Annotated in this window: 116 protein-coding genes and 1 tRNA gene (1 of these 117 only partly in view); 39 read left to right on the forward strand and 78 right to left on the reverse strand. The window is 59.8% G+C overall.

Annotated elements, in window-relative coordinates; all coding sequences use genetic code 11:
- Positions 1–229 precede the first annotated feature (229 nt).
- The 4 genes from AB7D48_RS09280 to AB7D48_RS09295 all read right to left on the reverse strand — a co-directional run bounded on the left by AB7D48_RS09280 (position 230) and on the right by AB7D48_RS09295 (position 3,453).
- Positions 230–1,198, reverse strand: coding sequence for an NAD-dependent epimerase/dehydratase family protein (locus AB7D48_RS09280; RefSeq protein ID WP_427978068.1), 969 nt, complete (start codon positions 1,196–1,198; stop codon positions 230–232).
- Complete coding sequence (locus tag AB7D48_RS09285; RefSeq protein ID WP_427978070.1) at positions 1,195–1,782, reverse strand: D-sedoheptulose-7-phosphate isomerase; 588 nt, start codon at positions 1,780–1,782, stop codon at positions 1,195–1,197. Before AB7D48_RS09285 ends, AB7D48_RS09280 begins: the two co-directional genes overlap by 4 nt.
- Before the next feature lie 122 nt (positions 1,783–1,904).
- Positions 1,905–2,690 (reverse strand): 3-hydroxybutyrate dehydrogenase, encoded by a 786-nt coding sequence (locus AB7D48_RS09290; RefSeq protein WP_427978073.1) that lies wholly within the window; start codon positions 2,688–2,690, stop codon positions 1,905–1,907.
- Positions 2,691–2,709: 19 nt separating this feature from the next.
- Complete coding sequence (locus AB7D48_RS09295) at positions 2,710–3,453, reverse strand: acetoacetate decarboxylase (RefSeq protein ID WP_427978075.1); 744 nt, start codon at positions 3,451–3,453, stop codon at positions 2,710–2,712.
- Positions 3,454–3,837: 384 nt separating this feature from the next.
- On the opposite strand from AB7D48_RS09295, the gene pstS reads away from it, so the two are divergent.
- The 3 genes from pstS (at position 3,838) to pstA (ending at position 6,726) form a co-directional block, all read left to right on the forward strand.
- On the forward strand, positions 3,838–4,890 hold the full coding sequence (gene pstS / locus AB7D48_RS09300) for a phosphate ABC transporter substrate-binding protein PstS (protein ID WP_427978077.1): 1,053 nt from the start codon (positions 3,838–3,840) through the stop codon (positions 4,888–4,890).
- A gap of 62 nt (positions 4,891–4,952) precedes the next feature.
- A complete protein-coding gene (gene pstC, locus AB7D48_RS09305) occupies positions 4,953–5,876 on the forward strand; it encodes a phosphate ABC transporter permease subunit PstC (RefSeq protein ID WP_427978079.1) in 924 nt (307 codons plus the stop codon).
- Entirely contained in the window at positions 5,857–6,726 is an 870-nt protein-coding gene (gene pstA / locus AB7D48_RS09310; RefSeq protein ID WP_427978082.1) for a phosphate ABC transporter permease PstA, read from the forward strand. The genes pstC and pstA overlap by 20 nt, the downstream gene beginning before the upstream one ends.
- A gap of 76 nt (positions 6,727–6,802) precedes the next feature.
- On the opposite strand, the gene ppa is transcribed toward pstA, so the two are convergent.
- Positions 6,803–7,330: an inorganic diphosphatase gene (gene ppa / locus AB7D48_RS09315; protein ID WP_427978084.1), complete on the reverse strand. Its 528-nt coding sequence runs from the start codon at positions 7,328–7,330 to the stop codon at positions 6,803–6,805.
- 126 nt (positions 7,331–7,456) lie between these two features.
- Between ppa and AB7D48_RS09320 the strand changes: the two genes are divergently transcribed.
- Positions 7,457–7,532: transfer RNA gene (locus AB7D48_RS09320), tRNA-Ile, on the forward strand.
- Positions 7,533–7,597: 65 nt separating this feature from the next.
- Here the strand turns inward: AB7D48_RS09320 and AB7D48_RS09325 are convergent.
- Positions 7,598–8,800 carry a pyridoxal phosphate-dependent aminotransferase gene (locus AB7D48_RS09325; protein ID WP_427978086.1) on the reverse strand — a complete coding sequence of 401 codons (1,203 nt, stop codon included), beginning with the start codon at positions 8,798–8,800 and terminating at the stop codon, positions 7,598–7,600.
- A gap of 209 nt (positions 8,801–9,009) precedes the next feature.
- On the opposite strand from AB7D48_RS09325, the gene AB7D48_RS09330 reads away from it, so the two are divergent.
- Positions 9,010–9,387: a hypothetical protein gene (locus AB7D48_RS09330; protein WP_427978088.1), complete on the forward strand. Its 378-nt coding sequence runs from the start codon at positions 9,010–9,012 to the stop codon at positions 9,385–9,387.
- Between the two features lie 55 nt (positions 9,388–9,442).
- Positions 9,443–9,808, forward strand: coding sequence for an FKBP-type peptidyl-prolyl cis-trans isomerase (locus AB7D48_RS09335; protein ID WP_427978090.1), 366 nt, complete (start codon positions 9,443–9,445; stop codon positions 9,806–9,808).
- Here the strand turns inward: AB7D48_RS09335 and AB7D48_RS09340 are convergent, their stop codons facing one another.
- The 3 genes from AB7D48_RS09340 to rpmI are packed head-to-tail and all read right to left on the reverse strand — an operon-like array spanning position 9,809 to position 11,342.
- Positions 9,809–10,705 (reverse strand): EcsC family protein, encoded by an 897-nt coding sequence (locus AB7D48_RS09340; protein ID WP_427978092.1) that lies wholly within the window; start codon positions 10,703–10,705, stop codon positions 9,809–9,811.
- A gap of 55 nt (positions 10,706–10,760) precedes the next feature.
- Complete coding sequence (gene rplT / locus AB7D48_RS09345; protein ID WP_427978095.1) at positions 10,761–11,126, reverse strand: 50S ribosomal protein L20; 366 nt, start codon at positions 11,124–11,126, stop codon at positions 10,761–10,763.
- 15 nt (positions 11,127–11,141) lie between these two features.
- Complete coding sequence (gene rpmI, locus AB7D48_RS09350) at positions 11,142–11,342, reverse strand: 50S ribosomal protein L35 (protein WP_048879756.1); 201 nt, start codon at positions 11,340–11,342, stop codon at positions 11,142–11,144.
- 176 nt (positions 11,343–11,518) lie between these two features.
- On the opposite strand from rpmI, the gene AB7D48_RS09355 reads away from it, so the two are divergent.
- Positions 11,519–12,073: a regulatory protein RecX gene (locus AB7D48_RS09355; protein WP_427978097.1), complete on the forward strand. Its 555-nt coding sequence runs from the start codon at positions 11,519–11,521 to the stop codon at positions 12,071–12,073.
- Here the strand turns inward: AB7D48_RS09355 and AB7D48_RS09360 are convergent.
- The 32 genes from AB7D48_RS09360 to AB7D48_RS09515 form a co-directional block, all read right to left on the reverse strand.
- A complete protein-coding gene (locus tag AB7D48_RS09360; RefSeq protein ID WP_427978099.1) occupies positions 12,070–12,888 on the reverse strand; it encodes a hypothetical protein in 819 nt (272 codons plus the stop codon). The two genes, AB7D48_RS09355 and AB7D48_RS09360, sit on opposite strands and share 4 nt — an antisense overlap.
- 16 nt (positions 12,889–12,904) lie before the next feature.
- On the reverse strand, positions 12,905–13,216 hold the full coding sequence (locus tag AB7D48_RS09365) for a hypothetical protein (RefSeq protein ID WP_427978102.1): 312 nt from the start codon (positions 13,214–13,216) through the stop codon (positions 12,905–12,907).
- A 23-nt stretch (positions 13,217–13,239) separates the two neighbouring features.
- Positions 13,240–13,542, reverse strand: a complete 303-nt coding sequence (locus AB7D48_RS09370) for a hypothetical protein (RefSeq protein ID WP_427978104.1) — start codon at positions 13,540–13,542, stop codon at positions 13,240–13,242.
- 14 nt (positions 13,543–13,556) lie between these two features.
- Positions 13,557–14,063, reverse strand: a complete 507-nt coding sequence (locus tag AB7D48_RS09375; RefSeq protein ID WP_427978106.1) for a glycoside hydrolase family 108 protein — start codon at positions 14,061–14,063, stop codon at positions 13,557–13,559.
- On the reverse strand, positions 14,056–14,382 hold the full coding sequence (locus AB7D48_RS09380; RefSeq protein ID WP_427978108.1) for a hypothetical protein: 327 nt from the start codon (positions 14,380–14,382) through the stop codon (positions 14,056–14,058). Before AB7D48_RS09380 ends, AB7D48_RS09375 begins: the two co-directional genes overlap by 8 nt.
- A 10-nt stretch (positions 14,383–14,392) precedes the next feature.
- On the reverse strand, positions 14,393–16,537 hold the full coding sequence (locus AB7D48_RS09385; RefSeq protein WP_427978110.1) for a hypothetical protein: 2,145 nt from the start codon (positions 16,535–16,537) through the stop codon (positions 14,393–14,395).
- 3 nt (positions 16,538–16,540) lie between these two features.
- Entirely contained in the window at positions 16,541–18,697 is a 2,157-nt protein-coding gene (locus AB7D48_RS09390; RefSeq protein WP_427978112.1) for a collagen-like protein, read from the reverse strand.
- A gap of 31 nt (positions 18,698–18,728) precedes the next feature.
- On the reverse strand, positions 18,729–21,296 hold the full coding sequence (locus tag AB7D48_RS09395; RefSeq protein ID WP_427978115.1) for a right-handed parallel beta-helix repeat-containing protein: 2,568 nt from the start codon (positions 21,294–21,296) through the stop codon (positions 18,729–18,731).
- Positions 21,297–21,308: 12 nt separating this feature from the next.
- On the reverse strand, positions 21,309–21,791 hold the full coding sequence (locus AB7D48_RS09400) for a hypothetical protein (protein ID WP_427978117.1): 483 nt from the start codon (positions 21,789–21,791) through the stop codon (positions 21,309–21,311).
- Between the two features lie 10 nt (positions 21,792–21,801).
- A complete protein-coding gene (locus tag AB7D48_RS09405; RefSeq protein WP_427978120.1) occupies positions 21,802–23,055 on the reverse strand; it encodes a glycine-rich domain-containing protein in 1,254 nt (417 codons plus the stop codon).
- Between the two features lie 9 nt (positions 23,056–23,064).
- Positions 23,065–23,721: a hypothetical protein gene (locus tag AB7D48_RS09410; protein WP_427978123.1), complete on the reverse strand. Its 657-nt coding sequence runs from the start codon at positions 23,719–23,721 to the stop codon at positions 23,065–23,067.
- A 1-nt stretch (position 23,722) separates the two neighbouring features.
- Positions 23,723–24,847, reverse strand: a complete 1,125-nt coding sequence (locus tag AB7D48_RS09415; protein WP_427978125.1) for a baseplate J/gp47 family protein — start codon at positions 24,845–24,847, stop codon at positions 23,723–23,725.
- Positions 24,848–24,853: 6 nt separating this feature from the next.
- Positions 24,854–25,216, reverse strand: a complete 363-nt coding sequence (locus AB7D48_RS09420) for a hypothetical protein (protein ID WP_427978127.1) — start codon at positions 25,214–25,216, stop codon at positions 24,854–24,856.
- Positions 25,216–25,758 carry a phage baseplate assembly protein V gene (locus AB7D48_RS09425; protein ID WP_427978129.1) on the reverse strand — a complete coding sequence of 181 codons (543 nt, stop codon included), beginning with the start codon at positions 25,756–25,758 and terminating at the stop codon, positions 25,216–25,218. The genes AB7D48_RS09420 and AB7D48_RS09425 overlap by 1 nt, the downstream gene beginning before the upstream one ends.
- Positions 25,759–25,761: 3 nt before the next feature.
- On the reverse strand, positions 25,762–26,646 hold the full coding sequence (locus tag AB7D48_RS09430; RefSeq protein WP_427978131.1) for a hypothetical protein: 885 nt from the start codon (positions 26,644–26,646) through the stop codon (positions 25,762–25,764).
- An 82-nt stretch (positions 26,647–26,728) separates the two neighbouring features.
- Entirely contained in the window at positions 26,729–26,917 is a 189-nt protein-coding gene (locus AB7D48_RS09435) for a hypothetical protein (RefSeq protein WP_427978134.1), read from the reverse strand.
- Entirely contained in the window at positions 26,914–27,717 is an 804-nt protein-coding gene (locus AB7D48_RS09440; protein WP_427978137.1) for a hypothetical protein, read from the reverse strand. The genes AB7D48_RS09435 and AB7D48_RS09440 overlap by 4 nt, the downstream gene beginning before the upstream one ends.
- A complete protein-coding gene (locus AB7D48_RS09445; RefSeq protein WP_427978139.1) occupies positions 27,690–27,827 on the reverse strand; it encodes a hypothetical protein in 138 nt (45 codons plus the stop codon). Before AB7D48_RS09445 ends, AB7D48_RS09440 begins: the two co-directional genes overlap by 28 nt.
- A gap of 26 nt (positions 27,828–27,853) precedes the next feature.
- A complete protein-coding gene (locus tag AB7D48_RS09450) occupies positions 27,854–28,144 on the reverse strand; it encodes a hypothetical protein (protein ID WP_427978141.1) in 291 nt (96 codons plus the stop codon).
- Between the two features lie 11 nt (positions 28,145–28,155).
- On the reverse strand, positions 28,156–28,584 hold the full coding sequence (locus AB7D48_RS09455; RefSeq protein ID WP_427978143.1) for a hypothetical protein: 429 nt from the start codon (positions 28,582–28,584) through the stop codon (positions 28,156–28,158).
- Positions 28,585–28,600: 16 nt separating this feature from the next.
- Positions 28,601–30,154, reverse strand: a complete 1,554-nt coding sequence (locus AB7D48_RS09460) for a phage tail protein (RefSeq protein WP_427978145.1) — start codon at positions 30,152–30,154, stop codon at positions 28,601–28,603.
- A gap of 3 nt (positions 30,155–30,157) precedes the next feature.
- Entirely contained in the window at positions 30,158–30,382 is a 225-nt protein-coding gene (locus AB7D48_RS09465; protein WP_427978148.1) for a hypothetical protein, read from the reverse strand.
- Positions 30,375–31,205 carry a hypothetical protein gene (locus tag AB7D48_RS09470; protein WP_427978150.1) on the reverse strand — a complete coding sequence of 277 codons (831 nt, stop codon included), beginning with the start codon at positions 31,203–31,205 and terminating at the stop codon, positions 30,375–30,377. The genes AB7D48_RS09465 and AB7D48_RS09470 overlap by 8 nt, the downstream gene beginning before the upstream one ends.
- On the reverse strand, positions 31,205–31,849 hold the full coding sequence (locus AB7D48_RS09475) for a hypothetical protein (protein ID WP_427978153.1): 645 nt from the start codon (positions 31,847–31,849) through the stop codon (positions 31,205–31,207). Before AB7D48_RS09475 ends, AB7D48_RS09470 begins: the two co-directional genes overlap by 1 nt.
- 1 nt (position 31,850) lies before the next feature.
- Complete coding sequence (locus AB7D48_RS09480; RefSeq protein ID WP_427978156.1) at positions 31,851–32,249, reverse strand: hypothetical protein; 399 nt, start codon at positions 32,247–32,249, stop codon at positions 31,851–31,853.
- The gene (locus AB7D48_RS09485; RefSeq protein ID WP_427978159.1) at positions 32,249–32,557 is read right to left on the reverse strand and encodes a hypothetical protein; all 309 of its coding nucleotides are present in this window, start codon (positions 32,555–32,557) and stop codon (positions 32,249–32,251) included. The genes AB7D48_RS09480 and AB7D48_RS09485 overlap by 1 nt, the downstream gene beginning before the upstream one ends.
- A gap of 12 nt (positions 32,558–32,569) precedes the next feature.
- The gene (locus AB7D48_RS09490; protein ID WP_427978162.1) at positions 32,570–33,892 is read right to left on the reverse strand and encodes a DUF4043 domain-containing protein; all 1,323 of its coding nucleotides are present in this window, start codon (positions 33,890–33,892) and stop codon (positions 32,570–32,572) included.
- A gap of 134 nt (positions 33,893–34,026) precedes the next feature.
- Complete coding sequence (locus AB7D48_RS09495; protein ID WP_427978165.1) at positions 34,027–34,416, reverse strand: hypothetical protein; 390 nt, start codon at positions 34,414–34,416, stop codon at positions 34,027–34,029.
- Positions 34,413–35,807 carry a phage portal protein gene (locus AB7D48_RS09500; protein ID WP_427978167.1) on the reverse strand — a complete coding sequence of 465 codons (1,395 nt, stop codon included), beginning with the start codon at positions 35,805–35,807 and terminating at the stop codon, positions 34,413–34,415. The genes AB7D48_RS09495 and AB7D48_RS09500 overlap by 4 nt, the downstream gene beginning before the upstream one ends.
- 21 nt (positions 35,808–35,828) lie before the next feature.
- On the reverse strand, positions 35,829–37,148 hold the full coding sequence (gene terL / locus AB7D48_RS09505) for a phage terminase large subunit (protein ID WP_427978169.1): 1,320 nt from the start codon (positions 37,146–37,148) through the stop codon (positions 35,829–35,831).
- A gap of 147 nt (positions 37,149–37,295) precedes the next feature.
- Positions 37,296–37,712, reverse strand: a complete 417-nt coding sequence (locus AB7D48_RS09510; RefSeq protein ID WP_427978172.1) for a DUF6362 family protein — start codon at positions 37,710–37,712, stop codon at positions 37,296–37,298.
- Positions 37,709–37,948, reverse strand: a complete 240-nt coding sequence (locus tag AB7D48_RS09515) for an AsnC family protein (protein WP_427978174.1) — start codon at positions 37,946–37,948, stop codon at positions 37,709–37,711. Before AB7D48_RS09515 ends, AB7D48_RS09510 begins: the two co-directional genes overlap by 4 nt.
- 219 nt (positions 37,949–38,167) lie before the next feature.
- On the opposite strand from AB7D48_RS09515, the gene AB7D48_RS09520 reads away from it, so the two are divergent.
- Positions 38,168–38,428 (forward strand): helix-turn-helix domain-containing protein, encoded by a 261-nt coding sequence (locus AB7D48_RS09520; RefSeq protein WP_427978176.1) that lies wholly within the window; start codon positions 38,168–38,170, stop codon positions 38,426–38,428.
- Here AB7D48_RS09520 and AB7D48_RS09525 read toward each other — a convergent pair whose 3' ends face one another.
- The 4 genes from AB7D48_RS09525 to AB7D48_RS09540 are packed head-to-tail and all read right to left on the reverse strand — an operon-like array spanning position 38,429 to position 42,937.
- The gene (locus tag AB7D48_RS09525; protein WP_427978179.1) at positions 38,429–40,957 is read right to left on the reverse strand and encodes a glycosyltransferase family 2 protein; all 2,529 of its coding nucleotides are present in this window, start codon (positions 40,955–40,957) and stop codon (positions 38,429–38,431) included.
- A gap of 1 nt (position 40,958) precedes the next feature.
- Positions 40,959–41,609, reverse strand: coding sequence for an isochorismatase family cysteine hydrolase (locus tag AB7D48_RS09530; protein WP_427978182.1), 651 nt, complete (start codon positions 41,607–41,609; stop codon positions 40,959–40,961).
- Positions 41,606–42,370 carry an N-formylglutamate amidohydrolase gene (locus tag AB7D48_RS09535; RefSeq protein ID WP_427978184.1) on the reverse strand — a complete coding sequence of 255 codons (765 nt, stop codon included), beginning with the start codon at positions 42,368–42,370 and terminating at the stop codon, positions 41,606–41,608. The genes AB7D48_RS09530 and AB7D48_RS09535 overlap by 4 nt, the downstream gene beginning before the upstream one ends.
- A gap of 12 nt (positions 42,371–42,382) precedes the next feature.
- Positions 42,383–42,937 carry a histidine phosphatase family protein gene (locus tag AB7D48_RS09540; RefSeq protein ID WP_427978186.1) on the reverse strand — a complete coding sequence of 185 codons (555 nt, stop codon included), beginning with the start codon at positions 42,935–42,937 and terminating at the stop codon, positions 42,383–42,385.
- A gap of 152 nt (positions 42,938–43,089) precedes the next feature.
- Here AB7D48_RS09540 and AB7D48_RS09545 point away from each other — a divergent pair, with 152 nt between their 5' ends.
- The 3 genes from AB7D48_RS09545 to AB7D48_RS09555 all read left to right on the forward strand — a co-directional run bounded on the left by AB7D48_RS09545 (position 43,090) and on the right by AB7D48_RS09555 (position 46,866).
- Positions 43,090–43,779 (forward strand): Tim44/TimA family putative adaptor protein, encoded by a 690-nt coding sequence (locus AB7D48_RS09545; RefSeq protein ID WP_427978188.1) that lies wholly within the window; start codon positions 43,090–43,092, stop codon positions 43,777–43,779.
- Between the two features lie 10 nt (positions 43,780–43,789).
- Positions 43,790–44,902, forward strand: a complete 1,113-nt coding sequence (gene mltA, locus AB7D48_RS09550) for a murein transglycosylase A (RefSeq protein WP_427978190.1) — start codon at positions 43,790–43,792, stop codon at positions 44,900–44,902.
- 71 nt (positions 44,903–44,973) lie between these two features.
- Positions 44,974–46,866: a potassium transporter Kup gene (locus AB7D48_RS09555; RefSeq protein ID WP_427978192.1), complete on the forward strand. Its 1,893-nt coding sequence runs from the start codon at positions 44,974–44,976 to the stop codon at positions 46,864–46,866.
- Positions 46,867–46,916: 50 nt separating this feature from the next.
- Here AB7D48_RS09555 and AB7D48_RS09560 read toward each other — a convergent pair whose 3' ends face one another.
- From AB7D48_RS09560 to AB7D48_RS09570, 3 genes are read right to left on the reverse strand one after another with little or no spacing between them, the layout of a single operon-like run.
- Positions 46,917–48,032 carry a CCA tRNA nucleotidyltransferase gene (locus AB7D48_RS09560; RefSeq protein ID WP_427978376.1) on the reverse strand — a complete coding sequence of 372 codons (1,116 nt, stop codon included), beginning with the start codon at positions 48,030–48,032 and terminating at the stop codon, positions 46,917–46,919.
- A 14-nt stretch (positions 48,033–48,046) separates the two neighbouring features.
- Entirely contained in the window at positions 48,047–48,604 is a 558-nt protein-coding gene (locus AB7D48_RS09565; RefSeq protein WP_427978194.1) for a CoA pyrophosphatase, read from the reverse strand.
- Between the two features lie 15 nt (positions 48,605–48,619).
- Positions 48,620–49,192 (reverse strand): DUF1285 domain-containing protein, encoded by a 573-nt coding sequence (locus AB7D48_RS09570; RefSeq protein ID WP_427978196.1) that lies wholly within the window; start codon positions 49,190–49,192, stop codon positions 48,620–48,622.
- A 156-nt stretch (positions 49,193–49,348) separates the two neighbouring features.
- Between AB7D48_RS09570 and mnmG the strand changes: the two genes are divergently transcribed.
- From mnmG to AB7D48_RS09595, 5 genes are all read left to right on the forward strand, one after another.
- Positions 49,349–51,058 carry a tRNA uridine-5-carboxymethylaminomethyl(34) synthesis enzyme MnmG gene (mnmG, locus tag AB7D48_RS09575; protein ID WP_427978198.1) on the forward strand — a complete coding sequence of 570 codons (1,710 nt, stop codon included), beginning with the start codon at positions 49,349–49,351 and terminating at the stop codon, positions 51,056–51,058.
- Complete coding sequence (gene rsmG, locus AB7D48_RS09580) at positions 51,055–51,627, forward strand: 16S rRNA (guanine(527)-N(7))-methyltransferase RsmG (RefSeq protein WP_427978201.1); 573 nt, start codon at positions 51,055–51,057, stop codon at positions 51,625–51,627. Before mnmG ends, rsmG begins: the two co-directional genes overlap by 4 nt.
- Positions 51,611–52,408: a ParA family protein gene (locus AB7D48_RS09585; RefSeq protein ID WP_427978203.1), complete on the forward strand. Its 798-nt coding sequence runs from the start codon at positions 51,611–51,613 to the stop codon at positions 52,406–52,408. The genes rsmG and AB7D48_RS09585 overlap by 17 nt, the downstream gene beginning before the upstream one ends.
- Positions 52,405–53,283, forward strand: coding sequence for a ParB/RepB/Spo0J family partition protein (locus AB7D48_RS09590; protein WP_427978205.1), 879 nt, complete (start codon positions 52,405–52,407; stop codon positions 53,281–53,283). Before AB7D48_RS09585 ends, AB7D48_RS09590 begins: the two co-directional genes overlap by 4 nt.
- Before the next feature lie 185 nt (positions 53,284–53,468).
- Positions 53,469–55,403, forward strand: a complete 1,935-nt coding sequence (locus tag AB7D48_RS09595; RefSeq protein ID WP_427978207.1) for a methyl-accepting chemotaxis protein — start codon at positions 53,469–53,471, stop codon at positions 55,401–55,403.
- Positions 55,404–55,414: 11 nt separating this feature from the next.
- Here AB7D48_RS09595 and holA read toward each other — a convergent pair whose 3' ends face one another.
- The 6 genes from holA to AB7D48_RS09625 all read right to left on the reverse strand — a co-directional run bounded on the left by holA (position 55,415) and on the right by AB7D48_RS09625 (position 62,012).
- Positions 55,415–56,425, reverse strand: a complete 1,011-nt coding sequence (holA, locus tag AB7D48_RS09600) for a DNA polymerase III subunit delta (protein WP_427978209.1) — start codon at positions 56,423–56,425, stop codon at positions 55,415–55,417.
- Complete coding sequence (locus AB7D48_RS09605; RefSeq protein WP_427978211.1) at positions 56,422–56,898, reverse strand: LPS assembly lipoprotein LptE; 477 nt, start codon at positions 56,896–56,898, stop codon at positions 56,422–56,424. The genes holA and AB7D48_RS09605 overlap by 4 nt, the downstream gene beginning before the upstream one ends.
- Positions 56,899–56,917: 19 nt before the next feature.
- Positions 56,918–59,479 carry a leucine--tRNA ligase gene (leuS, locus tag AB7D48_RS09610; RefSeq protein WP_427978213.1) on the reverse strand — a complete coding sequence of 854 codons (2,562 nt, stop codon included), beginning with the start codon at positions 59,477–59,479 and terminating at the stop codon, positions 56,918–56,920.
- 104 nt (positions 59,480–59,583) lie between these two features.
- Positions 59,584–60,363, reverse strand: coding sequence for an SDR family oxidoreductase (locus AB7D48_RS09615; protein WP_427978216.1), 780 nt, complete (start codon positions 60,361–60,363; stop codon positions 59,584–59,586).
- A gap of 18 nt (positions 60,364–60,381) precedes the next feature.
- Complete coding sequence (locus AB7D48_RS09620; RefSeq protein WP_427978218.1) at positions 60,382–61,128, reverse strand: COG4705 family protein; 747 nt, start codon at positions 61,126–61,128, stop codon at positions 60,382–60,384.
- Between the two features lie 17 nt (positions 61,129–61,145).
- The gene (locus tag AB7D48_RS09625) at positions 61,146–62,012 is read right to left on the reverse strand and encodes a pyruvate, water dikinase regulatory protein (protein WP_427978221.1); all 867 of its coding nucleotides are present in this window, start codon (positions 62,010–62,012) and stop codon (positions 61,146–61,148) included.
- A 270-nt stretch (positions 62,013–62,282) separates the two neighbouring features.
- On the opposite strand from AB7D48_RS09625, the gene hemE reads away from it, so the two are divergent.
- From hemE to AB7D48_RS09650, 5 genes are read left to right on the forward strand one after another with little or no spacing between them, the layout of a single operon-like run.
- A complete protein-coding gene (gene hemE, locus AB7D48_RS09630; RefSeq protein WP_427978223.1) occupies positions 62,283–63,293 on the forward strand; it encodes a uroporphyrinogen decarboxylase in 1,011 nt (336 codons plus the stop codon).
- Positions 63,290–64,315, forward strand: a complete 1,026-nt coding sequence (gene hemH, locus AB7D48_RS09635; RefSeq protein WP_427978225.1) for a ferrochelatase — start codon at positions 63,290–63,292, stop codon at positions 64,313–64,315. The genes hemE and hemH overlap by 4 nt, the downstream gene beginning before the upstream one ends.
- A 26-nt stretch (positions 64,316–64,341) precedes the next feature.
- Entirely contained in the window at positions 64,342–65,004 is a 663-nt protein-coding gene (locus tag AB7D48_RS09640; RefSeq protein ID WP_427978227.1) for an HAD family hydrolase, read from the forward strand.
- Complete coding sequence (hemJ, locus tag AB7D48_RS09645) at positions 65,001–65,450, forward strand: protoporphyrinogen oxidase HemJ (RefSeq protein WP_427978229.1); 450 nt, start codon at positions 65,001–65,003, stop codon at positions 65,448–65,450. The genes AB7D48_RS09640 and hemJ overlap by 4 nt, the downstream gene beginning before the upstream one ends.
- Before the next feature lie 20 nt (positions 65,451–65,470).
- On the forward strand, positions 65,471–66,079 hold the full coding sequence (locus AB7D48_RS09650; RefSeq protein ID WP_427978231.1) for a LysE family translocator: 609 nt from the start codon (positions 65,471–65,473) through the stop codon (positions 66,077–66,079).
- 107 nt (positions 66,080–66,186) lie between these two features.
- On the opposite strand, the gene AB7D48_RS09655 is transcribed toward AB7D48_RS09650, so the two are convergent.
- From AB7D48_RS09655 to AB7D48_RS09690, 8 genes are all read right to left on the reverse strand, one after another.
- The gene (locus AB7D48_RS09655) at positions 66,187–67,362 is read right to left on the reverse strand and encodes an acetate/propionate family kinase (protein ID WP_427978233.1); all 1,176 of its coding nucleotides are present in this window, start codon (positions 67,360–67,362) and stop codon (positions 66,187–66,189) included.
- Positions 67,355–68,746 (reverse strand): bifunctional enoyl-CoA hydratase/phosphate acetyltransferase, encoded by a 1,392-nt coding sequence (locus tag AB7D48_RS09660; protein WP_427978234.1) that lies wholly within the window; start codon positions 68,744–68,746, stop codon positions 67,355–67,357. The genes AB7D48_RS09655 and AB7D48_RS09660 overlap by 8 nt, the downstream gene beginning before the upstream one ends.
- Before the next feature lie 12 nt (positions 68,747–68,758).
- Positions 68,759–70,471 carry a PHA/PHB synthase family protein gene (locus tag AB7D48_RS09665; RefSeq protein ID WP_427978236.1) on the reverse strand — a complete coding sequence of 571 codons (1,713 nt, stop codon included), beginning with the start codon at positions 70,469–70,471 and terminating at the stop codon, positions 68,759–68,761.
- 17 nt (positions 70,472–70,488) lie between these two features.
- A complete protein-coding gene (fabI, locus tag AB7D48_RS09670; RefSeq protein WP_427978238.1) occupies positions 70,489–71,271 on the reverse strand; it encodes an enoyl-ACP reductase FabI in 783 nt (260 codons plus the stop codon).
- Positions 71,268–71,558, reverse strand: coding sequence for a hypothetical protein (locus tag AB7D48_RS09675; protein WP_427978240.1), 291 nt, complete (start codon positions 71,556–71,558; stop codon positions 71,268–71,270). The genes fabI and AB7D48_RS09675 overlap by 4 nt, the downstream gene beginning before the upstream one ends.
- Positions 71,559–71,804: 246 nt before the next feature.
- Positions 71,805–72,383, reverse strand: coding sequence for an acetate uptake transporter (locus tag AB7D48_RS09680; RefSeq protein WP_427978243.1), 579 nt, complete (start codon positions 72,381–72,383; stop codon positions 71,805–71,807).
- Positions 72,384–72,583: 200 nt separating this feature from the next.
- Positions 72,584–73,798 carry a 5-aminolevulinate synthase gene (hemA, locus tag AB7D48_RS09685; protein WP_427978245.1) on the reverse strand — a complete coding sequence of 405 codons (1,215 nt, stop codon included), beginning with the start codon at positions 73,796–73,798 and terminating at the stop codon, positions 72,584–72,586.
- 117 nt (positions 73,799–73,915) lie between these two features.
- On the reverse strand, positions 73,916–74,347 hold the full coding sequence (locus AB7D48_RS09690) for a CBS domain-containing protein (RefSeq protein ID WP_427978248.1): 432 nt from the start codon (positions 74,345–74,347) through the stop codon (positions 73,916–73,918).
- A 178-nt stretch (positions 74,348–74,525) separates the two neighbouring features.
- Between AB7D48_RS09690 and AB7D48_RS09695 the strand changes: the two genes are divergently transcribed.
- Positions 74,526–74,840 carry a FeoA family protein gene (locus tag AB7D48_RS09695; RefSeq protein WP_427978250.1) on the forward strand — a complete coding sequence of 105 codons (315 nt, stop codon included), beginning with the start codon at positions 74,526–74,528 and terminating at the stop codon, positions 74,838–74,840.
- 7 nt (positions 74,841–74,847) lie between these two features.
- A complete protein-coding gene (gene feoB, locus AB7D48_RS09700; protein WP_427978253.1) occupies positions 74,848–76,764 on the forward strand; it encodes a ferrous iron transporter B in 1,917 nt (638 codons plus the stop codon).
- Here feoB and AB7D48_RS09705 read toward each other — a convergent pair.
- A complete protein-coding gene (locus tag AB7D48_RS09705) occupies positions 76,727–77,455 on the reverse strand; it encodes an alpha/beta fold hydrolase (protein WP_427978255.1) in 729 nt (242 codons plus the stop codon). The two genes, feoB and AB7D48_RS09705, sit on opposite strands and share 38 nt — an antisense overlap.
- On the reverse strand, positions 77,455–78,243 hold the full coding sequence (locus AB7D48_RS09710; RefSeq protein ID WP_427978257.1) for a carbon-nitrogen hydrolase family protein: 789 nt from the start codon (positions 78,241–78,243) through the stop codon (positions 77,455–77,457). Before AB7D48_RS09710 ends, AB7D48_RS09705 begins: the two co-directional genes overlap by 1 nt.
- 112 nt (positions 78,244–78,355) lie before the next feature.
- Between AB7D48_RS09710 and AB7D48_RS09715 the strand changes: the two genes are divergently transcribed.
- The 5 genes from AB7D48_RS09715 (at position 78,356) to AB7D48_RS09735 (ending at position 82,701) form a co-directional block, all read left to right on the forward strand.
- The gene (locus AB7D48_RS09715; protein ID WP_427978259.1) at positions 78,356–79,021 is read left to right on the forward strand and encodes a 50S ribosomal protein L25/general stress protein Ctc; all 666 of its coding nucleotides are present in this window, start codon (positions 78,356–78,358) and stop codon (positions 79,019–79,021) included.
- Between the two features lie 19 nt (positions 79,022–79,040).
- A complete protein-coding gene (gene pth, locus AB7D48_RS09720) occupies positions 79,041–79,619 on the forward strand; it encodes an aminoacyl-tRNA hydrolase (protein ID WP_427978262.1) in 579 nt (192 codons plus the stop codon).
- On the forward strand, positions 79,619–80,713 hold the full coding sequence (gene ychF / locus AB7D48_RS09725) for a redox-regulated ATPase YchF (protein ID WP_427978265.1): 1,095 nt from the start codon (positions 79,619–79,621) through the stop codon (positions 80,711–80,713). Before pth ends, ychF begins: the two co-directional genes overlap by 1 nt.
- Before the next feature lie 141 nt (positions 80,714–80,854).
- A complete protein-coding gene (locus AB7D48_RS09730; protein ID WP_427978267.1) occupies positions 80,855–81,358 on the forward strand; it encodes a TIGR00645 family protein in 504 nt (167 codons plus the stop codon).
- 326 nt (positions 81,359–81,684) lie between these two features.
- Positions 81,685–82,701, forward strand: a complete 1,017-nt coding sequence (locus tag AB7D48_RS09735; protein ID WP_427978269.1) for an MIP/aquaporin family protein — start codon at positions 81,685–81,687, stop codon at positions 82,699–82,701.
- On the opposite strand, the gene AB7D48_RS09740 is transcribed toward AB7D48_RS09735, so the two are convergent.
- The 9 genes from AB7D48_RS09740 to uraD form a co-directional block, all read right to left on the reverse strand.
- Positions 82,695–84,980 carry an Orn/Lys/Arg decarboxylase N-terminal domain-containing protein gene (locus AB7D48_RS09740; protein ID WP_427978272.1) on the reverse strand — a complete coding sequence of 762 codons (2,286 nt, stop codon included), beginning with the start codon at positions 84,978–84,980 and terminating at the stop codon, positions 82,695–82,697. The genes AB7D48_RS09735 and AB7D48_RS09740 overlap by 7 nt on opposite strands.
- A gap of 224 nt (positions 84,981–85,204) precedes the next feature.
- On the reverse strand, positions 85,205–85,396 hold the full coding sequence (locus AB7D48_RS09745; protein ID WP_427978274.1) for a hypothetical protein: 192 nt from the start codon (positions 85,394–85,396) through the stop codon (positions 85,205–85,207).
- A gap of 11 nt (positions 85,397–85,407) precedes the next feature.
- Entirely contained in the window at positions 85,408–86,547 is a 1,140-nt protein-coding gene (gene cydB, locus AB7D48_RS09750; RefSeq protein WP_427978277.1) for a cytochrome d ubiquinol oxidase subunit II, read from the reverse strand.
- 15 nt (positions 86,548–86,562) lie between these two features.
- Positions 86,563–88,173 carry a cytochrome ubiquinol oxidase subunit I gene (locus tag AB7D48_RS09755; RefSeq protein WP_427978279.1) on the reverse strand — a complete coding sequence of 537 codons (1,611 nt, stop codon included), beginning with the start codon at positions 88,171–88,173 and terminating at the stop codon, positions 86,563–86,565.
- Between the two features lie 210 nt (positions 88,174–88,383).
- Complete coding sequence (gene cydC, locus AB7D48_RS09760; RefSeq protein ID WP_427978282.1) at positions 88,384–90,063, reverse strand: thiol reductant ABC exporter subunit CydC; 1,680 nt, start codon at positions 90,061–90,063, stop codon at positions 88,384–88,386.
- Positions 90,056–91,780, reverse strand: coding sequence for a thiol reductant ABC exporter subunit CydD (gene cydD / locus AB7D48_RS09765; RefSeq protein WP_427978285.1), 1,725 nt, complete (start codon positions 91,778–91,780; stop codon positions 90,056–90,058). The genes cydC and cydD overlap by 8 nt, the downstream gene beginning before the upstream one ends.
- Before the next feature lie 52 nt (positions 91,781–91,832).
- A complete protein-coding gene (gene puuE / locus AB7D48_RS09770) occupies positions 91,833–92,774 on the reverse strand; it encodes an allantoinase PuuE (protein WP_427978288.1) in 942 nt (313 codons plus the stop codon).
- Positions 92,746–93,054 (reverse strand): hydroxyisourate hydrolase, encoded by a 309-nt coding sequence (locus tag AB7D48_RS09775; RefSeq protein WP_427978290.1) that lies wholly within the window; start codon positions 93,052–93,054, stop codon positions 92,746–92,748. Before AB7D48_RS09775 ends, puuE begins: the two co-directional genes overlap by 29 nt.
- Positions 93,051–93,560, reverse strand: coding sequence for a 2-oxo-4-hydroxy-4-carboxy-5-ureidoimidazoline decarboxylase (gene uraD / locus AB7D48_RS09780; protein WP_427978291.1), 510 nt, complete (start codon positions 93,558–93,560; stop codon positions 93,051–93,053). Before uraD ends, AB7D48_RS09775 begins: the two co-directional genes overlap by 4 nt.
- A 35-nt stretch (positions 93,561–93,595) precedes the next feature.
- Here uraD and AB7D48_RS09785 point away from each other — a divergent pair, with 35 nt between their 5' ends.
- From AB7D48_RS09785 to AB7D48_RS09800, 4 genes are all read left to right on the forward strand, one after another.
- Positions 93,596–94,819 carry a M20/M25/M40 family metallo-hydrolase gene (locus AB7D48_RS09785; RefSeq protein ID WP_427978293.1) on the forward strand — a complete coding sequence of 408 codons (1,224 nt, stop codon included), beginning with the start codon at positions 93,596–93,598 and terminating at the stop codon, positions 94,817–94,819.
- An 87-nt stretch (positions 94,820–94,906) separates the two neighbouring features.
- Complete coding sequence (locus tag AB7D48_RS09790; RefSeq protein WP_427978295.1) at positions 94,907–95,806, forward strand: hypothetical protein; 900 nt, start codon at positions 94,907–94,909, stop codon at positions 95,804–95,806.
- Between the two features lie 60 nt (positions 95,807–95,866).
- Complete coding sequence (locus tag AB7D48_RS09795; protein WP_427978298.1) at positions 95,867–96,208, forward strand: hypothetical protein; 342 nt, start codon at positions 95,867–95,869, stop codon at positions 96,206–96,208.
- An 83-nt stretch (positions 96,209–96,291) separates the two neighbouring features.
- The gene (locus tag AB7D48_RS09800) at positions 96,292–96,735 is read left to right on the forward strand and encodes a hypothetical protein (protein ID WP_427978300.1); all 444 of its coding nucleotides are present in this window, start codon (positions 96,292–96,294) and stop codon (positions 96,733–96,735) included.
- Here AB7D48_RS09800 and AB7D48_RS09805 read toward each other — a convergent pair.
- Positions 96,732–97,952: an allantoate amidohydrolase gene (locus tag AB7D48_RS09805; RefSeq protein ID WP_427978302.1), complete on the reverse strand. Its 1,221-nt coding sequence runs from the start codon at positions 97,950–97,952 to the stop codon at positions 96,732–96,734. The genes AB7D48_RS09800 and AB7D48_RS09805 overlap by 4 nt on opposite strands.
- Positions 97,953–98,046: 94 nt before the next feature.
- On the opposite strand from AB7D48_RS09805, the gene AB7D48_RS09810 reads away from it, so the two are divergent.
- Positions 98,047–99,471 (forward strand): FAD/NAD(P)-binding protein, encoded by a 1,425-nt coding sequence (locus AB7D48_RS09810; protein WP_427978304.1) that lies wholly within the window; start codon positions 98,047–98,049, stop codon positions 99,469–99,471.
- A 12-nt stretch (positions 99,472–99,483) separates the two neighbouring features.
- Here AB7D48_RS09810 and dld read toward each other — a convergent pair whose 3' ends face one another.
- The gene (gene dld, locus AB7D48_RS09815; RefSeq protein WP_427978306.1) at positions 99,484–101,184 is read right to left on the reverse strand and encodes a D-lactate dehydrogenase; all 1,701 of its coding nucleotides are present in this window, start codon (positions 101,182–101,184) and stop codon (positions 99,484–99,486) included.
- 139 nt (positions 101,185–101,323) lie between these two features.
- Positions 101,324–102,589 (reverse strand): MFS transporter, encoded by a 1,266-nt coding sequence (locus AB7D48_RS09820; RefSeq protein WP_427978309.1) that lies wholly within the window; start codon positions 102,587–102,589, stop codon positions 101,324–101,326.
- 293 nt (positions 102,590–102,882) lie between these two features.
- Here AB7D48_RS09820 and AB7D48_RS09825 point away from each other — a divergent pair, with 293 nt between their 5' ends.
- A complete protein-coding gene (locus AB7D48_RS09825; RefSeq protein WP_427978312.1) occupies positions 102,883–103,653 on the forward strand; it encodes an FCD domain-containing protein in 771 nt (256 codons plus the stop codon).
- 71 nt (positions 103,654–103,724) lie between these two features.
- Here the strand turns inward: AB7D48_RS09825 and AB7D48_RS09830 are convergent, their stop codons facing one another.
- On the reverse strand, positions 103,725–104,321 hold the full coding sequence (locus AB7D48_RS09830; RefSeq protein ID WP_427978315.1) for a TetR/AcrR family transcriptional regulator: 597 nt from the start codon (positions 104,319–104,321) through the stop codon (positions 103,725–103,727).
- Positions 104,322–104,600: 279 nt separating this feature from the next.
- Here AB7D48_RS09830 and AB7D48_RS09835 point away from each other — a divergent pair, with 279 nt between their 5' ends.
- Genes AB7D48_RS09835 through AB7D48_RS09855 form a run of 5 tightly spaced genes read left to right on the forward strand, consistent with a single transcriptional unit; the run spans position 104,601 to position 112,021 of the window.
- Positions 104,601–105,782, forward strand: a complete 1,182-nt coding sequence (locus tag AB7D48_RS09835; protein WP_427978318.1) for an efflux RND transporter periplasmic adaptor subunit — start codon at positions 104,601–104,603, stop codon at positions 105,780–105,782.
- 21 nt (positions 105,783–105,803) lie between these two features.
- Positions 105,804–108,944: an efflux RND transporter permease subunit gene (locus AB7D48_RS09840; RefSeq protein ID WP_427978320.1), complete on the forward strand. Its 3,141-nt coding sequence runs from the start codon at positions 105,804–105,806 to the stop codon at positions 108,942–108,944.
- A gap of 3 nt (positions 108,945–108,947) precedes the next feature.
- Complete coding sequence (locus tag AB7D48_RS09845) at positions 108,948–110,474, forward strand: efflux transporter outer membrane subunit (protein ID WP_427978323.1); 1,527 nt, start codon at positions 108,948–108,950, stop codon at positions 110,472–110,474.
- 45 nt (positions 110,475–110,519) lie between these two features.
- Complete coding sequence (locus tag AB7D48_RS09850) at positions 110,520–111,272, forward strand: ABC transporter ATP-binding protein (protein ID WP_427978326.1); 753 nt, start codon at positions 110,520–110,522, stop codon at positions 111,270–111,272.
- Positions 111,269–112,021 carry an ABC transporter permease gene (locus tag AB7D48_RS09855; RefSeq protein ID WP_427978329.1) on the forward strand — a complete coding sequence of 251 codons (753 nt, stop codon included), beginning with the start codon at positions 111,269–111,271 and terminating at the stop codon, positions 112,019–112,021. Before AB7D48_RS09850 ends, AB7D48_RS09855 begins: the two co-directional genes overlap by 4 nt.
- A gap of 51 nt (positions 112,022–112,072) precedes the next feature.
- Here the strand turns inward: AB7D48_RS09855 and AB7D48_RS09860 are convergent, their stop codons facing one another.
- Positions 112,073–112,602, reverse strand: the 3' portion of a protein-coding gene (locus tag AB7D48_RS09860) for a response regulator (protein WP_427978331.1). The gene runs 394 nt beyond the window's last position; 530 of the gene's 924 nt are visible here — the last part of the coding sequence; its start codon lies off the right edge, out of view; the stop codon is at positions 112,073–112,075.

Raw genomic sequence — 112,602 nt, forward strand, 5'->3', positions numbered from 1 at the left:
GCAATTGTCAAAGATCTAAACCAACCAACCTAAACTTAAACCATCAGGTCATCAGCAAGGCCAACCAGTCTAACCTCAGAAGCAGTCCAGATCAAGTCCGTAAACCCCGTCGGTGGACGGGCTTCTATTCCACGCTTCGAAAGCCGTCAACTCAGACAGGGAAAGTTTTTCACGAATTTGTCTGTTTTTTTTTAACATATTGAAATTAAACAATAAATTTAGCCACGCCTCACACCGCTGTCCTTTTCACGCGCCAATCCTTGTACCAGGCGACAAATCTGGGAATGCCCTCCTCCAACCTCGTACGGGGCGTATACCCACATAAACGATGCAGGGCAGAGACATCCGCACAGGTTTCCACAGGATCCGCGTCAGGTTTTGGCAAGCTCACGATCTTGGCCCCTATCCCCAAATGCCGTTCCAGCAAGCCCACCAGATCTCGAACATATTCCGCCCGGCGATTGCCTATATTGAACACGCGGTGCGGTGCTTCTTCTCCCGGCGGATGGTCGAATACCCCCAAAACTCCCGCGACAATGTCGTCGATGTAGGTAAAGTCGCGCTTGAGCATGCCGTTCTCGTAAAGCGTGAGCGGCACACCCTCCATGATGGCTTCCGCGAAACCAAAATACGCCATATCCGGCCGCCCCCAGGGACCATAAACAGTAAAAAACCGCAGCCCTGTCTGCTTCAGCCCAAACAAATGCGTGTAGGAGGCACTCATCAGCTCATCCGCCCGCTTGGTGGCGGCATAAAGGGAGGATGGCCGGTCCGCTCGCTCGGTTTCCTCGTAGGGCAAGGCCGAGCCAGTGCCGTAAACCGAGGATGAGCTGGCATAGATCAGATGCTTCACGCTCTTGCTGTGCCGCGCCACTTCCAGAATTGATAAATGCCCCGTCAGGTTGGAAACCGCATAGGCGAACGGATTATCCAGCGAATACCGCACCCCCGCCTGGGCCGCGACATGCAGGATAACCTCCACCCCCTCCCCCACGCGCCTCACGGCCTCATGGTCGGCAATGTCGAGGTGATGAAAGGTAAACCCTTTTCTCAAACGCCGTAGCCGTGCCTGCTTCAACCGCACATCGTAATAAGGGTTGAGATCATCGACCCCCACCACCTCAATCCCACGCGCCAGCAAGGCTTCACTTATATGATAGCCCACGAAGCCGGCCGCGCCGGTCACCAGCACTCTCATGCGCCAACCATCCTATCTTCCAGCAAGGTGAGAATCGCATGGCCCAGCGCAATATGGCATTCCTGCACGCGCGCCGTTTCCTGGTCCGGCACCAAGAGGGCAAGGTCGCAAAGCGGCAAAGCCGGGCCGCCATCCCCCCCCAGCAAGCCAACCGATACAATCCCCATCTCGCGCGCCATTTTCAGCGCTCCCAGCACATTCGGCGACCTGCCCGAGGTCGTGATGCCAAACAACACGTCCCCGCCCCTCCCCAGCCCCTGCAAAGGCCGGGAAAACATTTCATCCACACCGAAATCATTCACCGCCGCCGTCACGGCGGACGTATCCAGGGCCAGCGTGATGGCAGGCCAACTGCTCCTCGGCACTGCCCCGCGCAGCCTGATGACAAGCTCAGTGGCCAGATGCTGCGCGTCCGCCGCCGAACCGCCATTGCCACAAAAAATCAGCTTGCCGCCGCTTCGTAGTGCCGCCTCACAAGCATCCACCACCGCCAGCACAGGCTCGGCCCGCGCCGCCAGCATCAATTTCAGCTCCGCGCTTCGCCGCAACATTGCCGCATAGCGCGCGGCCTCCTGGTCTCGCATCTTATTCTTTGCTCCGCCTGATCCATCGGACGCGCTTATACGCCCGCCCCAGACAAGCTTACAGCCGCCCAGCATGACTGGCGCGGCTGTAAAATCGTGAGAGATAAACGATCCCGACGGCTTTAGTGGGAGACCCAGCCGCCATCGATGGAAACAGGCGTGCCCGTGATGGTCGCGGCCCCGTCGGAACACAGGAACACCGCCAATGCACCGATTTCCTCCGGGGTAGAAAATTTCAACATTGGCTGGGTTTCCTGAAGCATCTTCTTCTTCTCGGTATCGACATCCGTACCGGCTTCCTCGGCCCGGTCCTCAAGCTGCTTCTGCACCAGCGGCGTCAACACCCAGCCAGGGCAGATGGCATTGACGGTGATCCCATCATTGGCCGTTTCGATGGCCGCTACCTTCGTGGCACCGACCACGCCGTGCTTGGCCGCCACATAGGCCACCTTATGCGGGCTGGCGACCAGACCATGCGCCGAGGCTATATTGATGATACGCCCCCATCCCTGCTGCTTCATCGCGGGGATCGCGGCCTTCATGCCGTAAAAAACAGCTGAGAGGTTGATGGAAATGATGGCTTCCCACTTCGCTTCGGGAAACTCATCCACCGGTGCGGTGAACTGAATCCCGGCGTTATTCACCAGCACGTCGATGCGGCCCAGCTCGTCCAACGTCTTCTGCACGAGAGCCGCCACCTGATCGGGTTTGCTGAGGTCAGCCCCATCATAGGCCACCTTCACAGAGAATTCCTTAGCCAGATCGGCGCGCAATTTTTCAATTTCTTCCGCATCGCCAAACCCGTTGAGCATGATGCCGGCCCCTTCGGCGGCCAATGCGCGGGCAATACCCAGGCCGATACCGCTGGTGGAACCGGTGACAAGTGCAACCTTACCTTTTAAGGCCATCGCTATTTCCCTCTCTTTGTCATTTCGATTCTTCAAGATAGTCGTGCAGCACCCGCCCGTAGGGCAGTGTCAAATCGGCACACATATGCAGACCATTGTGAATCTTGCGTACCGGCAAATCAGCCAGGCGGCAATTCGCGTGCGGAACCAGATGCAGCCGCGCATCGCCCGTATAGGCAAATTTGAGGTCTATATCCTCCAAATAATACCCCACAAGCTGAGCGATTTTCGGGCTGCCATCAACATCTGGAATCCACTTCAGGTTGATGTTGAGCTTTTTCATCCCGGTGATCACATCGGCGGGATCCATGGGTTTCTGCTTATAAACCATGGTGCCCAAAGCCACGCGCTCCTCGTCGTAATAAAGAGACCCGGTCAGCGTTTCGTGAATGGTTTTCAGCCGGGGCAAACCAAATTTTTTGGGAAACCCCCAGATCTCGCGCCCTCCCGTGGTGGGGGATTCGTCGTCGAGATACATCATGACGCTATAGTTGCACGGAATCCCATTATACAGAGCCGAAATCCCGCATCCACTTTCCTCATAATCCCCAAAGCCGCTGGAATCAGGCATTTTCATCCATTCGAAAAATACATCATTCCCGTCCGGCTCCAACGGTTCGGGCAACAAGGCCCGCAACATGTCAGGGTCTGTTTCATAATGAATCAGAAGATATTCCCTGTCGTAAAAACGATAGGGTCCCTTTGGATAACTCGGGGAAGCCAGGGGCATCGATGTGGCGTTGAGAATTTCCTCTCGCGTCATGCAGAACCTCCAGGTTACAGAGACTTATGTAGAGTTTTATCATCCGATTTCATGTGACGTTTATGTCACTAGACCCAGCCTTTACCCTGACGCATGGCAATGGACAGCTCCATCCGCCAAGCCGGACACGGATCGGCACAACTCCCACATGAACAATATGTTATGTGACAACACGACACCTTCTCAAGCATTTCGCGGTGCGACAAACGCAGAGAACCACGTTCTCACCCCCCTGACCAGCCGGAAATGTCATTGAATTGCAACGCAAACCCTGTCGCCATTGTCACATGCTTCAATTATTGCGGGGCCACGCTGGGAGGCTTCTCCCGCGCAGGCCGAAACTAAGGCTCTCGGAGCCCTAACATAAGGAACGCGAACGTGAAGATGATGAACCTCCTCCGCGCTGGTGCCGCCGCCCTGGCGATCACCGTCGCCGCTGGCGTTATCCCGGCCCAGGCCGACGCCGCCTCTGTGCCGCTGGTCGAAACCGGTTCCAGCCTGCTTTATCCGCTCTTCAACCTGTGGGTTCCAGCTTACAGCGCCAGCCATCCCGGCGCCGACATCACCACAACTTCCACCGGCTCCGGCGCGGGCATCGCCCAGTCCCTCAAGGGTTTGGTGAATATCGGCGCCTCCGACGCCTATCTGCCTGACGCAATGGTCAAGGCTCACCCGAACATGCTGAGCATCCCGCTCGCCATTTCTTCCCAGGCCATCAACTATAACCTGCCCGGCATCACCGGCCTGAAGCTTTCCGGCCCGATCCTGGCTGGCATCTACGAAGGCAAGATCACCAAGTGGAACGATCCCGCGATCACCGCCGCCAACCCGGGCGTCACCCTGCCGGACCATGTGATCATCCCCATTCACCGTCTGGACGGTTCGGGCGACACCTTCATCTTCACCCAGTATCTCTCCGCTTCCGACGAGAACTGGGGTGCCACCATCAAATATGGCACCTCGGTCTCCTGGCCGGCCGTGAGGGGCGCGCTGGGCGCCAAGGGTAATTCCGGCATGTTGGCCGCCGCCAAGGCAAACCCCTACTCCATCGCCTATATCGGCGTCTCCTTTGCCGATGACGCCGCCAAGGCTGGCCTGGGCCAAGCCGCCCTGTTGAACAAGGCCGGCAACTACGTGGTGCCCACCGAAGCCACCATCTCCGCCGCCGCCGAGAGCGTGGCCAACGATACCCCGGCCGATGAGCGTATCAGCATGATCTTCTCGCCGGGCGCGCAGGCTTATCCGATCGTGAATTATGAATATGCGATCATAAACGCCCGCCAGCCCTCCGAAACCGTTGCCGGTGCCGTGCGTGACTTCCTGACCTGGGCGATCACCGAAGGCAACAGCATGAGCTTCCTGAAGCAGGTGCATTTCGTGCCCCTGCCCCCGGCCGTGGTTGAGCTGTCCAAGGCCCAGATCACCAAGATCAAGTAAACCGCCTCTTCCCTCTCCTGGCCTGCTAGGCTGGGAGAGGATTTCCGCGCATAGGGTGACCCATGAAAATCCGCCCCTTCCGCCTTGCCGTCTTGAGCTTGAGCCTCTTAATCCCCGCCGCGCTTTGCGCGGTTGTTTTGTTTTTAGTGCTCTATTCAGGTCAAGCCATGATTTTCAATGGCTTGCACTTTCTGACCGAGGTCAATTGGGATCTAGGGGATCTTTATAGCGACCCTGTCGTCACACGCGGCATCCAGGTTCCTCCGGGTGCCAATTACGGCATCCTTGTTTTCGTTGTCGGCACCCTGGCCTCCTCCGCCATTGCCATCATCATCGCCGTGCCGCTCGCTGTCGGCGCCGCCATCTTCCTGGCCGAGATCATTCCACCGAAAATCCGCCCCATCCTCTCGATGTTGGTGGAACTGATCGCCGTGGTGCCTTCTGTCGTATTCGGGCTATGGGGCATCGCCATTCTGGTGCCGTTCATCGGCCGTTATCTATCGCCGGACGGAAACGGCTATGGCCTGCTCGCCGCCTCGATTGTTCTGGCTTTGATGATCACCCCGATCATCGCCTCCACCCTGCTGGACGCCCTCATGCAGGTGCCCAAGGAAAACCGGGAATCCGCCTTCGCGCTCGGCGCCACCCATTTCGAGGTGGTCTGCAAGGCCATGCTACCAATGGTCCGCGCGACATTGGTTGGCGGCATCGTCCTGGCGCTAGGCCGGGCCCTGGGTGAGACCATGGCGGTGCTCATGGTGTCCGGCGGCGGGCTTAACATCCTGCCGACCTCCCTTTTCTCGCCAATCTCGACCATCGCCTCCTTTATCGCCGGGCAGTTGGACAGCGCGGAGGGCGACCCCACCAACATGTCGGTCCGCGCCCTGGCCGAAATCGCGCTGGTGCTGTTTGTTATCACACTGGCGGTGAACGCCTGCGCCAAACTTTTAACCTCAGGAGCTCTCCGTGTCCGCAAGCGCGCTTAATTCTCCCCGCTCGGCGCTGGAGATGCGCCGGATCATCGTCAGCAAAATCGGCTGGGTGCTATGCGGCATTGGGCTCATATTGGTCATCGCACCATTGATCGACATCGTGTTTGTCGTCGCATGGCGCGGCCTTTCCGCATTCTCCTGGCATCTCTTCACGGAAAACACGACAGGCGCCAATGGCGGCCTGCTAAACGCCATTGAAGGCACCATGGTGATCACCTTGTTCGCCATGCTGATCGCCATTCCGCTCGGGGTCGGGGCTGGCATTCACCTGTCGGAATATGGCAAGAACAAGCTGAGCAGCACCATTCGCTTCATGTCCGACACGCTGACGGGCACCCCCTCCATCGTTCTGGGGTATTTTTCCTATATCGTGATGATTATCGGCTTTGGCTGGGGCTTCTCCCTTGCCGCGGCGGCCATCACCCTCGCTATTCTGATCGTGCCATATCTGGCGCGCATCACCGAGCTCGCCCTACAGCAAGTGCCTAATTCCATGCGCGAGGCGGCCTATGCCCTGGGCGCCAACGATTCAACCGTCGTGTTCAAGGTGGTGCTGCCGGCGGCATCTTCCGGAGTCATCACCGGGGCATTGCTGGCGCTGGCGATCTCAGTCGGTGAAACCGCCCCCCTAATCTACACGGCCGGCTGGTCCAATTACGGGTGGGATGGGCATTTCACCCATGAACCCGTCGCCTACCTGACTTATGTCATCTGGACTTTCATCGACCAGCCTGACGCGAAATCCCACGCGCTCGCCTTCGCCGCGGCCTTCCTGGTGATGCTGGTTGTCCTGGCCATCAATATCGGGGTTCGAATGATCGTCCGGCGGAAAAAATTCGCCTAATCCCGGCTAATATTTGACAACATAAAGGCCTGCCCGGGTTCCCGGGCAGGCCTTTCATTCAGCCTCGTAACTCTGATTATGCCTTGGCTACACGCGCCAGACTGGCGGAGATCGCCGCTTCGGCGGCGGCGCGGTCGGCCCAACCGGTCACCTTGACCCACTTGCCCTTCTCCAAATCCTTATAATGCTCGAAGAAATGCTTGATCACGTCGCGTGTAATGGCTGGCAACTCGGCCACCTCGTTCACGCCGGAAAATTGCGGATGCACCTTGTCATGTGGCACGCAGACGATCTTTTCATCCTGACCCGATTCATCTTCCATCTGCAGCATGCCAATAGGACGGCAACGGATCACCGCGCCCGGCACAACAGGGGCTGGCAACAACACCAGCGCATCCGCCGGGTCGCCATCCTCGGCCAACGTGCCCGGAATAAAGCCATAAGCAGCCGGATAAGCCATGGGCGTGAACACCACGCGGTCCACAACCAGGGCACCGCTATCCTTGTCCACCTCATATTTCACGCCAGAGCCGGCCGGAATCTCCACGACCACATTAATATCGTGCGGCACATCCTTGCCGGGCGACAGCTTGCTCACATCCATTGCCAGAACTCCCTGATAGAAGGCTGTCCGCCTATACCGCGCCACCGCACGGCTGGCCAGTATGCGGCGTTTTGCCACGTCAGCAGTTGACGGGAAGCCCCGGCCACTTAAAAGCGAGACCGCAGGGCGCTGGTAGCTCAATGGTTAGAGCGGACCGCTCATAACGGTTTGGTTGGGGGTTCGAGTCCCTCCCGGCGCACCACGCAAAAAAGGGGCGGCACCTTCCGGTGCCGCCCCTTTTTTGCGGTGCCATAAATCCTGTCGTACTTAGCGCAAAGAGGCGCAGAAGCGCTGAATACGCGTGCAAGCCTCACGCAATGCCTCTGTGGAGGTCGCGTAGGAAATCCGGAAATGACCCGGATAAACGAAGGCCGAGCCATGCACGGCCGCAACCCCTTCTTCATCCAGCAAGGCGATCACGAAATCCTCGTCAGTCTCGATCTTCTTGCCCTTGGAGGTGGTTTTGCCGATACAGCCCTGCATGGACGGAAACACGTAAAACGCCCCTTCCGGCTTATGGCAATTCAAGCCCTGAGCCTGATTCAGCATATCCACCACCAGGTCTCGCCGTTCCTTATAGATCTTCACCATTTCGCCCAGCGCGCCTTCCGGCCCATTCAGCGCCGCCACAGCCGCCGCCTGACCAATGGAAGAGGTATTGGACGTGGACTGGCTCTGCAGCTTGTCCATCGCCTTGATCAACTGCACGGGCGCGCCGCAGAAACCGATACGCCAGCCGGTCATGGCATAAGCCTTGGAGCAACCATTCATCGTGATGGTCCGCTCCTTCAGTTTCGGCTCCACCTGCACGATGGTGGCCGGCTTGAAGCCGTCATAGGTCAGCTTTTCATAAATATCATCGGTAAACACCCAAACTTGTGGATGCTTCAGCAATACTTCGCAGATCGGGCGCAAATCCTCGGCTGAATAAGCCGCCCCGGTCGGATTGCTGGGGGAGTTCAGAAACACCCATTTGGTCTTGGGGGTGATCGCCGCCTCCAGATCCTCGGCCCGCATCTTGAAGCCGTTATTCTGGGAACAAGGCACGAACACCGGGGTGCCCTCGGCCAGTTGAACGATATCGGGGTAAGAAACCCAGCACGGTGTGGGGATGACCACCTCGTCTCCGGCCTGCACCGTGGCCAGCATGGCGTTGAAAATCACCTGCTTGCCGCCGGTGGAGACAATCACCTCCTCCGGTTTATAGTCGATGCCGCTGTCGCGCTTGAATTTCTCCACCACCGCCCTGCGCAGGGCGGGGGTGCCGGCCACGTCCGTATATTTGGTATCACCGGCATTGATCGCCTCAATCGCCGCCTGCTTGATATGGGCGGGAGTATCAAAATCCGGTTCACCAGCCGAAAGACTGATAATATCCCGGCCTTCGGCCTTGAGCGCCCGCGCCTTGGTGGAAATGGCGATGGTCTGGCTCGGGCTGATGCGGTTCAAGCGGTCTGCGATGAGGGTCATGGTCGTATCTCAACGAAGTTTGAAGACGGCGGCACTCCTAAACCTCCACCGCGCCCGGCGCAAACCTCATTGCCGCAAAACTGCCACGCTTTTCGCTGAATACACCGCACATGGGACGAAATGGCCCGCGCCGCGAAACGGCCCGGCGGCACATCGCCCTGTCGCGTCGCTCCAAAGAAAGCGGCGTGTTCCCTATTCAGGAGAGTTAAATGAGCGTCACGAACATCGCCAAGCTACTGCCAATTCTTGGCATCGCCTGCATGGTCAGCCTGCCCGCCATGGCGCAAACCGCCGCTAGCAGCCAGCCTCCCGCCCCCTCTGGCACCATGACCCCAACCGCCACCGCCAAGCCGGCGAAGACCCACTCCTCCACCCATAGCCATACTGGCTTGCCGGCGAGCGAGCGTTTCTCCACTGTCAGCGCGGCCACCGCCCATTGCCCGCACAGCACCGTGGAATGGACGGCTCTAAACCAGAGCAAGGATTATCACGGCAGTAAATCCAAATATTACGGCAAAACCAAACACGGCGCTTATGCCTGCAAATCGGCCTTGGATGCGGCTGGTTTCCACCAAGCCAAGAACTGACTAAATAAAGCGGGGCGGTACAAGCCGCCCCGTTTAACTTTGAAAGGAGACCGCCTTGGCCGAAACCAACATCGTCACCCTACCCTCCGGCGTGAAATATGAAGATCATGTGGTGGGTACCGGCGAAACCCCGAAGGCGGGTCAAATGGTCACGGTACATTATACCGGCTGGCTGGACGAAAACGGCGCCAAAGGCCGAAAATTCGACTCCTCGCGCGACCGTGGACAACCTTTCACCTTCAAGCTCGGCGTCGGCCAGGTCATTTCCGGTTGGGATATCGGCGTTTCCACCATGCAGGCTGGCGGCCAGCGCACGCTGGTGCTACCGCCAGAACATGGCTATGGCCAACGCGGCGCCGGTTCCGTCATTCCACCCGGCGCCACTCTGGTTTTCGATGTGGAATTGATCAGCTTCAAATAGTCAACGCGCCCGCAGCATAACCGGCGCGATCTGGCGCCGGTGCCTACCGATGCGCCTGCGCTCCCGCGCGGCCCGCAGCATCGTCTCGAAAGCCAGCTTCACCGCCGCCGCGTCCCCCGTTCGCCGCTCCAGCGCGCGAAGACAAAAATGCACCTTGGCCATGCTTTGGTAATAATCGGTGAAGCTATAATTCAGGAGCCCACCCGTCACCGCTCCCGCCACGGGCACCATCTGCGCCAGCAGCTTTTCCGACAAAATCAAGCCAAATTGCCCAGCCGCACTGCGAATCAACAGATTAATCGTCAGATGGCTTACACCGAGCCTGGCCGCCCAATAGCCAGTCTCCATTTCGTCTCCGCTTTCACCGGGGCCACCAAATGCCAGCACTTCAAGGCAGGCCCGCCTCGTATCCTCCGAGGATAAATCCTCCCCGGAATCCCGCGCCACCTCCGCGATCGAGCGCAAAATGGTCGTCGTGGTAAAGGGAATATCGACGATCGCACCGGGCAAACCGACAAAACCGGATGCCACGCCACTGGCCGTTGTAGCCAGCCTATGGATCAAGTTTTTACGAGGTTGTTTAGGGCGAACCAAATACGGCGCGGCCCCAAGGCCGAATGTGGCGTAGCCATAGCTGTTCCACAGCACATCTTCCACCGCGTCCTGCGCCTTCTGGACCAGGTCGGCCCAAAGCTGCCCGCCGATTTTTTCCCCGGCTTGGAACATGGCGGCCCGAATACCCTCGATCTGCCGACCAAACAGCGCCGTCAACCGGACCAACACTCTACGGGAGTCCGCCATCAACACAGCAGCCTCCCAAAGCTGCCGCCTTTCATGGTCGGTCAAGAAGCCGGCTTGTTCAGCCAGATGCTCTGGCAGGGGCGGTAAAACAGTCATGGCCAGACTGAGATGCGCTCAGCCTGGCCATGACTCAAGAGAATTTAAGGAAATTTCACTCCGCCGCGGCGGAAACGCCCTTCACCGCCTGCACGATTTCGGCGAAAGACGCCGGATCGTCGAACGCGATGGCGGACAGCACCTTACGGTCCAATTCCAGCCCAGCTTGCTTCAGACCATAAATGAACTGGCTATAGGTCAGCCCATGCTCACGCACGGCCGCGTTGATGCGCTGGATCCAGAGCGAGCGGAATTCACGCTTCTTGACCCGACGGTCGCGGTAGGCATAGCGCAGGGCCTTTTCCAGGCGCTCCAGCGCAATCCGGTAATTGGTCGAGGAACGCCCGACATACCCCTTGGAAAGCTCCAGAACCTTCTTGTGGCGTGCATGGGTGGTAACGCCGCGTTTCACACGTGCCATATTATCTCTCCTCCCTTACAGGCCGTAGGGGGCCCATTGCTTCACGGTCAAACCGTCAGCATGGGTCAGAGTCTGGCTACCGCGATTCTGGCGCTTCGCCTTCTGAGAACGGGCATAAAGATTGTGGCGCTTCTTGCCCGGGCCGGCCAGTACCTTGCCCGTAGCGGTAATCTTGAAGCGCTTCTTGACCGAGGATTTGGTCTTCAGCTTCGGCATTTCAGTCTCCTGATCGCATAACCCACCCCTTTCGGAGCAGGATCCCGGAAATCGGGGCGGCGGCCAGGCATGCCTAAAGGCCCGGACACGCGCGCATCACCCATAAAGGTGAAGACGCGCCTATAGTGCCACTCTCCGCGCGTGACAAGAGCTGAAAAGCAGCGCAGAGTCGCATTATGCCAGGAAAAGCCCCCAACGCGGACAGCCTGTACGAGGCGGCGATGAACCATTTGGCCCGCTACGCCGCAACGGAGACTGGACTGGCCCGCGTTCTCTCCCGCAGGATCGACCGCTGGGGGCAAAAGCAAGCCACCGAATTGAGCGATATGGCCGACGAACTCCCCCGCCTCATCCGCGGCGCCAAGGCCGAAATCCCCGGCATCATAACACGGCTCAAAGAGCTTGGGCTCCTGAACGATGCCGCCTTTGTCTCGTCACGCGCCAAGCGTCTCACCCGTGCTGGCAAATCCCACCGCGCCACGCTCGCCCATCTGGCGGCAAAAGGTGTTTCATCGCCGGATCTACCGGAGGATCCACAACGCGAACTCGCCGCCGCCTGCGCCTATCTGCGCCGCCGCCGCGCTGGGCCATTCGGCGAAACCAAGCCTGAAAAAATTCTCGCGGCCATGGCAAGGGGCGGATTTTCTCGGAGCATTTCCCACCAAGCCATTGCCCTTGATTGGGAAGAAGCTGAAAATCTGATCAAATCCCTCGATACCCCCCTGCCCTAACCGGGCAGCTTCATCCCCGCCCAAAGTGGGCTTAGCCGGGGGTCGAAAGCCGTCCCCCCCATCGGGGCGAGCCTGGATTGACGAAAAAAATAATCGTCCAGCGCTTCCGCCATATCCATTTCAATTCTCAATGGCGAACCAAAACTGGGCCCGTCATCATCTGTCTTCAGCACATCCTGTTCCTTGGGCAAAACGCCTGTGCGGCTCGGAAACCCATTTCGCACTTCCATCGAACGGATTGACGCCGCCTCCTCTCTCCCCGCTTCATCGTCCGGACTCGAAGCAGGCGGCCGAACAGTCAACTCATTCCGGCTTTGCCCCCTCAGCTTCGCGCGCATCACCGGCGATACGCTTTGCGATGGCGCAAAACTCCTCGACGGCCCGGCCTTCACCTGCCTCACGACACGGGAACGCACCGCGAGCAAACCATCAGGGTCGTTCCGCCGCCTTACAAGGTGAGGGTCATATTTTCCGGCATCTTCACGCGTCGCCCAAGGCCAGCCGGACACCTCCCACCGTAACCCCCGTCCCTTCGGGAAAGCCGATCCAATGGGCGGCAATCTCAACTCCACCGGCAAAACCTCAGCCATGCCGTTCCACCGCCGCCCTTGGGCGTGCCGCTGATAATCCACAACACGGGAATGACCGCCAAAAGGTGCATACCCACCGGCTCGCCAAATACCAAGTTTCAAAACCATATCGTGCAATCGTGCTTTACGAAGTGGATCTCGCCTGGCGTTCTTGGTCAATGCGGCACGAAAGTTCCGCAGGTTATCCGCTGTTTCTTGCCTGAACTCCACGGAATCTTCCGTCATCGCACCACTCCGGAAATCAGAACGCGAAAATTGATTTCAAATCCGCCAAAATCATCTGCAACATTCCCAATCCCAACTCAGCCTTCTTTGCATCGTTCACCGGCAAACCCGCCAGAGCCGGCGCAGCCGCGCTGGCCAGCGCGGAAACAGCCGCCGTTGCCGTCGTCAAAGCCGATTGATGCGCAGCCTGCTCCACTCCCACGGTATCCGCAACCGCCTTCACCACCGCGCTTCCTTCGGAAACGGCCTTTCCCACAACCCCACCGACCGCACTTCCCGTGCTAGAAACAACATCCAAACCCGCATCAATTTGCGTTATATCGACCATAACCCACCCCCTCTACAAACCAGTTACTTCACAGCGGCCTGGATCAAACCATCGGCATCCTCGGCGATATTGACAACCGCTTGCGATCCATGTCCGGTCAGCAAGGTTTTCACATCTGCCACCGCCGTCTCAAGCTGGGCCAATGTCACGGTGTTTTCCGGCTCAATGATTTTCAAAAACCCGATTATCAAACCAAGAAGATCGGCTGTCGGCAGCGTTTCATGCAGACCAAAAAGCTGAATCAAAGCCGTGATCACCGTACCAATCCAGATCGAAACACCAGTGCGGTTCTGTGGCGATTCAAAAAAAGTTTTGATTTTTTGCATATTTTCTCCAACCGTCAAATTTTTTTCGCCAACTTTAAAACTCTTCGCGACCAACCCAGACCAAAACGATTCCATCCGGACGATCTCGCATAATAATCAAGCCGTCTGGCCAAGGCCTCTAAAGCCAGCTTACCCACATCGCCACCTTGCAATGCTCCCAGGGTTATTTTTCCAAATATCCCGTCGGCCACTACACCGGCACTCTGCTGAAGCCACACAACAGAATGGCGAACCCCGGCATTTACCGCCGCATCAAACGCCACCAATGCCAGAGACGAAGACAAATCATCTCCATGAACGGGTTCATAGTAATCATTCCGATAAATTTCATCGATCTGTTTCCTGCTCAAATCCTGAATATTGAGGGAGGGATAAGCAGCCGCGCTGATACCACACTTCGTCCCACGCAACTCTCCAGCTCCAGGAATGCCACCTGTCCAATTTCCCGGATCGGCGGGATCGTCTGAATACCCCCCCTCCATACTCAAGGTAAAATCAAGACAACCCGCAAAGTTATCCATGGAACAAACTCGCCGCCAAGCCTCCACAGACAGCAGAAAGTAAGCTGACAATCATCAGGCTTGCCCGACGTTCGGCATCACGCTCTCCCCTTATTCTGAACAAATCAGCCCTCATATCGCCCAACCCTCCAACAAGCTCATCAACTTTCGCGAAAATCTTCGCTACAACCTGATCCTCCTGGGCTAAGTACCGCACTCGCCAAACCTCCAAGGATTCAGCCTTGGCTTCCAAAATGCTTATATCCTGGCGCATTGCACTCATATCGCTGCGAATTCCCGCCATATCGGAGCGCAATGCCATGAACATGTCTTGATCCATTCATATTTCCCTATGACGGGGTATCCGAAAGCGTTATCGGATAAGCCGTTGCCTGCAGAGGCATGTTCATACTCCATGCCGTTCCGAGATCCTGCCCAATATTCCAGTTTGCCGGTGGCGTCAGGCTTGCCATATTGTCGGTGATGGCATTCCCGCGGCCAATCTGCGTACTTCCATAGGGATAGAAAAACAAAACCGCATCCGAAGCATTGCTTATGGCTTTGCTCAAAGTCACTGAAACATGGGTTGCATCAACCCGTACCGCGGCCACGGCGGGAATAATCGCCCCCGGATCGGCAACGGATCCACCATCCATCACGGCAAAACCAGCCCCATTTACAGCCTGCAGGGGTACAATCAGGTCATTTCCAGAATCATGGCTGATCGTCAGCAACAACTCCGTATCCGATTCCCGATAAACATGCGCGATCTGCGGCCCGCCCTTCATGGGCAACCCAGCATCCGGCAAATCCGTTGTCTGGATAGAATCATACAACCCGCCAGCACTGGCGGTCCGCCCGGCAATATGCGCGCCAACACGTCCAAACCGCAACAAATCTGGTTCATCCCGGTGTTCAGGGTCGCCCCCGCTGAACAAGCCCGTCATTGGATCATACGCAGCATTTAGCGGGTTTGAGTCGGCCGTTTGCTTTGCAAACACGAATATATTATTCTCGCTATCCGCGGCCAAATCGGCAATCGATTCACGTACCATCTGTACACCGCTATCCGTCTCATAAGGAATGGCATTCCATGCCAGTAATGGTAATTGTGCCGCTGAACGGTTCAGCAAGCCTCTTGTCAATTCAAGCAAACGCAGCACCGTTCCCTTGTAAAGGGATTTGTTCGCATATGGCATGGTGCTATCCTGTTCCGACCATGGCCAAATCAGAAACGCCAGATCTGCTTCATCAACGGTTGAAACAAGGGAGGCATTTCCTGTTAAATAATCTGTCAGTGCCGTAAAGTCAGGCCCACCACTCCAACCCGCCGGATCAGAGCCATCATTAGGATTTGTCAGGAATGTTCCGTTCCCTGTTCCCGGCGGGAATAATGGCGGTGAAGAATTTGAAATGGGATGACCGGAAATCACTGAATATCTGTTGGGAGAAAGGTACGTCCCAGAAATCGCCGCTTTATATCCATAGGCGGCCGCTCCAAGATACCAAGCCATGCCCTGTGCAAGTGCCAGCGGTCCTCCCGCATTGATAAACCAAGCCGCGTTTGATTGCCCCATCACCAACAAGCTTACACCACGGCGCATTCCCAAAACCCATCGGCTCTGCGCGGAGATCAAATTCTGTATCTCCGTCGTACTCAATGCTTTTTCCCAGCTTGCCGCTTCATGAAACCAACATTGAGCCGAGCCTTGAACCGTTCCATCATGCAAGAACAAAACCTGCCCAGCGGCACTCACCGGCAAAGGGTTAGTCACGGCAGTGGCAAGTTGGGTTCCATCCACCCACACATCCACACCGCTGCCTGGCATATTGCGCAGAATCACCGCGTGGCTATGCCGTCGGGTTAAACCAGAAGAAAGAACCGTCTGGTTTACCGTTCCAGGAAACAAAGTAAGGTCGCTACCTTCCGGACCATCGGCCTGCAAGATCGTCATACCCGTTCCAGCGGTTGCATGGATTAACGGAATGGGCTGGGCGTTCACATAGTAAGTATTCTGCCGCCAATTCGGACGCGTCCAGACTAAATATCGTGTCCAGGCTTGTCCCGCACCCAATTCCAAAGACGGATGCGCCAATCCCCAATCTGGATCCAGCGTCGGTCCATAATCCGCGATGCTCGAATCAGGTGCCCCAACGGCTCCCAGATACCCATTCACGCGAGGCACCGCCATGGTTGCAATCGGGCTGGTATCCGCCGCGATATGATACGGAACCAGCGCCGCGCTCTGACCGGATTTATCGACGACATAGCCAACCACACTGTTGCTCGCGGCAAGCGTGGCGCCGTTCACATCAGCCAACCCGCTGATCAAACCGGCATCCCACCACCCTGAAAGCCCATCAATATCCGACGGGTATGGCCCTGCGAACAATCCTGGAAGAGAAGATGCCCCTTCAGGCAAGGCCGCAGCCAAAACACGCCGTCCCGTACCGGACATCAAAGGCGATCCGATTGCATTGAATAAGATCGTCATTGATTAAGTCACGGAAATTGTGAAACTGCTTACCGTTGTACTAGCCCCGGCTGTGGTTTGCACCCAAACATAATAATTTCCCGCGCTGGCCGGCGTATTGTAATAAACCGCCCAGAGTGTGTTGGAATCGATGATCGATGCAGCCTGCCAACCACTTGTCGGCGTCACCGTATTCGAGGTCGAAAGCGAGAGTTGCGTGGCAACCGCCTGTGCCGGCGTCACACTGCCATTCAGTGGAATTGTCCCCGACCCATGGGCATAAGATCCACCAGGATTATTGATCCCATATGCCACCGAGGATGCCGCCGCCACCGTCACGGCATCAGAAACAGCATTCAACCCGCTTGTTGAATCCTGTGCCCATACGTAATAGGTTCCCGCCGCGCTAGGTGTCAGCGAACCAGAGAGATTACCGCTGCTATTCGTCGCCACCGTCCAACCACTCGTGGGAACCGTGCTATTGCTGGCGGAAAGCTGGATATTCACCGTATCACTAACCGGCGTCACATTGCCGGTTACAGCCAGTGCGGTTCCCACCGTGCCAGTAGACGATACGGAAATGCTCAAGCTCGCCTGAACGGCGGACATCGCGGAAGATACCGCCTGTACCGACGTATCGTTGACCTGTTCAGCCCACAAATAAAATGTTCCCGTACCTGCTGGCGTTACACTACCCGCCCAGGTGCCACCATTCACCGTGGTGCTCACCCAACTGGTCGGCGCAACGGTGGCACTACTGGAAAGCCCAATTCTAACCTGGCTGCCTGACGGTACAACCATACCCGTTATATTCAATGCCGCGTTCGCCATGATAACACTCGGCAGCGCGGTAATGGTCACTTCAGGTGCTAGAACAGTAAAACTGTTTGACACACCAATGACGGCTTCATTGGCATGGTCTCGCACCCGCACCGTATACGTTCCCGCCACCAACCCGGACGCGGTGAAGCTATAGGCATTAGCGGAAATCACCGGATCCGATACCGCAACCCAACTCGTACCATCATCGGTGGAATAGTCCAAAGCCAAGGGAGCATCGTTGAAAATTCCACCTCCAACCACGAAGGCCGATCCAACGACGGGCGCTGCTATCTGCCCCACAGTAATGGTCGGCGCATTAGGAATGATTCCACTCCACCACACCAGCGAACCACCTGAATAGCTGATGCCAGATAGCTTGGTTTCGCCTCCAGGCGGCAGCACCGTTCCCCCCGAGCCAGACATGATTCCAGCTCCCATCGTCACGGCACCGGCCGAAAGATTAATCAGCTCACATACAAATCCGGAGCCCATATTTTCAAAATCGGCGGTTAGCGTCAAAGGCTGGCTTGCTACCAGCAAACGATTATTATGCACCGTCGCATCGAGAATTGTGTCACCCGTCAATTCCACAACACCCGCCAGCACTGTGGAAAGTTTGTTTCGTATATACGTCCAAACTGCCCCAAAACTCTGTGTACTCAGCATATTTCCACTCTGAGCCACCAACAACTCGTCGCTATCGGCAACAGGCGCTGAAGCTGGCAACTGATCAATCGTCTGTCCAGAGAGAAACTGACCATAGGGAACCCAGGCCAATGCGCCATTCTGCCATAAAGGCACATAATCCCCCGCACTGACATTGCCGGTCGAATTACTGACAGCCGGCCCTTCAAGTCCAACACCCGCAGGCCCTGTCGGACCCGCCGGACCAGCATTTCCTTGCGGTCCCGCTGGACCTTGCGGTCCTACCGGTCCCGCGACGGCCGATACCGTGACAGTCACGATCCCATTGGAATCAATGGAGATCCCTTCACCAGCCGAAAACAAGCCCCGCAACGCTGTCATGGGCAGCAAACCCGGCCCATTCTGCGTGTTGATCACCACGTCGTCGGAGAGCCCCAATGCAGCCTGTATGGGAAATTCCGCATGGTCCGCACCGGTTGCCATAAGCGCGCCAGACTCAATTGCCAGGCCGTCACCCACGGAAACAGCCTCTGGCCCGCCTGTCCCCACACTCACCCGTCCCAGCAATGCCCCAGATGGCACATTGATCGTTGATTGCAGCCCTGACCTCAACCCTGCGACCGTGACGGAATAAACAAGTCCCGCCTGAGATAAGGGCAGCAAATCTCCCTCGCCCACGGATGATGCCGCGGGCAATTGTGCTATCGTTGTCATGAAATGACCCTATGTCTGGAAATCGAAAAATTCAGGCAACAGCAATCCAGTTCGCCGAACCACTCCCCGATTGCTTGATCCAGAATGTTGCTCCCACACCGCCGTTCAAATTCCTGAATGTTGACCCAGCCGGCGCAGAAATGACATTCAACGGTGACCCTCGCCCGATCAGCTCCAGCGCGCCAGTCGATTCCATATCGGAAATCAGTCTCAATCCACCGCTTCCAGCAGGATGCACCGAAACATCTCCCGAACTACTTTTCAGCGTAACGCTTCCATCGCCGTTCGGCAAAACATAATCATTCTGCGCAAACCGCGCCGCGCGCCAACCGGCCCCCCCCATTCCAACCCAATCGATGCTCGCGCCAGCCGGCACGGTAATCGGCGCTCCCGTCCAGTTGCTCTGGGCCGGGGACGATCCGGCGGAGGCAAACGTCACGCCCGTCAAGCAATCAATGGTCAGTTCTTTGCCTTTCCAGACCGGCAAACCAACCTGCGCTGTCGCGGTGGCACCAGTGCCATCTCCCGCAATGGTTACCGAGGTGGCCGCGTCATAACCGTTTCCAAACGATGTCATCTGCACACCGATGACCTTACCACCATAAATCCAGGCCTGGGCAACAGCGCCTGTCCCCGTACCGTTAATCGTCACGGATGCTGTTGTATAACCCGTTCCCCCATTTGTTATCTTAATGAAGGTCACAAGCCCTGCCGCCTGCACGGCCTGTGAGGTCATGATACTGGAAACAGACATATTAGCCTGGGAAATACTGACAATATCGGCAAGATCAGGAACAGTCAGCGTATAGACGCCATTCACCAAAGCTGGATTTACCACCCAGCGTGTTGTGAAATTCAATAGGTTTCGACGTATGATAATCGAATCCGTATAAGCCGAAAGCGCCGTGGTCAGATTACTTCCCGCGGAGGCCATAAGGATATTATCCTCAACCCTCACATTTTGCGCACCATCCCGGATCAACACACCAACGGTATTACCGCTATAAGCAATCCAGTTTCCAACAATGGAAAGCCCCGTACAAGCCAGCCCGAAATTATCTCCAGAACCATCAGACTCAACATTTTGCACCGCAATCCCGATAGCGGTGCAATCCTGAATAAAATTCGACCGTGCAGTGCAATATTGTCCACCGCCTATGTTAATACCTGTATATGAACCATTGATATAATTGCTATCCACTTCCGTATAGATCGATCCACCACAATCGATCCCGAAAGCCGTGGCCCCCGTGATCATATTGCCTGTGATCTTGCAATATCCCGTGTCGCACAAAATCCCTGCACCAAATGTTACCTTGGTACTGTTATTGGTGCACAGATTTCCAGAAACGAGAATATTTCTACCGGAAATATAGATCCCATAAATTCCGTTGGAATAACAATTATTCGCGGAGATAACCGCCGCCAGAATATCAGGATTCGAATTACCGTATAAAAATGGCTGGGAAAACACATTATTGGCCACAAAATTGCCAACCAAAATTCCAACCTGATTATTATTCCAGCAGCTGTTCTCGGCAACATGCAACGCACGGACTTTTTGCTTAAAGGTCGAATCGTGGCTATCCGCGTAAATACCATTCACGCCATTATCATGGGCTCGGCAGTTCGTGACACTGAGGCCATCCATGGCGAACACCATCAGCCCGTTTGCCGCATTGAACGCAAACTCACAGTCTTGAACATGATGTTCGGTTACCGATGGATCATTCGCAAGATAGGTCAGGCCATTACCGTTACTTCCACCCTTCGCATTCTGGAATACGCAGCGCGTAATCAATGAGCGTGAGCAAGCTGGCTGAATCGCCACCGCCAGCGTATTTGCCGTAATCGCGGCGTTCGCATCGAAGGTCACGCCATCGGCATAAAAGTTCGTACACGCTACGTTGATCCAGGTTGCCGTGCTTGCACTGCCAACACTGGATTGAGCACAGCGCTTCAACATGGAAAGCCCCGCAACACCAATCAGGCTACAGGTTGTTCCTGTAATATCGCATTCTCCGGCAATGGCATATGTCTTGGCGCCCAACCGAACGGGTTGACCACTGGCCACCGCTTTCAACAAAGCCGCACTGTCATCGGTGACTCCATCGCCCACGGCCCCAAAATCCTCGATCGAAACCGCATTCGCGGCCAGCGCGGCAATGGTCCGTGCCGCCGAGCCACCCGCCGCCGTCGCCAGCAAAGCTCCTCCCGGCACCCCAGAAACATTGGCAAGTCCAGCCATGAAATTGCCGTAAGACACAGACTGGTTGTCCCCTCCCTGTCCCAGCGCCACCAAATCCGCTGCGACGGGCACACTTCCGGTGGGCAAAGCTGAAATGTCGAACGGTGCCGCTGTCGCCGCAAGCGTCGAGCCAGACAATACCAGATTCGCTCCAATCTCAATCGGTACCGGTACCGCCGTCCCTGGCCCCACCCCGCCCAACAACGTATCCTGCGGCAATGTCAGCTCTGTCTGTACACCCGCCAGAATTTGCGCGCGTGTTGCAGACATGGTCTGGCCATTCTGAAAGATCGCGATTTCATCGTTGTCGGAAACCGAAGCCGCAAGCGGTAACTGGCCAATGGTCGTCATGAAGTCGTCACCTCAAATAATCGTAAGGGGCGTACCCGTCGGGTCGGTCAGGGCCTGTCCCGCAGCCGTGGTCAGTGCCGCTTGCGGTGCTGGCACGGAGGCCAGAGTCACCACGGGCAAGGTAATGCTGCGTGTCAGCATCCGTCCTCCGACGGTTCCTATTTTTACCGTCACGGTATAGTTGGTTAGCGCTTGGCCACCGCTCAGCCACAACACGGCGCGCGGCCCATCAGCAGCAGCCGAGACAAGCGTCAGGTCCCCCGGATTAGCGGGGCTTACCGTCACATCCAGCGTATTGATCACATCCCCAGGGTTGGCTGTCAGCGCGGGCGAAATGTCAAAGACATAATCCAACGTATCACCCGGATCTTTTTCCGGCCAAACTAACGGCTTTGGTGGCGGCACCTGCGGTCCGCGCGGCACACTCACAAATCCGTCGATCTGCACATAGCGTGCATTTGACGGTCGCCATAAATACGTCGCGGGCGTTGTCATCGGCCCCTCCTCAATATTCGACCATCACGAAACCAGCCCCCCCCGCACCACCAGGCGAGCCTACCGGACTGGACCCTGAAGAGCAGCCGCCACCACCGCCACCACCGCCATACCCAGAAGCCGCAATGCCCGAGAGTGGACCGCTAGCTCCCCGGCCATTACCAGGCCCGCCACCGTCACCGCCCTTGCACGCAACCATAATTGAATCCGTGCCGACTGATCCGGCCATATTGAGTTGTCCGCCATAAGCCGTTCCTCCCGCTCCTCCGGCATTGGCAAAGTTACTGGCCGTCCCGCCATTTCCGCCAATACCGCCACCAGCGGTCATATAATTTCCAAAACTGGAATCACCGCCATTATTGCCATTGTTGTAACCCGTTGGCGCCGCGCCGCCACCGCCCACCGTCACGGGAATCACTTGCCCCGGCGTCAGCCCCGTCACCACACCAATCGCTTTCGCCCCAGCACCACCACCACCGCTGGGCATGGTGCTGTGGTATCCTCCAGAACCACCACCACCGGTTAGCGTCACCTTGACCGCAGCCACTCCGCTCGGCACGGTGAAGTTCCCAGACGATGTAAATACTTGCATCGATGACAAACCAGGCCGCAAGGCTGGCATCTTATGCTGAAGAAACGGCGCTTGTGGCAATGTCGTGATGCTGGCTGCGGTAATCGCCGTCTGCCCGTAATTCACTGTTACGGCGTAAAGCCCCACCCAACCGGTATCCACCGCGGGCATGGCCTGCGCGCCCGTCGCCGCGGCCGCTCCGGGTTTTACTTGCAACTGCACCCTTTGCACACGCTGGGTGTTCTGAGACGCACCGGAATTAGCCGGACCGGAAAAAGGTTGCCCCGGATTTGCGGCATTGACATAAGGCAACACCACCGGATCCGCATCGCTTTCTTCAAAAGCCGCCTCGATTAAATAGTCGATCGACTGGCCAGACCCCACTGGAGCCGTCAGTGTAAAATTTGTCGCCTGCAGATTGATCCCAGTCTTGACGATTTGGTCCGCGATATCGGCGGCGAGCGACCCATAGGCCGTGGCATCAAGAGGTGAAAGCTGCGTGATACTTCCAGGCCCCACCACTACAGATAACGACGCTGGCGTCGTCGGCGTGCAGGCCAATCCGTCCGCCACCACACCATTACCCAATGTTGCCGCAGTCAGCGCCGCAATACCCACCATGGCATTGCGGTTGGTCGAGAGAATATCCGTGTCGAGCGGAATGCTGCCCGGATAGACAATATTGCGATCCATGGAAAACCTTCAGTTCGTGATTTTCGTCCAGGCGATGCTTGCCGTCGGAATAACCTCGGCAATCGTCGCATAAATTTCGCTGTCGCTTATGTTCCCCGCCAACTCGGCAGCGGACGCATAAAACATCGGGGCATCGTCGTAGCCTCCCGGCCCCACACCATACCCACCCGTATTATTAGCGGGCAAATCGGTAGGTCTTTTAACCGTCACCAAAAATTGGTACGGCATCGACAAGCACCCATACCCGCCCACGTTATTATAAGCCACATTTACGTTATAGCCGCCCGTGTCGGCCGTATTCATCGGTTCAAATATGGTTGGCACCTGCCCCGTCAAACTGATCAGAGCATCCACCAGCCCGGCACGCGTGGCCCTTGGCGCCAGAAGATTCGCCTTCAATCTCGCGCTAAAGGCGCTGTCCCCTTCTCCAGCCCGGCGCGGCAAGGCATTGCCAAAATAATCCAGGGCCGCAATATCCAGAAAAATTCCCGTAGCCGTGGCAATACGCGTCTGCGCGCGCACCTGTTGCAGAAACGTATAAATACCAGCCCATCCTTGGCCCAATCCGTTCAATACCGCATTCAGCACAGGTGCCTGATCCGCAAACCACCGTCCTGGCAGCATCTGCCGGATCCGACTGACCATATCGGCAACATCGCCAATCATGTCAGGATACCGTTACGATACCAGAGCGCACCACGCCAAAACTCCCGGGTGCAATGTCCGTGGTCGTGCCATTCAACAGCAGAGCGGAAACATTCGTCACCGCGCTTGAGGCGTCATAGGCCAGTTGAGCTAGTCTCGTATAACCAAGCAAACCACCCACCGGCAGATTTGCAATATAGGCTTCCACCGCCTGAGCCACGGCCATTATAGCCAAAGCATGATCTGCTGAACCATCGGTGGTCAACGTCATCTCGACATTCGCCTTCACCACCACCGGTCCCTGCACGGCAAAGCTTGTACCAACAGGGCGTATGGCATCCACCGCCTGTTGCACCGTCGCGATCAAGTTCGCGGAAGGCGTTCCCGTTCCATCATCCACCGTAACTACAAAATGCCCCATCTGCACCATACCGGCCTGGTTGACATTCTCCACGACCGAATAGCTCAATCCCTGCATGATGCCCGAAATCACACTGCCAATCGCGGCATTCGTCGCCTTTGATAGTCCAGCCAAATAACCGCCAAACCTTACCTTAAAAGCCGTATCGCTTTCTGCATCCATACCACCCGTCATCGCCTCGGCATTTGTCACGCTATCGACTCCCGCGATCGCGGATCCAATCAAGGAAATTGCCTCAGGCTGCACATTTCCCGTTACCCCAGGCGACACGGCCACCACCAGGGCGCTCACCGAGGCGATGTTAGCCGCAAGAACATATCCTCCCTGCTCGACGCTATATGCCGGGTTTGAAACATCCGCCACGACTAGAAAACTTCCGGTATTGGCTGCCGTCGTTACCGAGGTCCCCACGGGGATCACCGCCTGTAGGCTTGGCGTAAATCGTGAAAATATCACCTGCCCGCTGGCCGCCACGGCCGGCAATCTCATGAAGCCAAAATCAGCACCAAAACTATCGCAATCCTGGCCAACGCTGGTCGCCAATCTCGTTGCTGACAACGTCTGCACAATCAACCATTGCAGCCATAATGCAACAGACGCATTCGCCTCCAGAATCGCACGCAGAACAGACCCAACCGTCAAATCGAGCAACGTGGCCGCGGCACCTTGCACGGATGCGGCCATTCCCTCCACCAATGAGGAGAAATTTTGCAAGGATAATTGCATATCGACCTATATTGAAAATGAAAGAAGAGCCGTCTGACCCGTCACGGCATCAACATAACTGATCGACACCATAACCGTCCCATCATCCGATACATTGCACACAACCGATGGGGCAGGGGACTGCACAACTTGCGTCTCAAGTTGCATCTGCGTGCGGATCACACCTGAGACAAGATCCGGCACTCCCGGCCTGCCGACAAATTGACCAAGCCCCGCGCCATAGGAGAGATGCCAGACATAATCGGAAGGGTTTGTCAGTAATCGTCTCAGAACACGTTGTTGTGTTAAATCCTGCGCTTCAGCGACAGCCAAATCACCCGTCGGCCCAATCGACAAATCATCGCCAAACAACAACGACAAATCGGCCATCACACAATCTCCGACGGTAGCCCTGTCATACCATCCGGGGCCTGGTGCACATGCTGGTCATAAGCATTCCTCAAACCCGCCAATGCGCCATGCGCACCTCCGTGGTCTGATATATCGCCGCTAACCACCAAATTCCCCTGCACATTCACCGTCGGTGCATTCATCTGAATCGTGCCGTCATTCAACAACTTCAGGAAACTTCCTGATCTATGCCATAACCACAATTCACCCGCCGGCGCTGGCACGGCTTTGTCTTCCGCCGACCATACCGCCCCCGCGATCACACCTTGCTCGGCATCGCCTTCCTGGGCCAAAATCACCACTTGCGTTCCAGGCGGCAACGGTGCCGCCATCCCCCATTCCGCCCCCACCCATGGAGACAAAACCGGCAACCACCCGCTCAATACATTTTCGGGCTGAATCATGACTTTCGCTGAATAAGATACCGGATCAAAGCTTGATACGAGACCAAACCGCACCATACCCATCATACCGTCCAGCCCGCCCGCTCCGGCTCGTATCATGTTCCAAAGCTGATCCATCAGCTACTCCACCGCATAAGCCCTGACAGTTTGCGTAAAACCTTCTCGGCCACCCAAGCGCCGCGTCAAAGACGTCACCACATAAGTATCGTCCAACTCTGAATTCGTATCCGCCAGATAGATCGCGTCTCCGACAGATAATTTTATATCTCCCGGCATTTTACCAAGCAGTATTTTCCCATGTCGCATCAACATTGTCAGACAGGAATTTGCATAATCTCCCGCCTGTACCGCCGTCATGTTCGGCCGCACGAGAGTCGTCACGGTCCCTGCGCCAACCCTCTGTTCAACCGCTTGCTTGCTGCGTGTATTCCATGACCGCACCGCCACGGCGGCGGGCAACACTGTCACGCGGTCTATCTCCAACGCCATAAAATTTTTCGGCGTTGCCAACACCGTTTCTCCCAGCATCACTGGGCCGAAATTCAATACGTTATCCGTTACGGACACACCAAACCCTTCAGCCTGGGCCAGCCTGCACAGTAAATTCCACTCTGTCGTTGCCCTTGATCCGACATTCAGAGCCGTGCGCGCATGATCAATCTGGTAATATTGACCAATCCTCTGGATGGTCTGTGTTATATTGGGCACCATGCCATGACGCACAGCAATCAGTTCCGCCACATCGCTAGCTGTCTGGTTGACAAAACTCTCTGAAATTTCCGCATCAATCAAAAGCGATGTTAGATTTCTTCCAGAAACAACCGCGTTATTCCTCGCAAGATCGATCCTGATGTTTTCAGCCATCCCAGTCATCATCACGGCATAAGCTAGCCCATCCATCGACATTTCTATCGTTACAGAAGCGTTTTCCAAACCGGCGAATTCAGTAACACTCCAAGCCGGCGGTAAACCCATGGCGAACACCACCATGAATTTCCCAGCCAAAAATGCTCCTGGAGCTTGCACCTCCAACTCGACAACACTCCCTACGGGCTCACCATTCACACTTACCCGCGCTCTTGGCTGCTCAAGTGGCAATACCGCCTCCAGCCGCCGGATTAACCTCCGGAATCACCAGCGTAACCACCCCTCGCAGAATTGGATCGGAAAGATTATTCGTCTGTGCGATCCTAATCCACTGCGTGGCATCCTGAAGATATTGTGCGGCAACCACGAATAAATTTCCTCCCGCGACCACTACGATTTTTCTTGTCACGCCAGTTCAACTCCTAAATTGGAGACCGCACGATTCACATAGCCAGCCATACCGGAAAGAGCTGCAAGCTGCCCGGCACTAGCGCTTAGCGTTCCCAGCGCGCCAATACCCATCACCGGCGTCATGGCATTCGCCAGGGACACAGCCCCTCCCCGCAAGGCTAGGCCGCTCGCCGTCATTGCTGTACCAATAGATGCTTGCGTAACGCTCAGGGCGGATAAACTTGCCGCACTCAGCATGTCGGCGGAAATGCCAGCCTGTCCACAAAATGTCGCCGCCATGGCCAGATCGCCGGAAATCAAATTGGCCGCGGATGCCACCGCATTCACTGCCGCGGCCAACGGATCCGTTACCACCACACAATTGATGGAAAACGGAATCAGATTTGGCTTGCGATATTCAGCTTTGAATCCCGCGATGACGACGAGATAATAAAACCCCCGCCAAACCAAGGGCAATTGCGCACCAGACGCACGGGCCGTATCCAAAAGCTGCGCGCGCGCCACGGCATCCGAGCCGGAAAAAATACCCGAGAACGAAATGTCGCCATCATCGATTCCCAACGCTTCGACAATTCGTCCACCACCGATGATATTTTGGATCGCCAGCCTCTGCTGACCGCCGAAGCTGATCTTCTCCGGCACCTCCATATCCCGGAAAGCAACCTCGCCGAGCGAAAGTACAACACTGCTCATCGCATCACCTCCCAGCCAGGCTGGTCCGCCTACGACACGATACGGATATATCGAAAAAGGCGCACGAAACCACCCGCTTAATCCATCCAGCACAGTGTCGCCCAATCGAATACGCGTCCCTCCAGCGTTCCCATCGTCACGATGAACGCCAACCGCTCCGCCTCATCCATATTGAACGCCACTTCATAAGGCACCCCGCATCTCACCAGATACAAACAATCGGCAAGACCGGGGTGCCGGCTTAGTTTCCCGCTTCTGCGGCCAAATCGATTTCCTGCTCCGCCAGCAATACCTTGCCAACGGCATCGGCTCCTACTTCACCCAACCGCTCCAGCGCCGCTTCGATCGCAGCCTCGTTCGTCGGAAAGGGCAGGGGAACACCATCCACCATCGCCACCGCGGCGGCGATTCTCGCCAGTCCAACATAGGCCCGGTTTTCAGAAAGCTCCGGCCCCAGCGCCTTGAACAACCGCAATTGTTCCAGCACCCCCAAGCGCCGCAATTCCAGCATTCGCCCCGTCTTATCCTTCACGCTGTCCGCCATCATACCCTCGTCCGGGTCGAGGCATAAAAGCTCAGCTTCTGCGCCACCGGCGCATCGCCCTTGTACAATCCCGCCGAAGCCAGTTTGAACACGACATTGTTAAACTGATAGGTCGAGGTCGACCCATCCGGCTCATTCACATACTGGTAAAGCGTTCCGCCATTGATGGTCTGGCCGCTATGATACGCCACCTCAATCTGCGCGATAAAATCATCCACGGCCGAAGAGCCCCGGTCGAGCAGAAAGCTTCCATTCCATCCCTTGGGCAGCTCAGCCGCCAATTGCACCCCATCCAACCGGTCCACGCGCAAGGGCTGTGTAACCTGGGTCGCTTCAAACCCCGTTACATGCGCCAGGTCCACACGCCCGAACGGCCCCATCACCACAATCTGGCAATCGCTGCCGACAGTGAATGTATTAAACGGCATCTCTCACCACCCTCATTCAAGCGGAGGCAGGCACAGTCTGCACACTCACCTGCACAGTCTGCCCACCCTGAACATTCACAATGAATTTCTCGTTAATCGCCTGATAACGTACCTGCACATCGGCCTGTACATATCCCAGCGCCGTGCGGCTGACCGGGTTGTTGTTCACATCGCAAACCACGGCAAACGGCACGCTGCCATCGGTGCTGCCCAGCATCCCCTGCTGCAGCAATCCATTCAGAAAAGCCAGCAATGTCGCGCGAATATTCTGAAACAGCGTGGCATTCACCAACTGCCCCACATAACCACCCATGCCTGCTTGCAAGGTCGCGGCGATATAGTTGGTCAGGCGCGTGTAATTATCTCCATTGGTCGCGGCTGATGACGAACTGTTATGTCCACCCCGCACGCCCCAGTAAGTTCCTCCAGGCTGCGGGTTGGCAATCACGTCGATTCCGGCACTCAACAACGCTTCAAGATCCGCGCTGGCATAGGATGTCGCCGTAGCGCCTCCCGGTTGGCCTGACTTCTGTGTTCCCACCACCCCGTAAAGCGGTTTGTTCAAGGAGGATTGCTCCGGCGACAAATTCGCCAGCCGCCCCGCCACAAATCCTTGCGGTGAAACCAGCCTTGTCACTGAATTGGTCTGATCGAACCAATAGACCCAATCGCCGAACATCATCTTAGCGGCATATGAATCGACTCCGGCTTCACCTTTCACGACCACCGCGTTTTCGATCGTATCACCCGCCGGCCCAGTCAGAATCATATACGTGCTTTCCGACAAGCCAAATTCCATCTGCACGCTCCACTGGGTGGAATCGTCCGTATCGGCCAACAACGTGATGGCACATCCCTGTGAGCGCAACGCATACATACCCCTGCGTGGCAGCGCGTCACTGCCCACCAGCGCGGCGGCATTCACGCCATTGGCCCCATCGCTGCCCGGCGTGCCGGAAGCAAACAGATACACACCGGCCACCGGCGTCGCATCGACAGACTGGGCAGACGCCACCACAAGCCGCGAGGGCCCACGCAACACGCCATTGCCCGTGTTCACCGCATTAGCCACGTTCTGCCAGAAAGCCGCGCCGCTTCCCACGATATTGTCGAAGACTTCCGGGCTCTGTCCCGGCAGCGCCACAGTCAAGCGCCAGCTATTCACGGCGGAACCAGACGAGAGGGTTAAGGTCAGATCATTACCCGCGCTGCCCGTATAAATCGCGGTAAAGACCACAGCTCCCAGCAAGGAAAGACTCGCCGCCGTATCGGTTCCGTCCGTTACCCGTACACACCGGAAATTCGCCGCCCCCTGCTGCACGGCCGTTGCCACCTGCGTGCCCATGTCATATTTGCGTGCCATCACTTGGCCAAAAGCGGCGGCATAATCACTCATACTGCCAATCACCGTCGGCTCGCCCACCGGGCCCCAGCTCGCCGTGCCCACCACACCCACAATGTCCGTCGGCACACCATTCAGCAGCAACGCTTGCGGCGGCACAATCTGCACATATAAATCGGGCACCACCAGGGCGGTGGTGTTAATCGCCCCTTGCTGCACAATCGGCATGGTTCAGTTCCCCTTCGCCGCTACACGCACAACCGAATCCGCATTGCCACCGCTCAGGATCTTCTGGACCGTCGCCGCATCCTTAATCAGGTCCCCCCGCTTGAATGTGCCAAATGGTTTCAACACCACCAGATGAAAATTCATGTCTGCCTCAGCTTTGATAATGTCTTGCCCTTGAGAGGCTGACCGACATTCTCGACAAAACCGCGAACCGGTTTGGTCAAACATTGTCAGACGCCAGCACCGTCATATTCACTGTCGTCACCATGGTCCCGAACAGCATCGCCGGTGTCTGCTGCGCCAAGGTCGTCGGGTATTCCACCGCATAGATCAAATCACGCCGGTACAGCGCCGCATTGGCGCTTGCATCGCTCGTCGTCCCATTCACGAATCTGACCCGTCCATAAGAGCCGTCCGCCAACGCGATAAAATCATTCGCCATCACCGCCGCATCCAGAACGGGCGCCAGCGCATCGCGTAGGGCAGGGGAAGGGCACCACATCGCCACCCGGAACTCCTGTACCTGCCGCCTGATTTCCTGCAACGAGCCCGCACCCGCCACCACCCGCGCGGTGAAGTGCTTGGCCTGGGGGACAACCAGCTTGCTGCCGGCATATTCCACAATCCATCCACCCTCGCGCAATAGCGCGGCCAAGTTGCTTGTCACCGTCGCGGCGCTGTCGTTTGCCTGCACGGCATAAGGGTAGGTTTCACCATCCACCATCACACCGGCCAGCAATCCGGTCGAGCACAGGCCAGAAAACGTGGCGCCCAACCCCTCCACATCCACCGCCAGAGTTCCTGTCGCGGGCGTCAATGTCTGCCAAACCCTCGGGTAGCGCGTCACATTCTTCAATGCCGCATCCGTGGCACTCACGCTCACATGCGCCATTCCCGCCGTCAGATCCACGTCCAGCACCGGCTCCACAGGCCAACCCCGGTAAATCTTGCAGGCCTGACCGACAGCACTCACGCCAGCCGTTCCTTGCGGATACACTCCATTCGCCACGATCGCCGCCAGCGCGGCTTCCACATCCGCCTGGTCCGCCATCACCGCACCGCCTGCACGGCCGTAAGCCGCCACACGCCACCGGTTTCCTCCACGGAATTGACCGCATAACGCTCCCCGCGCTCATTGGTCAAAATATCCGCCACCTGCGGAATCACCTCTTCCACCACGGGTAGCAGCACGGAAAATCCCGGTACCTTGCCATCGTCGGGCAACCCGCTCCTGGTCCTGTCTCCGGTTCCCCCCGCCAAAAACCCCACCGGATATCCCGTAATCAACGGCGCCTCCGTTGCCGGTTCCACCGCCCCGTAGGCATTCAACCCCACCTGCCTCATCCCCCCCGGCCTGGCCAACGTCACAACCGCATTGGTCATCACCACCAGCATCGGCTTCGGCGGTTCGATGCTCGCCACGAACATGACCCCTTCCGGTCCGGCCAGATAATCCCCCACCCGCAAATAAGACCAATCCGCCCATGCCTGCCGGAAAGGCACGCCAAACCCACCCGGCCCGGTCACACCGCCGCCTGGCAACACCAGCGCCACGCAAAGCCGCATGAACCTGTTCACAAGATCCAGCGGCGCGCATGGCCCCGCGGGGCGATATGCATCGTGCAAAAACCCCACTCGCCGCGCGGCGCACCCGGCGCCATAGGCCAGCCTGTCCGCCAACCGCACCCCATCCATCTCACACCACCAGGCTTATGCCGCCGGACTGGGCGAGGGCAGGGCCAGGCGCCACGCCCAGAAACCCGCACAAACGCCGCCGCCAGCCATCGAACAGATTCATCCTGTCCTGTAATTCGTCCGCATTATGCGTCCACGCCGCGGCGCTCTCCGTGTCCAAATTATCGGAAGTCGGCGGAATCGCCGCTTCCAGGGAGGCAAGAGTGGAGATATATTGCAATGTCACCGCCACCTCCGCCGCGGCCAGATGATTCATCCGGTACTCCAGCGTCCCATAGGCCTGGAAGAAGCGCCATGAATTGAACCCCGCCGCGCCGGATCCATAGGCCGGATACCCGCAAAACCGTCGAATATCCGCCTTCTGCCCATCAGTGAACGCAACCGGCAGGGTATCGGACATCAGTAATTATCCCCATCGCCACGCGTGAAATAAACCATGCCCGTGCCGGTGCTCAGCAGCACGGCGGCATTGGTCACAAAAGGCCCCGCATCCACCAGCATGCGTCCACCAGGCGGCACTGGCGTATCGGAAACGCCAGCACTCAACGCCGAAGCCCCACCAAGCCGGAAAAACGCCACCGCCGAACTTGCATTGTAGACCAGCACGGCTTGGCCACCGCCCACCAGGGCCGCATTCGCGGCGCTGGTGGAAGCCGCAACCCCCACCGTTCCCGCCGGGCGGAATGGCTGTGTCGAACCGCTCGCCATCAGCCTGCTCCCTTAACCCACATGCTCAAGCAGCACGGCGCGCTTGTAATTCGCATTGGTCGCGGTCGGCACGGTGTTGGGCGTGGTGGTCGTATCGGAAGGCGCACAGAACCCGCCAATCCAATACCAGCTTTGCGCGATAATCTGTTGCAGCCGGTCGATCGGTTCGCGCGTCACCATCGCCACACCGTCGAGCACCTGCACCAAGCTGTCTTTCGGCGCCACATCATCCGCGGCCATGCCGGCGAAATCCCCCTCGATCAGCGCCCCTTGTCCGCACACAATCGGCCGGCGCACATTCAGGCCTGAAATGACCGGATGCGCCTGCACATAGGCCTCGGTGGTGGTGATGAAGCGTAGCCCCAGAAAATCGCTGACCATCCCCTGCTGAAACACCGGATTAGACGCGCTCGCCCCCTGGAAGAGCTGCTTGAAATCCGCGTCGGAGAACAGCTGACGCGCCGAGACAGGGTCCAGATAGCAATTATAAACCCCATCCACCGTCGGCACCGCGTTGCGCCTCAGCAACGCCACGGCATCCAGCAAGCTGCTCATGGTCAGCGTATCGGTGGCCTGCAACGCCGCCGTGGTCAGCCGGCTGGCTGGCCGCACGATCGCACTGGCGGTGGATGCCTTCACCGCATTACCCGCCGTGCCATCCGCCACCGTCACATTGGCCGAGAATGTCAATTGTCCGGACACGCCGCCTGGCGCGGTCGACGCATTGGTCTCATCCGGGGCCACGCCCACCAAGGTGTACAGGTTCGAACCCACCGTCACCGCCAACGGCGCATTGGCGGAAACAACCTGTTGCACCCCATTCACGAACACGTTCCGAAAACCGCGAACATCATCCACCGCGACACTTAGCCCAGCATTGGCGAGCGTGGTGGTCACTCGCGTATTGCCGCCAAAATACGGCGCGAACAACGCATTGCGCGCAAGCTCATCCAGGCTCCGTGCCGCCTGCTCGCCATTGGTCGCGGCATTCTGCAGAAATTGCGAGGCAATGCCCACCCGGCTCGTCACCATGTTGAGGTCCTGCGTCGCCGCATAGAAATTCAGCGAGATGGTATATTGCTCCACCCCCCAATTGGTGGAAACCAACCCATTATCCAGGCTGGTGTTACTGGCCGCCGCCAACGGCGTGGTCACGCTCGGCTTCAGCCCGGCACGCGTCTTGGTCAGCGTTTCACCAATCCCCACCGCGAACTCTTCACGGTCGGCAATCATGCGATACCCCAACCGTGACTTCAGAGCGGTTTCAAACTCCCGTTCCAGAAAACCCTGTTGAATAATCGGCTGCAAAGCAGCCGGAAAATTCTGAATCCCCATCGCCTCGTCTTTCCCTGAATTTCAAATATGAACCAAAAAGCGTGGAGCGGCCGAGGCAGCCACGCGCGCACAAGAGCCCCTCACCAGCAAGCCTCGCTTCTGGCCTTCACAAACAATCCGTTCTGAAATCCGCCTTATTGGCGCTTTAACAAAGCCGCCCGCGCACTCAGCCACTCCTCCCGGCTCATTTCCCTGGCCATGCGCTGTCGCGGCGGTTCAGGCCTTGGCGCGCTCGCCGCCGCCGAAGATGATTTCCCGCCGCCAAACAGCCAGGGTTTCGTCCGTTTCAACTGCGCCAGCACAACGGGTGCATCCTCAACCTCACCCTCCTCACTCACCCGCAGCCCGGCAATGTCGATCAGCTTCAACCCATCCAGATCGATCATCCCCGCCTTCACCGCCTCGGCCTTCAGCTCCGCCAGCACAATCCGCGCCCTTGCCCGCGCCTGCGCGTGCTCCAGAGCCGCTTCCGCCGTCTCTGCCCGCTGCTGCCAATTTTCGCCTTCATTCACTTCATCGCTCATGATGCTTCCTGATCGATCGCATTCAATTCCGCCTCGACATCCCCAATGTCATTCATCGCCGCCATTGCCTTGATCCCCGCCGCGCGGGACATCTGTCCCGCATTCACCAGCGTCGCCACCGCCTGCGCCTCCTTCAACCGGTCGTCGGCGGAGGGCGGATACCAGCGCGGCCAGCGCAGACTCAGCTTTTGCGAGGCATCCAACATCCCCACCGCCTCGCCGCGCACCGTCAAAGGAAAAATTTGCGAGGCCTTCACCACCATCCCGGCCAATGTCAGAATTCCTCCATCGCCATAGGAAATCCGCAAATTATCCGCGAGCCAGATCAACCCCTGGTTCATCAACTCCAACGCCCGGCCCGATTGCGGCACCGCCAGCTTTTCAGCGCTGGCCCGGTTGCCATGCACGCTTTCCAGCGCAAATTCCCTCAGCGTCCGCACATAGGAAATCACCGCTTCCGCCGCCGTCCCTCCAATCTCCAACAGCTTCGCATCGCCTTTTTCCGAAACCACCAAGGCATTGCCGGCACCCTTCACAATCTCACTGTCGCTCGTCGCCGGTTCCTTGATCAGCAATGTCGGATCGGAGCTGTATTTCAGCCCCCGTCCGGCTTGGCTCAGTTGATAATCGATCTCGATATTCGTATCGATCGCCGCCCGAAACGTGCAGCCTCCGTCCACGCCCTCACCACCGGGTAAATTCTTGATCCAGACCAACGGCACAAACCCCAGCCCATGCGCCACGCTGCGGGTTTCATCCACCACGGGCCGCGCCAGCGGCTCATCCACCGGCCAGGGCACGAACCAAGTCTCGCTCTGTGTGTCCCAAACCCTCTGGAACCAATAAAGCCCGGCCGGATCCACATCCTCATAGCCTTGCGCGGCCAAATCGGCCCCGCCAACCTTATAGCGTTCCGTCACGCGGGCCAGCGTGTCCGGCGCGTCCTCGCACCAGACCGGCGCCAGATAAAGGCTCTCCAGCACCGAGAAGAACATTCTCCCCCCCAGCACCCTGAACAATACCGCCACGGACCCCACAGACCCCCGTAGAGCCGCATCGATCATCACCTCGTTCAGCCGCGCCTCGGCGAATATATCCGCCAGAACCCGCGCCATGCTCGCGTCCTGCGCCTCAATGGCCGGAAAATGCCCCGCGCTGAACAGCAACGCCACGGCATCCTCCACCACAACCCGGCACAACCCATACCGCACGGAGGGCCTGCGCAGCCGCAATGGAATATATTCCCCGGCGCCGTTCCTTTCCTCATGAAACTGGTAGGGCAAATTGTCATATAATGTGCCATCCAATACTCGCCGCAACGCCTCCAGCCGCGCCACGCGCGACGGCATCGCCCCATCCACCGGAATAGTGCCGCAAATCGTATCGAACATGGATTTTCAGAAACTTCCCTGCTACCGGCTCAACAACGATATATTCAGCCGCCTTGCCGGCACCGAGGCCAGCGTCGCCAAATGATTCACCGCGCGCGACAGCGCATCGATCTGGTCATCATGCCGCCCATGCGGAAATTCCCGCATCTCGGCCAAAAACATATCGTTCCACCCCCCCGCCACAATGGCGAGGTTTCCCGCGTCAACCTGGGTCGCCGCAGGCATCGCCCGCACCTGCTTGGCCTCCCGTTCCGGGCTGGACACCATTTTAAAACCCACCAGCTCCCGCGCCAGCATCGCCACCTGCGCCGCCCCCGCTTGGCCAGGATCCTGCGGCAGGGAAATCACGGTGCCCACCCCATCCAACCTGGCCATCTCCTTGATGGCGGCCTCCACCTGCGCGGGCGAGCCTTGCATCCGCCTTACATCCAGTACCACCAGCCGGTTATCCTCGGTCATGCCAAGCTTCAGCCCCACCGTATAATCTGGCCGCCGTCCCAGCCCCGGTTGGCTCGCCGCCAGATCCCAGGCCCGCACACTCATCTTCACTTCCGGGACAACGGTCAGCCTCGTCACCGCACCCACACGGAACAACCCCGCTTCCTTCGCCCTCGGCGCCTGCTGATACATTGCGGCAAAGGCCCGCTCCCCCACCTCGCGGCGACGGCGCTCCAAATCCTCAACCCCTTGCAATGCGGGCCACAACGCCTCACCAAGCCCACGTCCCAGCGGATCATCCGTCTCCGCCAACGCCGGCAACCGCAAACAGCGCCACCCGCCTTCCGTCGCCAGCAATCTCCCGGCCAGATCATCCTCATGCCAGCGCGTCATGATCAGCACGACCCGCCCACCCGGCTTCAGCCGCGCCGTCAACTCGGCCCGGTACCAGTCGAACAGCGCATCGCGCTGTACCTGGCTTTCCGCTTCCGCCCAGCTCTTCACCGGATCGTCGATCACGATCAGATCCGCCCGCCGCCCCGTGATCGGGCCCCGAACCCCGGCGGAGAAATATTCCTCTCCTCCGGTCAGTGAAAACCGCGAGGACGCCTTGGACGCCTTGGCGATCTCCACCCCCAGCCACGCCCCGTGCTGCGCCAGCACGGCCTTCACCCGCCCGCCGAAATAATGCGCCAGAGACGCTGTATGCGCCGCCGCAATCACCTGCGCTCCCTTGCGCCTGGCCATGAACCAAGCCGGAAACAAGACCGACCCATAGGTCGATTTCGCCGAGCCTGGCGGCATCTGCACCATCAGCCGGTCACAATCTCCGTCCGCCACGCCCTGCAAATGCCTGATCAACAACTCATGATGAGAGAAGGGACTCTGTCCCGCCTCTCTCATCGCCCGGCGGGAAAATGCCAGAAACCCCGCCGCCCCATTCAACCCGTCGATACCGTCCCCGCCGTGTTCAGTAGAACCAGTGTAGGCATATCCTTACGTCAAAGCGGGGCAGGTGGGCAACAAGAAAATAACTTAACGTTAGAAATATTATCTTTTCACCAAACCCTCTGCAATCATCTTGATCCCTTGCCCATGCCAACGCCGCACGGATTTATGATCCGCCCCCAGCAAAGCTCCCAATTTTCGCCATGAATAAAGATATCGTTCTGTAACAGGATGCACCAGCGCCCGTGCCCCAACAATCCGACGAAGAATATATTGTTTATCGGGAATCAATAAAAGCCAATCGAATGCTTCATCCATTCGCGACATTATGGAAGCGGATGGAACCGGCGGACGCAGCCTAGCCTGGTCCCACCCATAGGCTTCCAACGCCGTATGAACCACATCCAAACGATTCCGCCTCAGTCCGGTAGAGAATCCACGCATAGGCATACACAACATCGCCGCCCCCGCCTCTTCCAGCCTCGCCACGATCTCGTCTTCCGTCAGCACGCCGTTCATTCGCCCTCTCCTTCGGGAAACGCCTCATCCGTCAGCAACCCCCAGGTCAGCGGATGTCCCGCCCGCAAAGGCGCCCTGTTCGGATCCTCCAGCATTTCCACATCCTTATCCCGTGTAACCGGCACAAGGCGCGGCGGTGGCATCGCCCGCAATCTCCGCCCTCTTTCGATCACGGTATTTCTCGACAATCCAAGCTGCTTGCCAATTGCCGCCCATGTCGCCCCAGCCCGCCTCATGTCGCAAATCATTCTGTCTGCGGTTTCTGTCCATAATCTCGCCTGTGGCATCTCACCCTCCATCCGCCCGTAATGTTATTTATTCTAACTTTATGTGTCAATAAATACTAACATTGAGTTCCCTCTCTGGCGTGTTAGAGTGACTGTATGCCATCGAAGAAACAGCCCCCCGCCGAAACAGTCGGGGCCCGGATCCGGGCTTTACGTCTCGCAGCCAACATGACTCAGGATGAATTCGCGGCGAAACTGAATGTTTCACGTTCCGCCATCGCGCAGTGGGAAACCGACCGCGCCGGGCAAGTCCGTGAAAACATGGAAAAAATCGCGAAAGTTCTGAATACTTCGCTCGGCTATCTCGTTTCGGGAGAGACAGGGTCGCTCATGGGCGACGAACTGGCCTTGATGCGCCTTTACCGTGCCTGCTCGGCGGAGGACCGGCGCATGCTGCTGCTCACCGCCCGCCGTCTGGCGCGAAGCTGATCACGCCTCGCCCGGCCGCACCAGCCGCAATTCACGATAGACCCCGCTCTCGCGGGAGAAATGACGGTTATAATACGGATCTTCCGGCAGCAAGGCGGCATAACGCTGACGCATGACCTCATTCTCGAACATGAACCGCGCCAGCTTCTCATGGTCGAAATCATCGCCTCGGCTAACACTTTCACGGTGCTCAGCCACGGCATCCGGCATGAAAACGATCTTCATGCCCACCTGCCGCAGCTTGACGCACAGATCGACATCGTTGAACGCGACGGAAAGCTCCCGCTCGTCAAATCCCCCCACCGCCTCGAAAGCGGATTTACGCGCCAGCATGCAAGCCGCCGTCACGGCGGAAACCTCCTGTGCCGCGATGGCATGGGCCATATAGCCCGGCGCGTCGCCTGCTATCCCCCTGAAAGCATGATCCGCCACGCCGCCAACCCCCAGCACCACGCCCGCATGCTGTACGCTCCCGTCCGGATAGAGCAGCTTCGCGCCCACCGCGCCCACCTGCTCGTCGGCCAGCATCTCATCCAGCATGCGCCGCAGCCAGTCCGGGTCGCTCACGAACACGTCATTATTCATGAACAGCAAAAATTCGTGCCGGGCTTCCCGCGCGCCAATATTATTGATGCGTGAGTAATTAAACGGCTCGGTAATTCTAAGCACCCGGGTATTCTCGGTATTCGCCTGTCCCGCCGCGAATCTCACCGCCTCGGGCGAGGTCGACCAATTATCCAGCAGGATAATCTCGTAAGTCACTCCCTTGGTGCACCGCCTGATCGCTTCCACGCATTCCAGCGTCATGCCGGCATGATCACGATAGGGAATCAGGATCGAAACCCCCGCCTTCTTCGCCATTGCCGGGGAAAATTTCCACTCCACCCTGTAACAGGTCAATTCTCCCCGTGGCGCGACCTTCGCCGGCAACCCGCGCCGCTCCAGATGCGCCGCCACGGCCTTCGCGCCGGCCTGCGCCGCCTTTGGCTTGGCCTTGCTTCCCGCCGCCGCCGTTGAACGGGCCGTCTTTCTCCAATGATACAAAATTTCGGAAACATGATGCACCTGTTCCGGCATCAGCCTCTCGCACAGCCTCAAGAGCAGGTCATGATCCTGCGCCCCATCCAGGGCGGGGTCCAACCCACCCGCCATGCGCGCAAGCCCCGCCTCCATCATCACCAAATGGCAAATATAGTTTATGTCCAGCAAAAACCGGTGATTGAAGTCCGGCTTGAAATGCGGCTCACTGAAGGTCCCGCCGCGCTCCACCTTGTCCTCGTCGGAGTAAAGCAGCTTGGCACCGGTCGCCGCCTGGGCCAGCAGCATGATCTCCAGCGCCTCCGGCTCCAACAGGTCGTCATGATCGAAAAACGCGATAAACGCACCCGTCGCCGCCTTCAGCCCATCGTTCGTGGCTCTTGCAATTCCGCCGTTCTTCTTGCGCGGCAGCAATTTAATTCGCGGTTCCACGGCGGCCAGATCCGCCATCACCGCCGTCAGCGTCGTATCGCCCCCGGCATCGTCGATCAGCAGCAATTCCCAGTTCTGATGCGTCTGCGCCCGCACGGAATCCACCGCGGCCAGAAAATCCCCCACACCCGGCCTGTAAACCGGGCAAATCACGGAAACCAGCCGCCCGGACACATCCGCCACGCCATACCGCGCCTTGGCCCTGGCCAACGCCAACGGGCGGGATTCCAGCATCCAGCGCGGATAATCCGCCAGTAGAAACCGCTCGCGCGGAATCGCCGCCTTCAACTCCCTTTTCAGATGATACGCGAAGCTGAACAGCTCATCCGTGCGCCTGATCAGCGCCTCGATCTTTTCCCGGGCCGAATCACCAGGAAAACTGATCTCCAGCGGGCTTCCATTCAGTTCCTCACGCTCCGGCAAGGCCAGAAATTTCAGCGTCACGCTTTCCCTGCGGCGCAGTTCCCTCGGCAGGGCAAAAGCAAAGCCGCATGCCGCATCGCCCCCCACCTGCTCGGCCACATCGCCTCGGAACTGATCCGCCACCAGCTCCGCCACGGGTTGCCCCTCATGCGTCACCAGCACCCGCACGCCACCCAGCTTCGTGCCGGCCCGGTCATCCACCCGCAGTGCCCAGCCCTGGATCAGCCCATCCACCATGCCATCCACCACGGCATCCAGCCGCACCGGCTTCTCCAGGACAAAATTATATTCCTGTACCGCGCCCCCCGCCCGTGAACTGATCGGGATCAATGTTCCATCCAATGTGGCAAAACGCACCCCATGGCGCGCCCCATCCCAATAACGCTCCGGCACCCGGTAACTGAACCCAATCCGGCTATTCGCCAGATTCACCAGCTTGCTATCCTCACGGTGCAAATCGCAGACGATCACATCCTCGACCGTTCCATCGATCATCACCCGCATTTTCAGGCTGTCTGCGGACCTGTCGAAATCCACGGCCCAGCCGCCGATCTCCGCCTCGCCGGTTTTATCGAGAAAGCAAAGCAGCTTACGCTCTGCCCGTAAAACCGGGGCTTTCGCCGCGCGGCGCGCCATCTCAACCCGCCGCCGCGATTTCAGCCAGCAACGAGGCCGTCGTCACCTGCCGGCAATATCCCTTATTGTTCGCCAGCGCGCTCTCATGGCGCATCTGGCTCTGCGTCGCCACCGCATCCACCGGCAACGTCACCAGATACCCCATGTCGCAGGCATCCCGCACGGCGGAATCCACGCACTGGTCGGTCAGCGCCCCCACGATGATAAGCTGGCTTTTGCCCATGTTGCGCAACAGATAATCAAGATGGGTCGAGATAAAGACGGAGGATGACCCCTTCGGCAACACGATCTCGTCGCCCTGGGGCGCCACCTCGTCCATCACCCGCGCGTCCCAATCGTCCTTGTGGCAGAAAAACCCGGTAATCTTGTAGTCCAGGCTCAAATCCCGCCCGTCGCGGGTCAACGCCGCCATCACGGTGTACACCACCTCGATCCCCTTGCCCCGGCAGGCCTCCAGCAGCGCCTTCATGTTCGGCAGCGCCCGGCCGCGCATCTCCCGGAAGAAGAAGCCATATTTCGCTTCCTTCTCCTCGGCGTCCATGCCGGCATATTCGCCGCCCATCTCCATCGTGTAATTCTGCACGTCGATCACCAGCAATGCCGTGCGCTCAGGCACCACCGGCACATTCCGGCTCAACCCGAAATCCTTCACCCCTTCGCTCCCGCGTCCAATATCCGTAAAGCCTCGGGCAAAAGCCGCGCCAGCCGCGCCGCCCATGCCGCCTGTCCCGCCTCCTCGGCGATCAGATCCTGCCTGATCTCGATTTCCAGATAATCGAGCCCGCCGCGTTCGGCATGCACCGGCACACCGTAATCGGTCTCGTCGCTCACACGGTAGGGCGCGTTTTCTCCCACCACCAGCCCGCCTTCGGCCCGCAACAGCGTCGCCAATATCTTTGAAAGCCGGGGATTGCGGTTATACAAAACCGCCACATGCATCGGTCGCGCCTGAGCCAGATAAACCGGCGTGAAGCTATGCATGGCCACATACACGGTCCGCGCCCGCTCCGCGATCAACCGGCCGATCGCCCCATGATACGGGTCGAAAATCGCCCCCCGCCGCACTGCCTTGCCCGCCTCGTCCAACCCGTCATTGGCGGGCACGGGCGTTGCCTCGCTCACCGCGGGAAAGGCGCTGGCAACATGCGGTTGCCTGTTGCAATCGATCACGAGACGCGAATAATTCTGCAAGACCGCCGTGGCATCCAGCGCCGCGCTCAGCCGTCTGGTCACCCCGCCAATGCCAATATCCCAGGCGATATGCCGGTCCATCTCCGCGGGCGCCACCCCCAGCCCCCCTAGCGCGCGCGGCACCCCCCGGCCGGCATGGTCCGCCGTCAGCAGAAACGGGCTTTGGCTCTCCTCGCACAGCAACTCATAAACCGGCGCCTCATCCTCGTGTAACCATCCCATGCGCAACAACCCTCAATGCCGCCAGTCTATATGCTCCGGCCTCACACCAGCCGGATCGAACTCAATCCATTCCCCATTCGCCACGGAATACCCGGTCAACGCCAGAATGAACCCCCAATGGCTCACCAGCAGGGTCGAATCATGGTCCGGCCCCCCGGCCATCGCCTTGCGGAACGCCTCCGCCCGCATCACGGTTTCTTCCTCACTTTCCGTATCCTGATGCCACCAGCGCTCGGGTAGATGGCCAAATTCATGGTGTGGAAACCGGCCCGCGAGCAAAGCGGGGGAACTGCCAATGTCGCACACGAAGGCCGTGCGCTCACGCACCTCGTGCATGACCTCCATTTTCACCCCCGGCAATGCCAGAAAAGGCTGCGCCGTCTGCAACGCCCTCATATAGGGCGACACAATCACCCGCCTGATCCCCCTATCCGTGAGCCGCCGCGCCGCCTCCTTCGCCTGGGCGTGGCCCAGCTCGGTCAGCTCGGGGTCTTCTATCCCGGGGTCTCGCCGTGTCTCCGTGAAATGCAGGTTGAAATAGCTTTGCCCATGGCGGAGCAGAAACATGAAACTTCCTTTAATCTGGCCCGGCTTGCGGGCCGCCCCCATTGCAACATATGTCTGGCCCCGCGCCAACAGGCGTTTGCGGCAATTTCGTCGGTTCACCGCTTCGGCTTGCGCTTGCGCGCCCGTTGCGCCAGTCTGACGATGAATAGAGGATGACAGTGCCAGATAACGCTCTCCAATCTCTCGGCGGGTTTCCCGTCATTCTGGTTATTTTCGCGGGCATCGCGATCTTTCTCGTCCTGCGCCTGCGCTCGGTCCTGGGCAAACGCGTCGGCTTCGAGAAGCCTCCCTTCCAGCCCGGCGCCGCCCCCAGCTTCAACAAAAACGCGCCCGTGATCGAAGGTCAGGCCCTCCCGCCAGCGCCCCCCGGCCGGTCCGTGCCAGACCCACGTTCCGAGCTTGGTCAACGCTTGATGCAAATCGTCAACCGCGACCCGCATTTCGATCCGCCGCATTTCCTCTCCCAGTCCGAGGAAAGCTTCCGCGCGATCGTCACGGCCTTCGCCGCCGGAGACCGCGCCAAGCTGCAATCCCTGCTCACCCCGCATGTCTATCAAACCTTCGAGCAAGCCATCGCGGCACGCGAAGCCGCGGGTGAGCGTCAGCACACCGAAATCAAATCCATTATCTCGGTGGGGATCGAAGATGCCCAAATCGCCGGAGACACCGCCGCCGTCGTGATCCGTTTTATTTCGGCCCAGCTCAATCAGAGGCTGGATTCCACCGGTGCCCCCATACCGGGCGGAGAAGAGCAGGGCGATATTTCCGACCTCTGGACCTTCGAGCGCGACCTGCGCGGCAACGATCCGGTCTGGCGCCTGTCCGCGGCCCGCAGCGGCTGAGCCCACCTTCATGCGCCGCCTGTCCCTCGCCGTTCCGCTTTGCGCAGCCCTCGCCCTGACCGGCTGCGCCGCCACTCAGGAAGTTCCCCTCACCGGCGCCAACGCACCGCCTGGGCACGAAGTCTCCCTCTCCAAGCTTCCCGGCTGGCCACAAGACAATGCCGCGGCCGCCCTCGCCAGCTTTGTCACCAGTTGCAAGGCCATCATGTTGATGCCGCCCGACAGTTCCCTGGGCGGCACCGGGCTGGCGGCGCAGCGCGCGGGCCAGGCCGGGCTCTGGCAACCCGCATGCACCGCCGCCAAGGCCACGCCCCCCAATAACGAACCCGCCGCACGGCAATTCTTCGAAAGCTGGTTCGATACTTACGCCATTTCCGGCCAAGCGCTCATCACCGGCTATTTCGAACCGGAGGTTCCCGGGTCGCGCAATGAGCGCCCCGGCTATCGTGTGCCACTCTACGCCAAGCCCCCGGTCGCCGCCCTGGCCAACCTCCCCCGTGCCGCCATCGATGGCGGTGCCCTCCACCGCAAGGTTCCGGTCACGGCCTATGTCACCAACCCGGTGGATGCCTTCATGCTGCAAATCCAAGGCTCCGGCCGCATCATCCTGCCGGATGGGCGCATCCTGCGCGTTGGCTTCGATGGGCAGAATGGCCAGCCTTACACGCCCATCGGCCGCATCCTGGTGCAAATGGGCGCCCTGAAGCCCGACGATGTCAGCTATCAGAGCATTTCCGCCTGGCTGAAATCCCATCCCGGCGAGGCCAAATCGGTCATGGAGCAGAATGCCCGCTACGTGTTCATGCGGCCATTGGGCTATCTACCGTCGGATGAAGGGGCTCCCGGCGCCCTCGGCGTTCCCCTCACGGCGGAACGCTCCGTCGCGGTGGACCGTTCCGCCATCCCGCTGGGCGCGCCTCTCTTCATCACCACGACCGACCCGATCACCGGCGCCGCGATGGATCATCTGGCCATCGTCCAGGATACTGGCGGGGGCATTCATGGGCCGGACCGGGCGGATATATTCTTCGGCGCCGGGCCCGATGCCGAACAAACCGCCGGCTTCATGCGCCAGCCCGGCCAGCTTTATCTGCTACTGCCCCGGGGCGCGCCAAAATCATGAACCGCCACGCCGCTTGCCCAACAGACGGTCAAGCGGCTAGACGCCGCCAGGATGGCGATAAGGAATAGCAGATGAACACCAGCGCAACCCAGCATGGCGGCGCGGCCGACAAGCTCCGGCTTTCCGCCCTCGTCGGCGTTCTCGGCGTTGTCTATGGCGACATCGGCACCAGCCCGCTTTACGCTTTGCAGGCCAGCATCGCCTATTTCAAGGGGCCGGCCCTGCTGCGGGAGGATGTCCTGGGAGTTCTCTCCCTCATCACCTGGGCGCTGATCATCACCGTCACCCTCAAATATGTCACCTTCATCATGCGGGCGGACAATAACGGGGAGGGGGGCACACTCTCGCTGATGGCCCTGGCCAGCCGCGTCACCCGCAGTGAGCGCACACGCGTCGCCGTGGGGCTTGTGGGCATTGTCGGCGCCGGGCTGTTCTTCGGTGACGGCCTCATCACCCCCGCCGTTTCCATCCTCTCCGCCGTGGAAGGCATCGAGGTCGTCGCCCCCTCCATGAGCGAGGCCGTCCTGCCTATCGCCATTGCGGTCATCGTCGGGCTGTTCCTGGTGCAAAAATATGGCACCGCCAAGGTCGGCCGTGCCTTCGGTCCCATCATGGTGCTCTGGTTTCTCAGCCTTGGCCTGCTCGGGCTGAGCCAGATCGTCCTTCATCCCGGCGTGCTCATCGCCCTCAACCCTTATTTCGGCGCCAGCTTCATCGTCCGGCATGACCGCATCGCCTTCCTCGCCCTGGGAGCCGTGGTGCTGGCCGTCACCGGAGCCGAGGCGCTCTACGCGGATATGAGCCATTTTGGCCGCCGCCCCATCCGCGTCTCCTGGCTATTCTTCGTGCTGCCCTGCTTGCTGCTGAATTATTACGGCCAGGGCGCGCTGGTCGTCTCCCACCCCCATCTGGCGGATAATCCCTTTTATAATCTGGTGCCGCATGTGCTGCAGGTGCCGATGATCCTGCTCGCCACCATGGCCACGGTCATTGCCAGTCAGGCGGTCATCACCGGCGCCTTCACCGTGGCGCGCACCTGCGTGCAACTCGGCCTGCTTCCGCGCATGGAAATCCGCCATACCAGCGAGATGGAGCAGGGCCAGATCTACGTGCCCCAGATCAACACCATTCTCGCCATCGGTGTGCTGCTGCTGGTGCTCACCTTCCAATCTTCCGCCGCCCTGGCCTCGGCCTACGGCATCGCCGTCACCGGCACCTTCCTGTGCGACAACACGCTGGCCGCCTTCGTCTACCGTCGAGAGTTCGGCTGGTCGCGCCTTGCCACCATCGCCTTGTTCGGCGCCATCGGCATCGCGGATCTGGCTTTCTTCGCGGCCAACTCCCTCAAGATCATCGAAGGCGGCTGGGTGCCGCTCGCCATCGGCTTCACCATCATCCTGGTCATGACCACCTGGCGGCGCGGGCGCGGGCTCATCCTGGCCCGCTGGATGCAGGACAGCCTCCCCCTCTCCAGCTTCCTGGCCCGCCTGCCGCAATCGCGCATCGTGCGCGTGCCCGGCACCGCCGTGTTCATGACCGGCAATCTGGAATTCGTGCCTAACGCGCTTCTGCATAATCTCAAGCACAACAAGGTACTGCACGAGCAGGTCTTTTTCGTCACCGTCCGCAATCTGGAAGTTCCCCAGGCCGCGCCAGGGGAGCGTGTGCGCTGTGAGGAAGCCGCCCCCGGCATCTATAAGGTCACACTCTATTACGGCTTCATGGAAAGCCCGAACGTCCCCCGCGCGCTGGAAAGCCTCAACAGCCAGGGTATCGAGTTCAAGGCCATGCAGACCAGCTATTTCCTTGGCCGCGAAACAGTGGTCCCAGCCTCCGTGCCCAAGCTGCGTTTCATCCGCCGCTGGCTGTTCCTCTTCATGGCCCGCAACGCCATCACCGCCACGGAATTTTTCCGCATCCCATCCGACCGCGTGGTCGAACTCGGTGTACGCATCGCGGTTTAGCGCCCGGCTACTTCAGGCCGTAAAGCGCGCCCCTCAAACGATTCCGCGCGTCACCGCGATGACTTGATAAACTCCAGGCAAGCAAGCTTGTCATCCGTGCAGCCCCCCGCCATCCAATGCGCCCTGGCCAAGGCCAGGGCCTTTCCCAAACCCCGTCCTGGCGCCATCCCCAAAGTCAGCAAATCGCGTCCTTGCAGCGGAAAAACAGGCCGTCTCATCCCAGCCAACCGCTCTCTCACCCCGGCCCAGCCCGCGCCAGCATCCCCTTGCAGCCATATCCGGCCCACCAGAACCTCCAGCGCGTCCTCCGCCAGCGCCCGCCGCAGCGCCGCCTCATCTTCCTCAGGCCCCAACATCAATGGCTTTCGCCATCCCGCCAGCAGCGCCGCCTCGGCACCGCTCAATTTCAACCGTGACGCCAAATCCTCATCCGTCAGCGCCGCCACCCGCAACAACGGATCGGCCGGCGCCCCGCGTTCCAGTAGCGCCGCCAACCTTTCCACCCGCGCATCCGGCAGCACGATTTCCAGCACACCGGTCTCGCGCATCAACATCACGGCGGCCAGCGGGGCAGGGGCCTGCAATATTTTCTTCACCTCGCTCCAGACACGCTCCACGGAGAGAACGCGCACCCCCTCGCGCGCCGCCGTGATCGCCGCCACCGCCGCCGTATCCGGCTGGCCTTGCCCATACCGCGCGAAAAACCGGAAAAACCGCAAAATCCTTAAATAATCCTCGGCAATACGCGCCGGCGCATTGCCCACGAACCGCACGATCCCGGCCGCCAAATCCGCCCGCCCGCCGAAATAATCGAAAACATTCCCATCCCGGGTACAGCTCATCGCATTGATCGTGAAATCCCGCCGCGCGGCATCCTCGCGCCAGTCATCGGTGAACGCCACAATCGCATGCCGTCCATCCGTCTCCACATCCCGGCGCAGCGTTGTCACCTCAAACCCGCGCCCTCCAGCCACGATCGTCACCGTGCCGTGGTCGATCCCCGTTGGCACCACCTTCAGCCCCAGCGCCTTTCCGCGCGCCATCACCGCCTCGGGCCGCAACGGCGAAGCCAAATCCACATCCGCCACATCTCGCCCGGCCAGCATGTCCCGCACCGCGCCCCCCACGATCCTGGCTTCGGGTAACGCCGCCCATATCTCATCCATGCCCGGTGGGTGGATCACATCTCCCCCCGTAGCCGCAGCGCCACCATGCGTAAAATCGCCGCCGTCGCTCCCCAGATCACATGGTCCTCATGCGGCCAGAGCCAAAATGTCCGCTCCCCTCCACGCCAGATCGCCTTGCGCGGCAATGGATAATCCGGGTTCAACAGCACGGAGAAGGGCAAGGTGAACAGTTCCTCCACCTCTCCGGCCTCCGGCGTCAGTCTCACATCTTCCGCCACCAGCGCCACCACGGGCGCGATATGGAAACCAGACCCGGTCACATGGTCATCCAGCCGCCCGATGATTTCAGCTTGGGCCGGATCCAACCCAATTTCCTCGCGCGCCTCGCGCAGCGCGGCCGCCTCGGGAGACGCATCGAATACCTCGATTTTTCCACCCGGCAACGCCACTTGCCCGGCATGGGTGGTCATGCGCCGGCTACGCCGCGTTAGCCATATCCCTTTTTCAGGCTCCATCGGCACCAGCACGGCGGATGGGCGCAACCGCCCGACCTCACGGCTTGCATGCGCCAGCCCCGCTGGAAACGCCCGGCGCAAGGAGACCTCCTTCACGCCGCACCGCCAATGTCAGCACTCCACATCCTGGCTGCAACTCGGCAGATCGCCGAGTGGAAAAAACACGCCCTCGCTCCACACGCCCAGCGCCTTGCGCCCGTGCACAATGCCCGGCTCCGCCAGCGCCACCAGCTCATAATAGGTCGCGCGGTTGATCCGCGCCTCAATCGGAAATCTGCCTTTGCCATCACGAATACGAAGATACGGCGTGGGCTCGCAACTCAGCAAATCATGCGCGATACGGATCGGATGCTTCGCCCCCACCACGACACACTCATCCACATTGGTCCGAAAACTCAAGATCTGATTCTTGCCGCTGCCGCTCCATTCCAGCTCCACGGCCACAAAGGGCGCATCCTCCACCTCGATCCATCCGCGCTCGGCGGGTGTTTCCAGCAAAAACCGTCCCGTCTCGTCGCGTGTCAGCACGCTTGAAAACAGGCAGATCATCGGCTTGCGGTTGATCGGGCTGCCCTTATAGAGCCAGGTTCCGTCGCGCTTGATCAAAAAGGGCAAATCCCCGCATTCAGCGACATGCCGCATCGGCATGGCATCCGTGCAGATCTGCTTCTGCCGTTCGCTCATGTTCCGTGCCACGCTCCATGCACTCCTTAATCCTTTAAGGAATATGGGACACGGCACAACCTTCTTCAAATGGCAAATCACGCCATCCAACGCGCGCGTGCCTCCACATCTTCAAACATCTTGGCGTTTATCGCGCAAACTCGCTAAACCCCGCGCATGGATTACGATGTCATCATCATCGGCGGCGGCCATGCCGGCACCGAGGCCGCGGCCGCTTCCGCACGGTACGGGGCACGCACGCTGCTGGTCACACAAAACGCGACCCGGCTGGGAGAGATGTCCTGCAACCCCGCCATTGGTGGCATCGGCAAGGGCCATCTCGTCCGCGAGATCGACGCGCTGGATGGCCTGATGGCCAAAGCCGCTGACGCTGCCTGCATCCATTTCAAACTTCTCAACCGGGCCAAAGGCCCCGCCGTGCGCGGTCCCCGCGCCCAGGCGGACCGGAAGCTCTACCGCAACGCCATCCAGGCGCTGCTCGCCGCGCAAGCCAACCTCACCATCCTGGAAGATGAAGTCGCCGGGCTTGACGTCGCGGGTGGCCGTCTCACCGGCGTCAAACTCGCCTCCGGCAAAACCGTCTCCTGCGCGGGCGCCGTGCTCACCACCGGCACCTTCCTCAACGGCACCTTGCATTTCGGCACACGGATGCAGCCTGGCGGCAGGGTGGACGACGCCCCCTCGCGCGCCTTGGCCACCGATCTTCGCCGCCTCAACCTGCCTCTGGGCCGCCTGAAAACCGGCACGCCGGCGCGCCTGGCCAAATCCAGCATCGACTGGGACAGCCTGCCGGAAGACAAAGGTGAAAACCCGCCCGAGCCCTTTTCGGCGCTCACGCCCCGCATCACCAATCCGCAAATCTCCTGCCGCATCACCTCGACCACCGAGGAAACCCATGAAGTTATCCGAAAAAACATAAATAAATCAGCTATTTATGGAGGAAACATCGCTGGGCGCGGCCCTCGTTACTGTCCCTCCATCGAGGATAAAGTCGTCCGTTTCGCGGAAAAGCCCGGTCACCAGATCTTCCTGGAACCCGAAGGGCTGGATGATGACACCATCTACCCGAACGGCATCTCCACCTCCTTGCCGCTGGACGTACAATACGCCCTCATCCACACCATCCCAGGGCTGGAGCGTGCTGAAATTCTGCGTCCCGGCTACGCGGTGGAATATGATTATGTCGACCCGCGCGCCCTCGACCATTCCTTAAGCTTAAAGGCCCTGCCTGGGCTTTTCCTCGCCGGCCAGATCAACGGCACCACCGGTTACGAGGAAGCCGGCGCTCAGGGGCTGGTGGCGGGGTTGAATGCCGCGCGCAGGGCAGGGGGCGCGGCAGGGCTCCATCTCTCCCGTTCGGACGCTTATATCGGCGTCCTCATCGACGATCTGGTGACCCAAGGCGTAACCGAGCCTTACCGCATGTTCACCTCCCGTGCTGAACACCGCCTCCTGCTGCGCGCCGACAATGCCGAACTCCGCCTGACCCAAAAAGGGATCGATTGGGGCTGCGTCGGCTCCGTGCGCGAACAAGCCTTCATCGCTTTGAAGGCAGAAATCGCATCCTTCAATAACAAGCCAGAAGGCGAGGGCAGGGCAGCCCAAATTCTGCGCGCCGATCTGCTTTATGCCGGCTATATCGCCCGCCAGAATTCCGAAATCCGCGCCCGGGAAAAAGACGAAGCCGTCAAAATTCCCGCCGATTTCAATTATGCCCATGTTGGCGGCCTCTCGGCCGAGTTGCGTGAGAAGCTCGAACGCACACGCCCGCAAAACCTCGCCGCCGCCGGGCGGATTGAGGCCATGACCCCCGCCGCCCTCGGCGCTATTTTCGGCGCCCTCAGAAAAGCCAGCCGCGTCGCATGAACGACTCCAAACTCCGTGATTTCGCGGCCCTCGTTTTAAAATGGTCGCCCAAAATCAACCTCGTCTCCAAATCGGATCTTGGCCATATCTGGGAACGTCATGTGCGGGATTCTCTCCGCCTGCTTCCTTACATCCCCAAAAATACCGAACGCGCCATCGACCTTGGCTCCGGCGCGGGCTTTCCCGGTCTTGTTCTGTGCATCGCCACGGGCATTCCGTTCGACCTCATCGAATCAGACGCCCGCAAAGCCGCCTTCCTGATGGAAGCGGCGCGTCAGACCGGCGCGCCGGCAAAAATTCACAATTGCCGCATCGAATCAGCCCCTGTTCAGCCCGCTCCGCTCATCACCGCCAGAGCCTTGGCGCCTTTGGAAAAACTGCTGGGGCTGGCGGAACCTTTGCTCACTCCGGATGGTTTTTGCCTGTTTCCGAAAGGCAAAGCCGCCACCGCCGAATTGACGCTCGCCACCCCCCTCTGGCACATGAAGGTTGAGCGTCTTTGCGCCCCTGATTGGGGCGAAAGCTGCATCCTGAAAGTGAGCCAGATCCGACATGCCGGAGCCGCATAAAAAACCGCGCGTTATCGCCGTCGCCAACCAGAAAGGTGGAGTCGGCAAAACCACCACCGCCATCAATCTAGCCGCCGCCCTCGCCGTGGGCGGGCTGAACGTGCTGCTGGTCGATATAGACCCGCAAGGCAACGCCTCCACCGGGCTCGGCATCGAACATGAGACCCGCAAAGGCGGCAGCTACGCGCTGCTGGCTGGCGATGTCACCCTGGCCGAGGCCATCCTTCCCACCAATGTCGAGCATCTCAGCATCGTTCCCGCGGTCGCGGATCTGATCGGCGCGGATCTCGAATTCGGCCAGCAACAGCGGCGTGAATTCCTGCTCCGCGACGCCTTGGCGCAAGGTTGCGATGCCGATGTCATTTTCATAGATTGCCCCCCCGGCCTTGCCCTTCTGACCCTCAACGCGCTGGTGGCGGCGGATGCCGTGCTGGTGCCCTTGCAGGCTGAATTTTTCGCGCTGGAGGGTATTTCACAGCTCATGCGTTCGGTCGACATGGTCAAGCGCGGCCTCAATCCCGGGCTGGCCATAGAGGGTATCGTCCTCACCATGACGGATAAGCGCAACAACCTCTCCGAGCAGGTAAGCAACGAGGTTCGTACTTATTTTAAGGACAAAGTGTTCGAAACCGCCATCCCCCGGAATATCCGAATCACCGAAGCCCCTAGCCACGGCATCCCTGTCCTGCTTTATGATTTCCGCTCCACCGGGGCGCAGGCCTATCTGGCCTTGGCTGCTGAATTTTTGCGCCGCGCGCGCGCACGAAAGGAAATGGCATGAGCGGCAAGGAACCGCGTAAACCACTGGGCCGCGGCTTGGCCGCCTTGCTGGGCGAAGCGGCGGCTCCCACCAGCGTCACCGCTCTTGGTGTGCAGCACCTGGCGGTGGATTTGCTGGAGCCAAGCCCCTTCCAGCCCCGGCAGGAAATGGACGAAGAAGCGTTGAATGAACTTTCCGCCTCCATTTCCCAGCGCGGCATCCTGCAACCGCTGCTGGTGCGGCCAAAACCGGACGCACCCGGCCAATATCAGATCATCGCCGGTGAACGGCGCTGGCGTGCCTCCCAACGGGCGCAATTGCATGAAGTGCCGGTTCTGGTGCGTGAACTGAGCGATGCCGACGCCATGGCCGCCGGGCTGGTGGAAAATCTCCAACGCGAAAATCTCAATCCTGTCGAGGAAGCCGAAGGGTATAAGCGGCTGACGGAGGAGTTCAAGCTGAGCCATGACAAGCTCGGCGAAGCCGTTGGCAAGTCACGCAGCCACATCACCAACGTCATGCGCCTGTTGCAATTGCCACCCCAGGTGCAGTGGCTGCTACGCGATGGTGAGATTTCAACCGGCCACGCCAAGGCTCTGCTGACCCACCCAGACCCGGTGAAAGCCGCCAACGATGTCGTCAAGCGCGGCCTTTCCGTCCGCCAGACAGAGGCCCTGGTTAAAAATGCGGGGCGATCAATCTCTCCCCAAGTCACCACCCGCATGCCGCGCGAGCACCAGGCCGACCAAGGTGAAATCTCCGCTTTGGCGGAAAACCTTTCCGAGCGCCTGGGCATGAAAGTCGAGGTTAAGTTCAACGGCAAGGGCGGCATGCTCATATTGAATTATGCCGATCTCGACCAGCTTGATTCGCTTCTGGCTCTGCTCAACCGCTGAAGCCGGGTTCGGATGTTCCACGTGGAACATCTCTCATAACCTCACCCGACGCTGAAAAAGCATGTTCCACGTGGAACATGCTTTTTGCTTGCCGGGATTAACGGAGCGTTATGGGGTTTCAGGCATCTTCTTCGTGAACCTTTCCCGATGGCGGTGGTTTTGTTCACGAATGCAAGGAGCCTGAAATGACTTTCCTGCGCCGGTTATCTATTACCTGGCAATTTACGCTGCTCTTTTTTTTCGCCTTGGGCCTGATGGTTTCAGGCACCATCATCGCGACCCTTCAAACCTACCATCTCGAAATCGACGCCAAGGAAGCGCAAATTCAGGCCGTTGATGAGTCGGGGCGCTCCATCGTGGATTATTATATCGCCCAAGCACAAAGCGGTGCCTTGAGCGTGGAGGAAGCCCAAAAAGCCGCCTTGGCGGCCATCAGCTCCATTCGCTATCAAGACAATAATTATATTTTCGTCTATGACGATAAAGGCGTGCTCCTGGCTCATCCCGACAAAGCAAAAATCGGCACGAACCAGATCAATGTCCCTGACTCGCGGGGGAAGCTTTTCCTGCCCGCCATGATCGAAGCCGCGAAATCAGGCGATATTCTTTTTCAGCATTATCAATATCCACGTGCCGGCGGCGGCAAGCCACAGCCAAAAATCGGCGCAATGGTCGGTATTCCTGAATGGGGCTGGGCGCTTGGCACTGGTGTTTATGTCGATGATGTCAGAACCGTGATGATCGGCGACATAAAATTCCTGGCGGAAATTTTCCTGCCACTTCTGACGGTTTATCTGATCCTGGTCTTCAACGCGCGCCGCAGCATCTCCAGCATGCTGAAAAATCTCAGCGATTCCATGCAGCAGCTCGCCAATGGCAGGTTGGATGCGGAGATCCCCTGTGAGGACCGTTCGGACGAACTTGGCACCATGGCCGCCACCTTGTCCAGGTTCCGGCAAAATGCACGGGACAAACAAAAACTGGAGACCGAAGCGGAAAATCACCGCCGCGAAGCGGAAACCCAGCGCATCGCCAAGGCGGAAACAGATGCCCGTCTGGCGACCGAGCAAAATGAAATGGTGGCACAGCTTGGCTCCGGCCTGGATGGGCTGGCCAAGGGAGATCTGGTGCTGCGCCTCAACAAGAACTTCCCCACCGTTTATGAAAAGCTTCGCGCGGATTTCAATGCCGCCATGGGCCATTTACAGGAAACCATGCAGTCCATCGGCCATAATGCATCCGGTGTCCGCAACGGTGCCGCGGAAATGATGCAGGCGGCGGACGATCTCGCCAAACGCACTGAACGGCAAGCCGCGGCCCTTGAGGAAACCGTGGCCGCCCTTGGCAGCGTTACCAATACGGTCAAACAAACCGCCACCAACGCCGAAGAGGTTCTCAAGGTGGTCAATACCGCGCATGACGACGCCTCCCGTTCCGGTCAGGTCATGCGTGAAGCGGTGAACGCCATGGGAGAAATTGAAACCTCATCCCGGCAGATTGGCAACATCATCGGGGTGATCGATGAAATCGCTTTCCAGACCAATTTGCTGGCGCTGAATGCCGGGGTGGAGGCTGCCCGCGCGGGTGATGCCGGGCGCGGATTCGCCGTTGTCGCCACCGAGGTCCGAGCCCTGGCCCAACGCTCCGCGGAAGCGGCAAAGGAAATCAAATCCTTGATTTCCACCTCCGGCACGCAGGTGGAAGCCGGTGTGAAACTGGTCGGTGAAACCGGCACAGCCTTGGAGCGGATCGTCGAACAAGTCAGCGCCTTGAACAAAATGGTTGGCGACATTGCCCATTCCGCCAATATCCAGGCTGCTGGGTTGGCCCAGGTCAACACCGCCATGGGACAGATGGACCAGATGACCCAACAAAACGCCGCCATGGTGGAGGAAGCCACCGCCGCTAGCCATGCGCTTTCATCCGAAGCAGGCACGTTGGAAACGCTAATCGGCCAATTCAAGCTCGACCAAAACCAGCCGATCGACAGGCAAATGGAGCGGCCAAAACCAGCCGCTCCGGCCCCCGCGCCAACCACCCCAACACCCGTGAAAAACAGTTCCCTGACCGGTAATTTCAAGAAAATACCCGCCCTGGACGATGATTGGGACGAGTTTTAGCAGAACATCCTTTAGGCTCTGGCGGCGGTGCGGGCCCGCGTCGCCAAAGCCAGCATGGTCTGGCGGCAATAATCCTGGTCTGGAATATGCGTGGTCTTACAAGCGATTTCCGCCGCCAAAACCGCCGCCAGCGCCTGATCCACCGTCCGTAAGGGCCAAAGCCGCAGCATTTTTTGTACCGTGCCCTGACGCTTGAAGAATATTGGCGGACGCATTCCCGCCATTGCCTCCTGGGCCGAAGCGCCTTCCACCATGGCCCCAGCCACCAGACGCAAGCGCGAAAGTTCCTGCAACAAAACCCTGATCAAACCAACCGGTGACGCGCCTTCCTCATACGCCAAGGCAAGAGCCTTGTCCGTGGCCGCCACATCACCCGTCAAGGCGGCATCGATTGCGTCGGTCACGGACATATCCCCACCATCAGCAAGAATTGCGGTGGTGTCCGCCAAAGACAGAGATTTTGCTTCCCCCGCATAAAGCTCCAAAACCTCAAGAGCTTGTCCTAATGGACCTTCTTCACCCGTGAGATTTTGCGCCGCCCAAATCGCCGCATCCTGGTCAATGCTCACACCCCGCGCGCGCAGCCTACTCGAAATCACTTGCGGAAGCTTTGCCTGATCGATCGCATAACAGGCCAGACTGGCCATCGTGGCCGATTTTTCCGCCAGGGCCCGCAGTTTGGATTTCGGCGTCAGCTCTCCAGCTTCCAAAATCACCAACGCATCGGGCGGTTCTTTTGTTAATAAATCTAACGACTTCGCCAGGCTCTCCCGTGCATCCCTGACCCGCACAACACGCCTTCCCCCGGTCAAGGCCGCCGCGGACGCTTCCGCCAGCAATATATCGGGTGCCGGGTTGGACAATTCAGCAAAGCGGAACGGATCATCCAGCGCGCCCGCCACGGAACGCGCCAAGGCCAAGCCCCGTTCCGCCACCAGCCCGGCATCCGGTCCATGCAACAAAACCAGGGACGTAGACGGAGCCTTTAAAAATCCGTCGGCCCGGCTTGCATCAAGCTTCATGACCCTGGATGCGCATGAAACCAGGCCGCGAGTTCGGTGGTGATTTGCGATGAAATTTCATCGGCCAATTGCTGATTCACCGTATCCGTCTCCAGATTGGTGGCAAAATATTGCTGGTCGATGATGTTCAAGGCATCCATCGCCGTGGCATTGCCGGAAACCAGAGTCTGCGAAGGCTGACCGATTGGGGCAAGCCGCCAGGCCGCCGTGGCGTTGAAACGCGTGCGGCTGGTGGAGCTATCCGCCTGCACACCTTCCCCCGTCTGGGAAATCGAATAATTGACCGACAGCGTATAAAGCTCCCGCGTCGGTGCACCGTTGGTGTAGAATTTCTGTTGCAGGCTCTGGCGCAGCATCTGGCCGGTCCTATCGGGGATATTCTGGACCTGCACCATCTCCAGCGAGGCTGAGGCCGCTTGGCCTTTTGCCCCGCCGTAAAGCGGCGTGAAACCGCAGCCGGTCAGGGCAAACAAGGCGCAAAAGACAAAAGCTTTACGGCTTAACAACAAAATTCACGATCCTGCCTGGTACGTAGATCTGCTTGACGATGGTCTGCGCGCCTATTGTGCCCGCCACAGCCTCCTTGGCAAGCGGGATCGCAATATCTTCACCCACACCCGCCGGAACCAGGATGGTCCCCCGCAGCTTGCCATTCACCTGCACCGCCACGGTGAGTTCATCCACCACCAGCAGCGCGGGGTCGGCCTCCGGCCAGGGTTGCTGGGCGGCCAGACCCGCGCCTGGGCATAACTTGGCGAAGAGATGCTCAGCCAGATGTGGCACCAGCGGGCTGGCGAGACGCACCAGAATGACCATGGCCTCGAAGCGCGCGGCCTGCATGTCCAGGCTGTCGGACGGCGTGGCCACGGCGTTCAGCAGCTCATATAGCCGCGCCACGGCGAGGTTGAAGGCGAAGCTTTCCAGCGCCTGGGTCACGGCCTCGATAGAGCGATGCGCGAGCTGGCGCAGTTTTTTAGCTTCGGAGCCATGGCTTTCGACGGTGGCGGGACCGGATTTGGCGATGTCCTCCCCCACGCGGGCAAGGCGTTGCAGGAAGCGGAAAGAGCCCTGCACGCCATTTTCCGTCCATTCCACATCGCGCTCGGGCGGGTTGTCCGACAGCACGAACCAACGCGCCGTATCCGCCCCGAAGCGCTCCACGATGGCACCGGGATCCACCGTGTTACGCTTGGATTTGGACATTTTCTCCACACGCCCCACCGTGACCGGCGCGCCGGTGGATTTCAGCACCGCACCTTCCGGCGTGCGGGTGATCTCATCCGGGTAGAGCCAGGCACCGTTTTCGTCCTTGTAGGATTCATGCGTGACCATGCCCTGGGTGAACAGCCCGGCAAAAGGTTCGTCCACCGCCACATGGCCGGTCTTGTGCATGGCCCGGGTGAAGAAACGGGCATAGAGCAAATGCAAAATCGCATGCTCGATGCCGCCGACATATTGATCCACCGGCAACCAGTATTTCACCGCGTCCAGCTTGGTCGGCGTATCCGCCCGGGGCGAGGTGAAGCGGGCGAAATACCATGAGCTGTCGATAAAGGTATCGAACGTGTCCGTTTCACGCGTTGCCGCCTTGCCGCAGGCGGGGCAGTTGACGTGGCGCCAAGTCGGGTGATGGTCCAGCGGGTTGCCGGGTTTATCGAACGTGACATCCACGGGGAGGGTAACGGGAAGCTGATCCGCCGGGACCGGCTGTGGGCCACAGGCCTCGCAATGGATCACCGGGATCGGGCAGCCCCAATAACGCTGGCGGGAAATGCCCCAGTCACGCAGGCGCCAATTTTGCACCGCCTTGCCAAAGCCTTTCGCCTCCAGTTCCGCAATGGCGCGGGGCTTGGCCTCCTTGGTGGGCAAGCCGGAGAGGAAACCGGAATTGACGATGAAGCCATCGCCATCCAGCGCCTTATTGCCGATTTCAGGCGTGGTGTTCTTCTCAGGTGAGACCACGACCGGCACAGGCAGGTCGTATTTGCGGGCGAAATCCAAATCGCGCTGGTCGCCGCAGGGGCAGCCGAAAATGGCGCCGGTGCCGTATTCCATCAGTACGAAATTGGCGATCCAGACCGGGTGTTCCTGGCCCGTCAGCGGGTTCACCACTTTCAGGCCGGTATCGAACCCGCGCTTCTCTGCAGCCTCTATGGCGGCTTCGGACGTGCCCTGGCTGGCGCACTCGGCGATAAAGGCGGCCGCACCCTGGTTGGTTTCCGCCACTTTCTTGGCAATCTGATGTTCCGCCGCGATGGCCAGAAAGGACATGCCAAACAGCGTATCCGGCCTGGTGGTGTAGACCGTGACGCTCTCTTCGCTGTTGGCCAGCTTGAAGGTCACTTCCGCGCCCTGGGAGTGGCCGATCCAGTTTTCCTGCATCAGCTTCACACGCTCTGGCCAGCGGTCGAGGCTGTTCAGCCCATTCAGCAGATCCCGCGCATAATCGGTGATTTTCAGGAACCATTGGGAGAGTTTCTTCTTCTCCACCAGCGCGCCGGAACGCCAGCCGCGCCCGTCGATCACCTGCTCATTGGCGAGCACGGTCATATCCACCGGGTCCCAGTTGACCGAGGCGTCGCGCCGCTCGACCAACCCGGCTTTCCAGAAATCCAGGAATAATTTCTGCTGCTGGCCGTAATATTCAGGGTCGCAGGTGGCGAATTCACGGGACCAGTCCAGCGAGAATCCCATGCGCTTCAGCTCGGCGCGCATATTGGCGATGTTCTTATAGGTCCAGTCCGCCGGATTGGCCTTGTTTTCCCGGGCGGCGTTCTCAGCCGGCAGGCCGAACGCGTCCCACCCCATGGGGTGCAGCACGGCGAAACCCTGAGCCCGTTTATAGCGCGCCACCACGTCACCCAACGTGTAATTGCGCACATGGCCCATATGGATCTTCCCGGACGGGTAAGGGAACATCTCCAGCACATAATATTTGGGCTGCCCGCCCGTGGGCACATCCTCGGCCCTGAAGCAGGCCTTGGCATCCCATTCGGTCTGCCAATATGGCTCGGCGGCGGAAAAATCGTAGCGCGTGGTTTCGGTTTCAGACATGGTGCGCCTGTTTATCCCTGGGGATAAAAGGCGGGAAGAGCCGGAACACCGGCTTTTTCGGAAAAAAACCGGTGCCCAAAAACTTTTGGATTCTCAAGGCGGGCTTACATCGTGGAATTGAAGGCCCCGCCATCCAGCAGAATATTCTGGCCAACGATGAATCCGGCCTGGGCCGAACATAAAAAGGCACAAGCCGCGCCGAATTCCTCCGGCCGGCCAATTCGCTTGGCGGGGCTGGCCTCGGCGCGGACCCTCACCATCTCCTCCACCGGACAATCATTGTCCCTGGCCGCGTCCTCCATGGTCTTTCGCAGCCGGTCAGTATCAAACGGGCCGGGAAGAAGATTATTGATGGTCACATTATATTCCGCCACTTGGCGGGACAGGCCGGCGACAAAACCGGTGAGCCCTGTCCGCGCGGTATTGGACAAAGCGAGATTGCCAAGAGGGGATTTCACCGAACCAGAGGTAATATTGACAATCCTCCCAAATTTCCGGGAGATCATGCCATCGATGGTGGCCTTGATCAGCGCGATGGGTGTGAGCAGATTGGCGTTGAGTGCCGCATGCCAGTCCGCATCGGAAAAAGTCCTGAAATCGCCCGGAGGCGGGCCACCGGCATTATTCACCAGAATATCCGGGCTGGGACAGGCCGAAAGTGCCGCCGCGCGCCCTTCGACACTCGTGATATCCCCAACGGCCGTGGAAATTTTAGCGCCGGTGAGGTCGCGCAGCTCCTGGGCCGTGGCCTCCAGCCTTTTTTGATTTCGCCCGGTAATGGTTACCTCTACCCCTTCTTGCGCCAGGGCCAGCGCACAGGCGCGGCCAAGCCCAGCACTGGCGGCGCAAACCAGCGCCGAACGGGATTTCAGACCCAGATTCATAAGATAATCTCCAAAAATTCAGGTGCCGCGATGGCTGCCGGCACGTTGTGGCAACAGGAACAGGCAGGCGACAATGAACAGGGCGATGGCACCGGAGGATTCCGGACGGCTCAGATCGAATCCCCCATGGATGGACGGTTTGATGAGCAAATCCCCCAGCGTGGCGCCCAGCGGGCGGGTGAGAATGAAGGCGGCCCAGAATAAAAACGCGCGGGAGAGGTCAGTGATGTAATAAAATAACACCAACCCGGTCAGCAATGCACAGAAAAACAAGGCACCGCCGGCAAACCCAAAATTCAACCCGTCCGAGATAAAATCCCCCAAAGCCGTGCCCAAAGTGTTGGAGGCCAGGATTGTGACCCAATAAAAAGCCTCGACCTTGGCGGAGGTGATATTGGCGGCCGACACCGTCCCGCAACTCAGCCGCCAGATTCCCAGCGCCAGCAGCACACAGGCCAATAACAGGCTCGAACCACCCAGATAGCCGATACTGATCGAACGGTCCGCGAAATCCGCCACGGTCGTGCCAACCAGAGTGGTGGAGACGATGGCGGCCCAATAAATCCAGGGATGAAAAACCCTGGCGCGCATCTGCCACCCAATGGCGGCGACGAACAGGACCATGAAAATCAGGCTGCTTTGCGCATAGCCAAGGTGAAAACTCATGGAGAGCGTGTCCCCGCCGGTTTCACCCAGCGTGGTGGCGGCGATTTTGACAATCCAGAAGCCAAGCGTGACTTCAGGTACCTTGGAGGAACGGTCCACGATGTGGGTTTTCCGGATTAGGATGATTGCGCGGCGGCACGCTTGATGTGCCAATTATCCATAAGTTTCAAAACAGTCGCAGATGTTTCCTCGATCGAGCGGCGGGTGACGTCGATGGTCGGCCAGTCGCGTTCATTGCATAAGCGCCGCGCCCAAATGAGTTCCTTCTCCACGGCCTCATGATCCACATAATCGGAACTGTCCGCCCGGCCGAACAATTCATTGGAACCGATCAGCTTCAACCGGTGGCGGCGTATATCGATGAGGGATTTCGGATCGATGGTCAGACCGATGACAGGACAGGGCGCATTTTCCAACTCTTGCGGAAGCGGTGTGTTCGGCACCAAGGGTACATTCAAGGCCTTGATCCCCCGATTGGCGAGATAGAAACAGGTTGGGGTTTTGGAGGAACGGGAAACGCCCACCAGCACCACATCCGCATCGCCAATGCCGCGATTGGCCTGACCGTCATCATGGGAGATGACGAAATGCATTGCATCGATCCGGCGGAAATAATCGGCATCCAGAACATATTGCCGGCCGGGCCTGTGCTTGGCGGGGGCTCCGAAATGCGATTGCAGCATTTCCAGAACCGGATCCAGCACATGCAGAAGCGGGACACCAAGCCGCGCGCAAGCGGCATCCAACTCATGGCGCAAGGCATCGTCCACAAGCGAGCAAAGCACCGGACCTGGCTCAGCCTCAATGCCTTCAAGAACACGGTGAAGTTGCAAACGCGACCGGATGAGCGACCAGCGATGGTAAGAAACCTGCGCTTCATCGAACTGCGCCACCGCGGCACGGGCCAGTGAGGTCAAAGTATCCCCAGTGGCGTCGGATATCAGATGTATATCGAGCTTATCGCTGTCCATAATCTTGTTCATAGCGTGGATAACTCCATTTGGCGCGCCATAATTTTCGAATGACGGGGATAAAGCGGGAAAACCGCGCACAGTGGATGAAATGGGACAGTTCCCTGTGCAGACTGTGGGTAACTTGGGTGGATATTCAAAAAACAGAGCTTTAGCGCTGGTTTCTTGCTGTGGATAAGTTTGTGGATTCAAGGATGATGATATTTAACTCACGTTTTCCACAGGGTACCATCTCACCTACTCTACCTTTAAAAAAGAAAGGATTGGGTTTAGGCGGTGGACATGAATTTCCTCAACGCCCTGAACGGGAAAGATGTCTGGCCGCCTCCTCTCTGGCTAATGCGTCAGGCGGGGCGCTATCTGCCGGAATATCGGGCCACGCGAGCCAAGGCCGGGGATTTTCTCTCCCTTTGCCTGAATCCCGCCCTGGCCGAGGACGTGACATTGCAGCCCATCCGTAAATTCGGGTTCGATGCCGCGATTTTATTTTCCGACATCCTGATTTTACCGATGGCGTTGGGGCAGGGGCTACGTTTCGCCGAGGGGGAAGGGCCCCGGATGCCGCCTTTGGAAAGTCTCGCTGGACTGAAACCCGACAACGCGCCGGGAATTTATGCTCCGGTGATTGAAACGGTGAGCCGGTTGCGGGGATCCTTGCCCAAAGATACCGCTTTGATCGGTTTTGCCGGTGGGCCCACCACGGTGGCCTGCTATATGCTGGATGGTCAGGGGGGTGGGTTTCCTCGCACACGGCGTCTGGCTTATGAACGGCCAGAGTTCGTGAAGCAGGTTTTGAACATCCTGACCGAGACGACAATTGAATATCTCTCGGCCCAGGTGAAGGCCGGGGCGGATTGTGTGATGCTGTTCGAAAGCTGGGCGGGGATTTTTCCGCCAGGGCAGTTTCGGGCATTTGTGATCGAACCCAACCGGCGTATCTGTAAAGCGCTGAAAAAACGCCATGAAGGGCTGAAAATTATTGGCTTTCCACGCCTGGCCGGGCTGATGCTGGGTGAATATGCCAGGGATGCCGGTGTGGATGCCATTGGGTTGGATAGTGTGACCGATATTAAGGCCGCCAGGGCCGCCTGCCCGGCGGGGACGGTGTTTCAGGGTAATCTGGACCCGTTGCTGCTGAAACTGGGCGGCAAGGCGATGGAAGAGGCCGTAGAGGCCCTGCTGGCGGATGTGCGGGGGTATCCTCATATCTTCAACCTGGGGCATGGCATCACGCCGGATGTGCCGGAGGCGCATGTTGCGCGCCTGGTGGAGCTGGTGAGGCAAGGCGGATGAGGACGGCGATCGTCCTGTTCAATCTTGGTGGTCCGGATGGTCCGCACGCCATTAAACCCTTTCGCGTCAATTTGTTTTCCGACAAGGCGATCATTCGAGCCCCCTGGTTCATCAGGGTTTGGCTTTCAAGGTTGATCGCGAATTCCTCAGCCAAGGCGGCCTATGAAAATTACCAGCTCATGGGTGGAAAATCCCCGTTGCTGGAATTGACGGAAAAACAAGCCCGCGCGTTGGAGACGGTGCTGGGGCTGGATTATCGCTGTTTCATCGCCATGCGCTATTGGCACCCGTTTGCGGCGCAAACCGTGAAGGAGGTGAAGCAATGGGCGCCGGACCGGATTTTGTTGCTGCCGCTTTATCCGCAATTTTCTTCCACCACCACGGGCTCCTCGCTGAGCGATTGGCGTGAGGCCGCTGCGGCCGCCGGATTGGCGGTGCCGGTCACCAGCCTATGTTGCTGGTATGATGACCCCGCCTATATCGCCGCGACAGCCGCGCTGGTGCGTGAGGCGATCGAGGATGCGATGGCGCAAAAACCTGGATTGCCTTTACGTGTGTTGTTCTCCGCCCATGGCTTGCCGGAGAGCATCGTGAAGGCGGGGGATCCTTATCAGGCGCAGGTGGAGGCCAGCAGTGCGGCGGTAATGGCACATCTGGCCGATACCAAGGTTGAGGCGCTGGTCTGTTATCAGTCCCGCGCGACGCCACAAAAATGGCTGGAACCCAGCACCGTCGAAGCGATTGCCCAGGCTGGGCGGGATGGTGTGGGCGTGGTTGTCGTGCCGATTGCGTTTGTCTCCGACCATATCGAAACGTTGGTGGAGTTGGACATTGAAAACCGGCATTTGGCCGAGCAGGCGGGTGTGCCGGTTTATGTGCGCGCGCGCGTGGCCAATGACGATCCCGATTTTATCCGGGCCGTGGCGGGGCTGGTGCGCCGGGCACAGGTGCCCGGATTGTACCAGGGGGGAACCGCCTGCGCGAAGAAACATAAGGATTGTCCCGGCGCGGGGATGGTTTGAATGGTGAAGCACAGACCAGGAGAAGAATGTTGCGCCCCGATTTGATTATTTTTGATTGCGACGGTGTTTTGATCGATAGTGAGGGGGTTGCATCTCGTCTGGTGGCGCGGGAAGTGACGGCGCTGGGCTGGAAAATGGACGCCGATGAGGCGATGGCGCGTTTTATCGGTATGAATATTGGCGATATGCAGCCGATGATCGAGGAAAGGGTTGGAAGAAAATTATCCTCTGCCTGGCGCCAGGATCTGGCGGAGAAATTGGTCGCGGCCTTGGCGGAGGAAGCCGTGTTGATCCCCCGTGCGGATGAAATGCTGAAACGGGTAACGGAAATGGGGTTTGATTGGCGTGTGGCGTCCAACTCTTCCGATGAGGAGATGCGGGTAAAATTCGCCAGGACCGGGCTTTCTGATTTGACGGCGGGGCGTTGCATTTCCGCGGGCAGTGTCATTGCGCGCGGCGGCAAGGCAAAACCAGCGCCGGATGTATTCCTGGCCGCCGCCGCCGATGCGAACATTCCACCGGCGCGCTGCATCGTTTTGGAAGACAGCAAGCTTGGCACGCGAGGCGCCGTGGCGGCGGGGATGACTTGCTATGGGTTCGACCCGCATGGAGACGGCGCGGCTCTCCTAGCCGAGGGAGCCAGGGCGGTTTTCAGCTCATTGGATGAAATCTTTGAGGTTTTGACATGACATTTCCTGAGCTTTTGCCGTATTTCAGATGGTTTTTAGCACTGCACATCATGAGCTTCACCGCCTGGATGGCGGGGATGTTCTATCTGCCCAGATTATATGTGTATCATTGCCAGACAATAGCTGGATCGGCTGAATCGGAACGCTTCAAGGTGATGGAGCGGCGTTTGCTGAAACAGATCATCAACCCGGCGATGATCAGCACGGTCATTTTTGGTTTGCTTCTGGTTTTTACGCCAGGTGCCGTGAATTGGCATGCGGATTGGTGGTGGGTTAAAATCGTGGCTTTGGTGCTGATGTTCGGGTTTCATGGTGCATGCTCGCGCTGGCGGAAGGATTTTCTGAACGACGCGAATAAAAGGCCGGAAAAATTTTACCGGATTGCCAATGAAGTGCCGACGATTTTGTTTATCATCATCGTTGTTGCCGTGGTGGTGAAACCCTGATTTCCTTCAGCCCGCCAATATTGCTGGCCTTTATTGCCACGGCGGCACTTTTGACGGTGACGCCGGGCGTGGATACGGCCATGGTGCTGCGGGCTTGTGCATCCGCCGATAAGCGGCCCGCATGGCACGTGGCGATGGGAATATGCATTGGCTGCCTAGCTTGGGGAACGGCCGTGGCGCTGGGAATTGGCGCAATTCTGAAGACAGCGCCTCTTGCTTACATGATGGTGAAATATGCCGGAGCGGTTTATCTGCTTTGGATGGGATGGTCCTTGATCAGCAACCCCCGGAAGGGACTGGAACAAGAGCATGAAACAATGCGGCGAGACACCAATCTTCTGGCTTTGCGCAGAGGGTTGTTCACCAACCTTCTGAATCCGAAAATTGGCGTGTTCTACCTGACTTTTCTGCCGCAATTCGTGCCGGACCAAGCATATGCGGCGATGGATATTTTCACTTTGGCGTTGATCCATGCCATATTGACGTTGCTTTGGTTCACGATTCTGATTTCCGCCATATCTCCATTGAGGCATATTTTGCGCCAGCCATATATTGTCGGCGGATTGGATCGCCTGGCCGGCAGTATTTTTATTCTGTTTGGGTTAAAGCTGGTGCTGTCGCGAGCCTAAGGGTTATTCAATCAAATGAATGAAGTTTATTCAGGTGATTTTTTAAGATCACCTGAATATCGAAGGCTATTTATGAAATAGAGATTTTTTGGATTGCGCCGGGTTTTCTATTTATTGATTAAATGTTTCGTATGAGTGGCGATCATCAATTCTTCATCCGTGGGGATGACATGGACTTCCACTTTGCTTTCACAAGTGCTGATGGCGGGTTCGTTTGCCGCATTGGCTTCCGATGAGAGCTGAATTCCGGCCCAGGCTAGGCGTTCGCAGATCGCGGCACGGATTTCTGGAGAATGTTCGCCAATGCCGGCGGTGAAGATCATGCCGTCCAGTCCACCAAGGGAGGCAATGAGCCCCGCTGCCTGACGCGCGGCCTGGAAAGCGAAAAGATCCAGCGCTTCCTTGGCTTCCGGTTTCGGGCTGGCCAGCAATGTGCGGACATCCGAAGAGATTCCGGAGACGCCGAGAAGACCTGATTTCTTGTAAAGAAGATCCGTCAGATCATCCGCGTTCATGCCGTCACTCTGCATGAGGTAGATCAGTACACCAGCACCGATGGCACCGCAGCGCGTTCCCATCACCAGCCCGTCCAGCGCGGTGAAACCCATGGTGGAATCCACGGATTTTCCGTCCTTGATGGCACACATGCTGGCGCCGTTGCCAAGATGCGCGACGATGATGCGGCTTTTGGAGAGATGGGGAGCAACCTCCGGCAAACGGGAGGTGATATATTCATAGGACAGACCATGGAAGCCGTATCTTCGGACACCCTCGTCATAATATTTACGCGGGAGTGCGAGCCTTGTCGCGAGCTCTGGCATCGTATGATGAAAAGATGTGTCGAAGCAGCCGACTTGTGGAAGCTCGGGGCGGAGCTTGAACAAGGCCTGCACAGCGGCGGTGTTATGCGGCTCATGCAAGGGAGCAAGTTGGTTGAGCCGCGCCAGATCCACGAGATGGGCGGGAGTCAGCAAGGTGGGACCAAGAAAGGTTTTGCCGCCATGCACGATGCGATGCCCCGCGGCGACCAGTTGATCGTCGCCAAGATGGGTTTCCACCCAATTCAGAACCTCTTCGAGCAGGTCTTCGTGATTCAGGGGGGCATGGTCTGGCCAGCGTTTTTCAAGCGCCACATCCTTGCCGGTCTTGATCAGCAAATGGGGGGCCTGCCCGATATTTTCAGCCAGCCCGACGGCGGTCCGGACAAGAGTTTCCTTCAGTTCGTAAAGCGCGAACTTGATGCTGGAAGACCCGGCATTAATGGTGAGAATTGCATCAGCCATGGGCGTGAGCCATCATCACGGCGATTGCGCAGGAGGCCAGGCGCGCCCCGTCATTATCCGCGCGGCTTGTGAGAATGATCGGTACCGACGCGCCGAGCACGATGCCCGCCGCATCCGCATTGGCGAGGAACGTGAGTTGCTTGGCCAGCATATTGCCGGATTCGATGTCCGGAACCACCAGAATATCGGCCTGCCCGGCAACTGGGGAGACGATATGTTTCTGGGCCGCGGCCTCGGCGCTGATGGCATTGTCAAACGCCAGGGGGCCATCGAGAATTGCTCCCGTGATCTGCCCGCGATCTGCCATCTTGCAGAGGGCGGCGGCGTCCAGCGTGGCCTGCATGGCGGGGTTCACCGTCTCGACAGCGGCAAGAATCGCCACATGGGGCGTTTCGATGCCAAGGGATTGAGCGAGGTTGATGGCGTTCTGCACGATGCTGAATTTTTCTTCGAGGGTCGGGCAGATGTTAATGGCGGCATCCGTGATGAGCAGCGGCTTGGGGTAAGATGGAACATCCATCACGAAAACATGGCTGAGCCGGCGCCCTGTGCGTAGGCCGGTTTTTTCCTGAACGACCTCGTGAAGCAGCACATCCGTGTGCAAAGCCCCTTTCATCAGCGCCTTGGCGGCACCTTCCCGGACCAGGGCAACGGCGCGCTTGGCGGCCTCGGCCGTGGTTTGGGCCTCTTCGATACGCAAGCCCGTGATATCGAGCTTGTGCTGCGCGGCGGTGTCGCGGATCAGTTTTTCAGGCCCGACAAGAATGGGGGCGATCAAACCACGGGAGGCGGCCTCTGTCGCCGCCAGCAGGGAGACTTCATCGCAAGGGTAGGCAATGGCGGTTGGCAAGGGGTCACCCGCGGAAGCCTTGGCGAGCAGGTTGCGTAGAAATTCATGCCGCAGCAATCGTACTTCTGGCAGGGTGACGGCGGGACGGCTGACTTTTTCGGTCGGGGCCTGTACCGTGGCAATGCCGCTCAGCACATCCTTGTCGTCCTGATTGAAGCAATGACAATCGAGCACAACCCGGTTTTTTTCAGGGATCAGTTCCGCGACGGTGACTTTTGCCGTGATGGTGTCACCCGGGCTGACGGGGGCGCGGAATTTCAACTCCTGCCCCAGATAAATCGTGCCGGGGCCAGGCAGTTTCGTCCCTAGGACGGCGGAGATGAGTCCGGCGGTGAGAACGCCCTGGGCAATGACGTGATGGAACAGATCCGTCGCGGCATAGTCCTTGTCCAGATGAGCGGGATTCACATCGCCGGAGACGATGGAAAAGAGTGCGATGTCGTCATTGGTGATGGTTTTGGTGATGCTCGCGGAATCGCCAATGGCGATCTCGGAGAACACGCGGTTCTCCAGAATCTCGATTTGCATGTCCATGGCTCCGATCCTTCAGCGCTGGAATATATATTGTCCGGGTGCGGGTTCAAGAACAGGGTAACCGGCTTTCGGCGCGCCGGTTTGTGGTGGGTTAACGGGTTTGCCGGAATGTTTGGAGAGCCATCCCGCCCAGTCTGGCCACCAGGACCCTTCCTCACAGGTGGCAAGGGTCTGCCATTCATCCGGCGGAATGAACAGATCGCCGGATTTGCGTTCCAGCTTGCAAAAATGCCGGTGTGGATGGCCTGGCTCACTCACCACGCCGGCATTATGCCCGCCGGATGTCAGCACGAAGGTAAAATCGCTGCTATTGAGTTGCTGCAATTTATAGACCGAACGCCAGGGGGCAATATGGTCGGTTTCCGTGCCAATGACGAAAAAGGGCAGATGAATGTCGGCCAGGGAGATTTTGCGGTTGCCAGCTTCCAACCGGCCTTCCGCGAGATCGTTGTTCAGGAATAATTTGCGCAGATAGTCGGAATGCATGCGATAGGGCATGCGGGTTGCGTCCATGTTCCAGGACATCAGGTCATTCGGGTGGTCCTGTTCACCCAGATAATAGCGCCGGATCATTTGCGACCAGACGAGGTCGTTGGCGCGCAGCATTTCAAAGGCGCCCGCCATTTGCTTGGAATCCAGGTAGCCTTGCGACCACATCGCGTCGTCGAGAAAATGCAGCTGCGAATCATTGATGAAAAGTTGCAACTCTCCAGCTTCGGTGAAATCCGTCTGGGCCGCGAGCAAGGTGATACTGGCGAGACGCTCATCATGATCGCGGGCCATGGCGGCGGCGGTGATGGCGAGTAGCGTGCCACCCAGGCAATAGCCGGTGGCATGGATTTTCGTTTCCTTGCCGCAGATGGCGCTGATGGCATCCAGGGCCGCCATGGTGCCAAGGCCCCGGTAATCGTCCAATGAGACATCGCGCATCGAAGCATCGGGATTGCGCCAGGAGATGCAGAAGACGGTGAAGCCCTGGGACACGAGATATTTCACCATCGAGTTCCGCGGTGACAGATCGAGGATATAATATTTCATGATCCAGGCGGGCACGATGAGGACGGGCTCGGGCCGGACGGTGTCGGTCTCTGGTGAATATTGGATCAATTCCAGAAGATCGTTGCGGAACACCACCTGGCCGGGGGTGATGGCGACATCCTTGCCAGGTTTCATCGGCAAGGGTTGAACCTTGGTGTTGCCGACGCTGCGCAGATCGGCGACGAGGTTTTTCGCGCCCTGGCGCAGGCTTTCACCTGAGGTGGCTTGCGCCTTGGTCAGCACCTCGGGATTGCAGCATGGGAAATTGGTGGGCGCGATGACATCCAGAATCTGGCGGGCGGCGAAATTCACGATCCGCTCATTTTCGAGCGAGACGCCGGGGATGTTCTTGGTCGCCTGATCCCAGAAGCGTTCGGTACGCAGAAAGCTCTGCGCGGCCAGGGCGGCGGGACCGTGTTGCCAGCCTTGATCGCGGAAGCGATGATCCTGCGGCTCAGGCTCCAGGGGGCTGAACTCCAGCCCCAAGGCTTGCCGGGTCAGGGAGGTCCAATCAGAGACGGCTTGCCGGGCCAGTTGCATTTGCCGGCCCGGCTGGTCGGCCATGTGCAATGCCCAGTCGGTCCAGGCCAGGGCGAGCGCGGTCATCGACATGCCGCCTGTCAGGCGGGCTTGGGCGGCATGCATCGCCCGGTCGAGATCGTTACAGGTTTCGTCCTTATCCGGCATCCGGGACACTCCAATTGTCAACCAAGCAGATGTTCTCCGCCATCGATGGGGGTTATGGTGCCGGTCAGCATACGGGCCGCGTCGCTGACCAGAAAGGCCGCCATGGCTCCGCAATCCGCAATTGTCGCCAAGCGGCCCTCGGGAGCCTTGTGCGCGGCGGTTTCCAGCAGGTCGGAGAAATGGTCGATGCCACCTGCGGCACGGGTGGCGATGGGGCCGGGTGAGATCGCGTTCACCCTGATGTTCTTGGGGCCAAGTTCGGCGGCGGCATAGCGCACGGAGCTTTCCAGCGCGGCCTTGACCGGGCCCATGAGACCGTAATGCGAGATAACGCGTTCGGAGCCCAGATAGGTGACGGCAAGCAGGGAGCCGCCATCCTGCATCAAGGGTTCCGCCAGCTTGGCCGCGCGCAGAAAGGAATGACAGGAAACATCCATGGCTGTCGCGAAACCGGCGGCGGAACAATCCACCACTCGGCCATGCAGGTCGGCCGCGGGTGCGAAGGCGATGGAATGCAAGACAAAATCAAGCTTTCCCCAGCGTTTGGCGAGATCGTCGAACACGGCCTCCAACTCACCCGGCTTTTGCACATCGCAGGGCATGAGACTCTCGCACGGTAAATGCTCCGTCACCGCCGAGACATAAGGCTTGGCTTTTTCATTCAGATAGGTGGCGGCCAACACGGCGCCAGCATCTGCGAAGGATCTTGCGCAACCAGCCGCGATGCTATGCTGGTTGGCGATACCAAGAACGAGCCCGCGCTTGCCAGCAAGGCTTCCCGGCAAGGTGGGGTCGGTCATGGAGCGGATGTATCGGGTCGGTGGGCGGTTTTGCTGGGGCGTTCGGTCACGGCGGCATCTTCCTTTTTATGGCTGTGCCCTGGCGCTTCCATCATGGCGGCAAGCAGGGCGGCGTTGGCGCGCATCACGGTCTGGCTGTAGGTGATTTGCGCTTGGGTGATGGTGCGGACGGTTTCGGCCAACTGGTTGAGAATTCGGCCGGATGGCATGAATTTCTGTTGAGAGGCGATCCAGTCCTGGGAAAGGGACAGCAGCCCCATGGGATCAGACGAAGTTTTTTCGGTCATGATAGTCAGACTCCTTTGATTATAGTCCCCTCAATCATGATCCGATTATACGAAAAGTCTCATTGACCTTTGTCAACCTAGACTATTTTTCAAGTCGGCGCCTCCGCTGGTGTGAAATTCATTCGAGTGAAATATTCCCGAGACTTCATAACAACTCCCTAACGATGGGCCGTCAGACACGGGATACAACAAAAAAACCCAGGCAAACGAATTGCCTGGGTCGATTTGTGAAGGAAACTGAGGCGGTTATTCGGCCGGTGCCGGGGCGAGCCGGGCGCCGGGCGCGCCAATGGGCAGAACGGTGTGGCCATGTGCCTCATTGATGAGTTCCGCCGCGCCGAGATAGAAGGCCAGCAGCGCGGTGATGAGCCCGCCATAGCCGCCCAGCGTGCCGAGCGAGGGAATGCCGAGCAGATCGGCGAAACCAAGCAGGGCGAAGGTAACCCACAGCGCCAGGAAAATGAGGAACAAGGTGCGGTTGAGGGCGAATGTGCCGATCCACATGGCGAAGGTGAAGGCGCCCCAGGCCAGGAGATACCAGCCGACGGCGGCCCCGGGCACATCCTTGGCGAAGAATTCGACAAATAGCGCGAAGCTCCACCAGAAGGCGCCGTATGAGCAGAAGGCGACAAAGCCGAAGGTATTGCCTTTGACCATCTCCATCAGGCCGGCGCAGAATTGCGCGGTGCCGCCAAAAGCGATGGCCATGGCCAGCACCAGAGGCACAGACGTGCCGGGCAGGAAGCCAGCATTGACCAGGCAGAGCAGCCACGTGGTGAGGGCAAAACCGAATAGCCCGAGAGGGGCGGGGTTTGCGAGCTTCATAATCTTGTTCCTCCAGAACAACGTCGTTTCTTATCGTTCAGGGCCAAGACTTCGACCCCTTAATGAACCTTATTGCAGGTTTTGGAGGTGAAAGGAAGTAGTTTAGTGCATGTACTTTTTGGAACGTTCCTGAACGGAACAGCATCATGAAGACGCTGTTCCGGAATCGTTTTGTTCAACGCCGCAAGGGCGGGGGCGCGTCAAACCGCCTGTGTGGTTGCTGGCAGGAGGATATGTTGCAGGGCGGTGACGAGACGGTCCATCATCTCATCCGTGTGTTTTGGTCCAGGGGTGAAGCGCAGACGTTCCGTGCCGCGCGCCACGGTGGGATAATTGATTGGCGTGGCATACATGCTGAATTCCCTGATCAGCCGCATGGAAACATCCGTGGCCTTGGCGGCGTCACCGATCATCAGCGGCACGATGTGGGAATTGCTCTCCATCACCGGTAACCCGGCAGCCTTGAATTTGGCTTTCAGCGTTTCCGCGCGCTCGAACAATCTGGCGCGGCGCTCATTATCCTCCTTCAGGATGCGGATGGAGGTGAGAGCGGCCGCCACGGTGGGCGGGGGCAGGGCGGTGGTGAAGATGAAGCCGGCCGCGACCGAGCGTATATAGTCCAGCACCTTGAAATCGCCGGTGATATAGCCGCCATGACAGCCATAGCCCTTGGCCAGGGTGCCCTCGATGATCGTGATGCGCCGGGCAACATCGTCTCGTTCCGATACACCGCCGCCATGTTCGCCGTACATGCCCACGGCATGCACCTCGTCCAGATAGGTTAAGGCGTTATATTTGTCCGCCAGATCGCAAATCGCCTTCAGGGGGGCAATGTCGCCATCCATGGAATAGACGCTCTCGAACACAATCAGTTTTGGTGCTTCGGCGGGGGCCTCGGCCAGCAGGCGTTCAAGGTCGGCCATGTCGTTATGCTTGAAGACGCGCACCGTGGCGGTTTTGCCGCCCTTGATGCCGACGATCATGGAATTATGGTTTTGCGCATCCGAGAACACATGCCAGTCGGGCAGGGAATTGAGGATGGCGGTCAGTGTCGCCTGGTTGGAGACATAGCCGGAGGTGAAAAGCAAGGCGGTGTCCTTGCCGTGCAGGTCGGCCAGCTCTTCTTCCAGAGCGACATGCAAAGGCGACGAACCAGCGATGTTGCGTGTGCCGCCGGCCCCCGCGCCATAGCGCCGCGCCGCCTCGGCCGAGGCTTCGATCACGCGTGGATCCGTGCCCATGGCGAGATAATCATTGGTGGACCAGACGAGAATATCCCGCGTCTTGCCTTCCATGGTGACGGAATAATAAGGGAAACGGTCGGCTAGTTTGTCCAGCGCCACGAACCGGCGATAACGCCCCTGGGCCGAAATCTCGGCCAGGGCTTCGTCGCATTTAATAAGAAATTTATGCATCTTGACCCGTGTATGGCGAAAATTTCACGTAGGGAACGCCGCTCGGGCGGCCAAGTCAATGATGCAAATTAACCGGCCAGCCTTGCGGTCCCCACAAGCCGCGCCTGGCCGGAGGGTCTAGACCTTGCCGGTGACGTAGGTGCGCAGCGTTTCCACCTCATGCTCGCTCTGGTCGATTCGGGCTTTCACCACATCCCCGATGCTGACAAGGCCTGTCAGGCGGCCATTCTCCAGAACGGGTAAATGGCGAAAATGCCCCTCCGTCATCATCTCCATCGCTTGTTCCACGGTGGTTTCCGGCGAGCCGGTGGTGGGGTTGCGGGTCATCAGCGCCCCGGCGGTCATGGTCAAGGTATCCGCCGCGCGCGCCGACAGGCTGCGCACGATGTCACGTTCGCTCAAAATCCCGATCAATTCACCGTTTTCGACCACCAGCACGGCGCCGATGCCCTTTTCCGCCAGGACATTGATGACGCCGCTGACGGGCATGTCAGACGGAACGGATACGAAACCAGGTGGTTTGTGCCTCAATATGGTTTTTACGAGCATTTTATTCCTCCGTTTCTCCTTACTATGGTGAAAGTCAAAGGCCTGTTCAATTATTATTTGAAATCTTGATTGAAATTCAGGAAGAATGACAGCGCCGGGTTCTCGCATAATCATCTTGCAATTGAGATTTGTTTGCATTAACTTCCAAAGCCGATCTCTTCTTTACGGACGGTGCGCGATGTTGCGTCAGGACGCGTTCAATTTTCAGGCCACGGGGGCGCAGACGCCCAGTCTTGCTTTGGGTGAGGCGAGCCCGGGCTTTTGCGGCATCATCCTGGCCATCGATACCGAAGGGGTCCATGGCGGCCTGCCCGCCGATGAGCTGGAACGCCGCCTGCTGGAGATGGGTTTGGTGGAAGGCGCCAAGGTCGAGGTGCGTCATCAGGGACTGATCCGGCGCGATCCAATCGCCGTGCGGATCAATGACCGCGCCACTTTTGCCCTGCGCCGCCGGGAAGCGGCGGCCATTTTCGTCGTGCCGGAAGCCGGTTAAAAACCAGATGGCTCATTGTGCCGAGGTTCCCGAGCGGACGGTCGCCGCCGCGGGCGGGAAGGCCGCGCAAATCGCGCTGATCGGGAATCCGAATTGCGGCAAGACGGCGCTGTTCAACGCCCTGACCGGTAGCCGGCAGCATGTGGCGAATTATCCGGGTGTGACGGTGGAACGCAAGGCGGGCGGTTTCGTGACGCCGGAAGGCCGCGCGGTGCGGGTGCTGGACCTGCCAGGCACTTATTCGTTGCGGGCGCGCAGCCCCGATGAAGTGATTGCCCGCGATGTGGTGCTGGGCCGGCTTTCCAGCGAACAGCCCCCGGAATTTCTGCTTTGCGTCGCGGATGCAACGGATCTGCGCTTGTCCTTGCGGCTGGCGCTGGAATTGCGGGTGCTGGGCACACCGATGGCCTTGGTGCTGAACATGGCGGATATTGCCAGGCATCGCGGAATCCTGATCGATACGGACAAGCTGTCGGCGGCGCTGGGGATGCCCGTGGTGTCGTCGGTCGCGGTGCGCAAGGCCGGGACCAAGGAGCTGCTTGGGTTTTTGGACGGGCTTTTGGCCCAGGGGCTGCCCGCGCCGGAAAAGATACCGGATTGGCAGGCCCCGGACCGGCATGCCTTGCGTGATTTGCAACGCGAGGCCGACAGGCTGATCGCCCAATGCGTGACGATGCCGGTGCAGCCCTATACGGCGACCTCGCGGATCGATGCGGTGCTGCTGCATCCGGTGGCCGGGCTGGTGGTGTTGTTCGCCATCCTGTTCGTGATGTTCCAGGCCGTGTTCACCTGGGCCCAGGCGCCGATGGACGCGATTTCCAACCTGTTCGACTGGCTCGGCGTCATGGCCGCGCATTACCTGCCGGATGGGCCGGTTTTGAGCTTCATCCGGGATGGGGTGTTGAACGGCGTGGGGTCGGTGGTGGTGTTCCTGCCGCAGATCCTGATTTTGTTTTTCTTCATCCTGGTTCTGGAAGATTTCGGCTATATGGCCCGTGCGGCCTTTCTGATGGACAGGATCATGGGCGGGGCGGGGTTGCATGGCCGCGCCTTCATTCCACTGCTTTCAAGCTTCGCCTGCGCCATTCCGGGAATCATGGCCACCCGTGTGATCGATGGGCGCCGGGACAGGCTGGCGACGATCCTGGTCGCGCCGCTGATGACCTGCTCGGCGCGGATTCCGGTTTACACGCTCATCATCGGCGCCTTCATTCCGAACAGGGACGTGTTCTGGGGCGTGCAACTGCAAGGGCTGGTGATGTTCGGGCTCTATGCGATGGGCATCGTGGCGGCTCTGTGTGTGTCCTTCATCATGAAGCGGCTGGTTTGGCGCAAGGCGCAGCATGATCCGTTCCTGTTGCAATTGCCGGATTACAAGCTGCCCAGCCCGCGTAGCATCGCCATTGGGCTGTATCAGCGCGGCAAGATTTTCCTGCATCGCGCGGGCACGACGATTTTCTCGATGATGGTGGTCATCTGGGCGCTTTGCTCCTTGCCGCTACCGCCGAAGGGGGCAACGCACCCGGCCATCGATTACAGTGCCGCGGCTTGGATTGGCCATTTCCTGGCGCCGGTTTTCGCGCCCATCGGGTTCAACTGGCAGATCAACGTGGCGCTGATCCCCGGCATGGCGGCCCGCGAGGTGGCGGTGGCGGCGCTTGGCACCGTTTACTCCATTTCCGCCTCGGCGGATGATCCGGGACATCTGGGAGGGGTGCTGGCGGCGCATTGGAGCATCGCAACGGCCCTGGCGCTGCTGGCTTGGTATGTATTTTCTCCGCAATGCGCGTCCACGCTCGCGACCATCCGGCGGGAGACGGGCGGCTGGCGCTGGGTGGCCCTGGTGTTTGTTTATATGCTGGCCCTGGCTTATGGCTCGGCCTTTATTACCTATCAGCTGGCTTGCCTTGCTGGATTGGGCTGAGGCTGAGCAGTCCCTCCGCCAGTTTCTCCGGCATGGAGAGGAAGGGCGAGTGGTCCGCCGGTAAATCGAGGACCGGGGTACAGGGTAATGTTTGTTGCATCCGCCGTTGCAGGGCGAGCGGGAGCACCCGATCCTGGGTGCATTCGATATAGGCGCGGGGAATCTGGCCGAACCCTTCCGGTGTGACGGTGGAGGGGGCGGTGAAACTGCCCAAAGGTTCCGGGCGCAGGCGCTCTGCGGCGCTTTTCGCCATGTCCGGGGCGGCCAGATGATAAAAACGGGGGATGACAGCTTCCGCCGCCACGGCCAGCCGCCGTCCGCGCGCGGGGCGGAGATAATCCGGTTCACCTCCGGCCTCGGGCAGGGAGATGGCGCTCTGCATGCTTTGTCCGGCGGGGAGCAAAAAGGCGGAAAGATAAACGAGCTGGCTTACGGCGCCGGGGGCCAGCGCGGCGGCTTCTGAAATGACGAGCCCGCCCCGGCTATGGCCAACCAGTATGACGGGTTCCGGGGCTGTGCGCGCCAGCGTGGCGACCTGCCGCGCCCAGAGAGGCAAGGGGTTGGCGCCGGGCGGGACATCCGCCAGATCCGGCGTCAGCACGCCATGCCCCGCCTGTTCCAGCCGCGGGGTCAGGTTGTTCCAGCACCAGGCGCCATGCCAGGCGCCGGGGACGAGCAGGAAGATGGCCATTAGTGAGAGAGCGGACCGTAAAGCTCCGGGCGGCGGTCTTTGAAGAATGGGTCCGCCTGACGCACGGCCGCGTGGTGGGCGGGGTCGGTATCCGCGAACAGCATGGTCTCGTCCGTGCCCGCCATGGCCAGCACCGCGCCGTTGGGCCCGCAAATGCTGGACAGCCCGATATAGCCCAGCCCGTTTTCCGCGCCGGAATGGTTGGCATAGGCGATATAGACTTGGTTTTCATAAGCCCGGGTGGGGATAACGTGCCGCGCCACCTGCTCATATGGTTCCATCTGCGCCGTGGGGACAAGAATGACGTCCGCTCCGGCCAGGGCCAGCCGCCGGGCGGGTTCGGGAAATTCGATGTCGTAGCAGATCAGCAGCCCGATTTTGACGCCGCCAAGCTCCGCGATCGGGAAATCCGCGCCGGTCTGTTTGAACATCCGCCGGTCCAGATCGCCGAACAGATGGCTCTTGCGGTAATTCAACAGAATTTGTCCATCCGGGCCGATCAGCACCGCCGCGTTGGCGACGTTTTCGCCCACCCGTTCCGGATAGCCGAACACCAGCGCGATGTTCAGCGCCCGGGCTGTTTCCCGCGCCGCGGTCAGGCCGGATTGCGGGAGGGCCTGGGCCAAGGCGGCCTCGGCACCGACATTATAGCCGGAGAGATACATCTCCGGCAGGATCAGCAGGTTGGCTCCCTGTGCCTTGGCCTTGCTGGCTTGCGTGTGCAGATGGGCAAAGCCGGCTTGGACATTGTTCAGGCAGCCAGGGCCTTGATAGAGGGCGATCTTCATGCATGGCAGCCTAGCGCTGGGCCGCATCGGTTGAAAGAGTGGTGAAAACCGGATAAACCCCGCCCGCCGGCACCCCTGGAGGCCGGCTTTTGTTGTTTGTATGGAGCTGAAAATGGCCGAATTTGAATTGGTTGAGGCCTCTGCTCGTTCGCGTGCCGGCAAGGGGGTGGCGCGGGCGACGAGGCGTGAGGGCAAGGTGCCCGCCGTGGTTTATGGTGCCCGTCAGGAGCCCGCGCTGATCGCGCTGGACCCGCGCATCGTGATGAGGGAATTGAAGCGCGGCGGCTGGCGCTCGCGCCTCTATGAGATCGACGTGGCTGGGACCAAGACCCGCGCGCTGATGCGCGATGTGTCCTTTCACCCCGTCACCGATCAGCCCGAGCATGTGGATTTCCAGCGTCTCGTCGCCGGTGAGCCGGTGAAGGTGGCGGTTGCCGTGCACTTCCTCAACGAAGGGACCTCTCCTGGCCTGAAGCGTGGCGGTGTGCTGAACGTCGTGCGCCACAAGGTGGAAGTGGTGGTGGATGCCGACCATATCCCCGAGAAGTTCGAGATCGATCTGAACGACCTCGACATCAACGACAATGTGCGCTGGCACGACCTGAAGGGCGCTGAGCACTGCAAGCCGGTGATCACCGGCCGCGATTTCGTGATCGCGACCATCGCGCCGCCGCTGGTCTCGGCCGAGCAGGTCGCCGCCGAGGCCGCCGCCGCCGCTGCCGCCACCGCCGCGAAGGGGGCCAAGAAAGCAGCTCCAGCACCTGCCGCCAAGAAGTAAAGACTGAACGCGCCGCGCCATGCTGCTTTGGGTTGGCCTTGGAAACCCGGAACCGGGCATGGCGCGGCAACGTCATAATATCGGCTTCATGGCCGTGGACGCGATTGCGTCCCGCCATGGTTTTTCCGCCTGGAAAGCCCGTTTCAAGGGATTGGTTTCGGAAGGGCGCATCGGCACGCGGAAGATTTTGCTGCTGAAACCGATGACCTACATGAATTTGTCCGGCGAGGCGGTGCAGGAAGCGGCGAGCTTCTACAAGATCGCTCCAGGGGACATCACTTTATTCCATGACGAGCTTGATCTGGCGCCAGGCAAGGTCCGCGTGAAAAAAGGCGGCGGCAATGCCGGGCATAACGGGTTGCGCAGCACGGACAGGCATCTTTCCACGCCGGATTACTGGCGGGTGCGGCTTGGCATCGGCCATCCTGGCGACAAGGCGCGGGTGACCGGCTATGTGCTGGGGGATTTTTCCAAGATGGACAAGGGCTGGCTGGAGCCATTGCTGGACGCCGTGGCGGACAGTGCCGCCTTGCTGGCCGAGGGTAAGCCGGAAGATTTCATGACCCGCATCGCGCGGGTGAGCGGGGAGCAGACATAATGGGGTTCAATTGCGGGATCGTGGGGCTGCCGAATGTCGGCAAATCTACTCTGTTCAACGCGCTCACCGCCACAGTGGCGGCTCAAGCGGCGAATTATCCCTTCTGCACCATCGAACCGAATACCGGCCGCGTGGCCGTGCCGGACAAGCGGATGCTGAAACTGGCCGAAATTGGCAAATCCGTGAAGATCGTGCCGACCAGCCTGGAATTTGTCGATATTGCCGGGCTGGTGCGCGGCGCCTCCAAGGGTGAGGGGCTGGGCAACCAGTTCCTGGCCAATATCCGTGAGGTGGACGCCATCGTGCATGTGCTGCGCTGCTTCGAGGACGACGATATCACTCATGTGGAAGGCTCGGTGGATCCGATCCGCGATGCGCAGACGGTGGAGACCGAACTGATGCTGGCGGATTTGGAGAGCCTGACCAAACGTGTGCCGCTATTGCAGAAAAAGGCCAAGAGTAACGACAAGCAGGCCGCCGCCGAACTGGCGCTGGTTGAACCGTTGATCGCGCTGCTGGAAGAGGGCAAGCCCGCGCGGATGGGCATTCCCAAGGGCGAGGAAGAGGCGGTGAAGCGCCTGAACCTGCTGACGTCCAAGCCGGTTCTGTATGTATGCAACGTGGAGGAAGCCGCCGCCGCGACCGGCAACGCGCAATCCGCCCGCGTGGCGGAAATGGCCGCCGCCGAAGGGGCCGCGCATGTGGTGATCTCGGCGGCCATCGAGGCCGAGGTGAGCCAGTTGCCCGAGGAAGACCGCTCCGGGTTCCTGGCGGATCTGGGGTTGGAAGATTCCGGGTTGGACCGGATCATCCGCGCCGGATACGCGCTGCTGGGGCTGATCACGTATTTCACGGTCGGTCCGAAGGAAACCAGGGCCTGGACAATCGTGAAAGGCACCAAGGCGCCGGGGGCGGCTGGTGTGATCCATGGCGATTTCGAGCGTGGCTTCATCGCGGCTGAAACCATCGCCTATGAGGATTACGTGGCCGGCAAGGGAGAGGCCGGAGCGCGTGATGCGGGCAAGCTGCGCGTGGAAGGCAAGGAGTATGTGGTGAAGGACGGCGACGTGCTGCTCTTCCGTTTCAACGTATAAGACCAGCCTGCCGGCGCGGTTTCCGTCTTGGTTTGCGAAAGCCGGCGTGGCGCGTACAGTGCCGGATATGAAGAAGCACCGGGCGCGCAGTGACAAGACGCGGCAGGCCGCCAGCATAGACCGTCCAGCGGGAACCGCGGCATGAACCCGCTTGTCCGTATCATTGAAGCCGTCATCTTCGGCGGGCGATGGCTCATCGTGCCGATCTATCTCTCCATGCTGCTGTTGTTGGCGGTGCTGGTGGGATATTTCATTTCCGAGATCGTCCATGCCGTTCCGACGATCAGCGGCATCACCGACAGCCAGCTTCTGCTCTTCACCTTGTCGCTGATCGATTTATCATTGACCGCCAATCTCGTCGTGCTGGTGATCCTCTCCGGCTATGAGAATTTTGTCCGAAAGGTGGAGTTCAACGTCAGCGATCCGCGGCCGGAATGGATGTCCCATATTGATTTCGCCGGGTTGAAGCTGAAATTGCTTGCTTCCATGACCGTGATCGCGGCGGTGCATCTGCTGCGCAGCTTCCTGAATATCGCCAATGAGACAGACAGGAATCTGTTCTGGCAGCTCATCATCGTGCTGGGTTTTGCCGTGCTCTCATTATTGCTGGCGTTGACGGACCGCTTGGAGAGTAAGGGACATTAGGGCGCTCCGTTTGCATTGCCCCACGGAGACGGTTCAGCTCCTCAGTGGCCTGCTTACCTCTGAACCTCACCACGAATTTCAGGGACGGGGCACCAGCCCATCGTCTTGGCGCGTGACTTTGCCCGCTCAGATGGGGGCATTCCAGGAATGGTGGCGATCCTTTTGCGGCCCGGGCCCCGCTTCCATTTTAACCGGTTTAACCGGGGGCCTGTCTTGATGGCCGGGCCGTTTTGCCCGCTTTGTACTGTCAAACGGGCCGCTTAGTCCCATATACCGGATTTAGGTGGCTTAGCCGCTTCTTTTCAATGTTTTAGGAGGTGTTTTTGGTGCAGGGGCATGGTGAATCCACGGCTGGGCCGGCCTCGCGCCATCTTTATCCAGCCCGGCACGCCCAGAAGCCGCATATTCACTTCCCCCATATCAGGTTCCATCGCCGGGAACTGACAGACAGGCCCTTGGCGGGCAAACCGCACCCCGACCATCCGTTGCATTGGAAACTTTATGGCTGCGAGGCGGTGGCGACCGGAGTGCTCATGATGCTGGGGATCATGACCAATACCTTTCTGGCGGCACCGGGATCGTTTCTGGCGGTGTTGCTGCGCGCTCATCCGGCATTGCAGACAGCCTTGTGTGGGCTGTGCTTTGGATCGGCCGGCACGTTGGCCGCCATGACGCGGTTTGGCCGCACCAGCGGGGCTCATCTCAGCCCTTCGGTCACCTTGGCTTTTACCTTGGGTGGGAAACTGGCCCCCTTGGATGCGGGCGGGTATTTCGCCGCGCAGATCGTGGGAGCCTGTGTTGGCACGGCGCTTATCTATCTGAGTGGCCGTCTGTTGCCTGGCTGGGGAGCTTGGCTCTGCGCGGTGCATTATGCATCGACCCTGCCGGCACATGGTCTTGCGTTGTATTTGGTCATGCTCGCGGAACTGGCGGCCACGATGGGTCTTGTTTTCGCGCTGTATTATGCCGCGTCGCATCCGCGCCTGCATCTGTTCGCGCCTTGGGTTGGCGGGGCGTATTTCTTTTGCGCCAATCCCTTCGTCGCCTGGATCTCCGGTGACAGCACGAATTTCGCCCGTTCCCTTGGCCCGGCCTTATTCAATCACGATTTTTTCGGGCTGTGGATCTATCTGGTCGGTCCGTTGCTTGGCTCGGCGCTGGCGGTTCTGGTGATCAGGTCGCGCTTGTTCGGGCAGATCCACCTTGCCGAGGCGCGCATCATCAATTTCGGTCATTATGGCCGTGTTCCGCGCTTCAGCGAGCCCGCCGCCGTGGGGCCTTCGCCCGCACAGCTTGAAAAGGCGGAACACGGGCCTGAATCAAACCCGCCGGCGCATCAATAGCGCAATGCCTGATAGCCGGATTCCCCCGGCTCCACCCCGTGCGTGTCGTGCCCGAATCCGGGAAAGCGTTTGTCGAAATCCTCCAGCGCCGTCAGATAGCGCAGCACCGGGCCATCCGCCGGGCCGAAATTCTCACCGGGCATCAGCAGCGGAATGCCGGGTGGGTAGGGCACGATGGCGGTGGCCGCCACGCCGCCCGCCAGCCCGTCGAGCCGGGCCATGCCGCCCTCGCCGCGGATCAGCCGGTCATGCGCCTCGGCCGGGATCATCTCCGGTGTCGGCAGGAAATTATAGGCTTCCTGCAGCCGCTCCGGATAGGCGGTGAGCTTCATGGCCGAGAACATGGTGGTGCCGAGATCCTTCAGCCCCATTGCCCCATAGGCGGCGGGGTGCGTGGCGCAAAGCTGCGGCAAGGCACGGGCCAGTGGGGTGTTGGAATCGTAATCGCGTTTGAAATCCAGCAGCGCGTTCACCAGAGAGCCCCATTTACCCTTGGTCACGCCGATGGAGAACAGGAACAGGATGGAGAAATTCGCCGTCTTTTCCGGTGTGATGCCGTGCTCCGCCAGGTAATGGTTGAGCAAGGGGGCTGGGATGCCGGTGTCTTCCAGCCTGCCTGAGCGAGCCATGCCGGGGGTGGTGAGCGTGACTTTGATCGGGTCCAACATGCAATAGCCGGGTTCCAGTCCGGTGAAGCCGTGCCAGGAGGCGCTGGGTTCCAGTGCCCAGCAGGCCTGGTTTTCCACCAGCATTTCGGCCGGGGCGTCGATGAAAGGCACCTCTCCGGCCGCGTCGCGCACCATGTCCGGCTGCCAGACGCCAAAGAACCAGTCATCCTGTTCAGCGAATTCGGCTTGCAGCCGCGCCATGGTCTGGCGGAAGGAAACCGCCTCGGCGATCGCCTCGCAGGTGAGCAATTGTCCGCCCGCGCCGTCCATCATCGCGGAACTGATATCGGTGGAGGCGATGATGGCGTAGTTGGGCGAGGTGGAGGCATGCATCATCAGGGATTCGTTGAAGCGCACATGCTCGATTTTCGCCCGCCGCTCGCGCAGATGCACCATCGAGGCCTGGGAGAGCGCGGCCAGCAGCTTGTGGGTGGATTGGGTGGCGAAGACGCTGGGGCCGGTGCGGTCTGTCTCGGCCGCCGGACCACGCATGGCGTAGTGATTTTGATAGAGTGTGTTGAACCGCGCATGGCCGAACCAAGCTTCGTCGAACAATATCTTGTCCACGGAGGCGCCGAGAAGTTCCTCTACCCTGGCGGCGTTGTAGCAAAGCCCGTCATAGGTGGAGTTGGTGACGATGGCGAGTGCCGGCTTGCCGCCGCCGCCCGCGGTGAGGCGGGAGGTGGCGAGATTATGGGCGATGGCCTCCTTCGTCAGGGATGCGGGCGGAATGGGGCCGATCATGCCCAGATGGTTGCGGTAGGGCAGCAGATAGGCCGGCCGCGCGCCCGTGAGCGCCAGCCCGTGCTCGATGGATTTATGCGCGTTGCGATCCGCCAGCACGATCTCTCCACGCGCGACATTGGCCGTCATCACCACCCGGTTGGCGGTGGAGGTGCCGTTGGTGACGAAATAGGAGCGATCCGAGCCGAACACATGCGCCGCGTAGCGCTCGGCGGCGCCTATGGGGCCGGTATGGTCCAGCAGGGAGCCGAGTTCCGCCACCGAGATGGAAAGATCCGCCCGCAGCAGCTTCTCGCCGAAATAATCATAGAACATCCGCCCGGCGGGGGAGCGCAGAAAGGCGGAGCCGCCGGTATGGCCCGGCGTGTGCCAGGAATATTCGGCCTCATCGGCGAATCTGGTCAGGGCGCCGAACATGGGGGGCAGAAGTTGCTGGCGGTAGCGCCGCACGGCGGCCAGCACGCGGTTGCTGATGAATTCCATGGAATCTTCCAGCAGCCAGATGAAGCCATCGGCCTCGCTCATCACCTTGGCGGGCACGTGGGCGGCGTCGTTGCGTTCGGCCAGGAGGAAGACGGGTACTTTCGCATTGCGCGCGCGGATGGATGTCAGCAAGGCTTGGGCGTGGGCATGGCCGGGATCCTGGTGCAGATCCCAATCGAGGATGATCGCCTGTAGATGTGGATTGGCCTCGATCTCATCTCCCGCATCGGCGGCGGAGAGCGAGGTGGTGGCGGTCACGTCATGGTTTTTCAGGTCGGCCAGCAAGGCCCGGGCGGCACGGCCAAGGGCGGTGGGCTCGTGCAGCTTGTCGCAGACCAGCAACACGCTGAATCCGAGAGTCTGGGATTGATCCTGTCCGGCCATGGGCGCCCCTATCGTGATTGCGCCATAGGATGCGCTTGGGCGGTACTTTGTCCACCCCACAAAATAAAACCGCGCCTGAGGCTGACGCCCCGGCGCGGCCGAAACCCGAAAGATCCCGAGGAGGGCTTAAGGGAATTTCTTCCGGGTATAAAGATAAGCGATGTAGCAAAATCCCAGATACAGGAAGGGGATGAAAACGATCAGGCTTTCCAGGTCGTGCGGCATCAGATTTCTCCGTTTCCGTCTTTCTGCTGGCTATCGAACAGTACCGCGCCGCATCCGGCGATCAGCACGATCATGACCGTGCCGACCAGCCAGGCAAAGTACCACGGGCCGTAATCGCCGGCCACCACGGCCAGGAGCAGCGCCAAAGCGAGCACCAAGGCCAAGCCGACAAAGCTGAAAAACTTACCCATTGCGTGGCTCCTTAATAGCTGTGCTCGTCGTGAACGACATGCTCGACCTTCACCTTGCCGCGCATCACGTAGAAACACCAGGACGTGTAGCAGATGATGGCGGGCGTGAAGACCAGGGCGAAGAACAGCATCCAGCCGAGATTATACTGGCTGCCGGCGGCATTCCAGACGGTGAGGCTCTGGCTGGGATTGGTGGTGGATGGCATCAGGAAGGGGAACATGCTGGCCCCTGTCGTGAAGATCGCACCGATCCAACCGAGCGCCCCGAACCACCAAGCCACGGCCGGTTTGCGCACGCTGTTCAACAATGCCGCGCCAAGCATGCCAACCACACCGAGGACGGGCAACGCCCAGAGGATGGGATAAGCCGCGTAATTATGCATCCAGGCCCCGACGACGAGCGCCACGGTCGGGCCGGTTAGCGGTGTCGCGGGGGCACCCGGATCGACCGGAGAGGTGAAGGCATAACCGGCGATATGGGCCACCCAGAACCCGCCGATGATGAACAGCACCGTGCCCACGATGCCGGCGCCGATGGCCGCCTTGCGGGCGCGGCCATAAATGGGCTCTTCGCCACGGATCATCAGCATCGTGCCGCCCTGCTGGATGGACAGCGAAAGGGACACCAAGCCGCACAGGATGGCGAAGGGGTTGAGCAGATACCAGATGAAGCTTTCATCCTGATAATACTGCCCGTCCCACCCATAGTGGAAACCGACCCCCTGTATGACGTTGCCGAAGGCCGCGCCGTACACGATCATCGGCACCGCGCCGGAGATCAGGAAGGCCCAATCCCAGGTAGCGCGCCATTTTCCGGTATCCACCTTGGAACGATATTCGAAGGCCACGGGGCGCATGATCATGCTGAACAACAGCAGGATCATCACCACGTAGAACACCGAGAAAGAGGTGGCGTAGAGGGTGGGGAAAGCGGCGAAAATCGCGCCGCCGCCCAGGATAAACCATACCTGGTTGCCGTCCCAGTGCGGGCCGATGATGTTGAGCGCCGTGCGGCGCTCCCCATCCGTTTTGCCGACGAAGCGCAGCAGGCTGCCCACGCCCATATCCATGCCGACCATCACGGCGAGGCCTGAGAGCAGAACCCCCAGCAACACCGCCCAGATCACCTTCAGGACTACGTAGATTTCCATATCACATGGTTCCTTTTACTCGGCGGGCGCGGCGAACATTGGCGCCGAACCTGCCTCCGGGGCGTCCGCCTGATGCGGTTGGGGCCCGAGGCGCGCGAATTTGAACATCAGGTACAGCTCGGCGGCGATGAAGGCGCTGTAGAGCAGCGCGAAACCGATGAGCGAGAACACCATATAGCCCACGCTATGGCTGGACGCGCCCTGGAAGGTCGGCAGCCAGCCGAATACGGACCAGGGTTGGCGACCGGCCTCGGCCGTGATCCAGCCGAACTCGCAAGCCAGAACCGGCAGCGGGATGGACCACACGCTGAGCTTCAGCAGGAACGGGTGGCGTTCCAGCCGGTTCCTCAGGCTGAAATAAGCCGCGAAGGCGAACAGTGCCACGAAGTAAAAGCCCAGCGCCATCATGATGCGGAACGCCCAGAAGGTGACGAACACGTTGGGGATGGTGTCCTTCTCCGCCTTGGCGATGATCTCACCCTGATTGGCCGGTGTGATCAGGTTTAGATTCTGGTCGGGCGCATAACGCTGTGCCAGGAACCCATAGCCCATGTCGTTCTCGTTCGCCTTGAAGGTGGCGAGCGCGGCGGGGTCACGGGTCTTGCCGTAGGCCTGCAAGGCGTTCAGCGCCGTGATGCCCTTTTCGATACGCGGTCCAGCCTGTTGTTCAAGCGAGATCAGGCCGGGGATGTTGGTATCGAAGGAATGCGCGATCAGCGGATCCAGCACGTAGGGGATACCGATCTCGGCGCGGTTGGTCTGAGTGGCTTGGTCCGGCAGGGCAAAGACCAGCCAGGGCGCGGCGGCGGCGGAACCGCCCGAATCGCTATCCTGCCACAGCCCTTCGATGGCCGCGATCTTGGTGGGTTGCACCAGATAATCCAGCCGGCCCAGCGCATCGCCCAGCGTGACGACCGCCAACGAGGAGATAATGCCGAACAGGGCCGCCATGCGGAAGGAGCGGCCCGCGAGTTCGCGATGCTGCTTGCGCAGGATGTAGAAGGCGGAAATACCCATCACGAACAGCGCGCCGGTGACAAACCCCGCGATGGAGGTGTGCACGAATTTCGCCTGTGCGTCCTGGCTGAACACGAGATTCAGGAAGGAGTCGAACTCCATGCGCATCGTGTCCGGATTGAAGGACGCCCCTTGAGGGTCCTGCATGAAGCCGTTGGCGATCAGGATCCACAAGGCTGAAAGGTTGGAGCCCAGAGCGGTCAGATAGGTCACCACCAGATGGCCTGGCTTGGAAAGCCTGTCCCAACCGAAGAACATCAAGCCGATGAAGGTGGACTCCATGAAGAAGGCCATCAGGCCTTCGATCGCCAGCGGGGTGCCGAACACGTCGCCCACGAAATGCGAGTACATGGACCAGTTGGTGCCGAACTCGAACTCCATGGTCAGGCCCGTGGCCACGCCAATGGCGAAGTTGATGCCAAAGAGCTTGCCCCAGAATTGGGTCATGTCTTTGTAAATCTGCTTACCCGTGATGACATACACGGTCTCCATGGCGGCAAGCAGGAAGGTCATGCCGAGGGTCAACGGCACGAAAAGGAAATGGTAGAGTGCCGTTAGCGCGAATTGTAGACGCGACAGATCAACGACACTCGGATCGATTAACGGCATGACCGCTCTCTCCAGTTAGTGGAAGCCTTTAACTAAACAAACCGCGTATAGAATCAATAAACCGCTCAAGGCTTGATCTCTATCAAATCCCGCCTTTCGGGCGCGGGTGTAGCCATCAGTAATGTTCATTTCAGTATTCAGCATCCTGCATGGCGAGAATGCACCCCGGCAGGGTTACCTAAAGGGGAATACGCGTCAAGATTGAAATCGTTACAGGACACGCACGGCCCGGCCGGCCCGCAGGGCGTGGACTTCGTCCATCAGTTTGAGCCCGGCGGGGCGATGCGTGATGTAAAGCACCGTGCGCCCCGCCAGGATGGGCTTGAGGTCGGCCAGGAAAGCCTGTTCGGTTTCCGTGTCCAGCCCTTCCGTTGGTTCGTCCAGGATCAGCCAGGGCGTGGATTTCAGCACCGCGCGGGCGAGTGCCACGCGCCGCGCCTGCCCGCCGGAAAGGCGCGTGCCGCCTTCTCCCACCCGGCTGTCCAGGCCACGCGGCAGCCCGCGGACGAACTCTGCGAGCTGTGCCACCTCCAGCGCGTGCCAGAGGGCGGTTTCGTCGGCCGCGCCATTGGCGAGCAGGAGATTGTCGCGAATGGTCGTGTGAAAAAGATAGCTGCGCTGAGAGATGACGGTGATATGCCGGGCCATGTCGGCGCTGCCATAGGCACGCAGGTCGTGCCCGCCGAACCACGCCTCGCCGGCCTGAAATTCATGAAAGCGTAGCAACAGGTTGATCAGGGTGGTTTTGCCGGCGCCGGTCGGGCCGACGATGCCGATATGCCGTCCGTCCGGGACGGAAAGGGTGAAGCCGTCCAGCACGGCGGACTCGTCAGGCGCATAGCGCAGCGTGATGTCCCGCAGGGCAAGCCCGAAACCTTGCGGCGCCGGGGCGGGCGCGGCCGGAGCAGGCACCGCGGGCGGCTGGTCCGCGAGCGTGAAGATACGCCGTGCGGCTTCCTTGATCTGCCCCAGAAATTGCATGGCGGCGGGCAAGGGGGCGGTGGCTTCGAACGCGGCCATGGCGCCCAGCACCAGCATGGGCACTTGCGCGGCGCCGATTCCACCCGCCTCGAACCGTTTGGCGCCGAAGATCAGGACCACCAGCAGCGTTGCATTGGCCGCGAGACCCGAAAGCGCGAGGCCGAGCCCCGTCACCTGCCCCATGCGCGCCTGGGCGGCGGCCAGCTCGGTGTTCAGTGCCGCCGCGCGGGCCCGCATGGCGGGGGCGGCGCCGAAGACCAGCAATTCCCCCATGCCTTGCAGGGCCTCGACATATTCCGTGCGCAAGGCGGCGGTCAGCCGGGTTATGTCCGCGCCGGGTTTCGCGCCTTGTTGGCTGGTGAGCACCGGGGTCAGCATGCCGTTGAGGCACAGCCCCAGGATCAGCGCCAGCGCGGCGGGCCAGGAGAAGAATGCGAAGAACGCCGCCATGATCAGCCCGGCGGCGATCGCCGCGAGCACGGGTACGAACACCCGCAGATAGAACAGGTTGAGCGTGTCGATGTCGGTGACGATGCGGTTCAGGAGGTCCGCGGCGCGCTGGGTTTGCAACACGGCCGGGGCCAGCGGCTCCAACCGCGTGTAGAACCAGACCCGCAGATCCGCCAGCAGCCGGAAGGTGGCCTCGTGCGTGACCAGCCGTTCCACATAGCGAGACCCCACGCGCAGCGTGGCGAAAAAGCGCACCATGGCCGAGGGGGTGAAGAAATTGAAACTGTTTTGCGCCGCGATGCCCGCCAGCCCCGCCAGCGCCGTGGCGGCCAGGAACCAGCCGGAGAGAGCCAAGAGGCCGAAATTGGCCAGCAGCGTTGTGGTGGCGAGCACCACCCCCCACAGCAGCCAGCCGCGCCGGGGGGAGAGCAGGCGGATCAGGCGCCAGATGTCAGACATGGATGCCCTCCTTTTGCGTCGCCACCATGTCCCGGTACGGGCCGGGTTCGGCCACCAGGCGCGCATGTGTGCCCGATTGTACAAGCCGGCCTTCCGCCAGCACCAAAATTTGGTCCGCCCGTTCCGCCACGGCCAGCCGGTGCGCGATGACGATGCTGGTCCGCCCTTGTGTCAGCGCGGCCATGGTGTCGAGAATGGCTGTTTCGGTTTCAGCATCCATGTTGGCGGTGGCTTCGTCCAGGATCAGCAGGCGGGCATCGCGCGCATAGGCGCGCGCAAGGGCGATGCGCTGGATCTCTCCGCCCGATAGCCGGGCGCCGCCCTCGCCGACATTGGTGTCCAGCTTGTCGGGCAGCGCCTTAATGAAATTATAGGCATGGGCGCGCGCGGCGGCGCCGCGCAGCGTGGCCTGATCGGCTCCCGGCAGGCCGAGGGCCAGATTGTCTCCAATACTGCCGTGGAACAGACGGGGATTTTGCGGCACCCAGGCGAGCGCGCGCCACCAGCTCTCCGGCGCGATGTCCGAGAGAAGTTGCCCGTTCACCAGGATATGCCCGGAGGTGGGGGCCAGGAAGCCAAGCAGCAGCCGTGAAAGGGTGGTTTTTCCAGCGCCGGAGGCCCCGACGATGGCCGTGGTTGTCCCCGCCGGGAAGCGCGCGGTGAAATTCTCCAGCACGGTTCGCCCGGCATAGGCAAAACCCAGCCCCTCGCAGCTGATGTCGATGGCATGGGCGGCGGCCAGCTCCGCCGTGCCGTGTTGCGGCACGGGCGCGTCGAGAATGGCGAAAATCTGCTTGGCGCTGGCGATGGCGCTCATCCGCGCATGGTAATGTACCGAAAGACCGCGCAGCGGTATGAAGAATTCCGGAGCCAGCAGCAGCACCAGAAAGGCTGGGTAGAATTCGAAATGCCCGTGAATCAGCCGCGCCCCGAACAGAACCGCCACCAGCGCGATGGCCAGCGAGGCGAAAAATTCCAACACCGCGCTGGTGAGAAACGCGATGCGCAGCCCCTCCATGGTGGTGCGGCGGTAATCGTCTGAAATGCGGGCGATGATCCCGATTTCGTCCCGTGCCCGGCCGAAGAGCTTTAGCGTGGTCAATCCTTGCAGCACATCCAGGAAATGTGTGCCGAGTTGCAGCAGCTTCTCCCATTGGCGCTGATTGATCGCCTCGGCCCGGTAGCCGACAAACACCATGAACAGCGGAATCAATGGCCCGGCGACGAGCAGGACGACACCGCTGATCCAGTCCAGCGGGAAGACCAGCGCCAGAATGGCCAGCGGTACCGCGACGCACAGATACATTTGCGGCAGGTAGCGGGAAAAATAAGGCTCCAGCGCTTCTACCCCGTCCAGCATGGCGGCGGCGGCCTCGGCGCTGGTGGTTTCTCCGGCGGGGCCGCGCGTGAAAAGTTTTTCCAGCATGGCGGCGCGCAGCCCGGCCTTGATGGCGAGGCAGGCGCGGCTGGCCAGTATTTCCGCCCCGAAGGTGAGCCCGGCGCGGAGCAGGAACAGCCCGCCGAGCGCCAGGATCCAGGGCAGCAGCGGTCCCAGCATGATGTGCCGGAAGGAGATGGCGTTCACCAGCTTCGCCAGCAGCACGGACTGGCCGATGATCACCCAGCCTGAAAACAGCCCCAGCGCGATGCTGCCATAAAGCGCGCCCCTGGCACGCCGTCCTTCGCGCATCAAACGCGGGTCTAACCGTTCACTCATGCGGGGCAGCTAACCCGCGCGGCGGGGGGCTGCCAAGACATATGTCAAATTGTCACGCCTCGGGCGGTGGAACTTGGCGCATCCATTCCCGGGCGAGGTCGATGCGTTTGGCGACCCATACATCCGGCAGACCGGTTACATAATCCAGAATCTTGCGCAGGGCCCCGATACGCGCCGGACGGCCAACGATGCGGCAATGCAGGCCGATGGAGAGCATTTTGGGGCAGGTTTCGCCTTCCAGCCGCAGCGCGTCGATGGCGTCTCTTACGTAATTGAAGAAATGCTCGCCGGTATTGAAGCCCTGCACGGCGGCGAAGCGCATGTCGTTGGTGTCCAGCGTATAAGGCAGGATCAGTTGCGGTTTACCCCAGGTGGTGTCGTAATAAGGCAGATCATCCGCGTAGGAATCCGCATCGTATATAAATCCGCCTTCCTCCACCACCAGGCGCGCGGTGTTGGGGCTGGTGCGGCCAGTGTACCAGCCGAGCGGGCGGTGGCCGGTGAGTCCAGAAATGATCTCGATGGCGCGCCGCATATGCTCGCGTTCCACATCCTCCGGCACATACTGGTAATTGATCCAGCGATAACCGTGGCTGGCGATCTCCCACCCGGATTTCAGCATCGCCTCCACCGCCGCCGGGTTGCGCTGCATCGCCAGGGCCACGCCATAAACCGTCAGCGGCAGCCCATGTTCCTCGAATAGGCGGCGGATGCGCCAGAATCCGGCCCGGCTGCCGTAATCATAGAGGCTTTCCATCGAATGGTGCCGCATGCCGGAAATTTGCGGGGCGCCGACAATTTCGGACAGAAAGGTCTCCGCCGACGAATCCCCGTGCAAAACGGAGTTTTCCGCTCCTTCCTCGTAATTCAGCACGAAGCTCAGCGCGAGCTTGGCGCCGCCGGGCCAGGAGACCCGCGGCGGGTGGCCGGCATAGCCGGTGAGATCCCGTGGGTAGGCGGGGGTATTAGCCGCCGCGATAGGTGGAATAGCCATAGGCGCTCAAGATTAAGGGGACGTGATGGTGACGCTCTGGTTCATGGACCAAAATGCGGACGGGAATGATGTCGTAGAATTCCGCCGCTTGGCGGTAGCTGGCGGCGTGGAAGCGTAGCTCATAGGCGCCGGCTGTCAGCTTTTCCGCCAGCGTGGCACGGCCTGTTTCGTCCAGCGTGATGGAAAAGCCGATATTGCCGGGGGCCTGCACATCCACCCGCATACCCGCGGCGCCGGTGCCTTTCACAATGTCCAGAACATGGGTGGTCAAGCCCTTCATGGGTTCAGATCCTGTAACCGTAGCCAGGTGATGCTGCCGATTTCCCGTAGCGCCTGGGTCTTCTCGAAATCCGGGTCATTTTCCAGCCGCTTGGCGAATGTTTCCAGAATCGTCTCCTTGCTTGGCTGCAACCGTACACAAATGATGAAGGGAAAACCGAATTTTTCCCGGTAGGTGGTGTTCAGCGCGGTGAAGCGAGCGAATTCCCCGGGGCTTAGAGCCCGTAGTCCCAGATTTTGTTGTTCGGCCCGGGAAGCTTCGGTGAGCGGCGCCGCCCTTGCCCCAAGCTCCGGGTGGGCGCGGATCAGTGCCAATTGCTCGGCGGTGGCGGCATCCTCCACCACCCGCATCATCGTGGCATGCAGAGCGCGCTTGTCTGGAAAGGGAGCCGCGGCAAAGGCACGCTCCACCACCCAGGGTGAATGTTCGAACAGGCCGAGATAGGGTCCAGCCTCAGTGATCACGTCAAACTCCGGAATATTGGCGAAAGCTGGCGGCGCCCGCATACTGGCTCCGATAGCAGCGAGGCGCAACCATATCCATGACCGACCTGACCGACCTGATCGATATGCATGAGGCCACGCGGGAGGCATTTCTGGCCCGGCTGGTGCGCCAGCCCTCGGACAATCCCCCCGGCGATTGTGCTGCCCATGCGAAGCTGACGGCGGGCTTGCTGGAGGAGTTGGGGTTCCACGTGGAACGCCACGAGGTGCCGGCGGCCTTGGTGAAGGCGCACGGCATGGTGAGCTGCACCAATCTCATCGTGCGCCATGGTTTTGGTCCTGGCCCGACCATCGCGCTGAATGCCCATGGCGATGTGGTATCCCCCGGCGAGGGCTGGAGCGTTGACCCGTATGGCGCGGAAATCCGCGAGGGTTGGATGTATGGGCGCGGCGCGGCGGTCTCGAAATCCGATATCTGCTCCTACGCTTTCGCGCTGAAGGCGCTGAAGGAGAGCGGGCTGGCGCTGAACGGCACAATTGAGCTGCACATTACCTATGACGAAGAGACCGGCGGGGAGATTGGCCCCGGTTGGTTGCTGGCCGAGGGTATCACCAAGCCGGACGGCGCGATTGCCGCGGGGTTCTCCTACAATGTCGTCACCGCGCATAATGGCTGTTTGCATCTGGAGGTGACGGTGCTGGGCCGCTCCGCCCATGCCGCCAAGCCGGAGACGGGCATTGACGCCTTGCAGGCCGCCACCGCCGTGCTGAATGCGCTTTATGCGGAGCGGGCGCGGCTGCGCGGGCAGGTTTCCGCCATTGCCGGCATCGGCGCGCCGGGGTTGACGGTGGGGCTGATCTCGGGCGGCATCAATACCAACGTCGTGCCGGACAAGGTGACGCTCCGGCTGGACCGGCGCATTACCCCGGATGAGGACCCGGCCGCCGTGGAGGCGGGGCTGCGGGCGTTGATCGAGCAGGCGGTTGCGGCGGTTGCGGGGGCGAAGCTGGAGATCAAGCGCATCCTGCTGGCCTTGCCGTTGACGCCGCTGGTGGGGACGGACAGGCTGGCCGAGGTGCTGACAAGGCGCGGCACGGAGATTTTTGGTGAGAGTATCGGCACCACCGGCATGCCGCTTTACACCGATGCCCGCCACTATGCCGCCGCCGGCGTGCCGATCGTGCTCTATGGTGCCGGGCCGCGTACCATAGAGGAGGCGAATGCCCATCGCGCGGATGAGCGGTTGCCCTTGGCGGATTTGCACCGGGCGACGAAGGTGCTGGCACTGGCGCTGGCGGATTTGTTGCAACAAAGCAAGTAAGCGGCGCGTGGCATTGCCAATGTGGACCGTTGTGTACATGGTTGAATCCATCGCCGGAACAACAATTGAGTACGATGTGGTGCCGTAATGGGTTCCGGTCGTGTAAGCCCGGCCACGCCGAATTTGAGTTTCGGGCCCTATGCGAACCAGGCCGAGGCGACAATTTGTATTCAGCGTTTCATCGATACCGGTTTCGCGCCGGATACGGCCAGGGGGTTTGGGATTATCTGGGCGGAACCGGCGGGGGCCATAATGTTGCGTCCGGCTGCACTGGACCAGGAAGATCAGATTGGACCTTCCCTGCTGGTGCAATGGCACGGCACGGTGCAGCCGGAAGTGCCGAAGGGCATGGTGTGGCAAAGTATCGAAGATGCGGTGCGTGGCGTGTATGAGAAAATCGGCCAGGGAGTACATGCCTTCAGCCGCTCGCTCGATAGCACGCAGGCAATGCTGCAGCGGAATGATTCCAATCCCTATGCCGCGGCCATGCAGGCGGATGGGGAAGCCGGGGTGGATGGATTGATCGCCCTGCGTTCTGCTTGGCGTTGGGCGGAGAAGGAGTTGGCGGCGCCCCCGAAGATTGCCGCCGGTGCCTCTTTTGCATTGGATGCCGTGGCGGTGGTGACTGGTCTAGTGGGGGGGTTGCTTTTCCCGGAAATGGCGGGCGTTGTCGGTGTAGCGGCTATGCTCGGCGCGGTGACAGCGACAGGTGCCGCCATTCTGTTGGCTGGGGCGGATGGTGGGGATGTTTATTACCTCGCAATCAAGGATAATGAGGCCGCAGCGGTCAAATGGGATGATTCGCCCTTTGTGCGGCGCACACAGTTGATCGCGCCGCTGCTGGCGTTACCGGATGCGGTGCGTGGTGGCGTGGGCGTGGTCAGGGATATTGGCAAGGCGAATGACGGCCTGCGCGCGGCCCAGGTTGGTGTGACACAGGCGGTGGGTAAGGTGGACCAAGCGGCGACCAAGCTGGCCGACCAGTAGGCGGCAAATGCGGCGAAGGCCAAAATTTACAAGAGTGACCGGCAGAAGCTACACGATCTGGTGACACGCCAGCAGAACGCCGCGAAAAGACTGAGGAAAGCCAACAAGATTCTTGAAGAGGCGAAAGAGGAGCTAAAGGCAATTCTGATTGAGAAATCCTGGCCGGATATGCCTGGGCTGTTCAGTGCCGCTGGTGGCACGGGGGTTTATATAGGCAATAGCCCCGTTTTGACTAAACGCTCCTCCGCACAGGAAGAGAAGCAGGAAATCGCGAGGTGGCCAAAAAAAGCCGGTGGAGTATCTGGCGCCCCACCAGGGGAAGGCGATGCATGGCAATATGCCGCATTATATCTCCTGCGGTATCGTGGTAAGCTCGCCACTCAGACACGGGGCCAGAAATGAATAGGCACAAGTCGAAACGCCAGATGCCGGGCAATCGGCTGCCCGGCATTCCGGGCAATGCGCGCTTTGCCAGCGCCGGGGTTATGAGCGGAATCCTTTTCATTTTTGTTGCGCTGGGTGCCGATTATTCAGTTTATACCGATAACCCGGCCGATTATTTCGGGGTTTTGGCGCCGTTATTGATTCCGGTTGTACTTATAACAACGGCGTTCGCATGGCTGCTGAACACGGGCAAGCTGGTCTTCGTGAAGCTGTTCAGGACGCTGGCGGTGCTTGTCAGCGCGGCCTATGTGGGGGTGATTCTGCTGGGTATTTTCGAGTTGCTTTATTACAAATGGGACCGACCGGTGATCGCGGCGATCGGCCTCATCATGCTTGTCATGTTCTCGCCCGCGCAATTCCTGATGTGGCGGGATTTGCGCCGGTGCCGTTGGCTGGATCCGGACTCCTTGCCCGACGAATGGGAGGTCGCCGCGATCCGCGATCCAAACTCAATCAACTACAAGCGGCCGAAGAAGAAAGGCTAGGCGGCCAGCCTCTCCAGAAACCCCAGCATCACATGCGCCGCCGCGTCCACATCCGCCATTTCCACATGCTCCGCCGGGTTGTGGCTCACCCCGGCGCGGCAGCGGATGAACAGCATCGTCACCGGGCAGAGGGCGGCCATGCTCATGGCGTCGTGCCCGGCGCCGGAGGCGAGGGTGAAGGGGCGGTGGCCCAGGCTGGCGATGGCGTCTGCCAGCACTGTTTGCGCGGTTTCATCGCACAGGCAGGGGGCAAGCTGCTGTACACGCTTCACCTGCAGGCCGATGCCGCGCCGGGCGCAAATCTCCACCAGCCCGTCGCGGAATTTCCGCTCCGCCGCATCCCGCGTCTCGGCCAGGGGGGCGCGTAGATCGACCGAGAACAGGCATTCGCCGGGGATGACGTTCCCCACGCCGGGTTTGACGGCAATTGCTCCCACCGTGCCGACGATTTGCGCCGTGCTGGCGATGCGCTCCACCAGTAGAACAGCCTCGGCGGCGGCGGCCAGCGCGTCCCGGCGCAACCCCATCGGCGTGGTGCCGGCATGGTTGGCCATGCCGGAGAGCGTTACGGAAAGCCGCGTCTGCGCCGCGATGCCGGTGACGATGCCGACGGGCAGATTTTCCGCCTCCAGCACCGGACCTTGCTCGATATGCGGCTCGAAATAGAGGAACACATCGTCCCGGTGCGGCGGTGTCCGCAATGTCGCCGGGTCCAGCCCGAAGGCGCGCATGGCCTCGCCCATGGTGACGCCGCTCTCATCCTTCAAACTGGTTGGATCGTCCTTCAGCGTGCCAGAGATATAGCGGCTGCCGACCATGGAGGCGTGAAAGCGCGAGCCTTCCTCATCCCCAAAGGCGAGAATTTCGATGGAAAAAGGCAGGCGCTTACCCTGGCGCGCCAGCTCTTCCACCACGCCAAGCCCGAGCATTACCCCCAGGGCGCCATCGTAGGCGCCGCCATCGCGCACGCTGTCGATATGCGAGCCGATGAGCAGGGTTCTGGGGCCCGTACCTTCATACCGGCCGATCAGCGTGCCTGCCGCGTCCAGCCGTGCCCTCATGCCGGCGGTTTCCATCCAGCCGGTCAGCGTATCCAGCGCGGCACGGTGCGCCGAGGTGAGAAAGCGCCGGGTCAGGCCCTCCGCTTCCTCACTATAGGGCGGGCTCTTGAACAGATTGCACCGGGAAACGGCTTTTTCACCCAAGGAGGCGGACATGCGGCAAACCTACAAGGAGAAACAGATTGCCCGCAATGCGGGGGCTGGGTAGCATCGACCTCCGGATGTTGTGCGAACGCAAGGTGGGCTGAAGATGGATCAGGTGAGTCAACCACGGGCCGGGGCGCTGACGGCATTGTCGGCCAGGGTGCGGCACGATCTGGAATGTCTCGATTACCCCGCCCGGTCATGGGTACGCTCCCATGGCAGCCCGGAGGGCCATGTGTACGATGTGCTGATCATTGGTGGCGGGCAGAGCGGGCTGGTGGCCGCCTTTGGGCTGATGCGCGAGAAGGTGGGCAATATCCTGATCGTCGATGAAAACCCGGCCGGGCGGGAGGGCCCCTGGGTCACCTATGCCCGCATGGTGACGCTGCGCACGCCGAAACATTTGATCAGCGTGGATCTCGGAGTGCCGTCTCTCACCTTTCGCGCCTGGTGGGAGGCGCAATATGGCGCCGAAGGCTGGGAAGCCTTGGGTAAGATCCCGCGTGGGGAGTGGATGCGTTATCTTGTCTGGTATCGCGAGACGCTGGATATTCCGGTGCGCAACGAGGTCAAGGCCATGCTGATTGAACCCGTTGAGCGTGGGTTGTTCCGGGTTCGTGTGGAAGGGGCGGGCGCGCCGGAGAGTGGGGCCTTCCTGGCCAGGAAAGTGGTGCTGGCCACCGGCATTCAGGGCGGGGGCGAGTGGCATACGCCCGATTTCATCAAGGCCTTGCCGAAAAGATGCTACGCCCATACCTCCGAAGCGGTGGATTATGCCGCGATGCGGAGCAAAAAGATTGGGATTTTAGGCGGGGGCGCCTCGGCATTCGACAATGCGCAATTCGCGTTGAACGAGGGCGTGGGGGAGGCGCATATATTCATCCGCAAACCCGCTTTGCCGAGGATCAATCCCATCCGATTCATGGAGAATGCCGGATTCCTGGGGCATTTCTCGGATTTGAACGATGCCCAGCGTTACGAGGGTATCGACCATTTTCTCTCCCATAACCAACCGCCCACGAACGACACCTTCAACCGCGCGGCGGCCTATGAGGGGTTTGCATTTCATCCCGGCGAGCCCTGGCTTGCCGTGAAGGAGGGGGCGGCGGGCGTGGAGGTGACCACACCGAAGGGGGTTTATCAGTTCGATTTCCTGGTGCTGTCCACCGGGCTGTTGACCGATGCGAGGCTGCGCCCGGAATTGGCGCTGCTGGCCGGGGACATTGCTTGCTGGCGCGATAAATATCAACCGCCGCGGTCCAACAAGCTGATCGACGATCATCCGTATCTGAAGCCGGATTTCGCCTTCACGGCTAAAACGGCGCAAGGTGAGGACAAGCTGCACGGCCTGTTCAATTTCAACTATGCGGCGTTGGCCAGCCTCGGATTGTCCGGCGCGGCGTTGTCGGGCATGAAATTCGCCGCGCCCAAGCTGGTTTATGGCATCGTCTCGCAGCTTTTCGTGGATGACGCGCCGGATATTCTCGCTGATTACAAGGCTTATGCGGAAGAAGAGTTCACGGGCGCATGAGCGGCCGCGGATTCATGTCTGTTGGTCTTCGCCCCAGCAATAAAGCTTGCTGGTTTTGCCGATGCCCGGGTTGAAACAATTGCACGGGTCCAGCGCGCGGTAATGCGCGGCGAGATCCGGCTTGGCGTAATAAAGATGGCCGACATTATGCTCCGCCGGGTATTCCGCCCCGCGCGTATCGAGCAGTTGCCACATTTTATGCTCGATCTCGATCGGGTCGTGGCCTTTCGCCACCACATAATCCTGGTGGAACACGTGGCAGAAGAAATGCCCGTAATAGAGCTTGTGCAGGATCGGTTCCTCGATCTGGCGGGGCAAATGCTCGACCCAATCCCGATCGTCGCGGCGCAGGGCGATGTCCAGCGCCACGATGTCTGAAACCTCCTGGGCGTGCATGGTGCGGTAACGCACCGCCGCCCCCGCCACGGCGAAACGATGCAGGAAGGCTTTCGATCCTTCCTCGGCCGTGCATTCAAAAAAATTTCCGTCGGCGGAAGGAAAGATTGTGCCTAGATAAGCCCGTGCTTCTTCGATGCCATCGCCCGCCATTTTCAGCAATAGATGGTGTTCATATTTGTCCCGGTAATCCAGCATCCGCTTGGGCAGGTGCTGAGGAAACAGGCGGCTGGCCGCCTGCATCAGCTTATCGCCGAGGGATTCCGGAAAAATCCCGAAGCGGCTGATGAACCCGTCGAACTTCGCCTTCCAGCTGAAGAGGCGCGGCAGCCTGTCCGTGCCCAGCTTCTCGATGGCGATGAATGTATCCTTGCCGTAAATTTCCGCGATGTTGAACGCGTCGCGGTGAATATATTCGCCCGCCACGGGGAGGGATCCGAAATTCCCAAGAATATGCCGGCGGATTTGTGTCAGCTCGTCGGGATTGTTGGTGCCGATATAGAATACAGCGTTGCGGGCGTCGCTAGGAAATGTGTCCAGTCGCACGGCGAACATCATCACCTTGCCCGCGCTGCCCGCCGATTCATAAAGTCGGCGTGGATCGGCATTGAAGCGGGCGGGGGTTGGCGCGTCGATCTTGCGTATATGCTCGGCGTAATCAGGGTCGGAGGCGGCACGGCCTTCAGGGTGTTCGATGTCGGTGGCGCTGAACGTCCCAGCCTCCAGCTTCGCCAGCATCGTTTCCGGATCGTTGCCCAGTTGCACGCCGAGATGATTGATCAGTTCGATCCCGCCGGTCTCGTTCACCCGTGCATACAGGGTGAGCTGCGTGAAGGCTGGCCCGCGCCGGATCAGGGCCCCGCCGGAGTTGTTGGCGATGCCTCCAAATACCGAGGCGCCCAGGCAGGAAGAGCCGATCACTGAATGAGGCTCGCGTTTGAGGGGGCGCAGCGCCTGTTCAAGCTGGAACAAGGTGGCGCCCGGCAGGCAGACCACTTGACGGCCCTCTTCGATCAGATGGATTTTCGCCATCCGTGACGTGCTGACGATGACGATGGGCCGGTCATAATCCGCGCCATCCGGGGTGGAGCCGCCGGTCAGCCCGGTATTGGAGGCTTGCGGGATGATGATGACCCCGGCGGCGTGGCAGGCTTTCAATACCCGCCATTGCTCCACAAGGTTGCCAGGTTCCACCACGGCCAGAACCGGGCCGTTTCCAAACCGGAACCCCTTGCGGAAGCGGGCCGTGTCCCGTTCTTCAGTGAACATGTGGGCGTTGCCCACGATGCCGCGCAATGTTTCGGTGAGGTCGGTCATGGTGTTATTCCCTTAGGCTGCCACGGTAAAAGATGACGGTGCGGCAGAAACTCTCGTCAAGCGATGCCAGAATACACCGCCATGCGGGTTCTGGCATCTTGTCTGGCCGGGTTATGAGATACCGTACCTCCGGTACGGATTACTCGGCGATGCCATATTTGGCCGGGATTGCCTCTTCGGACGGTAGCGTGGCGCGCATCGCGACCAGATTGACGACTAGCCCCAGGACCGAAAGCACCGCCATCAGCCAGAAAACGCCGGACCAGCCGAGCGAGGGCACCAGGACGGAGGAGACAATCGGCCCGATGGCGCTGGTGGAGTTGGAGATCACCCCCATGCCAAAAGCGCCGGCGCCGACGGTGGCCATCGGGAAGACGCTGGCTGGCGTTGCCCAGAAATTCGGCGGAATGGCCATCATGAAGGAAATGACGATGGCGGAAAACAGGAACAGCGAATAGGAAACCGGCGCCAGATAGAGCACCATCAAGGCTCCGGCCGCCATGATGAGGTTGGCGATGCTGATAATCTTCAGCCGCGCATTCACAACCCCGCGGTTGGTGGTCTGGTGCTTGGCCAGCCGGTCGCCAAGCAGCGCGCCGATGACGGCGGAGAAAAAGCCGACAATACCCCAGATGAACATGATATGGCTGACTTGATTCACCTTATAACCAAGATGGAAGCCATAAGCGGGCATGAAGCCGCCAACGCTGAACAGAGTCCAGGTCAGCGGAATTTGTACGATCCCCATGATCCAGGTCATTGGCAAAGACCAGGCGCTTGCATGCCCCTTGTCCTTGGCGGCGTGAATTTGCTGCACCAGATGCTTGGCGTCCCGCGCGAAGATGAAATAAATCGCGGCGCCGCCCAGCATGATCAGGCCGGTGATTTCATACAACGCTTGCCAGCCAAACCGGGCCAGGCTGCTGGTGATCAGGCCGCCCAGCGCCCCGCCAAGGGTGATGGCGCCCAGCATCGCGCCAAGCGAAATGCCGCGCTGGCTGGGCCGGAACCAGCCGGAAAGTTGAATGGAAAACAAGGCGATGATCATGATGACGAGGCCTTGGGAAAAGCGCATCAACGTGAACAGCCACAACGAGTGGGTGAGCGGCATCAGAACCGGCATCAGCATCTGAGGCACAATCAACAGTGCCTGCGCCACGAATACGCCAAGGCGAATACGTGTATCGAACACGCCGCCATGACCTAGAAAGAACGCGATGAACAGCCCGATCGAAAAGGCATCGACGCCATAGGTGGTGAGCGTCCCGACGGGAATACCGATTGTCTTGGCAATTTCAGGCGCGCCAAGGCCAAAGGCCGTCAAGGAAATAAAGCTGGTGGACATGACGATGGCGGTGATCAGCGCCATGACCCAGCGATAGGGTGAATTATAATTTGGGGACATTGGTTTCCACGTCTTTCCTTGAATCGTTTGAGCTTGTCCGTGTCTGAGCGGGCTTTTGCCGGAATGCCGGATGTTAAAGCGCGCGGCGGCACGGCCAGATGCCGTTCCTCCATCAGTGGTGATGTGTGCTCCCAGTGGTTTACCGGTTTGTAAGCTTGAACGTGTGGTCCATATATCAGCCGTTAAATAAATTTGGCAATAATTATTTACCTATGTCTGGGGTGGCCTCTGGCTTACCGTTACGGGCGGGTTTCTGTTATGGTCGTGTTCAAGAGCAGAAAATAGGAAGTTACATGTCCACCAAGGTCCGGCCCGTGCCGCTTGCGGAAATCATCGCCGAACGCATTCAGACCATGATTCTGGAAGGGGCGCTGCGGCCAGGTGAGAAGCTGCTTGGTGAGCGGGAACTGGCGGAACGCCTGGGTGTGTCGCGTCCTTCCCTGCATCAGGCGCTGGCGCAGCTTGAGGAGAAAGGTTTGCTGATCACCACCAAATCAGGCACTGTTGTGGCAAGATTTCTTAACCGGCTGGCCGATCCGCTGGCTGAATTGTTCGTCACCGAGCCTCGGGCCACGGCGGATTACATTGAATTCCGCCAGACGGTGGAAGTGGCCGCCGCTGGCTATGCCGCGACCCGCGCGACCAAGCCCGAACGGGAAGCAATTGCCGATTGCCTGGACCGTATCCGTGCCGTGCATGATGCCGGAGACGCCAAGCTGGAAGCGGATTACGATGCTGAACTGCACGGACTGATCTATGAGGCGTCTCATAATCTGATGGTGCTGCATATCATGCGCGTGCTGGGCGATCTGCTGCGCCGCAATGTGTTTTATAATCGTGAAACGCTCTATTTAAGGGCGGGGGTCCGGGATTTGTTGCTGCAACAGCATCTCAAGGTCGGCGCCGCCGTGCTGAGCGGTGATGCCGAAACCGCCGCCGCCGCCATGCGCGCGCATATGGCATTCACGGGGTCCACCATTGAGGATATTCAGCGTGAGGAGGCGCGCCTAGCCACCGCCATGCGCCGGATCGACCGGAAATATCTCGTGGCCGAGCAGGAATAACCCCCCGCGCCCAAGCGCGTGCCAATGCAAGCAGAACATGCTCCAGGCGCCGATCATGCGGTGCACCTGTCTTAGCCGGCCTCGTTGGAGCAGACGCCATGCAGGAAAACCGAGACGCAGCTGCGGATATGAATAAACCATTCGGCATTGCCTGGCCATTCGATGGAATCGACGTTTTTCATGGTCAGAGCGCCGAAGATCATATCCATCAGCATGCCCGCCGCGCGCCGCGTGTCGCAATGCTTGATCAACCCCTTGGCCCGTTGCTTGTCCAACCAGCCCGTCAGAGCCGCGCGGGAGGCCTCACGGCCGCAATTATGCACAGCTTCCCGTAATTCGGGAAAACGTCCTCCCTCCGCAAGCACCACCCGCAACAGCTCCAGCCGTTCGCGGTTGGCTTCCTCGCTGATGCCGGCACAGAATATATCCTCCAGGGCACGGTCCATGGGCTGGGTGTCATCGGCCGGAAAATTCAACCATTTGTCGCGCATGGAGGAGATGACTTCGTTGAATAAGGCGGGCTTGCCGGGAAACAGCCGGTAGAGCGTCTGTTTGGAGATTTTGCAGGCCGCCGCGATCTCGCCCGTGGTGGTGGCGCCATATCCCTTGCTGACGAAGAGGTGGCGCGCCGTTTCCACAATGGCATGGCGCTGGGTTTCATCCGGCATGGTCTTTGGTCGTCCGCGGCAGCGGGCGTTTTCGTCGGTTTCCGCGTGGGGTATTGTGTTGTTTTTATGTATTTCCATTCTCGGCGTCCTTGTTATTGTGTACAATCGTCCGCCTGCCGCTTGACATTACCGACAACCTCATAATATCAGTACTAGGAAGTACTGTAAATGAAATGTTACAGTCTTTCTCGCATGGGAGAGTCCCATGTGAGCTTGGTGAGTGTTGTTCCCTGTTTTTTTGTTCTTTCCCATACATAAATTTGGGCTTTTGAGGTGCATATGCCGCTGAAATACCGTTTCCCCACGCGTTCGCGTTTGCTGGCGGCCGCGTGCCTTTCGGCGCTGACCTTGGCCCTGGTGGGGTGTGAGAAGAAACAACAAGCCGAGGCACCCCCGCCGCAGGTCGGGGTGATCACCATCAAGACCCAGCCTGTCGTCCGCACGACGGATCTGCCGGGCCGCACCAGCGCGGTGATGACCGCTGAAATCCGTCCGCAGGTGAGCGGCGTGATTTTGAAGCGTCTGTTCGTGGAGGGGGCGGATGTGAAGGCGGGCGAACAGCTCTACCAGATCGATCCCGCTCCTTATCAGGCGACGTATGACAGCGCCGTCGCGACCTTGAAGCACGATCAGGCGCAGTTGACGACAGACCAGGCCCAGGCCAAGCGCTATAAGCCGCTGGCGGCGGCCCAGGCGGTCAGCCAGCAGGATTACGACAACGCCGTGGCCGCCGTGCAGGAGGATGAAGCCAATATCGCCTCCGCCAAGGCGCAGATCGAAACGGCGCGCATCAACCTGCAATATACCAAGATGTTCTCGCCGATCTCCGGCACCATCGGGGCGTCTTCGGTGACGCCGGGCGCGTTGGTCACGGCGGATCAGACCACCGCGCTCGCCACCGTCACGCAGCTCAACCCGATTTATGTGGACGTCAATGAGTCCACCTCCACTTGGCTGCGTCTGAAGCAGGAAATGCAGGCCGGCAAGTTGGAGACCACCCCCGACGGTTCGGCGAAAGTCATGCTGACGTTGGAGGATGGCACCGCCTATAGCCTGCCAGGCAAGCTGCAATTCACCGAGGTGAATGTGGATCAGGAAACCGGCACCGTGCTGGTGCGCGCGATTTTCCCCAATCCGCAGCATTTGCTGCTGCCTGGCATGTATGTGCATGCGACGCTTGAGGAAGGAACGGATCAGAATGCCATTCTGGTGCCGCAGCAGGCGGTTTCGCGCAATACGCACGGCGACCCGGTGGTGTTGCTGGTGAATGGCAAGAATGTCGTGAGCCAGAAGGTGATCCAGGTCTCGCAGGCGATCGGCACGGATTGGCTCGTGACCGGCGGGTTGCAGGTCGGCGACCGGGTGATCGTGGACGGGTCGCAAAACGCCACGCCCGGCGGCACGGTTACCCCTGTCGACGAGACCAGCTCGTCCAAATCCGCTTCTTCCTCCGCCTCCTAATTCAAAGGCCGGATTCCGCTCATGTCACGTTTTTTTATTGACCGGCCGATTTTCGCCTGGGTGCTGGCGCTGGTGCTCATGCTTGCTGGCGCGATTTCGATCACCCAGCTTCCCGTGGCGCAATATCCATCCATTGCCGCTCCGCAGGTCTCCATCACGGGTACGTATCCGGGAGCTTCGGCGGAGACCGTGGCCAATACCGTCATCCGACCGATTTTGCAGCAAATGTCCGGGCTGGACGGGCTGGAATATATCAGCTCAGATGCTCAATCCACCGGCGCGTTCGAGATTGATCTGACCTTCACGCAAGGCACGGACTCGAATATTGCCCAGGTGCAGGTGCAGAATAAGCTCTCCCTGGCGGAAGCGTCCCTGCCCTCGGAGGTCACGACCACGGGGCTGAAAGTGCTGAAGGCGACGCGCGACTATATGTTGTTCTTCGCGTTGATCTCCACCAATGGCAGCATGGACCGGTCGGACATCGCGGACTATATCGCGTCCAATATGGTCGATCCCATCACGCGGATTTCCGGTGTGGGCGATTACACGTTGTTCGGCTCCGAATATGCGATGCGGATTTGGCTGAATCCTGACGCGCTCTACAAATATGGCCTCACGGTTGGCGATGTCGTGGATGCGTTGAAGGCACAGAACGTGCAGGTGCCGGCCGGTGAATTAGGCGGTTTGCCCGCGGTCAAGGGCCAGAGGCTGGATGCGACGATCGTCGGGCCTTCGGAGCTGAACACACCGGAAGAATTCAGCAATATCCTGCTGAAGGTGGAAACCAGCGGCGCGCAAGTGCGGCTGAAGGATGTGGCGAAAGTCGAGCTGGGGCCGCAAAGCTATTCCATCGCGGGCCAGTTCAACGGCCAACCGACGGCGGCCGTGGGCCTGAAATTGGCGGCGGGCGCCAATCAGCTCACCACGGAAGCGGCGGTGAAGGCTGAGTTGAAAGTGCTGAGCGCGCGCATGCCGGCGGGGCTGAAGCTCGTCTATCCCTATGACACCGAGCCATACATCACGCTGTCCCTGAAGGAGGTGGTGCAGACGCTGTTTGAAGCCATCGTGCTCGTCTTCATCGTGATGTTTATTTTCCTGCAGAATTTCCGGGCAACACTGGTGCCGACCATCGCCGTGCCGATCGTGCTGCTGGGCACGTTCGGTGTGCTGTCGGCGCTGGGGTACTCCATCAACACATTGACCATGTTGGCCATGGTGTTGGCGGTGGGGCTGCTGGTGGACGATGCGATCGTGGTGGTCGAGAATGTCGACCGTCTGATGCATGATAGGAAATTATCGCCCAAGGAGGCGGCGCGCGAATCGATGAAGGAGATTTCCGGCGCGTTGATCGGCATCGCCCTGGTGCTGGCGGCGGTCTATTTGCCGATGGCCTTCTTCAGCGGTTCCACGGGCGTGATCTACCGGCAATTCTCCGTCACCATCGTCTCGGCCATGGTGCTCTCGGTGTTGACGGCGCTGATCTTCACGCCTTCGCTTTGCGGTACCTTGCTCCGGCCGAACAAGGAAGGGGCCGGCACGCACGGTTTCTATGGCTGGTTCAACCGCAATTTCGAGAAAACCCGCGAGGGTTATCTGCTGGGCGTCCGCAAGATGACCAAATGGCGGCGCTTCTCCATGTTCGTCTTCCTCGCGATCACGCTGACGATGGCGTTTTTGTTCGTGAAGTTGCCCATTGGCTTTCTACCGAACGAAGATCAGGGGCTGCTGCTCGGTCAGGTTTCCTTGCCGGCGGGGTCCACCGCCGAGCAAACCCAGGCGCTGACGGATAAGGTGCGCGAATATATGCTGAAGCATGACAGCGACAGCGTGAAATCGGTGTTTACCGCCACGGGTTTCAGCTTCGCGGGCCAAGCGCAGAGTCAGGGCTTCATCGTGGCGTTGATGAAACCCTGGGATAAGCGGCCGAAAGTCTCGCAAGGCGTTGCCGCTGTGGCGGACGATACGATGCGTCATTTTTATGGGAACCGCGAGGGGCAGGTCTTTATCCTGCAACCACCGGCGGTGCTAGAGCTGGGTAATGCCACAGGCTTCGACCTGGAGTTGGAAAACACCGGCGATCTCAGTGAGCAGCAATTCCTGGCCGCGCGTAACCAGCTTCTCGGCATGGCCGCGCAGGACAAGAAGCTGATGGCCGTGCGCCCGAATGGCCTGGGCGATGCGCCACAATACAAGCTGGATATAGACCGGGAGAAGGCCAAGGCCTTTGGGGTGTCGATCGATGATCTGGATACGACTGTCCAGGGCGCGCTGGCTTCCGAATATGTGAACCAGTTCACCCGTGGTGGACGCGTGAAGGATGTCTATGTCCAGGGCGAGGCGGATTCGCGCATGCTGCCGTCGGATCTCAATAAATGGTATGTGCGCAACAGTTCCGGAGGCATGGTGCCCTTCAGCAGTTTCATGACGGGTCATTGGGAGTTGGGGCCGCAAAAAGTCGAGATCTATAACGGCCATACCGCTTATGAAATCCAGGGTGAGCCCGCGCCTGGCGTCAGCAGCGGTACCGCCATGACGGAGATCCAAAAGCTTGTCGCCAAGCTGCCGAAGGGTGTCTCCATGGAATGGACGGGCATTTCCTATGAACAGGTGAAGGCCGGGTCGCAAACCACGGCATTGTACACCATCTCGGTTATCTTCGTGCTGCTTTGTCTGGCGGCCCTGTATGAAAGCTGGTCAATCCCGGTGGCGGTGATGCTGGTGGTGCCGCTTGGCATTATCGGCGCGGTGCTGGCCAATATGCTGCGCGGGATCGATAATGACGTGTATTTCCAGGTCGGGTTGCTGACGACGATGGGACTGGCGGTGAAGAACGCCATTTTGATCGTGGAATTCGCGCGTAATTTCTATGAGCAGGGAGAAAGCCTCGTGGATGCGGCGCTGCACGCGGCACATGAGCGCCTTCGCCCGATTTTGATGACCTCCATTGCCTTTATCTGCGGCACCTTCCCGCTGGCTATCGCCACCGGGGCGGGTGCGGGGGCTAGGCAAGCCATTGGCACGGCGGTGGTGGGCGGTATGTTGACGGCCACGGTGCTGGCCATTTTCTTCGTGCCGGTGTTTTTTGTGACGGTGCTGACCCTTACCAAGGTCAAGCGTCGATCGGAACGGGGCGAGACCCGGACTACCGGGCAGGGAGGCTGAACCATGCGCCATGTAAAACCAGCTTCCGCCCTGTTGCTGAGCCTGCTCTCCGGGTGCAGCCTGATCCCGGCTTATCATCGTCCGGCTTTGCCGGTGACGAACCAATATCCGGTGACGACAAGCACCAGCGGTCAGCCCGCCGCCGATATAGGCTGGGAGCAGTTCTTCAAGGACCCCGCCTTGCAGAAGCTCATCGCGCTCAGCCTGGCGAATAACCGGGATCTGCGCGTTTCCGTCCTGGACGTGGAAGAAGCCCAGGCGCAATACCGGGTCGACCGGGCGAGCCTGTTTCCCACGATCGAGGGCAATGCCTATCAGGATGTCACCCGGACGCCGGCCAATCTCAGTTCCAGCGGCAATGCCGTCACCGCGCATGAATATAGTCTGGGCGCGCAGGCGGTTTCCTGGGAACTGGATTTGTTCGGCAAAATCCGTTCGAAGGCTGAATCCGCCCGTCAGACATATCTGAGCGATGCGCAAACGGCGGTCAGCGCCCGGATCGCGCTGGTCGCGGAAGTCGCCTCCGAATATTATGCGTGGCAGGCTGACCGTGAATCCTTGCAAATCGCCCAGGAAACTGCCGCCTCGGCGCAAAAATCCTTGCATTTGACGGCGCTTGAGCTGTCGCATGGAACCACGACGGCGATGGATGTGGCGCAGGCACAGTCCACCTACGACACGGCGAAGGCCGATATAGCGCAATATCAGCGTCAGGTCGCGCAGGATCTGGACCAGCTCGTGCTGTTGGCGGGAGCGCCCATTCCGCGGACCTTGCTGAAGCAGATGGAAGATACGGATGGGCTGGCGGCCGAGCCGGCCTTGCCGCGTGTCCCCGCCGGCCTGCCGTCGGATCTGTTGACCCGTCGGCCGGATATTCGCGCGGCGGAGCATTTGCTGCTGGCGGCCAATGCCAATATCGGCGCGGCGCGGGCGGCGTTTTTCCCATCCATCAGCCTTACCGCCAGCGGTGGTGTCGCCAGCAATAGTCTGAGCAGCCTGTTTGATGGCGGCCAGGGATCCTGGATGTTCGAACCGCAGATCACCGTGCCGATTTTCACGGCGGGGGCCAATATCGCGAATTTGGACATTGCCAAGATCGAGAAGCGCATCGAAATCGCCAATTATGAAAAGGCGATTCAATCCGCTTTCCATGATGTGTCCGACGCGCTCACCGCCCGTCAGACCTATGACGATCAGGTGAGTGCCCAGACGGATCTGGTGGCGGCGGACAGCCGTTATTATCAGCTCGCGGATATGCGCTTCAAAGCCGGGATCGATAATTACCTGAACGTGCTTGTGGCGCAGGATTCACTGCTGAGCGCGCGCCTGACGCTGGTGAGTCTGAAGCTCGTTCAACAGCAGAACGAGATCACGCTCTACAAGGCGCTGGGTGGCGGCTGGCAGGCGCAGAGTACGCCGCCCGTGCCGACGGCGGCGGGGACTTCGGCGAATGCCGCGGGAAAAGCAACCTCGCCAGCGCCGAAACCGGTTTCCGCTTCCTCTAAGCCGATACCGCTTACAGCCAACTGATGTGCTCTCGCGCATCTCGCCCATGGCCTTTATAGCTGGGGCGGGATGAGCGAGGGTTTTCATCATATCGCGCCGCCAGCACTTGAAATGCGCGGGTTGGCGCTTCGTTATGCGGGACAGCCATTGTTCGAGGGGCTGACAATGTCGGTCCCCGCCGGGTGTTGCACGGCGCTGCTGGGGGCCAGCGGTGTCGGTAAAACCAGCCTGCTGCGCATTGCGGCGGGGTTGGCCACGCCAGATGCGGGCAGCGTGCAAGCCAGCGATGGGTTGCCGCTGGCCGGGCGTATCGCCTGGATGGGACAGCAGGATTTGCTTTATCCCTGGGCCCGGGTGTTGGAAAATGTGACCATTGGCAGCCGGCTGCGCGGCGAGCGGGCGGACAAGCCCCGGGCCTTGACCCTGCTGGAGGCGGTGGGCTTGCGCGGCTGGGAGCGGGCTTTGCCCAAGGAGCTTTCCGGCGGCATGCGCCAGCGTGTGGCGCTGGCGCGGACTTTATACGAGGATCGTCCCGTGGTGCTGATGGACGAACCTTTTTCCGCGCTGGACGCGATCACCCGCGCGGCGATGCAGACGCTTGCAGCCAGGCTGCTGACCGGGCGCACGACGCTGTTGATTACCCACGACCCGATGGAAGCCTGCCGGCTGGCGCATGGTCTTTATGTGTTGTCCGGGCGGCCCGCCCGTTTGGGGAAGGAGATTTTCGTGCCTGGCATGCCGCCCCGCGCGCCGGACGATGCTGGCGTATTGCGGATTCAGGGCGAATTGCTCCGCGTCTTGCTGGCGGGCAGCGCGGCATGAGTTCTGTGCGGGTCGCCTTGCGCCCGGCGGTCACATTGTGCGGGCTGCTTATCCTCTGGTGGGCCGTGGCGCGGTTCACGGGTATTCCGCCTTTTCTGCTGCCTGGCCCGGGCGCCGTGGCACATGAGCTGGTGACGCAATACGGCTTCCTGCTGCGGAACATGCTGGTGACCTTGGTGGAGGTCATATTAGGGCTAGGGCTTGGCACTTTGTTCGGCGTGTTACTGGCGCTCAGCATGGTGTTCTCACGCGGGTTGCGGCGTTGGCTGCTGCCCTTGTTGCTGCTCAGCCAGGCCGTGCCGGTTTTCGCGCTAGCGCCGCTGCTGGTGTTATGGCTGGGATTTGGGCTGGCCTCGAAAGTCTTGATGGCGATTCTGGTGATTTTCTTTCCGGTTACCGCCGCGTTTTACGACGGGCTGCGCCGGACAGAGCCTGGGTGGCTGGATCTGGCTCATACCATGGGGGCTTCCAGCTTCACGATCTTGTTGCGTGTACGGCTGATGGCGGCGTTGCCTGCTTTTGGCGCGGGTTTGCGCATCGCGGCGGCGATGGCGCCGATCGGTGCCATCTTGGGGGAATGGGCGGGCGCGTCCGAAGGGTTGGGCTATGTGATGCTCAACGCGAATGCCAGGATGCAGACGGATTTGATGTTCGCCGCCCTGGTGTTGCTGGCGGCCATGACGATCCTGCTTTGGGTGGCGGTGGATGTGGTGTTGAAGAAATTACTGCACTGGGCACCGGAAACTTAGAGGGCTCAGCTTTTCGCCGAGGATTCTAGAGCATCCTGACCGGATGCCGCCCTAGCTGCCCTCCAGCGCCCTGATCGCAATTGCCACGGCGGAGGTCCGGGTTTCCACCCCCAGTTTCGGGTACATTTGTTCCAGATGCTTGTTTACCGTGCGGTAGCTTACATTCAGGATCTGCGCGATGTCCCGGTTGGATTTGCCCCGTGCCAGCCATAACAGCACCTCGGTTTCGCGCCGTGTCAGTTTCACGCGCGCCTGCAAGCGGTCGAGGTCATGGTCGGTATCCTGTTCGACAATGCGGAGCAGAAACTCATTTTCCGCCATCTGACCGATCAACGCGAATTCCACCCGCCGGGAGGGCGCTTCGGGAACCGGCACGGCGATGATGATATTGCCCGGTATTTCTTGCGGTTGCGCCAGCCTGGCCGCCAGCCAGCTTCGTGCCTCGGCCGGCAGCTCGGCTCCTGGTGCGATATTGCCAAGCAGCCGTGCCGCCTGATGCGTGCTCCAGCGCAGATGGCCCTTGGCATCGGCCACCAGCAGAAACCTGCCCGAGGCGTCCATGGCGCGCTGGGCGCTGCGGG

The sequence above is a fragment of the Acidocella sp. genome (genome assembly GCF_050253495.1).
GTDB lineage: Bacteria > Pseudomonadota > Alphaproteobacteria > Acetobacterales > Acetobacteraceae > Acidocella.

Excerpts from the sequence above, each read along its gene's own strand:
- leuS (WP_427978213.1), bottom strand. The coding sequence starts at position 59,479 with ATGTCTGAAACCGAAACCACGCGCTACGATTTTTCCGCCGCCGAGCCA.
- AB7D48_RS09370 (WP_427978104.1), bottom strand. The coding sequence starts at position 13,542 with ATGCAAAAAATCAAAACTTTTTTTGAATCGCCACAGAACCGCACTGGT.
- AB7D48_RS09680 (WP_427978243.1), bottom strand. The coding sequence starts at position 72,383 with ATGAAGCTCGCAAACCCCGCCCCTCTCGGGCTATTCGGTTTTGCCCTC.
- AB7D48_RS09360 (WP_427978099.1), bottom strand. The coding sequence starts at position 12,888 with ATGACGGAAGATTCCGTGGAGTTCAGGCAAGAAACAGCGGATAACCTG.
- AB7D48_RS09285 (WP_427978070.1), bottom strand. The coding sequence starts at position 1,782 with ATGCGAGACCAGGAGGCCGCGCGCTATGCGGCAATGTTGCGGCGAAGC.
- AB7D48_RS09465 (WP_427978148.1), bottom strand. The coding sequence starts at position 30,382 with ATGTTTGACCAAACCGGTTCGCGGTTTTGTCGAGAATGTCGGTCAGCC.
- AB7D48_RS09330 (WP_427978088.1), top strand. The coding sequence starts at position 9,010 with ATGAGCGTCACGAACATCGCCAAGCTACTGCCAATTCTTGGCATCGCC.
- AB7D48_RS09495 (WP_427978165.1), bottom strand. The coding sequence starts at position 34,416 with ATGAGCGATGAAGTGAATGAAGGCGAAAATTGGCAGCAGCGGGCAGAG.
- rplT (WP_427978095.1), bottom strand. The coding sequence starts at position 11,126 with ATGGCACGTGTGAAACGCGGCGTTACCACCCATGCACGCCACAAGAAG.
- AB7D48_RS09385 (WP_427978110.1), bottom strand. The coding sequence starts at position 16,537 with ATGACGATCTTATTCAATGCAATCGGATCGCCTTTGATGTCCGGTACG.
- AB7D48_RS09855 (WP_427978329.1), top strand. The coding sequence starts at position 111,269 with ATGAGTTCTGTGCGGGTCGCCTTGCGCCCGGCGGTCACATTGTGCGGG.
- AB7D48_RS09515 (WP_427978174.1), bottom strand. The coding sequence starts at position 37,948 with ATGAGGCGGGCTGGGGCGACATGGGCGGCAATTGGCAAGCAGCTTGGA.
- AB7D48_RS09540 (WP_427978186.1), bottom strand. The coding sequence starts at position 42,937 with ATGTTTCTGCTCCGCCATGGGCAAAGCTATTTCAACCTGCATTTCACG.
- fabI (WP_427978238.1), bottom strand. The coding sequence starts at position 71,271 with ATGACCGACCCCACCTTGCCGGGAAGCCTTGCTGGCAAGCGCGGGCTC.
- pth (WP_427978262.1), top strand. The coding sequence starts at position 79,041 with ATGCTGCTTTGGGTTGGCCTTGGAAACCCGGAACCGGGCATGGCGCGG.
- AB7D48_RS09785 (WP_427978293.1), top strand. The coding sequence starts at position 93,596 with ATGACCGACCTGACCGACCTGATCGATATGCATGAGGCCACGCGGGAG.
- hemH (WP_427978225.1), top strand. The coding sequence starts at position 63,290 with ATGAGGACGGCGATCGTCCTGTTCAATCTTGGTGGTCCGGATGGTCCG.
- AB7D48_RS09800 (WP_427978300.1), top strand. The coding sequence starts at position 96,292 with ATGAGCGGAATCCTTTTCATTTTTGTTGCGCTGGGTGCCGATTATTCA.
- cydB (WP_427978277.1), bottom strand. The coding sequence starts at position 86,547 with ATGGAAATCTACGTAGTCCTGAAGGTGATCTGGGCGGTGTTGCTGGGG.
- hemA (WP_427978245.1), bottom strand. The coding sequence starts at position 73,798 with ATGCATAAATTTCTTATTAAATGCGACGAAGCCCTGGCCGAGATTTCG.
- rpmI (WP_048879756.1), bottom strand. The coding sequence starts at position 11,342 with ATGCCGAAGCTGAAGACCAAATCCTCGGTCAAGAAGCGCTTCAAGATT.
- AB7D48_RS09615 (WP_427978216.1), bottom strand. The coding sequence starts at position 60,363 with ATGAATCTGGGTCTGAAATCCCGTTCGGCGCTGGTTTGCGCCGCCAGT.
- pstC (WP_427978079.1), top strand. The coding sequence starts at position 4,953 with ATGAAAATCCGCCCCTTCCGCCTTGCCGTCTTGAGCTTGAGCCTCTTA.
- AB7D48_RS09835 (WP_427978318.1), top strand. The coding sequence starts at position 104,601 with ATGCCGCTGAAATACCGTTTCCCCACGCGTTCGCGTTTGCTGGCGGCC.
- AB7D48_RS09290 (WP_427978073.1), bottom strand. The coding sequence starts at position 2,690 with ATGGCCTTAAAAGGTAAGGTTGCACTTGTCACCGGTTCCACCAGCGGT.
- AB7D48_RS09415 (WP_427978125.1), bottom strand. The coding sequence starts at position 24,847 with ATGCAATTATCCTTGCAAAATTTCTCCTCATTGGTGGAGGGAATGGCC.
- AB7D48_RS09295 (WP_427978075.1), bottom strand. The coding sequence starts at position 3,453 with ATGACGCGAGAGGAAATTCTCAACGCCACATCGATGCCCCTGGCTTCC.
- AB7D48_RS09340 (WP_427978092.1), bottom strand. The coding sequence starts at position 10,705 with ATGACTGTTTTACCGCCCCTGCCAGAGCATCTGGCTGAACAAGCCGGC.
- AB7D48_RS09420 (WP_427978127.1), bottom strand. The coding sequence starts at position 25,216 with ATGGCCGATTTGTCGTTGTTGTTTGGCGATGATTTGTCGATTGGGCCG.
- AB7D48_RS09715 (WP_427978259.1), top strand. The coding sequence starts at position 78,356 with ATGGCCGAATTTGAATTGGTTGAGGCCTCTGCTCGTTCGCGTGCCGGC.
- AB7D48_RS09535 (WP_427978184.1), bottom strand. The coding sequence starts at position 42,370 with ATGGGATGGTTACACGAGGATGAGGCGCCGGTTTATGAGTTGCTGTGC.
- rsmG (WP_427978201.1), top strand. The coding sequence starts at position 51,055 with ATGAACGACTCCAAACTCCGTGATTTCGCGGCCCTCGTTTTAAAATGG.
- AB7D48_RS09660 (WP_427978234.1), bottom strand. The coding sequence starts at position 68,746 with ATGGACATGCAAATCGAGATTCTGGAGAACCGCGTGTTCTCCGAGATC.
- AB7D48_RS09525 (WP_427978179.1), bottom strand. The coding sequence starts at position 40,957 with ATGGCGCGCCGCGCGGCGAAAGCCCCGGTTTTACGGGCAGAGCGTAAG.
- AB7D48_RS09730 (WP_427978267.1), top strand. The coding sequence starts at position 80,855 with ATGAACCCGCTTGTCCGTATCATTGAAGCCGTCATCTTCGGCGGGCGA.
- AB7D48_RS09810 (WP_427978304.1), top strand. The coding sequence starts at position 98,047 with ATGGATCAGGTGAGTCAACCACGGGCCGGGGCGCTGACGGCATTGTCG.
- AB7D48_RS09675 (WP_427978240.1), bottom strand. The coding sequence starts at position 71,558 with ATGACCGAAAAAACTTCGTCTGATCCCATGGGGCTGCTGTCCCTTTCC.
- AB7D48_RS09625 (WP_427978221.1), bottom strand. The coding sequence starts at position 62,012 with ATGAACAAGATTATGGACAGCGATAAGCTCGATATACATCTGATATCC.
- pstS (WP_427978077.1), top strand. The coding sequence starts at position 3,838 with ATGATGAACCTCCTCCGCGCTGGTGCCGCCGCCCTGGCGATCACCGTC.
- AB7D48_RS09830 (WP_427978315.1), bottom strand. The coding sequence starts at position 104,321 with ATGCCGGATGAAACCCAGCGCCATGCCATTGTGGAAACGGCGCGCCAC.
- AB7D48_RS09395 (WP_427978115.1), bottom strand. The coding sequence starts at position 21,296 with ATGACGACCATTGGCCAGTTACCGCTTGCGGCTTCGGTTTCCGACAAC.
- AB7D48_RS09560 (WP_427978376.1), bottom strand. The coding sequence starts at position 48,032 with ATGGATGAGATATGGGCGGCGTTACCCGAAGCCAGGATCGTGGGGGGC.
- AB7D48_RS09365 (WP_427978102.1), bottom strand. The coding sequence starts at position 13,216 with ATGGTCGATATAACGCAAATTGATGCGGGTTTGGATGTTGTTTCTAGC.
- AB7D48_RS09710 (WP_427978257.1), bottom strand. The coding sequence starts at position 78,243 with ATGAAGATCGCCCTCTATCAAGGCCCTGGCTGCCTGAACAATGTCCAA.
- AB7D48_RS09375 (WP_427978106.1), bottom strand. The coding sequence starts at position 14,063 with ATGGATAACTTTGCGGGTTGTCTTGATTTTACCTTGAGTATGGAGGGG.
- AB7D48_RS09790 (WP_427978295.1), top strand. The coding sequence starts at position 94,907 with ATGGGTTCCGGTCGTGTAAGCCCGGCCACGCCGAATTTGAGTTTCGGG.
- AB7D48_RS09520 (WP_427978176.1), top strand. The coding sequence starts at position 38,168 with ATGACTCAGGATGAATTCGCGGCGAAACTGAATGTTTCACGTTCCGCC.
- puuE (WP_427978288.1), bottom strand. The coding sequence starts at position 92,774 with ATGGCTATTCCACCTATCGCGGCGGCTAATACCCCCGCCTACCCACGG.
- AB7D48_RS09325 (WP_427978086.1), bottom strand. The coding sequence starts at position 8,800 with ATGACCCTCATCGCAGACCGCTTGAACCGCATCAGCCCGAGCCAGACC.
- AB7D48_RS09410 (WP_427978123.1), bottom strand. The coding sequence starts at position 23,721 with ATGATTGGCGATGTTGCCGATATGGTCAGTCGGATCCGGCAGATGCTG.
- AB7D48_RS09640 (WP_427978227.1), top strand. The coding sequence starts at position 64,342 with ATGTTGCGCCCCGATTTGATTATTTTTGATTGCGACGGTGTTTTGATC.
- AB7D48_RS09840 (WP_427978320.1), top strand. The coding sequence starts at position 105,804 with ATGTCACGTTTTTTTATTGACCGGCCGATTTTCGCCTGGGTGCTGGCG.
- AB7D48_RS09775 (WP_427978290.1), bottom strand. The coding sequence starts at position 93,054 with ATGAAGGGCTTGACCACCCATGTTCTGGACATTGTGAAAGGCACCGGC.
- AB7D48_RS09480 (WP_427978156.1), bottom strand. The coding sequence starts at position 32,249 with ATGTCCGATACCCTGCCGGTTGCGTTCACTGATGGGCAGAAGGCGGAT.
- AB7D48_RS09510 (WP_427978172.1), bottom strand. The coding sequence starts at position 37,712 with ATGAACGGCGTGCTGACGGAAGACGAGATCGTGGCGAGGCTGGAAGAG.
- AB7D48_RS09595 (WP_427978207.1), top strand. The coding sequence starts at position 53,469 with ATGACTTTCCTGCGCCGGTTATCTATTACCTGGCAATTTACGCTGCTC.
- cydD (WP_427978285.1), bottom strand. The coding sequence starts at position 91,780 with ATGAGTGAACGGTTAGACCCGCGTTTGATGCGCGAAGGACGGCGTGCC.
- AB7D48_RS09845 (WP_427978323.1), top strand. The coding sequence starts at position 108,948 with ATGCGCCATGTAAAACCAGCTTCCGCCCTGTTGCTGAGCCTGCTCTCC.
- mnmG (WP_427978198.1), top strand. The coding sequence starts at position 49,349 with ATGGATTACGATGTCATCATCATCGGCGGCGGCCATGCCGGCACCGAG.
- uraD (WP_427978291.1), bottom strand. The coding sequence starts at position 93,560 with ATGCGGGCGCCGCCAGCTTTCGCCAATATTCCGGAGTTTGACGTGATC.
- AB7D48_RS09655 (WP_427978233.1), bottom strand. The coding sequence starts at position 67,362 with ATGGCTGATGCAATTCTCACCATTAATGCCGGGTCTTCCAGCATCAAG.
- AB7D48_RS09850 (WP_427978326.1), top strand. The coding sequence starts at position 110,520 with ATGAGCGAGGGTTTTCATCATATCGCGCCGCCAGCACTTGAAATGCGC.
- AB7D48_RS09805 (WP_427978302.1), bottom strand. The coding sequence starts at position 97,952 with ATGTCCGCCTCCTTGGGTGAAAAAGCCGTTTCCCGGTGCAATCTGTTC.
- AB7D48_RS09475 (WP_427978153.1), bottom strand. The coding sequence starts at position 31,849 with ATGGATGGGGTGCGGTTGGCGGACAGGCTGGCCTATGGCGCCGGGTGC.
- AB7D48_RS09500 (WP_427978167.1), bottom strand. The coding sequence starts at position 35,807 with ATGTTCGATACGATTTGCGGCACTATTCCGGTGGATGGGGCGATGCCG.
- AB7D48_RS09555 (WP_427978192.1), top strand. The coding sequence starts at position 44,974 with ATGAACACCAGCGCAACCCAGCATGGCGGCGCGGCCGACAAGCTCCGG.
- AB7D48_RS09280 (WP_427978068.1), bottom strand. The coding sequence starts at position 1,198 with ATGAGAGTGCTGGTGACCGGCGCGGCCGGCTTCGTGGGCTATCATATA.
- feoB (WP_427978253.1), top strand. The coding sequence starts at position 74,848 with ATGGCTCATTGTGCCGAGGTTCCCGAGCGGACGGTCGCCGCCGCGGGC.
- AB7D48_RS09460 (WP_427978145.1), bottom strand. The coding sequence starts at position 30,154 with ATGCCGATTGTGCAGCAAGGGGCGATTAACACCACCGCCCTGGTGGTG.
- ychF (WP_427978265.1), top strand. The coding sequence starts at position 79,619 with ATGGGGTTCAATTGCGGGATCGTGGGGCTGCCGAATGTCGGCAAATCT.
- holA (WP_427978209.1), bottom strand. The coding sequence starts at position 56,425 with ATGAAGCTTGATGCAAGCCGGGCCGACGGATTTTTAAAGGCTCCGTCT.
- AB7D48_RS09585 (WP_427978203.1), top strand. The coding sequence starts at position 51,611 with ATGCCGGAGCCGCATAAAAAACCGCGCGTTATCGCCGTCGCCAACCAG.
- AB7D48_RS09490 (WP_427978162.1), bottom strand. The coding sequence starts at position 33,892 with ATGGGGATTCAGAATTTTCCGGCTGCTTTGCAGCCGATTATTCAACAG.
- terL (WP_427978169.1), bottom strand. The coding sequence starts at position 37,148 with ATGAGAGAGGCGGGACAGAGTCCCTTCTCTCATCATGAGTTGTTGATC.
- AB7D48_RS09820 (WP_427978309.1), bottom strand. The coding sequence starts at position 102,589 with ATGTCCCCAAATTATAATTCACCCTATCGCTGGGTCATGGCGCTGATC.
- AB7D48_RS09400 (WP_427978117.1), bottom strand. The coding sequence starts at position 21,791 with ATGACAACGCCCGCGACGTATTTATGGCGACCGTCAAATGCACGCTAT.
- hemJ (WP_427978229.1), top strand. The coding sequence starts at position 65,001 with ATGACATTTCCTGAGCTTTTGCCGTATTTCAGATGGTTTTTAGCACTG.
- AB7D48_RS09405 (WP_427978120.1), bottom strand. The coding sequence starts at position 23,055 with ATGGATCGCAATATTGTCTATCCGGGCAGCATTCCGCTCGACACGGAT.
- mltA (WP_427978190.1), top strand. The coding sequence starts at position 43,790 with ATGCGCCGCCTGTCCCTCGCCGTTCCGCTTTGCGCAGCCCTCGCCCTG.
- AB7D48_RS09745 (WP_427978274.1), bottom strand. The coding sequence starts at position 85,396 with ATGGGTAAGTTTTTCAGCTTTGTCGGCTTGGCCTTGGTGCTCGCTTTG.
- AB7D48_RS09825 (WP_427978312.1), top strand. The coding sequence starts at position 102,883 with ATGTCCACCAAGGTCCGGCCCGTGCCGCTTGCGGAAATCATCGCCGAA.
- AB7D48_RS09590 (WP_427978205.1), top strand. The coding sequence starts at position 52,405 with ATGAGCGGCAAGGAACCGCGTAAACCACTGGGCCGCGGCTTGGCCGCC.
- AB7D48_RS09740 (WP_427978272.1), bottom strand. The coding sequence starts at position 84,980 with ATGGCCGGACAGGATCAATCCCAGACTCTCGGATTCAGCGTGTTGCTG.
- AB7D48_RS09690 (WP_427978248.1), bottom strand. The coding sequence starts at position 74,347 with ATGCTCGTAAAAACCATATTGAGGCACAAACCACCTGGTTTCGTATCC.
- AB7D48_RS09355 (WP_427978097.1), top strand. The coding sequence starts at position 11,519 with ATGCCAGGAAAAGCCCCCAACGCGGACAGCCTGTACGAGGCGGCGATG.
- AB7D48_RS09455 (WP_427978143.1), bottom strand. The coding sequence starts at position 28,584 with ATGCCGTTTAATACATTCACTGTCGGCAGCGATTGCCAGATTGTGGTG.
- AB7D48_RS09390 (WP_427978112.1), bottom strand. The coding sequence starts at position 18,697 with ATGACAACGATAGCACAATTGCCCGCGGCATCATCCGTGGGCGAGGGA.
- ppa (WP_427978084.1), bottom strand. The coding sequence starts at position 7,330 with ATGGATGTGAGCAAGCTGTCGCCCGGCAAGGATGTGCCGCACGATATT.
- AB7D48_RS09380 (WP_427978108.1), bottom strand. The coding sequence starts at position 14,382 with ATGGATCAAGACATGTTCATGGCATTGCGCTCCGATATGGCGGGAATT.
- AB7D48_RS09425 (WP_427978129.1), bottom strand. The coding sequence starts at position 25,758 with ATGGATCAGCTTTGGAACATGATACGAGCCGGAGCGGGCGGGCTGGAC.
- cydC (WP_427978282.1), bottom strand. The coding sequence starts at position 90,063 with ATGTCTGACATCTGGCGCCTGATCCGCCTGCTCTCCCCCCGGCGCGGC.
- AB7D48_RS09695 (WP_427978250.1), top strand. The coding sequence starts at position 74,526 with ATGTTGCGTCAGGACGCGTTCAATTTTCAGGCCACGGGGGCGCAGACG.
- AB7D48_RS09485 (WP_427978159.1), bottom strand. The coding sequence starts at position 32,557 with ATGGCGAGCGGTTCGACACAGCCATTCCGCCCGGCGGGAACGGTGGGG.
- AB7D48_RS09665 (WP_427978236.1), bottom strand. The coding sequence starts at position 70,471 with ATGCCGGATAAGGACGAAACCTGTAACGATCTCGACCGGGCGATGCAT.
- AB7D48_RS09705 (WP_427978255.1), bottom strand. The coding sequence starts at position 77,455 with ATGGCCATCTTCCTGCTCGTCCCCGGCGCCTGGCATGGCGCCTGGTGC.
- AB7D48_RS09545 (WP_427978188.1), top strand. The coding sequence starts at position 43,090 with ATGACAGTGCCAGATAACGCTCTCCAATCTCTCGGCGGGTTTCCCGTC.
- AB7D48_RS09570 (WP_427978196.1), bottom strand. The coding sequence starts at position 49,192 with ATGAGCGAACGGCAGAAGCAGATCTGCACGGATGCCATGCCGATGCGG.
- AB7D48_RS09755 (WP_427978279.1), bottom strand. The coding sequence starts at position 88,173 with ATGCCGTTAATCGATCCGAGTGTCGTTGATCTGTCGCGTCTACAATTC.
- hemE (WP_427978223.1), top strand. The coding sequence starts at position 62,283 with ATGAATTTCCTCAACGCCCTGAACGGGAAAGATGTCTGGCCGCCTCCT.
- dld (WP_427978306.1), bottom strand. The coding sequence starts at position 101,184 with ATGACCGACCTCACCGAAACATTGCGCGGCATCGTGGGCAACGCCCAC.
- AB7D48_RS09470 (WP_427978150.1), bottom strand. The coding sequence starts at position 31,205 with ATGGCGGACCAGGCGGATGTGGAAGCCGCGCTGGCGGCGATCGTGGCG.